Annotated in this window: 101 protein-coding genes (1 of these 101 running past the window's edge); 55 read left to right on the top strand and 46 right to left on the bottom strand. The window is 64.7% G+C overall.

Translation table 11 applies throughout. The annotated features are described in order from the left end of the window. The 12 genes from ISO4_RS00500 to ISO4_RS00445 all read left to right on the top strand — a co-directional run. On the top strand, positions 1-422 hold the 3' portion of the coding sequence (locus ISO4_RS00500; RefSeq protein ID WP_221929718.1) for a DUF411 domain-containing protein. It extends 49 nt beyond the left edge of the window; only the last 422 of its 471 coding nucleotides appear in the window; its start codon lies beyond the left edge, outside the window; its stop codon occupies positions 420-422. A 16-nt stretch (positions 423-438) separates the two neighbouring features. Continuing rightward, positions 439-681, top strand: a complete 243-nt coding sequence (locus ISO4_RS00495; RefSeq protein ID WP_142947526.1) for a cytochrome d ubiquinol oxidase subunit II — start codon at positions 439-441, stop codon at positions 679-681. Between the two features lie 73 nt (positions 682-754). Beyond that, positions 755-1,156, top strand: coding sequence for a hypothetical protein (locus tag ISO4_RS00490; RefSeq protein ID WP_221929717.1), 402 nt, complete (start codon positions 755-757; stop codon positions 1,154-1,156). Positions 1,157-1,457: 301 nt separating this feature from the next. Then, positions 1,458-1,820 (top strand): NADH-quinone oxidoreductase subunit A, encoded by a 363-nt coding sequence (locus ISO4_RS00485; RefSeq protein ID WP_142947525.1) that lies wholly within the window; start codon positions 1,458-1,460, stop codon positions 1,818-1,820. A gap of 158 nt (positions 1,821-1,978) precedes the next feature. After that, positions 1,979-3,460: a heavy metal-binding domain-containing protein gene (locus ISO4_RS00480; RefSeq protein WP_221929716.1), complete on the top strand. Its 1,482-nt coding sequence runs from the start codon at positions 1,979-1,981 to the stop codon at positions 3,458-3,460. Beyond that, complete coding sequence (locus ISO4_RS00475) at positions 3,457-4,353, top strand: complex I subunit 1/NuoH family protein (protein WP_142947524.1); 897 nt, start codon at positions 3,457-3,459, stop codon at positions 4,351-4,353. The genes ISO4_RS00480 and ISO4_RS00475 overlap by 4 nt, the downstream gene beginning before the upstream one ends. Continuing rightward, positions 4,353-4,919, top strand: a complete 567-nt coding sequence (locus ISO4_RS00470; protein ID WP_142947523.1) for an NADH-quinone oxidoreductase subunit J family protein — start codon at positions 4,353-4,355, stop codon at positions 4,917-4,919. Before ISO4_RS00475 ends, ISO4_RS00470 begins: the two co-directional genes overlap by 1 nt. Continuing rightward, entirely contained in the window at positions 4,916-5,227 is a 312-nt protein-coding gene (gene nuoK, locus ISO4_RS00465; protein ID WP_142947522.1) for an NADH-quinone oxidoreductase subunit NuoK, read from the top strand. The genes ISO4_RS00470 and nuoK overlap by 4 nt, the downstream gene beginning before the upstream one ends. Beyond that, positions 5,224-7,134, top strand: a complete 1,911-nt coding sequence (locus tag ISO4_RS00460; protein ID WP_142947521.1) for an NADH-quinone oxidoreductase subunit 5 family protein — start codon at positions 5,224-5,226, stop codon at positions 7,132-7,134. Before nuoK ends, ISO4_RS00460 begins: the two co-directional genes overlap by 4 nt. A gap of 15 nt (positions 7,135-7,149) precedes the next feature. Continuing rightward, positions 7,150-8,619, top strand: a complete 1,470-nt coding sequence (locus ISO4_RS00455; protein WP_142947520.1) for a complex I subunit 4 family protein — start codon at positions 7,150-7,152, stop codon at positions 8,617-8,619. Further along, positions 8,619-9,983, top strand: a complete 1,365-nt coding sequence (locus ISO4_RS00450; protein ID WP_142947519.1) for an NADH-quinone oxidoreductase subunit N — start codon at positions 8,619-8,621, stop codon at positions 9,981-9,983. The genes ISO4_RS00455 and ISO4_RS00450 overlap by 1 nt, the downstream gene beginning before the upstream one ends. Positions 9,984-10,123: 140 nt before the next feature. Next, complete coding sequence (locus ISO4_RS00445) at positions 10,124-11,197, top strand: metal-dependent hydrolase (RefSeq protein WP_194854785.1); 1,074 nt, start codon at positions 10,124-10,126, stop codon at positions 11,195-11,197. A 6-nt stretch (positions 11,198-11,203) separates the two neighbouring features. Here ISO4_RS00445 and ISO4_RS00440 read toward each other — a convergent pair whose 3' ends face one another. Further along, positions 11,204-12,214: a zinc-binding alcohol dehydrogenase family protein gene (locus ISO4_RS00440; RefSeq protein WP_194854784.1), complete on the bottom strand. Its 1,011-nt coding sequence runs from the start codon at positions 12,212-12,214 to the stop codon at positions 11,204-11,206. Between the two features lie 56 nt (positions 12,215-12,270). Here ISO4_RS00440 and ISO4_RS00435 point away from each other — a divergent pair, with 56 nt between their 5' ends. Continuing rightward, positions 12,271-13,755: an amidase gene (locus tag ISO4_RS00435; protein ID WP_194854783.1), complete on the top strand. Its 1,485-nt coding sequence runs from the start codon at positions 12,271-12,273 to the stop codon at positions 13,753-13,755. Between the two features lie 6 nt (positions 13,756-13,761). On the opposite strand, the gene ISO4_RS00430 is transcribed toward ISO4_RS00435, so the two are convergent. The 3 genes from ISO4_RS00430 to ubiD all read right to left on the bottom strand — a co-directional run bounded on the left by ISO4_RS00430 (position 13,762) and on the right by ubiD (position 18,036). Continuing rightward, complete coding sequence (locus ISO4_RS00430) at positions 13,762-15,042, bottom strand: alanine racemase (protein WP_194854782.1); 1,281 nt, start codon at positions 15,040-15,042, stop codon at positions 13,762-13,764. After that, entirely contained in the window at positions 15,039-16,430 is a 1,392-nt protein-coding gene (locus ISO4_RS00425; protein ID WP_194854781.1) for a D-arabinono-1,4-lactone oxidase, read from the bottom strand. Before ISO4_RS00425 ends, ISO4_RS00430 begins: the two co-directional genes overlap by 4 nt. A gap of 139 nt (positions 16,431-16,569) precedes the next feature. Then, positions 16,570-18,036 carry a 4-hydroxy-3-polyprenylbenzoate decarboxylase gene (gene ubiD, locus ISO4_RS00420; RefSeq protein WP_194854780.1) on the bottom strand — a complete coding sequence of 489 codons (1,467 nt, stop codon included), beginning with the start codon at positions 18,034-18,036 and terminating at the stop codon, positions 16,570-16,572. Positions 18,037-18,369: 333 nt separating this feature from the next. On the opposite strand from ubiD, the gene ISO4_RS00415 reads away from it, so the two are divergent. Beyond that, positions 18,370-18,774, top strand: coding sequence for a DUF695 domain-containing protein (locus tag ISO4_RS00415; protein ID WP_228547808.1), 405 nt, complete (start codon positions 18,370-18,372; stop codon positions 18,772-18,774). 143 nt (positions 18,775-18,917) lie between these two features. Here ISO4_RS00415 and rho read toward each other — a convergent pair whose 3' ends face one another. Together rho and trxA are read right to left on the bottom strand one after the other, a co-directional pair. After that, complete coding sequence (rho, locus tag ISO4_RS00410; protein ID WP_067608624.1) at positions 18,918-20,177, bottom strand: transcription termination factor Rho; 1,260 nt, start codon at positions 20,175-20,177, stop codon at positions 18,918-18,920. 451 nt (positions 20,178-20,628) lie between these two features. Beyond that, positions 20,629-20,955: a thioredoxin TrxA gene (gene trxA / locus ISO4_RS00405; protein ID WP_194854779.1), complete on the bottom strand. Its 327-nt coding sequence runs from the start codon at positions 20,953-20,955 to the stop codon at positions 20,629-20,631. A gap of 223 nt (positions 20,956-21,178) precedes the next feature. On the opposite strand from trxA, the gene ppx reads away from it, so the two are divergent. Then, positions 21,179-22,678, top strand: coding sequence for an exopolyphosphatase (gene ppx / locus ISO4_RS00400; protein WP_194854778.1), 1,500 nt, complete (start codon positions 21,179-21,181; stop codon positions 22,676-22,678). Positions 22,679-22,690: 12 nt separating this feature from the next. On the opposite strand, the gene ppk1 is transcribed toward ppx, so the two are convergent. Then, positions 22,691-24,778, bottom strand: a complete 2,088-nt coding sequence (gene ppk1, locus ISO4_RS00395; RefSeq protein ID WP_194854777.1) for a polyphosphate kinase 1 — start codon at positions 24,776-24,778, stop codon at positions 22,691-22,693. Positions 24,779-24,936: 158 nt separating this feature from the next. Between ppk1 and ISO4_RS00390 the strand changes: the two genes are divergently transcribed. After that, positions 24,937-27,033, top strand: a complete 2,097-nt coding sequence (locus tag ISO4_RS00390) for a TonB-dependent siderophore receptor (RefSeq protein ID WP_194854776.1) — start codon at positions 24,937-24,939, stop codon at positions 27,031-27,033. 134 nt (positions 27,034-27,167) lie between these two features. Here the strand turns inward: ISO4_RS00390 and hemB are convergent, their stop codons facing one another. Then, on the bottom strand, positions 27,168-28,181 hold the full coding sequence (gene hemB, locus ISO4_RS00385; protein ID WP_194854775.1) for a porphobilinogen synthase: 1,014 nt from the start codon (positions 28,179-28,181) through the stop codon (positions 27,168-27,170). A gap of 214 nt (positions 28,182-28,395) precedes the next feature. On the opposite strand from hemB, the gene ISO4_RS00380 reads away from it, so the two are divergent. From ISO4_RS00380 to ISO4_RS00365, 4 genes are read left to right on the top strand one after another with little or no spacing between them, the layout of a single operon-like run. Beyond that, a complete protein-coding gene (locus ISO4_RS00380; RefSeq protein ID WP_323745311.1) occupies positions 28,396-29,634 on the top strand; it encodes a type II toxin-antitoxin system HipA family toxin in 1,239 nt (412 codons plus the stop codon). Continuing rightward, entirely contained in the window at positions 29,627-29,935 is a 309-nt protein-coding gene (locus ISO4_RS00375; RefSeq protein ID WP_142947505.1) for a helix-turn-helix domain-containing protein, read from the top strand. The genes ISO4_RS00380 and ISO4_RS00375 overlap by 8 nt, the downstream gene beginning before the upstream one ends. A 3-nt stretch (positions 29,936-29,938) precedes the next feature. Next, positions 29,939-30,436 (top strand): transcription elongation factor GreB, encoded by a 498-nt coding sequence (gene greB / locus ISO4_RS00370; protein WP_194854773.1) that lies wholly within the window; start codon positions 29,939-29,941, stop codon positions 30,434-30,436. Between the two features lie 29 nt (positions 30,437-30,465). After that, positions 30,466-31,089, top strand: coding sequence for a DUF502 domain-containing protein (locus tag ISO4_RS00365; protein ID WP_194854772.1), 624 nt, complete (start codon positions 30,466-30,468; stop codon positions 31,087-31,089). A 31-nt stretch (positions 31,090-31,120) separates the two neighbouring features. On the opposite strand, the gene ISO4_RS00360 is transcribed toward ISO4_RS00365, so the two are convergent. After that, positions 31,121-33,022 carry an ATP-binding cassette domain-containing protein gene (locus ISO4_RS00360; RefSeq protein ID WP_194854771.1) on the bottom strand — a complete coding sequence of 634 codons (1,902 nt, stop codon included), beginning with the start codon at positions 33,020-33,022 and terminating at the stop codon, positions 31,121-31,123. Positions 33,023-33,125: 103 nt separating this feature from the next. On the opposite strand from ISO4_RS00360, the gene ISO4_RS00355 reads away from it, so the two are divergent. Continuing rightward, positions 33,126-33,602, top strand: coding sequence for a TIGR02444 family protein (locus ISO4_RS00355; RefSeq protein ID WP_194854770.1), 477 nt, complete (start codon positions 33,126-33,128; stop codon positions 33,600-33,602). Here ISO4_RS00355 and ISO4_RS00350 read toward each other — a convergent pair. Continuing rightward, entirely contained in the window at positions 33,574-34,320 is a 747-nt protein-coding gene (locus ISO4_RS00350; protein WP_194854769.1) for a ParA family protein, read from the bottom strand. The genes ISO4_RS00355 and ISO4_RS00350 overlap by 29 nt on opposite strands. 367 nt (positions 34,321-34,687) lie before the next feature. Here ISO4_RS00350 and ISO4_RS00345 point away from each other — a divergent pair, with 367 nt between their 5' ends. Continuing rightward, the gene (locus ISO4_RS00345) at positions 34,688-35,446 is read left to right on the top strand and encodes an FKBP-type peptidyl-prolyl cis-trans isomerase (protein ID WP_194854768.1); all 759 of its coding nucleotides are present in this window, start codon (positions 34,688-34,690) and stop codon (positions 35,444-35,446) included. 147 nt (positions 35,447-35,593) lie between these two features. Here the strand turns inward: ISO4_RS00345 and ISO4_RS00340 are convergent, their stop codons facing one another. The 8 genes from ISO4_RS00340 to ISO4_RS00305 all read right to left on the bottom strand — a co-directional run bounded on the left by ISO4_RS00340 (position 35,594) and on the right by ISO4_RS00305 (position 42,894). Continuing rightward, positions 35,594-36,109 (bottom strand): Rsd/AlgQ family anti-sigma factor, encoded by a 516-nt coding sequence (locus tag ISO4_RS00340; RefSeq protein WP_142947498.1) that lies wholly within the window; start codon positions 36,107-36,109, stop codon positions 35,594-35,596. Positions 36,110-36,329: 220 nt separating this feature from the next. Next, positions 36,330-37,043 (bottom strand): LrgB family protein, encoded by a 714-nt coding sequence (locus ISO4_RS00335; protein ID WP_142947497.1) that lies wholly within the window; start codon positions 37,041-37,043, stop codon positions 36,330-36,332. Next, complete coding sequence (locus tag ISO4_RS00330; protein ID WP_194854767.1) at positions 37,036-37,410, bottom strand: CidA/LrgA family protein; 375 nt, start codon at positions 37,408-37,410, stop codon at positions 37,036-37,038. Before ISO4_RS00330 ends, ISO4_RS00335 begins: the two co-directional genes overlap by 8 nt. Positions 37,411-37,467: 57 nt before the next feature. Then, entirely contained in the window at positions 37,468-37,971 is a 504-nt protein-coding gene (locus ISO4_RS00325; RefSeq protein ID WP_194854766.1) for a disulfide bond formation protein B, read from the bottom strand. Positions 37,972-38,077: 106 nt separating this feature from the next. Continuing rightward, entirely contained in the window at positions 38,078-38,269 is a 192-nt protein-coding gene (rmf, locus tag ISO4_RS00320; RefSeq protein WP_194854765.1) for a ribosome modulation factor, read from the bottom strand. A 121-nt stretch (positions 38,270-38,390) separates the two neighbouring features. Beyond that, complete coding sequence (gene gshA, locus ISO4_RS00315) at positions 38,391-39,974, bottom strand: glutamate--cysteine ligase (protein ID WP_194854764.1); 1,584 nt, start codon at positions 39,972-39,974, stop codon at positions 38,391-38,393. A 72-nt stretch (positions 39,975-40,046) separates the two neighbouring features. Beyond that, positions 40,047-42,389: a Tex family protein gene (locus ISO4_RS00310; RefSeq protein WP_194854763.1), complete on the bottom strand. Its 2,343-nt coding sequence runs from the start codon at positions 42,387-42,389 to the stop codon at positions 40,047-40,049. A gap of 142 nt (positions 42,390-42,531) precedes the next feature. Further along, a complete protein-coding gene (locus tag ISO4_RS00305) occupies positions 42,532-42,894 on the bottom strand; it encodes a response regulator (RefSeq protein ID WP_142947491.1) in 363 nt (120 codons plus the stop codon). Positions 42,895-43,106: 212 nt separating this feature from the next. On the opposite strand from ISO4_RS00305, the gene ompR reads away from it, so the two are divergent. Beyond that, positions 43,107-43,817 (top strand): osmolarity response regulator transcription factor OmpR, encoded by a 711-nt coding sequence (gene ompR, locus ISO4_RS00300; RefSeq protein ID WP_142947490.1) that lies wholly within the window; start codon positions 43,107-43,109, stop codon positions 43,815-43,817. A gap of 23 nt (positions 43,818-43,840) precedes the next feature. After that, positions 43,841-45,157, top strand: coding sequence for an ATP-binding protein (locus tag ISO4_RS00295; RefSeq protein WP_142947489.1), 1,317 nt, complete (start codon positions 43,841-43,843; stop codon positions 45,155-45,157). A gap of 1 nt (position 45,158) precedes the next feature. On the opposite strand, the gene ISO4_RS00290 is transcribed toward ISO4_RS00295, so the two are convergent. Then, on the bottom strand, positions 45,159-46,352 hold the full coding sequence (locus ISO4_RS00290; protein ID WP_194854762.1) for an MFS transporter: 1,194 nt from the start codon (positions 46,350-46,352) through the stop codon (positions 45,159-45,161). Positions 46,353-46,445: 93 nt separating this feature from the next. Further along, positions 46,446-47,483 carry a YeiH family protein gene (locus ISO4_RS00285; protein WP_194854761.1) on the bottom strand — a complete coding sequence of 346 codons (1,038 nt, stop codon included), beginning with the start codon at positions 47,481-47,483 and terminating at the stop codon, positions 46,446-46,448. A gap of 93 nt (positions 47,484-47,576) precedes the next feature. Between ISO4_RS00285 and ISO4_RS00280 the strand changes: the two genes are divergently transcribed. Beyond that, the gene (locus ISO4_RS00280) at positions 47,577-48,443 is read left to right on the top strand and encodes a LysR substrate-binding domain-containing protein (RefSeq protein ID WP_194854760.1); all 867 of its coding nucleotides are present in this window, start codon (positions 47,577-47,579) and stop codon (positions 48,441-48,443) included. Between the two features lie 4 nt (positions 48,444-48,447). On the opposite strand, the gene ISO4_RS00275 is transcribed toward ISO4_RS00280, so the two are convergent. Next, positions 48,448-50,439 (bottom strand): CocE/NonD family hydrolase, encoded by a 1,992-nt coding sequence (locus ISO4_RS00275; RefSeq protein WP_228547807.1) that lies wholly within the window; start codon positions 50,437-50,439, stop codon positions 48,448-48,450. A gap of 220 nt (positions 50,440-50,659) precedes the next feature. Between ISO4_RS00275 and ilvD the strand changes: the two genes are divergently transcribed. The 7 genes from ilvD to ISO4_RS00240 all read left to right on the top strand — a co-directional run bounded on the left by ilvD (position 50,660) and on the right by ISO4_RS00240 (position 61,564). Next, positions 50,660-52,348, top strand: coding sequence for a dihydroxy-acid dehydratase (gene ilvD, locus ISO4_RS00270; RefSeq protein ID WP_194854759.1), 1,689 nt, complete (start codon positions 50,660-50,662; stop codon positions 52,346-52,348). A gap of 143 nt (positions 52,349-52,491) precedes the next feature. Beyond that, positions 52,492-54,216, top strand: a complete 1,725-nt coding sequence (locus tag ISO4_RS00265; protein ID WP_194854758.1) for a type I restriction-modification system subunit M — start codon at positions 52,492-52,494, stop codon at positions 54,214-54,216. After that, complete coding sequence (locus ISO4_RS00260) at positions 54,209-55,474, top strand: restriction endonuclease subunit S (protein WP_194854757.1); 1,266 nt, start codon at positions 54,209-54,211, stop codon at positions 55,472-55,474. Before ISO4_RS00265 ends, ISO4_RS00260 begins: the two co-directional genes overlap by 8 nt. A gap of 615 nt (positions 55,475-56,089) precedes the next feature. After that, on the top strand, positions 56,090-57,181 hold the full coding sequence (locus ISO4_RS00255) for an XRE family transcriptional regulator (protein ID WP_194854756.1): 1,092 nt from the start codon (positions 56,090-56,092) through the stop codon (positions 57,179-57,181). Next, positions 57,156-57,650: a type II toxin-antitoxin system VapC family toxin gene (locus ISO4_RS00250; protein WP_194854755.1), complete on the top strand. Its 495-nt coding sequence runs from the start codon at positions 57,156-57,158 to the stop codon at positions 57,648-57,650. The genes ISO4_RS00255 and ISO4_RS00250 overlap by 26 nt, the downstream gene beginning before the upstream one ends. 78 nt (positions 57,651-57,728) lie before the next feature. Then, positions 57,729-60,848 carry a type I restriction endonuclease subunit R gene (locus ISO4_RS00245; RefSeq protein ID WP_194854754.1) on the top strand — a complete coding sequence of 1,040 codons (3,120 nt, stop codon included), beginning with the start codon at positions 57,729-57,731 and terminating at the stop codon, positions 60,846-60,848. Next, a complete protein-coding gene (locus ISO4_RS00240; RefSeq protein ID WP_194854753.1) occupies positions 60,848-61,564 on the top strand; it encodes a M48 family metallopeptidase in 717 nt (238 codons plus the stop codon). The genes ISO4_RS00245 and ISO4_RS00240 overlap by 1 nt, the downstream gene beginning before the upstream one ends. Before the next feature lie 36 nt (positions 61,565-61,600). On the opposite strand, the gene ISO4_RS17130 is transcribed toward ISO4_RS00240, so the two are convergent. Further along, the gene (locus tag ISO4_RS17130; RefSeq protein ID WP_267254072.1) at positions 61,601-61,735 is read right to left on the bottom strand and encodes a carboxymuconolactone decarboxylase family protein; all 135 of its coding nucleotides are present in this window, start codon (positions 61,733-61,735) and stop codon (positions 61,601-61,603) included. Further along, a complete protein-coding gene (locus ISO4_RS00235; protein ID WP_228547806.1) occupies positions 61,669-62,037 on the bottom strand; it encodes a carboxymuconolactone decarboxylase family protein in 369 nt (122 codons plus the stop codon). The genes ISO4_RS17130 and ISO4_RS00235 overlap by 67 nt, the downstream gene beginning before the upstream one ends. Before the next feature lie 135 nt (positions 62,038-62,172). Between ISO4_RS00235 and pdxR the strand changes: the two genes are divergently transcribed. Beyond that, positions 62,173-63,573 carry a MocR-like pyridoxine biosynthesis transcription factor PdxR gene (gene pdxR / locus ISO4_RS00230; RefSeq protein ID WP_194854752.1) on the top strand — a complete coding sequence of 467 codons (1,401 nt, stop codon included), beginning with the start codon at positions 62,173-62,175 and terminating at the stop codon, positions 63,571-63,573. Positions 63,574-63,583: 10 nt separating this feature from the next. Here pdxR and ISO4_RS00225 read toward each other — a convergent pair whose 3' ends face one another. From ISO4_RS00225 to ISO4_RS00205, 5 genes are all read right to left on the bottom strand, one after another. Continuing rightward, entirely contained in the window at positions 63,584-63,817 is a 234-nt protein-coding gene (locus ISO4_RS00225; protein ID WP_142947484.1) for a DUF5062 family protein, read from the bottom strand. Then, positions 63,814-64,962, bottom strand: a complete 1,149-nt coding sequence (locus ISO4_RS00220; RefSeq protein WP_194854751.1) for a PQQ-dependent sugar dehydrogenase — start codon at positions 64,960-64,962, stop codon at positions 63,814-63,816. The genes ISO4_RS00225 and ISO4_RS00220 overlap by 4 nt, the downstream gene beginning before the upstream one ends. Before the next feature lie 89 nt (positions 64,963-65,051). Continuing rightward, positions 65,052-65,711, bottom strand: coding sequence for a glutathione S-transferase family protein (locus tag ISO4_RS00215; RefSeq protein WP_194854750.1), 660 nt, complete (start codon positions 65,709-65,711; stop codon positions 65,052-65,054). Positions 65,712-65,750: 39 nt separating this feature from the next. Continuing rightward, the gene (locus tag ISO4_RS00210) at positions 65,751-66,539 is read right to left on the bottom strand and encodes a glucose 1-dehydrogenase (RefSeq protein ID WP_142947481.1); all 789 of its coding nucleotides are present in this window, start codon (positions 66,537-66,539) and stop codon (positions 65,751-65,753) included. A gap of 79 nt (positions 66,540-66,618) precedes the next feature. Further along, the gene (locus ISO4_RS00205; protein WP_194854749.1) at positions 66,619-67,551 is read right to left on the bottom strand and encodes a YihY/virulence factor BrkB family protein; all 933 of its coding nucleotides are present in this window, start codon (positions 67,549-67,551) and stop codon (positions 66,619-66,621) included. A 121-nt stretch (positions 67,552-67,672) separates the two neighbouring features. Here ISO4_RS00205 and ISO4_RS00200 point away from each other — a divergent pair, with 121 nt between their 5' ends. Then, positions 67,673-68,980 carry a carbohydrate porin gene (locus ISO4_RS00200; RefSeq protein ID WP_194854748.1) on the top strand — a complete coding sequence of 436 codons (1,308 nt, stop codon included), beginning with the start codon at positions 67,673-67,675 and terminating at the stop codon, positions 68,978-68,980. Here ISO4_RS00200 and ISO4_RS00195 read toward each other — a convergent pair. From ISO4_RS00195 to ISO4_RS00160, 8 genes are all read right to left on the bottom strand, one after another. Further along, a complete protein-coding gene (locus tag ISO4_RS00195) occupies positions 68,977-71,367 on the bottom strand; it encodes a glucose/quinate/shikimate family membrane-bound PQQ-dependent dehydrogenase (RefSeq protein ID WP_194854747.1) in 2,391 nt (796 codons plus the stop codon). The genes ISO4_RS00200 and ISO4_RS00195 overlap by 4 nt on opposite strands. A 31-nt stretch (positions 71,368-71,398) precedes the next feature. Further along, a complete protein-coding gene (locus tag ISO4_RS00190) occupies positions 71,399-72,691 on the bottom strand; it encodes an NAD(P)/FAD-dependent oxidoreductase (protein WP_142947477.1) in 1,293 nt (430 codons plus the stop codon). A gap of 131 nt (positions 72,692-72,822) precedes the next feature. Continuing rightward, entirely contained in the window at positions 72,823-74,367 is a 1,545-nt protein-coding gene (locus tag ISO4_RS00185; protein ID WP_194854746.1) for a phosphoenolpyruvate carboxykinase, read from the bottom strand. A 131-nt stretch (positions 74,368-74,498) separates the two neighbouring features. Then, on the bottom strand, positions 74,499-75,353 hold the full coding sequence (gene hslO / locus ISO4_RS00180) for an Hsp33 family molecular chaperone HslO (protein WP_194854745.1): 855 nt from the start codon (positions 75,351-75,353) through the stop codon (positions 74,499-74,501). Next, on the bottom strand, positions 75,350-75,745 hold the full coding sequence (locus ISO4_RS00175; protein ID WP_142947474.1) for an RNA-binding S4 domain-containing protein: 396 nt from the start codon (positions 75,743-75,745) through the stop codon (positions 75,350-75,352). Before ISO4_RS00175 ends, hslO begins: the two co-directional genes overlap by 4 nt. Then, positions 75,742-76,395, bottom strand: coding sequence for a GMP/IMP nucleotidase (gene yrfG, locus ISO4_RS00170; protein WP_194854744.1), 654 nt, complete (start codon positions 76,393-76,395; stop codon positions 75,742-75,744). The genes ISO4_RS00175 and yrfG overlap by 4 nt, the downstream gene beginning before the upstream one ends. Before the next feature lie 181 nt (positions 76,396-76,576). Further along, positions 76,577-77,401, bottom strand: coding sequence for an aldo/keto reductase (locus tag ISO4_RS00165; protein WP_194854743.1), 825 nt, complete (start codon positions 77,399-77,401; stop codon positions 76,577-76,579). Next, positions 77,401-78,615: an FAD-dependent oxidoreductase gene (locus ISO4_RS00160; protein ID WP_323745310.1), complete on the bottom strand. Its 1,215-nt coding sequence runs from the start codon at positions 78,613-78,615 to the stop codon at positions 77,401-77,403. The genes ISO4_RS00165 and ISO4_RS00160 overlap by 1 nt, the downstream gene beginning before the upstream one ends. Positions 78,616-78,736: 121 nt before the next feature. Between ISO4_RS00160 and waaA the strand changes: the two genes are divergently transcribed. Next, positions 78,737-79,981, top strand: coding sequence for a lipid IV(A) 3-deoxy-D-manno-octulosonic acid transferase (gene waaA / locus ISO4_RS00155; RefSeq protein ID WP_323745309.1), 1,245 nt, complete (start codon positions 78,737-78,739; stop codon positions 79,979-79,981). On the opposite strand, the gene ISO4_RS00150 is transcribed toward waaA, so the two are convergent. Then, the gene (locus tag ISO4_RS00150; protein ID WP_194854741.1) at positions 79,927-81,354 is read right to left on the bottom strand and encodes a TolC family outer membrane protein; all 1,428 of its coding nucleotides are present in this window, start codon (positions 81,352-81,354) and stop codon (positions 79,927-79,929) included. The two genes, waaA and ISO4_RS00150, sit on opposite strands and share 55 nt — an antisense overlap. 244 nt (positions 81,355-81,598) lie before the next feature. On the opposite strand from ISO4_RS00150, the gene thiC reads away from it, so the two are divergent. From thiC to ISO4_RS00110, 8 genes are all read left to right on the top strand, one after another. Continuing rightward, positions 81,599-83,461: a phosphomethylpyrimidine synthase ThiC gene (thiC, locus tag ISO4_RS00145; protein WP_142947469.1), complete on the top strand. Its 1,863-nt coding sequence runs from the start codon at positions 81,599-81,601 to the stop codon at positions 83,459-83,461. Then, a complete protein-coding gene (locus tag ISO4_RS00140; RefSeq protein ID WP_194854740.1) occupies positions 83,454-84,086 on the top strand; it encodes an NUDIX domain-containing protein in 633 nt (210 codons plus the stop codon). Before thiC ends, ISO4_RS00140 begins: the two co-directional genes overlap by 8 nt. Further along, the gene (locus tag ISO4_RS00135; protein ID WP_142947467.1) at positions 84,083-84,535 is read left to right on the top strand and encodes a DUF1249 domain-containing protein; all 453 of its coding nucleotides are present in this window, start codon (positions 84,083-84,085) and stop codon (positions 84,533-84,535) included. The genes ISO4_RS00140 and ISO4_RS00135 overlap by 4 nt, the downstream gene beginning before the upstream one ends. 180 nt (positions 84,536-84,715) lie before the next feature. Then, complete coding sequence (cpdA, locus tag ISO4_RS00130) at positions 84,716-85,522, top strand: 3',5'-cyclic-AMP phosphodiesterase (RefSeq protein ID WP_228547805.1); 807 nt, start codon at positions 84,716-84,718, stop codon at positions 85,520-85,522. Positions 85,523-85,592: 70 nt separating this feature from the next. Continuing rightward, positions 85,593-86,183 (top strand): YqiA/YcfP family alpha/beta fold hydrolase, encoded by a 591-nt coding sequence (locus tag ISO4_RS00125; protein WP_194854738.1) that lies wholly within the window; start codon positions 85,593-85,595, stop codon positions 86,181-86,183. Positions 86,184-86,204: 21 nt separating this feature from the next. Continuing rightward, positions 86,205-88,091 (top strand): DNA topoisomerase IV subunit B, encoded by a 1,887-nt coding sequence (gene parE / locus ISO4_RS00120; RefSeq protein ID WP_194854737.1) that lies wholly within the window; start codon positions 86,205-86,207, stop codon positions 88,089-88,091. Positions 88,092-88,094: 3 nt separating this feature from the next. After that, the gene (gene parC / locus ISO4_RS00115; RefSeq protein ID WP_194854736.1) at positions 88,095-90,329 is read left to right on the top strand and encodes a DNA topoisomerase IV subunit A; all 2,235 of its coding nucleotides are present in this window, start codon (positions 88,095-88,097) and stop codon (positions 90,327-90,329) included. 105 nt (positions 90,330-90,434) lie between these two features. Further along, the gene (locus ISO4_RS00110; protein WP_194854735.1) at positions 90,435-91,322 is read left to right on the top strand and encodes an acyltransferase; all 888 of its coding nucleotides are present in this window, start codon (positions 90,435-90,437) and stop codon (positions 91,320-91,322) included. Between the two features lie 28 nt (positions 91,323-91,350). On the opposite strand, the gene ISO4_RS00105 is transcribed toward ISO4_RS00110, so the two are convergent. Then, on the bottom strand, positions 91,351-92,091 hold the full coding sequence (locus tag ISO4_RS00105) for a TIGR04219 family outer membrane beta-barrel protein (RefSeq protein ID WP_194854734.1): 741 nt from the start codon (positions 92,089-92,091) through the stop codon (positions 91,351-91,353). 167 nt (positions 92,092-92,258) lie between these two features. On the opposite strand from ISO4_RS00105, the gene ISO4_RS00100 reads away from it, so the two are divergent. The 3 genes from ISO4_RS00100 to ISO4_RS00090 all read left to right on the top strand — a co-directional run bounded on the left by ISO4_RS00100 (position 92,259) and on the right by ISO4_RS00090 (position 94,230). Beyond that, a complete protein-coding gene (locus ISO4_RS00100) occupies positions 92,259-92,780 on the top strand; it encodes a DUF4262 domain-containing protein (protein WP_194854733.1) in 522 nt (173 codons plus the stop codon). A gap of 72 nt (positions 92,781-92,852) precedes the next feature. After that, positions 92,853-93,386: a DUF2058 domain-containing protein gene (locus tag ISO4_RS00095; protein WP_142947459.1), complete on the top strand. Its 534-nt coding sequence runs from the start codon at positions 92,853-92,855 to the stop codon at positions 93,384-93,386. Positions 93,387-93,390: 4 nt separating this feature from the next. Then, positions 93,391-94,230 (top strand): CvfB family protein, encoded by an 840-nt coding sequence (locus tag ISO4_RS00090; RefSeq protein WP_194854732.1) that lies wholly within the window; start codon positions 93,391-93,393, stop codon positions 94,228-94,230. A gap of 18 nt (positions 94,231-94,248) precedes the next feature. Here the strand turns inward: ISO4_RS00090 and ISO4_RS00085 are convergent, their stop codons facing one another. The 4 genes from ISO4_RS00085 to ISO4_RS00070 form a co-directional block, all read right to left on the bottom strand. After that, positions 94,249-95,376, bottom strand: coding sequence for a HupE/UreJ family protein (locus tag ISO4_RS00085; protein WP_194854731.1), 1,128 nt, complete (start codon positions 95,374-95,376; stop codon positions 94,249-94,251). After that, positions 95,373-96,488, bottom strand: a complete 1,116-nt coding sequence (locus tag ISO4_RS17205) for a tetratricopeptide repeat protein (RefSeq protein WP_194854730.1) — start codon at positions 96,486-96,488, stop codon at positions 95,373-95,375. The genes ISO4_RS00085 and ISO4_RS17205 overlap by 4 nt, the downstream gene beginning before the upstream one ends. An 85-nt stretch (positions 96,489-96,573) precedes the next feature. After that, positions 96,574-96,813 (bottom strand): hypothetical protein, encoded by a 240-nt coding sequence (locus tag ISO4_RS00075; RefSeq protein ID WP_142947455.1) that lies wholly within the window; start codon positions 96,811-96,813, stop codon positions 96,574-96,576. Positions 96,814-96,827: 14 nt separating this feature from the next. Then, the gene (locus tag ISO4_RS00070; RefSeq protein WP_142947454.1) at positions 96,828-98,378 is read right to left on the bottom strand and encodes a DUF4331 domain-containing protein; all 1,551 of its coding nucleotides are present in this window, start codon (positions 98,376-98,378) and stop codon (positions 96,828-96,830) included. A gap of 188 nt (positions 98,379-98,566) precedes the next feature. On the opposite strand from ISO4_RS00070, the gene ISO4_RS00065 reads away from it, so the two are divergent. From ISO4_RS00065 to ISO4_RS00050, 4 genes are all read left to right on the top strand, one after another. Next, on the top strand, positions 98,567-99,112 hold the full coding sequence (locus ISO4_RS00065; protein WP_228547803.1) for a sigma-70 family RNA polymerase sigma factor: 546 nt from the start codon (positions 98,567-98,569) through the stop codon (positions 99,110-99,112). Beyond that, positions 99,109-99,786, top strand: coding sequence for an anti-sigma factor (locus ISO4_RS00060; protein WP_194854729.1), 678 nt, complete (start codon positions 99,109-99,111; stop codon positions 99,784-99,786). Before ISO4_RS00065 ends, ISO4_RS00060 begins: the two co-directional genes overlap by 4 nt. 132 nt (positions 99,787-99,918) lie before the next feature. Next, positions 99,919-101,085, top strand: a complete 1,167-nt coding sequence (locus ISO4_RS00055) for an acetyl-CoA C-acetyltransferase (protein ID WP_142947452.1) — start codon at positions 99,919-99,921, stop codon at positions 101,083-101,085. A gap of 122 nt (positions 101,086-101,207) precedes the next feature. Beyond that, positions 101,208-102,122 carry an alpha/beta fold hydrolase gene (locus tag ISO4_RS00050; protein WP_142947451.1) on the top strand — a complete coding sequence of 305 codons (915 nt, stop codon included), beginning with the start codon at positions 101,208-101,210 and terminating at the stop codon, positions 102,120-102,122. Between the two features lie 79 nt (positions 102,123-102,201). On the opposite strand, the gene epmA is transcribed toward ISO4_RS00050, so the two are convergent. Beyond that, positions 102,202-103,137 carry an EF-P lysine aminoacylase EpmA gene (gene epmA, locus ISO4_RS00045; RefSeq protein WP_142947450.1) on the bottom strand — a complete coding sequence of 312 codons (936 nt, stop codon included), beginning with the start codon at positions 103,135-103,137 and terminating at the stop codon, positions 102,202-102,204. A gap of 2 nt (positions 103,138-103,139) precedes the next feature. Beyond that, positions 103,140-103,709, bottom strand: a complete 570-nt coding sequence (gene efp, locus ISO4_RS00040; RefSeq protein ID WP_142947449.1) for an elongation factor P — start codon at positions 103,707-103,709, stop codon at positions 103,140-103,142. Positions 103,710-103,742: 33 nt separating this feature from the next. On the opposite strand from efp, the gene epmB reads away from it, so the two are divergent. The 3 genes from epmB to ISO4_RS00025 all read left to right on the top strand — a co-directional run bounded on the left by epmB (position 103,743) and on the right by ISO4_RS00025 (position 108,544). Next, complete coding sequence (gene epmB, locus ISO4_RS00035; RefSeq protein WP_228547802.1) at positions 103,743-104,771, top strand: EF-P beta-lysylation protein EpmB; 1,029 nt, start codon at positions 103,743-103,745, stop codon at positions 104,769-104,771. 106 nt (positions 104,772-104,877) lie between these two features. After that, the gene (locus ISO4_RS00030) at positions 104,878-106,356 is read left to right on the top strand and encodes a hypothetical protein (RefSeq protein ID WP_194854728.1); all 1,479 of its coding nucleotides are present in this window, start codon (positions 104,878-104,880) and stop codon (positions 106,354-106,356) included. Between the two features lie 109 nt (positions 106,357-106,465). Beyond that, complete coding sequence (locus tag ISO4_RS00025; RefSeq protein ID WP_194854727.1) at positions 106,466-108,544, top strand: EAL domain-containing protein; 2,079 nt, start codon at positions 106,466-106,468, stop codon at positions 108,542-108,544. 96 nt (positions 108,545-108,640) lie between these two features. Here the strand turns inward: ISO4_RS00025 and serB are convergent, their stop codons facing one another. After that, positions 108,641-109,870 (bottom strand): phosphoserine phosphatase SerB, encoded by a 1,230-nt coding sequence (serB, locus tag ISO4_RS00020; RefSeq protein ID WP_142947446.1) that lies wholly within the window; start codon positions 109,868-109,870, stop codon positions 108,641-108,643. A gap of 159 nt (positions 109,871-110,029) precedes the next feature. Here serB and ISO4_RS00015 point away from each other — a divergent pair, with 159 nt between their 5' ends. Next, positions 110,030-111,220 carry a hypothetical protein gene (locus ISO4_RS00015; RefSeq protein ID WP_194854726.1) on the top strand — a complete coding sequence of 397 codons (1,191 nt, stop codon included), beginning with the start codon at positions 110,030-110,032 and terminating at the stop codon, positions 111,218-111,220. Here ISO4_RS00015 and ISO4_RS00010 read toward each other — a convergent pair. Continuing rightward, complete coding sequence (locus ISO4_RS00010; RefSeq protein WP_194854725.1) at positions 111,160-111,960, bottom strand: ATP-grasp domain-containing protein; 801 nt, start codon at positions 111,958-111,960, stop codon at positions 111,160-111,162. The genes ISO4_RS00015 and ISO4_RS00010 overlap by 61 nt on opposite strands. A gap of 156 nt (positions 111,961-112,116) precedes the next feature. On the opposite strand from ISO4_RS00010, the gene ISO4_RS00005 reads away from it, so the two are divergent. Beyond that, positions 112,117-112,878, top strand: a complete 762-nt coding sequence (locus ISO4_RS00005; protein ID WP_194854724.1) for an enoyl-CoA hydratase-related protein — start codon at positions 112,117-112,119, stop codon at positions 112,876-112,878. The last annotated feature ends 65 nt before the right edge of the window (positions 112,879-112,943 follow it).

The following is a 112,943-nucleotide window of genomic DNA, read 5'->3' as shown; positions in this document are numbered from 1 at the left end:
GGGCGTTGATGGTGACCGTTTACTTGGCCAGCTTGCCGTCGGTGCAGGCCGCCGAAACCGTTGATGCGACGCTGTACAAAAATCCGAGTTGCCGGTGCTGCGACCAATATGCTGCGTACTTGCGCCAGTACGACTATGAGATCAAGGTGACTGAAACCCCCAACTTGAGGCAGTTCAAAGCCGAGCATGGCGTACCGTCCCGCTTACAAAGTTGTCATACCATGCTGCTCGATGGGTACGTGATCGAGGGTCATGTTCCGGTGGGGGTTATTAACAAGCTCCTGGACGAACGGCCAGAGATCCGCGGTGTATCGCTTCCCGGCATGCCCCAGGGGTCGCCGGGAATGTCTGGGCAAAAGCGGGAGCCTTTTGTGATTTATGCGATTACGGATGACGAAATGTCGATCTACGCCACTGATTGAAACAGAGGTCACCGTCATGGCGAAGAGCGAGAAAGAGAACGGTCCGGGGCGAGGCGCCCGAGTGCGCAATTTGCGTCAGTGGTTCAGGCGCCGTCCCATTGCCGTCGCGGTCTGCCTGGTGGCATTGATAGGTCTCGCGCTCGGTTGGAACTGGCTGGCGGCGAGCGGGTTGCTCGTCGTGGCCCTGGTTGGCCTGGGGTGTCTGATGATGTGCGTTTTGGGCATGCACAGCGGGCACGATAAAGGAGACGAAAACTAAACGCTCCGAAAACCGGCGTTTCCCATGGAATGTCGGGAGAGCCCAACCACCGCACCTGTGAGGGTATCAAACGATGAATGAACTTATGGGCCATGCGGGGCTATGGGGCATTGCACTGATTGTTATTGCATTGGTCTCCTGGATGTTTTATCGGTATTTTGCGCCGAAAAGCTGGCGTGAATGGGCGGGTGCCGGGTTGGTGCAAGCTTTCATCATCGCACTTTATGCCGAGATGTACGGCTTTCCACTGACGATTTATCTACTGGTGCGGTTCTTCGGGCTGGATAGCGATTACGTTAGCGCCAACCTGTGGGCCACCCTGATAGGGTTGGGTGAAACCGGCATGCTGATCTCCATGTTGCTTGGCTATGCACTCGCTTTCATCGGCATTGGCCTACATTGTTCTCGGTTGGGTTGTTTCCGCTTATTGTATTTGCCTACTACCGGCTGGCGCAGCGAGAGGAGCGGCAAGTGATGGAGCGGTTCGGTGACGCCTACAGGGCCTACCAGCGACGGGTTCCATGTTCCTGCCTGGTTGGCGTCAATGGCGGCAGCTCGCGGATGCCTCGCTGGACGAAACCGATCACAAAAATTCTGAATGATGTTTCGCGAGTCAGATTCCCCGGCTAGGGAAGATTTGCGACTCTGGCGAGAATGTCTAGACTTGAAACTAGCGTTTCGTCTAGGCATCCATGGCAGGGGGCCCGAAGCCCTTTGGCAATAGCAGATTAAAATTTCAGCCTCTGAGGCAGAGTAAACTTGAGAAGTTAGAAGTTATGAGCGCTACACAACAATACTTACTGCTGCTGGGATTGGCACTGGGTATCCTGGGCGCGGTGTTAAGCCTGTATGGTTTAGCCCGTAGTGTGGGTCCAACACGGCAGGAACCTGGCAAGGATGTGCCGGCAAGCGCCGGAGTGCTGTCGCGGGCTCCGGTCTGGGGACGTTATCATGCGCGCTATTACGGTTATGCATTGCTGTTTTTGGCGTTCGATATGGAGATGGCCTACATGTACCCTTGGGCGGTTGTGTTCAAGGAAGTAGGGCTGGTTGCTTTACTTGACATGGGCGTGTTTCTTGCGATTCTCTTTCTTGGGTTGCTTTACGGATGGAGTCAGGGCGCTCTGAGGCGGCAATGATGACCGAGGTCGCAACGACACTTGCAGGCGCACGCAAAGGGCGTCCATCTATCCTGCGAAGGTGGGTTGGGCAGGCTCTGGCGCGCAATTTGAGCTGCCTGGTAGTCCCTGGGCCGGAAGTGGCCCTGGCGCATGGGCTGAACCTGGCGGCCGCAGACATGCGCATCGCCGCCACGCCGCGCGATGCCACTGTGCTCCTGGTTGTCGGTGAGCTATCTCAGAAGTTGGACGAGGCCACCGCAGTGCTCTATGCCCAGATGCCTAGGCCGCGAGCTATTCTAGTGCTCGGTGGGTCAGAACCTTCGTCTTTGCCTAAAGCTGACGTTTCCGCGGATCTCTCACAAACCGAACTGATGGAGGCGGCCACTCGGCTGCAGCGGTTGCTGGCTGAAGACGCCTTCGCCGCCTCGCCTGACGATTTTGACTCATCAATCCTGCAAACCAAAACTGAGTACGTCTGCCCCATGCACCCGGAAGTGGTGGAGGACGAACCAGGTAGCTGTCCCAAATGCGGCATGGATTTGGTGGCGCGCGAAGCCGGCGGCGACGCGGATGCTGGGGAGCACGACCATTCCGGCCACGGTCACGGCGATCATGATCACGGAGACCACGACCACGGCAGCTCGGGATTCATGTCCATGGTCGAGGTTACCAAAGACCTGCCTCGCAGCGCTGACGGTTTGGCAATGGACTGGCTTGAGGTGCCCTTCGGCCCCTGCTTTCCCGGTTTGCCGGGAGGATTGAGACTGACCTTGACGCTCGACGGTGACGGGGTGACCGAGGGCCAAGCGACATCTCTGGTAGCTATGGGCACCCCCTCTGAAGAGGTGGCGGTCGAAACCTTCATCGAGCGCCTGGCGGCGGCCACGCCGTTGGCACCGGTAAGTTACCGCCTCTTGGCCTGCCGCGCTATCGAGCAGGCGGCTGGTCTGGAGCCAGATCCGGCCGTCGAGCGGGGCCGGGCGGCCGCTCTTGAGCGAGAGCGCATCGCCAGCCATCTGGGCTGGCTGGCCCAGTTGGGCCGCCAGCTCAGCTTTGTCTGGTTGACACGTCGTGCGGCGGCTTTGCAATTGGAAACCCAGCGCGCCGACGGGGAGCAGCTTGTTGTCCTGCGGCCGGCGCTGCAGGCGCTCATCGCACGGCTCGAGCATACGCCCCTTCTCAAAGCGCGCTTGAAAGGCATCGGCGCTTTGCCCCACGGCTCCCAGGATCTAAGAGGCCCGGTGGCACGCGCCTCCGGCCGGACCGAAGATGCCCGCCAGGCGGACGCAATGTATTGCGAGCTGGGTTTCGAGCTGTACATTGAGGGCGCTGGGGACGCCTGGGCGCGTTTCCGGCAGCGGCATGTTGAGATCGTGACCAGTCTCGATCTCGTAGAGGCCGCCGGAGACCCTGAGCTCCCCAAGCTGCGAGCCATCGACAGCCCTTCCGGAACGGGGGAGGCGACCGTGGAAACGCCGCGCGGCCGCTCCACATTGCAGCTGACCCTGGAGCGAGGGCAGGTGGTATCGGTCGAGCTGGACGGCGCCTGCCGCCAACATATCGGCCTGGCCGCCGACCTGGTCGAAGGTCAGGAATTGGGTGATGCCTTGGTGGCGGTCGGGTCACTGGATCTCTCGCCCTGGGAGGTGAGCTCATGACTGTCGCCATAGTGTTGCTCACACTGTTGGTTGGCGCTTGGTTACTGGCTGTGATTGAGGCCTGGCTCACGACCGGCCGCCTGCGACCGGTCGCCCCGCTGCTTGCGGGCCTGTCGCACCTGGGCCGCGAGTCCATCTTGGCGCGCAAGCCCGACCGGCTGTTTTTCGAGACCGCACCAGTGTTGTTGCTGGTGGTGGCGGTGCTCGGTGCTGCCGTACTTCCGCTGACGCCGGATCTGGTCATTGCTGATCTGGCCACCGGCGCCTTGTTTCTCAACGCGGTGCTTGCCTATGTGTTGGTATCGCTGATCATGGCTGGTTGGGGCCCGAACGGCGCCTACGCGATGATAGGTGGCTGGCGTTTTCTCGGCCAACTTATCGCCTACTCCATGCTTATCGTCATGCCCATTACGGCGACCGCCATGCGCGCCGAGTCCCTGTTGAACAGCGTCATCGTCGAGTCTCAGGCCGGTTTATGGAACATCGTTTACCAACCGCTGGGGTTTGTGTTGTTTTTCATCGCCGCTATGGCGTTGGCGTTCCGCTCACCCTTCGACCTGCCTACCGCACCCGGCGAGTTAGCCGGCGGGGTCGACGCCGAATACACCGGCGTGCGCCTGACAGTGTTGCGGCTAGCACGATTGGTGATGCTAATCACCCTGTCTGCCGCGACTACGGTGTTCTTTCTCGGTGGCTGGCAGGGGCCGCTTTTGCCGCCCTGGGCCTGGAGCCTGATCAAGACTCTGGCGGTAGCCGTATCGATGTTGCTGGTTGGCTACTATTTGCCGCGTATTCGCGAGGCGGATCTGCTGGGTTGGTGCTGGAAGTTTGGAATCCCCCTGGCGCTGCTCAATATTTTGATAGTCGGATTGCTCATCCTGGTGGTGCCCTAATGGTTGCACAGGCTTTTTTTGTCGGCGTATTCGGGCTGGCTGCGATCGGTTTCGGTGTGGCGGTGTTCCGTACCGCGTCTATGGTGCGTTCTGCGCTGGCGCTGCTGTTTTCACAGGCCGCCGTGGGCTGCATGTTTCTGGCCATGCAGGCCGAATTTCTGGGCGTGCTGCAGATTATGATGATGGCCACCGAAATGAGCATCATGGCCATCTTCATGGTGATGTTCATGATGGACCCCGGTGGGCTTGGCGGGATGGATATGAGCCACCAGAAGCGCTTTTCGATTGGTGCTGGAGCCATTGCCGCCACCACCGCCATCTCGGTAGCGCTGTTCTCTGATTGGGGGCCGATATTCGCCGAGGCGCCGGATGCTGCAATGCAAACGCGGGAGCTCGGTTTTGAAATGTTGGATCGCTCTATGCTGATTTTCGAGACCGCCGCTATCACCATCCTGACCGCAATGATCGCGGCTACGGCAGTAGCGATTCCGGTGCGCCAGCCCGGCGTCGACACAGGAAAGCTCGACAAGGAAAACGGTGATAAAGAACAGGAGGCTTCAAAATGACTCCGGTACTGATCCTGGCACTTCTGACCGGCGCCATTCTCTTTGGTGTCGGTATCTATGGCGCGCTCTCGCAGACTAACCTGGTCATGATAATGATGGGAGTGGAGCTGATTCTGGCGGGCGCGCTGGTGAACCTTGTGGCCTTCTGGCGCTTTCTGCATCCGGAGGTCTACGCCGGACAGATGTTTGTGCTGGTGGTAATGACGGTTATGGCAGTGGAGATGGCCGTCGGTTTCGGCGTCGCAATTGCACGCTTCCGGGCCAAGGGCTCGGTCGAGATGGAAGAGGCCGGAGACCTGCAGGGATGAGTGACCTGGTCTTGCCCATAGTGTTCCCTTTGCTTGCGGCCGCTGCCATTCTGCTGCTGCGCCGGGGAATGGTTATTTGGGCGCTGGTCGGGGTCGCACTTAGTTTGGCGGCAAGCCTTAAGCTTTTGGGGGCGGTCGCCAGTGGTGACTCCGCAACCCTGCTGCTGCCAGGCTTGCCGGATCTACCCTTGCGGTTGACCGCCGAGCCGTTAACCGCGTTGCTCAGTGTAGTGGTTGCCGCCGTGGCGACTTGCGTGTTGATTTATTCGGTAGGCTATATGAAGCGGGAGTCCGGCCTACCCCGCTTTTTTGCCGTTATGTCCTTGTTTGTTGCCGCCATGCAGGCCCTGGTTCTGGCCGGCGACTGGGTTCTGGTGCTCGCCGCCTGGGAGCTGATTGGCTTGTGCAGTTACCTGCTGATCGGTTTCTGGTTTCAGCGGCCCGAAGCGGCGAACGCCGCGAGCCGTGCCTTTCTCTACACCCGCAGTGCCGATCTTGGTCTGTACATCGCGATATTCACCCTCATGGGGGCGGCGGGCACCAGCGAGATCGCCGCCACCCTGAATGTCGACGGAGACACCGCCGTGGCGGCCGGGCTTTTGTTGCTGCTCGCTATCATGGGCAAGTCTGCCCAGATCCCCCTCCAGGACTGGCTTATGCGTGCCATGGCGGGGCCCACACCGGTGTCGGCGTTGTTGCACTCGGCGACACTGGTGGCAGCAGGTGCCATTTTACTGATCCGTGTAGCGCCGCTGCTGACGCCGGAAGTTTTGCTCGCTATTGGGCTGGTGGGCGGTATTACTACCGTGGCGGCAGGTCTGATTGCGCTTGCCGAACGTGACCTCAAGCGCCTGCTGGCGGCCTCAACCGCCAGTCAGTATGGTCTGATGCTGATTGCGGTCGGCGCCGGGGTGCCGCTGGCGGCGTTGTTGCATCTGCTTGCCCATGCCGCCATCAAGAGTGGCCTGTTTTTAGCAGCCGGTGAATTTCAGCATGCGCGCGGCGGCACGGCTCTGGAGCGCTTGCGTGGTGTAGGGCGCGTCCGGCCCTGGACTTTCTTCGGCTTCGCATTGGCAGCGCTGGCCCTAGTGGGTGCTCCACCGCTGAGCGGCTTCTTCTCAAAGGACGCGGTGATCGCCGCCGCACTGTCCGCGCCAAGTGTCGCCTGGCTCGCTCCCCTGGCACTGGCGGGCACACTGCTGACCGGTGCCTACTTGGCTCGCGCGCTGCGGCTGCTATGGCACGAGCGCGAGGAGGGTGAAAACGAAAACCGTTCGGTGGCCGGCGCCCGCTGGATGGGGCTGGGAGTATGGGCCCTGGTAATCCCAGCCGTCTTCCTGGGTCTGACCTTCGGTCCCATTGAAGCCTTGTTGGGTTTGCCCGGCCCTGGAGACCATGGCACTACCGCCATGCTGTTCGGGCTTCTCGCGGCAGCGGCCGGTCTGGCGCTGGGCTGGCTGGTACCGGCATCTCGCTTGCTTGGCCCTTTCCACCCCTGGGCACAATCGGGGCTGGTCATCGCCGGAGGGCTCTCCTTCTGGATCGGCCGACCAGCCATGGCCATTGCCTACGGCTGCCAGCGCCTGGAGCGTGGCCTATACGCGACCGTCCTGAGTGTCGGCCGCGGAGGCTTCTTCATTGCTCGAGGTTGCGGGCGCGTGGAACGAGGTTTGTATGCGGTGGTGTTGGGTACTGGCCGTGCCAGCTTGGCCGTGGCGCACTTGGTTCGGGTAGGAGATGAGCGCCGAATCGACGGCCTGATCTTCGCCCTGGTGGCCAGCGTACGAGGCTGGGGAGACCGCGCCCGCGTCCTGCAAAGCGGTTGGATTCACCACAGTCTGGCTATCAGCGCCGTGGTTACCGCCGTAACACTGATCATACTGCTTTCAGCCTCGTTGAGTTTCTAGAGGATAGCCATACTCATGCTACCAATTGTATCCCTTACTCTGTTTTTGCCGCTCGCCGGTGCCGCCCTGATTCTGGCCCTTCCGGGGCCGACGGCGCGAACCGTACACAGCATTGGTATTGGCACCGCCAGTTTAACTCTGGTCGGGGCGCTGGCCATGTGGCTGGAGGGAGTGAGCGGCGCGGGCTTTTCCCAAGTCGAAGAGCTCGAATGGATTCCGGCTATCGGTGCCGCCTACCGGGTCGGTGTGGACGGCATCAGCCTGCCCCTGGTGCTGCTGAGTGCTATGCTGTTTTTGGGGGCATTCATCTATGCTTCGTCGCTGCGCGAGCGCCCGCGCGCCTACGTGGCTTTGGTTCTGCTTCTAGAAACTGCAGCAATCGGCACCTTTGCCGCCCTCGACGGAATTCTGTTCTATGTGTTCTTCGAAGTCTCCCTGGTGTCGATGTATTTCATGATTGCCGGTTGGGGCCATGAGGACCGGCAGCGGGCGGCTCTGATGTTTTTTATCTACACGCTTCTGGGCAGCCTGCCGTTATTGCTCGCCATCCTGGGGCTTTACCTCGGCAGTCCCGATCCCAGCTTCGACATGCGCGCCTGGATCGCTAATCCACCGCTGGAAGGGGCTGCGGCCATGTGGGCGCTGGTCGCCATGCTGGTTACTTTTGCGGTCAAGATCCCCGCCGTACCGTTGCACACTTGGTTACCTGCCGCCCACGTCCAGGCGCCGACTGTCGGCAGTGTCATCCTGGCCGGCATCATGCTGAAATTTGGAACCTACGGGCTGGTTCGCTTCGCCCTACAAATGACTCCCGAGGCGTTCCACGAAGCCGGCGTCGTTGTCCTGGTGTTCGGTGTCATCGGCGCGCTCTATGGCGCCTTCGCCGCTCTGGCGCAGACCGATCTCAAGCGTCTGGTGGCCTATACGTCGATTAACCACATGGGCTATGTGATCATCGGCGTCGCCGTGGCTGCACTGGCTCTGGACCCTTCAGTGCGTGCCACCGCACTCGATGGCGCCGTCCTGCAGATGTTCAGTCACGGTTTGGTTACCGGTGCATTGTTCTTCCTGGTGGGGATGATTCAGGAGCGCGCACATACTCGCGAGATGGGCGAATTTGGCGGCCTACTAAAAACGGTTCCGCTGTTGGGCTGGTCCTTTATGTTGGCGGCCTTTGCGTCGCTGGGCCTGCCTGGTCTGGCGCACTTTCCAGGGGAGTTCCAGATATTTCTGGGTACGCTTGGTAGTGTGCCCGCCGCCGTCGTGTCGATACTGGGCCTTGCTATCATTGCGGGTACCTTTCTCAAAGCGATTCGCGAAACCTTTCTTGGCGAGCCTCAGTCACGTTGGCATAGCATGCCCGACCTGAGTTTGCGCGAAGTGCTCGCGCTGGCGCCATTACTGGTTCTCACCGTAGCTACCGGGGTGGCACCATCCTGGGTGCTGGACACCATTCACCGGACTACCTCGGCGTTGGTGCTATAATGGGGCGTGATCTGGCATTGTTAATTCCCGAGATCGCTGTGCTGCTAGCCGCAGTCAGCGCGCTGATTGCAGAAATACTGCGCAGGCCTCGAGCTTCGCTGGCTCTCGCCATGCTGGGCCTGTTCGTCGCCACGGGACTGACCATACGTTTGGTGGGTACAGACACCACCGTATTCGGTGGCAGTTTTCGGATAGACGCGCTCAGCATCTGGGCAAAGCTGATTTTATTGCCGGCGACGATGCTGTCTTTGCTGCTGGCGAGCGCGGAAGTGCGCGGCACCGTGCGTGAGGGCACGGTCTACAGTTTATTATGTTTAGCTACCGTTGGTGCTCTTATTCTAGCCGGCGCCGGCGATATGATGTTTCTGGTTCTGGGCCTGTTGCTCACCAGTTTGGCGACCTTTGCTCTGGTGGCCTACCCGGACGACGATCCTGCCACCGAAGCCGCCATGAAATACTTTGTGTTTGGTTCGGTGGCTGGCGCGGTGATGATCTTTGGTCTCACGTACTGGTTCGGTGCCGCCGGCTCCACAATGATTGCCGACCTTGAGGGTACGGAGGCCATCCCTTTGGCTGTCATATTCGGTTTGGTGGCGGTTATTGTCGGTCTTGGCTATAAAGCATCTCTGGTTCCATTTCATTTTTGGGTGCCGGATGCCTATGAAGGTGGGCCCTTATCGGTTGCAGCCTTCCTGTCTGTGGTGCCCAAGGTGGGCGCGTTGTTTGCGCTAACTCAAGTGTTTCGTGACCTGCCTTCCGAAAGCGGTGGGCCCGCTGTTATCGCGGGACTAGCCGTACTGAGTATGACCTACGGTTACCTTGCCGCGTTGGTGCAGGATAATGTTGTTCGACTGCTGGCTTACTCATCTATTGCCCAGTCCGGGTACTTCCTCCTGGGTATTGTGGCGCTGGGCGAAAGTTCTTTTGCTTTGCCATCAATCATTTTTTTCGCTGCCGCGTACGCCGCTATGAATCTGGGGGCTTTCGCCGTTATCGCTGCGGTTGGGCGTACGCTAAACGATTTCAACGGCCTGGGGCGCGCTCAACCACTGGTGGGAGTCGCCATGGTACTTTTCCTGCTCTCGCTGGTAGGCATTCCGCCACTCGCTGGTTTCGTTGGCAAATTCCTGCTCTTTGCCGCTGCTATCCATGCGCAGTTTACCTGGTTGGCTGTAGTGGCGATTCTCAACAGTGTGCTCGCTCTCGCAGTATATATGCGTATTATCGTGCCTATGTATAGGCAAGAAGAGGTGCCTCATGACGCTGCTAGTATTTGGATCGATATCGTGACGCTAACGGCGCTGTTAGCCACGGTTACTATTGGACTGGCCGCCCAGTTCTTCTTTGTGAAGTCGATGGCATAGCGCATTCTCGGCGTCGTTCCTAGACAGATACTTGTTGTGTTTACCGTTACTTCTGATATCTCGCTCATCATCTTTCCCAGAGAAGTCAGAAGCTTCAATGTTATTTGCTGCCGCTATGCCGGCGGCGGGGGCGAGAAAGTATGGATTCGATAACGCAGGCGGCCCTGGGGGGCGCCCTGGGCGGGGCGGTGCTGGGGCACCGGTTCGGGCGCGCCGCGGTGGTCGCCGGCGCGCTGCTCGGCACTCTGCCGGACATGGACGTGCTGATCGACTATGGCGATGCGGTGGCCAACTTTTCCCAGCACCGTGGTTTCAGCCATTCGCTGTTGGTGCTGGTGCCCCTGGCGGTGGTGCTGGCGGCGCTACTCAGTCGTTGGCAGCGCAGCGTATCGTTCCGCCGCTGGCTGACCTTCACCGGCGCCATCCTGATCACGCACCCGTTGCTGGACGCCTTCACCACCTACGGCACCCAACTGCTCTGGCCGCTGGGGCCGCCGGTGGCCTGGCACACCATTTTTATTATCGACCCGCTCTACACGCTGCCGCTGCTGGTGGCGGTGATCATCGTCCTGGTCCGGCCGCCGGCGATCCGCGCGTTGACGGTGGGGCTGGCGCTGTCGAGCCTGTACCTGGCCTGGAGCCTGGCGGCGCAGCAGTGTGGAGAACGGCATCGGCTGCACCAGGCGCTGGCCGGCACCGGCTACCAGACGGCGCCGCGCATGGTGCAGCCGATGCCGTTCTCCACGCTGCTGTGGCGGGCCACGGTGCTGCACCGCGAAGAACGCCTGGAGATCGTCACCGGGCTGCTGGACGGCGATGTGCCGCTGCATATTGAAGGCTTTCCGCGGGACGCCAATCTGGTCGCCTCGGCCAAGCAGCTGGACGACGGCCGCCGTCTGGAATGGTTCACCGGCGGCTTTCTGGATTACCGGTTGGAGGACGGGCGGCTGGTGGCCACCGACATCCGCCTCGGCGTGCCCGGCGCCCACCCCTTCCAGTTCGTGATCGCCGAGGCCCAGGGCGGGCCCGACAACCTGGCTTGGCAGGCGGTGCGCAGCACGCGCCTGGCCCGGCCGATGGTCAACGAAGACGCCTGGCCGGCCCTGTTTCGCCGCACCCTGGGGCTTAGTCCGGTGCTGTGCCTGCGTGAACTCAAGCTGGCGTCGTCGGGCGCTGCCTGCGAGGGGACGCTGCCGCCGTTGGGCTCGCAGTGAGCCGGGTTACTCCCAGCCGGCCAGCACCAGCTTGCCGATGGTCTTGCCGGACTCGATGCGCCGGTGCGCCTCTTTGAGGTTGGCGGCGTTGATCGGCCCCAGGGACTCCGAGAGCGTGGTCTGTAGCACGCCTTCTTCCACCAGCCGGGCGGTGGCGCGCAGGATCTCGCCCTGGCGCTCCATGTCCACGCCGAACAGGGCGCGGGTGAACATGAACTCCCAGGCGAAGCGGGCGCTCTTCGGTTTCAGCGGGTTCACGTCCAGGGGGCCGCGCGCGTCGACGATGGTGACGATGCCGCCCAGCGGCGCGACCAGCTCGCAGACGTCGCTCCAGTAGGCGTCCGGTTCCTGGGCCAGCAGGATGGCGTCCACCTGCTCGATGCCCAGCCCTTTCATGGGCTCGCGCAGGCCGTTGCGGTAGTCGATGGTGTGGGTGGCGCCCATGGCGGTGCACCAGTCCGCCGAGGTCTGACGTCCGGCGGTGGCGATCACCGTCATGCCGAAGTGGCGGGCGGCCAGCTGGGTGGCGATGGAGCCGACACCGCCGGCGCCGCCCACCATCAGCAGGGTCTTGCCGGCGGCGTTTTCCGGAGTCAGGCCGAGCTGGTCGGTGAGGCTTTCCCAGGCGGTGAGCACGGTCAGCGGCAGGGCGGCGGCTTCCTGCATGCCGGTGCCTTCGGGCATCTTCGCCACCAGGCGCTCGTCCACGCACTGGTACTGGGCGTTGCTGCCCTGGCGCTGCATGGCGCCGGCGTACCAGACCCGGTCGCCGGGCAGGAAGTCGCGGACTTCGGCGCCTACCGCTTCCACCCGACCGGCGGCATCATAGCCGAGTACTTTATGGCCCTTCTCCGCCAGGGGGCGTTGGCGTACCTTGGTGTCCACCGGGTTGACCGATACCGCCTCCACCGCCACCAGCAGGTCGCGGGGGCCTGGTTTGGGCTGTTCCAGCTGGATGTCTTCCAGGGCGTGGACGTCTTCGATGGCGCGGGGTTGGTTAAAGCCGACGGCCTTCATAGGGTCTCCGTGGGAATACGAATGTCACTGGGGTTTTAAATAATAAGGATACCATCATGCGTTTTGACGAATACCGCAATCTCGACGGCGTGGCGCTGGCCAAACTGGTGGCGGACGGGGAAGTCACCGCCGCCGAACTGCTGGAGCTGGCCATCGCCCGCGCCGAGGCGGTGAACCCGGCCCTCAACGGCCTGATCATTCCGCTTTACGACCAGGCCCGGGAGCAGGCGGCGGGCGCCTTGAGCGGCCCCCTGGCCGGGGTGCCCATGCTCACCAAGGACCTGTTCCAGGAGATTGGAGGCGCCCCCAACTATCAGGGTAACAAAGCCCTCAAGCGGGCCGGCCATAAAGCGCCGGTGGATTCCGAGCTGGTGCGCCGCTGGAAGGCGGCCGGGGTGGTGCTGTTCGGGCGCACCAACACGCCGGAATTCGGCGCCAAGGGCATCACCGATCCGGAGGCGTTCGGCGCCACCCGCAACCCCTGGAACACCGACCACACGCCGGGTGGCTCCTCCGGCGGTTCCGCGGCCCTGGTGGCGGCGGGCGTGGTGCCGTTCGCCGGCGCCAACGACGGCGGCGGCAGCATCCGCATTCCCGCCGGCTGCTGTGGCCTGTTCGGCCTGAAGCCGGGGCGCGGGCGCACGCCCTGGGGGCCCAACTTCAGCGAGGCCATGCACGGCATTTCCATGAATCACGTGGTGACCCGCTCGGTGCGCGATTCCGCGCTGCTGCTCGACGCCACCCAGGGCGAGGAAGTGGGCAGCCTGTTCCGCATCGCGCCGCCGGAGCGCAGCTACCTGAGCGAGCTGGAGAGCGACCCCAAGCCGCTGCGGATTGCATTCTCCACCACCTCGCCGATCGGCACCGAGGTGGACCCGGAAGCGGTGGCCGCGGTGGAGGACGCCGCCCGCCTGCTGGAGTCCCTGGGCCACAAGGTGGAGCAGGCGTCGCCGAAAATGGACATGCTGGCGATGAGCATGGACTGGCTCTCCATGTGGTTCGCCAACTGCGCCGCCAGCGTGGACTGGGTGCGCGAAGAGACCGGCTGCGGTAACGACGGTTTCGAACTGGACACCCTGGCGATGGCGGCGTTCGGCCACGCCACCTCGGCGCCGGACTATGTGCGCGGCTACCAGCGCTGGCAGGGGTATTCCCGGGCGCTGGCGGAATTCCACCAGCAGTACGATCTGTGGCTGACGCCCACCCTGGCGTTGCAGCCGGCGCGCATCGGCGCCTCGGAAACGCCGGCCTGGCAGCAGCGCATGCTCAAGGTGATTCTCAAGGTGGGCGCCGAGAAGCTGGTGATGAAAACCGGCCTGGTGGAGCAGATGGTGAAGGAGAACCTGAAGTACGTGCCCTTCACCCAGCTCGCCAACGTCACCGGCGTGCCCGCCATGTCGGTGCCGCTGCACTGGTGCGAAAGCGGCCTGCCGCTGGGGGTGCAGCTGGTCGGCGATCACGGCAGCGAGGGCCTGCTGTTCAAACTGGCCGGTCAGCTGGAGCGGGCGCGGCCCTGGTTCAACCGTATGCCGGATCTGTAACCGGGCTCAGGCCCCTTCGCCCTGGGGCAGAGGGGGCCACCAGGCCTGGATGCGGTGTTCGGACACCGCCGCCAGGTCGCCGAACTGCAGCAGCACGAACTCGCTTTGCGTGGGGCGGAAGAACAGCTGATCGCCGGGCAGCAGCTCGGTGGCCGGCGAGCCGTTGTGCATCATCTGATTGGTGCTGGCGCCGTACAGGTCGTTGCGGCGGATGCCCGGCGGTGACACCGGCTCCGCTTTCCAGTAGCCACCGTAGATGAAATAGGTGCGGCGCCGGTTGGGGTCCCAAAGGGCCCAGGCGTCGCCCAACGGCAGCGGGCCGGGCAGGGTGAGCCCGTCCAGCGCCTTGAGCACCGGCGCGGCGATAAAGGCGGCGGGCTCGAAGTCCTTCAGGCTGGGCACGTCGAAATCCGACGGCTTGACCAGGCAGGAGCCGGCCGCCAGCTCGTTGAGCGGCGTCTCGTCGCCGTGCAGCGTGAAGGTGGGGCTGCCGGCACCGTTGAACGTGAGCGGCTGCTCGCGCAGTTCAGGGGCGACCTGGTAAAGCCTGTCGATAAAGCTCTGATAGACCGCCTGGGCCTTGCGCAGGCTGGTGTCGCGGCTTTCCACCAGGTCCGGCAGTTTGCCCACGTGGGCGTCGTAGCCCATGAAGCCGGCGAATGCCAGATGGCGGGGGTGGGCGGCGATACGCTCAAGCAGTGCGTCCAGTTGCCGGGGCTCGGTGAGGCCGCCGCGGTGCAGGCCCACGTCGATTTCCACATTGATGCGCAGCCGGCGTCCCAGCCGCCGGGCCATCTCCAGGTATTCCTGCAGCCGGGCGTCGCTGTCGATCAGCCATTGCAACTGGCGGTCCGGGTCGAAGCCGGCGTCCTCCGGCAGTTCCTCATAGAAGCGGGCGGCGGCCCGCACCGGCATCGGTTTGCCGAGCAGCAGGTCGCAGCCGGGTTCCGCCTCGGCCATGGCGTTGATGAACGGCTGGTGGAACACCATCACCCGGTCGGTGCCGGTCTGCGCCATCACTTCGCGGATCAGCGGCACGCTGGGCAATGATTTGGCGACGATGCGGTAGGCGCGGCCCGGCGGCAGCGCCTGCTGGAGGCGGCGGCAGTTGGCCGCCAGCCGTTGCCGGTCGATGAACAGCAGCGGCCGCCCCGGGCCGCTGTCGCGAAACAGGGTGTTGTAGGGCTGGAAGTAGGCGCCGTGGGGGCCACCCTGGTCGCCGGGTTTCAGCCACCAGGCCGCCGCCAGGCCGCCGCCCAGGGCGAGCAGGAAGGTGCGCCTTTTCATGCCGGTTGCCCCTTGGCGTCGATGCCGAACAGGTGTTTCAGGTGATCATTGAGCAAGCGTCCGCGCGGGTCCAGCTCGCGGCGCAGGGCGAGGAAGTCGTCGAAGCGCGGGTACAGCTCGCGCAACTGATCGGCGCCCAGGCTGTGCAGCTTGCCCCAGTGCGGACGGCCCCGGTGCCGGCGCAGCACCGGCTCGGTGGCGCGGAACAGCGGCGTGGCGTCCTGCTTGAAATACTGATGGATGGACAGGCTGGCCCCGGCGCGGCCGCTGAACATGGACAACAGGGTGTCGTCGGCGGCGCTGTAGCGGAACTCAATCGGGAAGAACACATTGATGTCCTGCTCGCGGATCACTTCGCAGACTTCCTGCAGGCACTCAATGCCTTTTTCCGCCGGCACCGTGTATTCCATTTCGTTGAAGCGCACCGTGCGGCGGTTGGCGTAGATCTTGTGGGCCGGCCCCCGGCGCCGGTTTTCCTCGACGAAAAAGGTCACCAGCTTCTGCAGGGTGGACGTCATCCAGCCGGCGCGCATGCTCAGCTCGCAGACGGTCTCCAGCAGGTCGTTGCTGTCGTCCTGGGCCAGGTCGTCCTCCGGGTCGTCGGTGAGCGACATGGTTTTGACGATGGCGGTGCCGCCGAGAGGAAAGGCGAAAAACTCGATGTTGCGGAAGTTGTCCTTCTCCCGCTCCACGAAATCCATGGCTTCGTCCAGCGGCAGCGTCCAGGTGTGCTCTTCCAGCCGGTAGGCCGGGGCGCTGTCCAGGGTCACGGCGGTGATCAGGCCCAGGGCGCCCAGGCCGCAGCGGGCCGCCTGGAAGCGGTCGCCGTCGTTGTGGTCGAGCCGGTGCAGGGTGCCTTCGGTGTCCATCAGTTCCAGGCCCACCACCTGGTCGGACAGGCACGGCAGCCCCAGGCCGGTGCCGTGGGTGCCGGTGGCGATGGCGCCGGCCAGCGACTGCAGGTTGATGTCCGGTTCGTTGATCAGGCTGCGGCCTTCGCCCCAGGCCTCGCTGCTGGCCTGGGCGATGCGGGTGCCGGCGCCGAAGCGCAGAGCGCCGGCGTCGACGCTGCGCAGCCCGTTGATGGCCTCCAGGGACACCAGGGTGTCGCCGGTGGGCACCACGGCGCTGAACGAGTGGCTGCCGCCGAACGGCCGCACCGTGCCTTCGGTGTTGGCGAGCAGCCGGGCCAGGGCGGCTTCGTCCGCCGGGTAGGCCAGGTTGCGCGGCCGCGCGGTCTGGTTGCCGGACCAGTTCTGCCAGCTGGCGCGCTCGCCCTGTGTCTTGTCGTCGGCTTGCCCGGCGCCGGCCAGGGTCGGTACGGCGGCGGCGCCGGCGGACGCGGCCAGCGCTTTCAGGAAGGCGCGGCGGGGAAGTCGTTGCAACATGACGGCGGAGTCCTTTCGGCTATTGTTGTACTCGGCACCGGCGGTGGCGCCTTATACCTTAATGGTACTGACGTACCACAAAAGTGCAATAGTCTAGTGTGCGTTCCGTGCACGGGTCGTCAACGCCCGGAGCCGGCTTCTAATCCAGCCCCAGTTCGCTCCACATCTCGTCGACCCGGGCTTTGACGTCGTCGTCCATGCTAATCGCGCGGCCCCATTCCCGCGTGGTTTCGCCGGGCCATTTACTGGTCGCGTCGAGGCCCATCTTGGAGCCCAGCCCCGCCACCGGGGAGGCGAAATCCAGATAGTCGATGGGGGTGTTCTCCACCATCACGGTGTCGCGCACCGGGTCCATGCGGGTGGTGATCGCCCAGATCACATCCTTCCAGTCGCGGGCGTTAACGTCGTCGTCGCAGACGATCACGAACTTGGTGTACATAAACTGGCGCAGGAACGACCACACCCCCATCATCACGCGCTTGGCGTGGCCCGGGTACTGCTTCTTCATGGTCACCACCGCCATGCGGTAGGAACAGCCCTCCGGCGGCAGATAGAAATCGATGATCTCCGGAAACTGCTTCTTCAGGATCGGCACGAAGATTTCGTTCATCGCCACGCCCAGCACCGCCGGCTCGTCCGGCGGGCGGCCGGTGTAGGTGCTGTGATAGATCGGGTCGCGCCGGTGGGTGATGCGGTCCACCGTGAACACCGGGAAGCGTTCCACTTCGTTGTAATAACCGGTGTGGTCGCCGAACGGGCCCTCGTCGGCGTACTCGCCGGGCTGCAGATGACCCTCCAGCACGAACTCAGCGCTGGCCGGCACCTGCAGGTTGGAGCCGAGGCATTTCACCAGCTCGGTGCGCGAGCCGCGCAGCAGCCCGGCGAAGCCGTATTCGCTGAGGGTGTCCGGCACCGGTGTCACCGCGCCCAGAATGGTGGCCGGGTCGGCGCCCAGCGCCACGGCCACCGGGAACGGCTCGCCCGGATGGGCCTCCTGCCATTCCTGGAAATCCAGAGCACCACCCCGGTGACCCAGCCAGCGCATGATCAGCTTGTTGCGGCCGATCAGCTGCTGGCGGTAGATGCCCAGGTTCTGGCGTTCCTTATTGGGCCCGCGGGTAATCACCAGCGGCCAGGTCACCAGGGGGCCGGCGTCGCCGGGCCAGCAGGTCTGAATCGGTAGTTGGGCCAGGTCCACGTCGTCGCCTTCGATGACGTGTTCCTGGCAGGGGCCGGAGCCGCTCACCTTGGGGTTCATGCTCAGCACCTTGCGGAAGATCGGCAACTTCTCCCAGGCGTCGCGGAACCCTTTCGGCGGCTCCGGTTCCTTCAGGAAGGCGAGCAGCTCGCCCAGCTCGCGCAATTCATCCAGGGATTCCCGGCCCATGCCCAGAGCGACCCGTCGTGGGGTACCGAACAGATTGCCCAGCACCGGGATCGACGACCCCTTGGGGTTCTCAAACAGAATCGCCGGACCGCCCGCCTTCAGCGTGCGGTCGCAGATCTCGGTCATCTCCAGGCGCGGGTCCACCTCGCGGGTCACCCGCTTCAGTTCGCCCAGCTTTTCCAGTTGCTGAATAAAGTCGCGCAGGTCGCGGTATTTCATCAATCCAATCTCGCCGGTTGCAAGGTGGCGGCAGTATAGCAGCCGAGCCGCTGTCCCCGGCGCTGCCCACATGGACAGTATGATTGATACTGGTAATATTCGAGTCGGCGTCCTAATACCTGTTAGGTGTCAGGCGAGATGAGCAGAGATCCATACATCATTTCCAGTCACTTAAGTTTGCTCCGGACTGCGGCCTCCTTGATGAGGCTATAGAAGAGGCTAAATGCGGTAACGAAGATGCGATTGCCAAGAAAGTTGTTTGGAAGGAAGAAGGAGGAGCCTCTCAAAGAGAATGAGGTCCGTGTGGTTCTGCCTGAGGAGTCCTACACACTGATGGAATGGAAAGAGGACGGCTTGCCTTGTATTGGGATGCTTAACTCCGCACTCAGTGACTTTGAACATAAACAGGTTTTCGGGTGGCACCTTTCGGTAATCATCGACTTCGAGGAAACAGTCGAGAATGAAATGCCCTCGGAGGAAGAAAGAGAAATTGTCGATCCGTTCTGTGACAAATTAGACGAAGAAATCAAAGCAGGTGGAAATGCTTTGTTTCTTATCAGAGAAACTTGGAACAGAACCCGACGCTTGGTCTGGAGAGTTTGCGATCCAGAAATTGCCCACCACCACCTTCAGTACTTAGTTGATCACCACCGGCACCCTCGACCTTTTGATTGGCGAATGGAACAGGACGTTGAGTGGGATCAGGCCGAGTGGTACTTCAAGCAACTGAGGACATAACAAGTGGTTGTTGTCGGGCGTTGTGGCTCCTCCGCTTCAGTGGGCGCCCGCTCCCAAAAACGCAGAAAGACCCCCTGACAGGCGTAAAAAAGCCCCGGCGGTTGCCGGGGCTTTTCGTGCGGTTCCGTTGCCGGAGGCCGCCGCTATTTGCGCTTCATGGAATCGAAGAATTCCGCATTGGTCTTGGTCTGCTTCATGCGGTCGATCAGGAATTCCATGGCGCCGATTTCGTCCATCGGATGGAGGACCTTGCGCAGAATCCACATCTTCTGCAGCTCATCCTCGCTCACCAGCCGCTCTTCGCGGCGGGTGCCGGAGCGCTTGATGTTCATGGCCGGGAACACACGCTTTTCCGCCACTTTGCGGTCCAGGTGCAGTTCCATGTTGCCGGTGCCCTTGAACTCCTCGTAGATCACTTCGTCCATCTTGGAGCCGGTTTCCACCAGGGCGGTGGCGAGGATGGTCAGGCTGCCGCCTTCCTCGATGTTCCGCGCGGCGCCGAAGAAACGCTTGGGCTTTTCCAGGGCGTGGGCGTCGACACCGCCGGTGAGCACCTTGCCGGAGCTCGGCTGCACGGTGTTGTAGGCCCGTGCCAGACGGGTGATGGAGTCGAGCAGAATCACCACGTCCTGTTTGTGTTCCACCAGCCGCTTGGCTTTCTCGATCACCATCTCGGCGACCTGCACGTGGCGGGCCGGTGGTTCGTCGAAGGTGGAGGCCACCACTTCCCCGCGCACGGTGCGTGACATCTCGGTCACTTCCTCGGGCCGCTCGTCGATCAGCAGCACGATCATGTGGGTTTCGGGGTTGTTGCGGGCGATGGACTGGGCGATGCCCTGCAGAAGCATGGTCTTACCGGCTTTGGGCGGCGCCACGATCAGGCCGCGCTGGCCTTTGCCGATCGGCGCCACCAGGTCGATCACCCGGGCGGTGATGTCCTCGGTGGAGCCGTTGCCGACTTCCATGACCATCCGCTCGGTGGGAAACAGCGGGGTCAGGTTCTCGAACAGGATCTTGGTCTTGGCGTTTTCCGGCCGGTCGGTGTTGATCTCACTGACCTTGAGCATGGCGAAGTAGCGTTCGCCATCCTTGGGGGGCCGGATCTTGCCGGCGATGGTGTCGCCGGTGCGCAGGTTGAAGCGACGTATCTGGCTGGGCGACACGTAAATGTCATCCGGGCCGGCCAGGTAAGAGCCTTCCGCGGAGCGCAGGAAGCCGAAGCCGTCCTGCAGAATTTCCAGCACCCCATCACCGTAGATGTCCGAGCCGTTTTTGGCGGCTCGCTTGAGGATGGAGAAGATAACGTCCTGTTTGCGGGTTCTCGCCAGGTTCTCCAGGCCGAGTTCCTTGGCAATATCCAGAAGTTCGCCGATCGGCTTCTGTTTCAGTTCGGAAAGATTCATTGGTGTTTTACAGGATGTCCAGAAATGAATTGACGGAATACACCTTGGATTGGTGTCTCTCGATGGTCGGATCCGGGCCGGAGAGCCTCGGAATTTCTTATTGATTCATTTGCATTCGCAGGGGCCGTTTCACGGTCTCCCAAGGTCGGGGACATCGTGGAGAACGGGGCCTGCTTGGCTAAGGCTGACGCATTCAGCGGGAGCGATAAACGATGAAACCCTTGCAAATCATCCGTCGGCGGGGCCTGAATGCCAGGGGCCGGACAGGATAACTATCTCGGAAAAAGGACGCTCAGAAACGTACGAATTAGAGATCCCTGCCAGAGGGTGCGAATACGTTGATTCGGGAATGTACCACCGGGCCGGAGGGCTGTCTAGTCCGGGACGCGCAGTCCGTGAGAGGCAAGGGCGGCCACGGGCCGGAGGGCCCGTGGCGCGTTCACCGGCTGGATCAGAGCGTGCTGTCCAGAAACGCGGTGAGCTGGGACTTCGACAGAGCGCCCACTTTGGTGGCTTCCACGTCGCCGTTCTTGAACACGGTCAGCGTGGGGATGCCGCGCACGCCGTACTTCTTGGGCGTGTCCGGGTTCTCGTCGATGTTCAGCTTGGCGATGGTCAGCTTGTCAGCGTAATCCCCGGACAGGTCTTCCAGGATCGGCGCTACCATTTTGCAAGGGCCGCACCAGGGCGCCCAGTAGTCCACCAGAACCGGACCGTCGGCTTTCAGGACTTTCTCCTCGAAATCCGCATCGGTCACGTTGATAATCTCGCCGCTCATTGAAATCTCCTGCTAGGCTTTCGCGGGATGATGACGCCGACACGCGGCCGACGCCGTCACAGGTCGAATAATATCGGGGTCTGGCGCGCGGATTTCAAGCGCGCCGGACAATGGTGCTGACAGAGCGCGCCTATCGGCATCGCGCCGAAGCAGCCGGAAACGCCCGCGCGGCGCCCGCTTGGGGCCGTTCGCAACCGGCTCTGGACCGTCAAGGAGAGGGTTTTTGCGACAACCTGAACATCTGGCCGCCATCGATTTGGGGTCCAACAGTTTTCACATGGTGGTGGCCCGCCAGGCCCAGGGCGAGGTGCGCATTCTGGAAAGTCTGTCCGAAAAGGTACAGTTGGGCGTCGGCCTGGGGCCCGACAATCGGCTTGATGAAGACGCCCAGAACCGTGCTCTGGATTGTCTCAGCCGCTTCGCTCAACGCATCAAGGGCATTCCCCGCGGCAACGTGCGCGTGGTGGGCACCAACACCCTGCGCATGGCGCGCAACGCCGGCCAGTTCATCGCCCGCGCCGAGCACGCCCTGGGGCACGACATCGAGGTGGTGGCGGGCCGCGAGGAGGCCCGGCTGATCTATCTGGGCGTGGCGCACAGCCTCGCCGACGACGCCGGCACGCGGTTGGTGGTGGACATCGGTGGCGGCTCCACCGAGCTGATCATCGGCGAGCGCTTCGAATCCACCGAGACCGAATCCCTGCACATGGGGTGCGTCAGTTACCGGCAGCGCTTTTTCGCCGAGGGAAAGATCACCGAGGCGGCGTTCAAGAAGGCGGTCACCGCCGCCCGCCAGGAAGTCCTGTCGATTGAAACCAACTACCGGCGTCTGGGTTGGGCGCAGGCGGTGGGAGCCTCGGGCACCATCAAAGCGATCGCCCAGGTGTGCGAGGAAAACGGCTGGAGCAACGAAGGCATCAGCCTGGAAGGGCTGGACAAGGCGCGCCGCAAGGCGCTCAAGGCGGGCAGCGCGGACGCCCTGTCATTGAAAGGCCTGCGCGACGACCGCAAGGCGATCTTCGCCTCCGGCCTGGCGATTCTGCTGGGCATTTTCGAGCAGATGGGTCTGGCCCACATGCAGGTGTCCAGCGGCGCCCTGCGCGAAGGTCTGCTGTACGATCTGCTGGGGCGCTTTGCCCACGAGGACGTCCGCGAGCGCAGCGTGCAGGCGCTGATGAACCGGCACCATGTGGAGCGCGCCCAGGCCGAGCGCGTCTGGGAAACCGCCCGGGGCCTGTACCGGCAGGCCGCCGGCGACTGGGATCTTGAGGACGAAGAGGCCCAGGCCACGCTGCGCTGGGCGGCCCTGCTGCACGAGGTGGGGCTGGCGGTGTCACACAGCCAGTTTCACAAGCACGGCGCCTACCTGGTGTCCAATTCCGACCTGCCCGGCTTCTCGCGCCAGGCCCAGCAGGCGGTGGCGGTGCTGGTGCGCGGCCACCGCCGCAAGCTGCCGCTGTCCACGCTGGCGGAGTGCCCCGAGGATGAACAGGCCCGGCTGCTGCGATTGTGTCTGCTGCTCAGGCTGGCCTGTCGCATGCACCATGCGCGCAACGGCGCACCGGTGCCGCCGCTCACCCTGAACGCCGGCGAGCGCGCCCTGGAGCTGGTGTTCCCGGCCGGCTGGCTGGCCGAGCACCCGCTCACCCTGGCCGACCTGGAGCAGGAGCAGGAGTTTTTCCAGGCCGCCGGCTACCAGCTCACGGTGACCGACGCCACCTGACGGAGGCGCCGCTCAGGCGCCGCCGGACAGGGCCTCAAGCAGCGCCTGCTGGGCCAGGAACGGGGCCTCGTGCTCGGCCCGCTGCACGCGGCGGTAGATGCCGTCGCCGTGCAGCTCCCAGGCCTGGCCGTTGTCGCGCAGGTAATACTCCAGACCCTGCTCCAGCACCTGCGCCTTGAGCGCCGGTTCGTTGACCGGGAAGGCGGTTTCCACCCGGTTGAACAGGTTGCGGTCCATCCAGTCGGCGCTGGAGCAGTACACCAGGTCCTCGCCGGCGTGGTGGAAATGGTAGATGCGCGTGTGCTCCAGGAAGCGGCCGATCACCGAGCGCACGCGGATGTTCTCCGACAGCCCGGGAATGCCCGGGCGCAGGCAGCAGATGCCGCGCACGATCAGGTCGATCCGCACGCCCGCCTGGCTGGCCCGGTACAGCGCCCGCATGATCTGCTCTTCGGTGAGCGAATTGAACTTGGCGATGATGCGCGCCGGCTTGCCGGCCAGGGCCTGTTCGGTTTCGAAATCGATCCACTGCACCAGGCTTGGATGCAGGGTGAACGGCGAGTGCTTCAGCTGCTTCAGGCGCGCCGCCTTGCCCATGCCGGTGAGCTCCTGAAAGATCTTGTGCACGTCCTGGCACAGGCCTTTTTCCGCCGTCATCAGGCCGTAATCGGTGTAAATCTTGGTGGTTTTGGTGTGGTAGTTGCCGGTGCCCACATGGGCATAGCGCTTGATGCCGTCGCCGTCGCGGCGCACCACCAGCAGCATCTTGGCGTGGGTTTTGTAGCCCACCACCCCGTACACCACCATGGCGCCGGCCTCCTGCAGGCGGCGCGCGCCCTCGATGTTGGACTCCTCGTCGAAGCGGGCGCGCAGCTCCACCACCGCGGTCACTTCCTTACCGTTACGCGCGGCGGTCTCAAGGTGGTCCAGAATTTCCGAGTTGGTGCCGGTGCGATAGAGCGTCTGCTTGATCGCCAGCACCTTGGGGTCGCGGGCCGCTTCGGCGAGCAGGTTGACCACCGGTGAAAAGCTTTCGAACGGGTGGTGCAGCAGGATGTCGCCCTGGTCGATGGCCTCGAAAATGCTTTCGTGTTTCTTCACCGCCGCCGGCAGTTTGGGGCTGAACGGCGGGTAGTGCAGGCGCGGCCGGTTCACGCTGGTGAACATGCGCGCCAGGTTCACCGGGCCGTTCACCTCGTAGGCGTCCTGCTCGGTCAGTTCGAACTGCTCCAGCAGATACTCGATCAGGTCGCGGGGGCAGTTATCGGCCACTTCCAGGCGCACTTCGTCGCCGTAGCGACGGGACAGCAGCTCGCCCTTCAGCGCGCTGGCCAGATCCTCCACGTCCTCGTCCACTTCCAGGTCGGCGTTCCGCGTTACCCGGAACTGGTAGCAGCCGGTGGCTTTCATGCCGGGAAACAAATCGCTGACGTGGGCGTGAATCATCGAGGACAGGAAAATAAAGTTGTCGTTGCCGTCCTCGCAGATCTCTTCCGGCAGCCGTAGCAGGCGTGGCAGGGAGCGCGGCGCGGGTACGATGGCCAGGCCGGTGGAGCGGCCGAACGCATCCTTGCCGTCCAGCGACACAATGAAATTCAGGCTCTTGTTCACCAGCCTCGGGAAGGGGTGCGCCGGGTCCAGGGCGATGGGCGTCAGCACCGGGTAAATCTGGTCGCGGAAGTACTTTTTCACCCACTCGGTCTGCGCCGGCGTCCAGTCCTCGCGGCGCAAGAAGTGCACGCCTTCCTCGGCCAGGGCCGGCAGCAGGATGTTCTGCAGGATGTGGTACTGACGTTGCACGGCGTCGTGGGTCACGCGGGCGACCTCGGCGAGCACTTCCTCGGCGAGCATGCCATCCGGGCCCGGGCGCCCGGTGCCGGTTTCCAGGCGGTTCTTCAGGCCCGCCACGCGAATCTCGAAGAACTCGTCCATGTTGGAAGAGAAGATCAGCAGGAAATTGAGACGCTCCATCAACGGATGATGCTCGTCCATGGCCTGCTCGAGCACCCGTAGGTTGAACTGCAGCAGGCTCAATTCCCGGTTGATGTAGAAGTCCTGATTGCTCAAATCGGGGCCCTGGATACCGGTGTTGGCGTTCATTGCGAGTCCTGAGCTTGGAGGCGGAAGGACCTATTGGATGACATTAGCATGACAAGAGGATGACAAGGATGCCTCTTCACTTGCCGGGAATGATAAGTATAATGCGAACGATTATCGTTAGTGGCTTGTCAGCCAACTGTCATTCCTGGGGAAACATCATGTCCAATCAAGATTTCGCCGCCGCGGCGGCTCTGATCACGCTGCTGACCGCGCCGGCGCTGGCCGCCGCCCAGCAGGAGAACAACGCCGGTACTCTGGCGCCGGTGGAAGTGGGCGCCGAAGGCCCCGCCGATGACGGCTACATCACCGTCGACAAACCGGCTTCCGTGGGTAAAACCAGGGTGCCGGTGGAGCGCCAGCCGTTCTCGATCGAGACCGTGGACCGCGAGCTGATCGAAGACACCGGCGCCAAGAATATCCAGGACTCCTTGTTGTATATGTCCGGGGTGTATGGCGCTAATTTCGGCTTCGATACCCGCGGCGATTCGGCCATGGTGCGGGGGCTGAGGCCCTCGCTTTACGTGGACGGCCTGCGTGCCAGTTACGGTTCCTACAACAGCGTGCGGCCCAACATCTATGGCCTGGAGCGCGTCGAAGTGCTCAAGGGGCCCTCGTCGGTGTTGTACGGTCAGGCGGAGCTGGGCGGCATCATCAACGGCGTGTCCAAGCTGCCCAAGGCGGAGAAGCAGGGCGAGCTTCGCGCGCAGGTCGGTTCCTACGATCGCAAGGTGCTGGCGGCGGACGTCACCGGGCCGCTGTCCGAAGACGGCAAGCTGTTGTACCGGCTGGTGGCGCTCAAGCGCGACAGCGGCACCCAGGTGGATTGCGTGGACGACAACGGATACGTGTTCGCGCCCTCGCTGACCTGGCTGCCCTCCGACGACACCACCATCAGCCTGCTCTTCAACAGCCAGGAAAACACCGGTGCGGTGTCCGCCCAGTTCCTGCCCACCCAGGGCACCCTGGAGCCCGGTCCGCAGGGGGATATCGGTTCCGAGACGTTTGTCGGCGAGCCGGACTGGGACCGCTATGACCGCCGCAAGGACGAAGTCACCCTGTTCGTCGATCACCGCCTTAACGACACCTGGGGGATCGCCACCACTGCCCGCTATACCGAAACCGAGACCGAAACCCGGGAGCACTGGGCCAATATCGGGGCGGCACCGGCCGCCGACGGTACCATCGGCCGCACCATTTACATGGCGGACAAAGGCACCGAGATCTTCAATGTGGATGCGCGGCTGGAAGGCGACCTGCGCCTCGGTGCCACCCGGCATACCCTGGCCATCGGTGTGGATCGACAGAACGCACTGTGGACTGAAGACAACAGTTTCAGCGCGACCGGCGGCGGCACCGATCTGAACGTTTATGACCCGCAATACGGCAATGTGAATTACGCGGTGCTGGATCCGGAAGATAAAGACGACAACCGCATCAGACAAACCGGTGTGTACGTGATCGACCATATGGAGATCGACCGTGTGGTGGTATCCGGTGCGCTGCGTTACGACGATACCACCACTACGGTGCTGGGCACTGACGGCGTCGATACCGATACCGACGACACCGCCACCACTGGGCGGCTGGGCCTGATGTACCGGTTCGATTCCGGCCTGTCGCCGTACATCAGTTACTCGGAATCCTTCGTGCCCAACCTCGGCCTGGACGGTTTCGGCGAAAGCCTCGATCCGACCACCGGCGAGCAGCGCGAGGCCGGTGTGAAGTACCTGTCCCAGCGTCACGGACTCGCCGTCACGGCGGCCTGGTTTGATATCGAAGAAACCAATCGCGTTGTTGACGGTGCCAATCCGCAAAGCGTCGAGCAGACCGGCGCCGTGGTGGACGGCTGGGAGGTCTCGGTGAAAAAAAGGCTGGGCAACGCCAGCGTTCTGGCCAACTACACCAAGCTGGACGCCCGAGAGGATGAGACCGGTGAGCGGCTGGCGTACGTCGCTGAAGAGAGCGCTTCGGTTTGGGGCAAATACGAACTGGAAAGCGGTTTCCGCTTCGGTGCCGGGGTGCGCTATGTCGGCGATACCGTGGGCAGCGACTACGGTAGTGGTGCCGGTCCGGAAGTACCGTCCGTGACGCTCTACGACGCCATGGTCGGCTACCGCACCGGCCCCTGGGACTTCACCGTGACCGGCAAGAACCTGGCGGACAAGGAGTATGTGTCCTGGTGCCGTGGTGAAGGTCTCGACTGTGGCTACGGCGAGCGCCGCGTGATCCTCGGCGAGGCAAGCTACAACTTCTGACTTGTAGGAGTGGGCCCCGCCCGCGAAAGGCCGGCAAAGCCGGCCGGCGAGATGCCAGAGAGCTCAGGTATCCCGCCGGGAGCTTCGCTCCCTTTCGCGGGCGGCGCCCGCTCCCACAAAGCCCGTTCCAGCGATTATCTTTTCTGTTCGGCCAGCTTGATGGCGGCGGCCTTGGCGAAGTAGGTCAGGATGCCGTCCGCGCCGGCGCGCTTGAACGCCAGCAGCGATTCCAGCATCACCTTGTCCTGGTCCAGCCAGCCGTTCTGGAACGCCGCCATGTGCATGGCGTACTCGCCGCTCACCTGGTAGGCGTACACCGGCACCTTGAACTCGTCCTTCACCCGGCGCACCACGTCCAGATAGGGCATGCCCGGCTTCACCATCACCACATCGGCGCCTTCCGCCAGGTCCAGCGCGATTTCGTGCAGCGCTTCGTCGGAATTGGCCGGGTCCATCTGGTAGGTGCTTTTGTCCGCCTTGCCCAGGTTCGCCGCCGAGCCCACCGCGTCGCGGAACGGGCCGTAATAGGCGGAGGCGTACTTGGCGGAGTAGGCCATGATGCGGGTGTTCGGAAAGCCGTGGCCTTCCAGGGCCTGGCGGATCTCGCCGATGCGGCCGTCCATCATGTCCGAGGGCGCCACCATGTCGGCGCCGGCCTCGGCGTGGGACACGGCCTGCTTGACCAAGGCGGTGACGGTGACGTCGTTAAGCACATAGCCGTCCTCGTCGAGGATGCCGTCCTGGCCATGGGTGGTGAACGGGTCCAGGGCCACGTCGGTGATCACGCCCATCTCCGGCACCGCCTCTTTGATCGCCCGGGTGGCGCGCTGGGCCAGCCCGTCCGGGTTCCAGGCTTCGGCGCCGTCCAGGCTTTTCACCGCCACCGGCGTGACCGGAAACAGGGCCATGGCCGGAACTCCCAGGTCCGCCAGCTGGCGTGCTTCCTCGCACAGCAGGTCCACGGTCATGCGCTCGACGCCGGGCATGGAGGGCACCGCTTCGGTGTGGTTTTCGCCGTCGAGGACGAACACCGGGTAGATCAGGTCGTCCACGGTGAGGGTGTTCTCGCGCATCAGGCGGCGGGAGAAATCGTCCTTGCGCATGCGGCGCATGCGGCTGGCCGGCCAGGGGGCACGGTTGAAAGACATGGGCCGAACCTCTCGATGGGAAGGGATAACGAATGGGAAAGGCAGTTTACCAAGCCGGCGCGGCAAGGGGAAAACGAGCCGGCGCCGCGCTCTATAATGGCGTTATTATGCCATAAAACAATTATTATGGCGTCCAATATGGTGATATAGTGCGGAAATGGATAATAAGTGTACAGCACAGATCTTTGTAGGCGGAGCGTGGCGGGACGCGGCGGTGATCAGCCTGGCCGGCCCGGAACACCAGGGTTGGCGCACGCCGACCTACACCACCTACTTGCCGGATTACGCTCTGGATTATCTGGGGCGTCGTGACGCCGCGGCCTGTGGGGTTCGTTTTCCCGTATCCCTGGAAATTGACGACCAGGACACCTGGCCGGCCTGGCTGTTGGACGTATTGCCACAAGGCTACGGGCGACAGGAGTTACTGCGCCAGTTGGACCTGCCGGCCACCGTTGAAGCCAGTGGGGACTGGCCGTTGCTGAGAGCCGGCGCCGGCAATCCGATTGGCAACCTGCGCATCAAGGAAGCCTGGGACTGGCTGGCCGAGGGGCAGGCCGGTCCGGCACGCGGGTTCCGCTTTGACGAAGTGGCGGGCCGCCATGAAGATTTCGTGGAGCATCTGGCCGGGCACGGCCTGTTCGTGGCCGGTTCCTCCGGTGTCCAGGGTGAGTGGCCGAAGATTCTGCTTACCGAGGCCGACGACGGCCTGCTTTATTTGGATCATACCTTGGAGGACAGCCGTGCCCGGCGTCATTGGTTGGTCAAATTCCAGCGCGGCACGGACCGGGACCTGGAAGCCATTCTGCGCGCTGAGGCCCTTTATATGGCGTTGGCCCGGGCGTTGGGCCTGCGCGTTCACGGTGCTCTGGAGATGCACGGACGCACGCTGTTCATCCCGCGTTTCGACCGCGGCGTTGATGGTGGCGGCGTGCAGCGGATCGCCCAGGAGAGTCTCGCTTCGTTATGTGGCCGGGCAGGCTTCGGTCTCGGTTTGCAGCATGAAGACGCCTGCCGGGCTCTGGCCGAGGTGGTCACCGATCCGCAAACGGAGATCATCGAATACCTTAAGCGTGACGTGGCCAATCTGGCGTTGGGCAACAAAGACAACCACGCCCGCAATACGGCCATCGCCCGGTATCAGGATGGCCGTATCGCGTTGACCCCGGTGTTCGATTTCGCGCCCATGTTTCTGCACCCGGACGGGATCGCCCGGCAGAGCCGTTGGCACGCCGATAACGGCGGGCAGCCGGACTGGCAGGACGTCACGGAAGCGCTGGCGGCGGCGGGCAACCTGGAGGCCGGCCTGTTGCGACGCGCACTGCGGGACATGGCGCCCTGTCTGCAGGGGCTGCCACAACGCATGGGCCTGCTCGGCGTGGACGCGGACCTGGTGGCAAGGTTGCGACCGGGCATTCTGAAACTGGCGGACCAACTGGAGCGTCTGCATGGATAAGCGCTACGCCCAAATGAGCCCGGCGGAGCAGGTCGAACGGCGTCGCGAAGTGCTGAGCCACATTCAGGCCAGACCGGAGCTGTCGGTGGATCAGGTGGTCTCTCTGCTGCGCGGCGAGCTGCGCTTCACCTTGAGTGAATACAGTCGACTCACCGGCGTGTCCGCGCGAGTGATTCAGGATATTGAACAGGGCCGCGGCAACCCCACTCTGGGCACCGTGGAGAAATTACTGGCGCCGTTCGGGCTCAAGCTCGCGGTGGTGTCGTCCCGAGCGCCACGATTGATACAGGGAGGGGAGTAACCCATGGGCCGTTGGCGACCGAAAGGCAAACCCGCCTCCAAATACATCACGCCGGAGGGCTACCGGCGTCTTAACGAAGAGCTGCAGCGGCTCTGGAAGGAAGAGCGGCCGCCGATCACCAAGTCGGTGCAGGAGGCCGCCGCCCAGGGCGACCGCTCGGAGAATGCCGAGTATATTTACGGCAAGAAGCAGCTTCGCGAGATCGACCGGCGCATCCGTTTCCTGAGCAAGCGTCTGGACGGCATGAACGTGGTCGAGCGGGCGCCGGAGGATACCGGTAAGGTGTTCTTCGGCGCCTGGGTGGAAGTGGAGGACGACGACGGCAAGGTCGAGCGCTTCCGCCTGGTGGGCCCCGACGAGGCCGACGGCAGCCGTGGCGAGATCAGTATCGACGCGCCGCTGGCGCGGGCCTTGCTTGGTAAGCGGGTGGACGACGAGGCCTGGGTGCGAACCCCGAACGGCGAACGCTGTCTCTACGTCAACCGAATCTGGTATTCCTGAAACCCCGGCAACGGAGCCGCCGCGCGCCCATGGAAAACGATAACCGTATCTGGTTCTTTATCCGCAAGTCGCTGTTGGGCGGGCTGCTGATTCTGTTGCCCATCTCCATCATCGCGTTCTTCTTTAAATGGATTTACGACGCCGCCACCGGTTTGATCGCGCCGTTCACCGGCCTGGTGGTGCGCTTCTTCGGGCTGCCGAAATTCGCCGCCGATTGGGTGGTGGTGGCGGTGCTGGTGGTGTTCTGTTTTCTGGTCGGCACCCTGGTGGCCACCAGCCTGGGCGGCTGGTTATGGCAAAAACTGGAGAAGCGCGGCATGGAGCGCCTGCCGGGGTACCGGCTGGTCAAGGAAGTGACCATGCAACTGTTCGGGGGCAGCCAGGACAGCCTGATGCGTGGCGAGGTGGCGAGGGTGTGGTTGTACGGGCGCCAGGTGCCCGCCACCGTGCTGGGCTTGATCACTTCCCGTCACGAGGACGGCCACCTGTCCGTGTTCGTGCCCACCGGCCCCAACCCCACTTCCGGCTTTATCTATCACGTCCATGAGGACCTGGTGGAGCGGCGGCCGGACATTCCGGTGGAGCAGATGATGAAAACCGTGGTGGCCTGCGGCGCCGGCAGCGCCGCTTTGCTCGGCAAAGAACAGCGCTAGGCCGACGATTCCAGGTGCGATGGGCCCGCTCCTACAAATCGGACTCGGCGTCTTCCAGGGCCTGCATGGCTTCCAGAAGCGCCATCTCGGTGTCTTCGTGGCGGCTTTTCAGGTCCCCCTGGCGGCTCAGTAACTCGCTGAGCTCGCCTTTGCGGGCCGGGTCGGTGTAGAGGGTTTCGTCGCCCAGCGCGGTTTCCACCGTGCTCAGTTCGGTGCCCAGCCGGTCCAGTTGTTTCTCCAGCTTTTCCACGTCCTTCTTCAGCGGTCTGAGCTGTTCGCGCAGGCGGGCGGCGTCCTGGCGGCGCTGCTTGGCGTCGTCCTTGCCGGCGGCCTTGTTGTCGCCGGCCGGTGCCTTGGCCTCGCGCCGCGACTGCTGCAGCCAGCGGGCGTAGTCGTCCAGGTCGCCGTCGAACGGGCGCACGCCGCCCTCGGCCACCAGCTGGAATTCGTCCACCGTGGTTTCCAGCAGGTGGCGGTCGTGGGAGACCAGCACCACCGCGCCCTCGAAGCTCTGCAGCGCCATGGTCAGTGCTTCGCGCATGTCCAGGTCCAGGTGGTTGGCGGGCTCGTCGAGCAGCAGCAGGCTGGGCTTCTGGTGCACGATCAGCGCCAGGCCCAGGCGCGCCTTTTCGCCGCCGGAAAAGCGGCCCACCGGGTCGAACACATTGTCGCCGTGGAAACCGAAGCGCCCCAGTTCGTTGCGCAACTGCTGCTCGCTCCAGTTGGGGTGCTGGCGGTGGAGCAGCTGATAAGGGCTTTCGTCGGCGGCCAGCCGGTCCACCTGCTGCTGGTGGAAGTAGCCGACCTTCAGGTCCGGGTCCCGCTGAACGTGGCCGGAGAGCGCCGGCAATTCGCCCATCAGCGTGCGGATCAGCGTGGACTTGCCGGCGCCGTTGGGGCCCAGCAGGCCGACCCGCGATTCCGGGCGCAGGCTCATGGAGACCGCGCTCAGGATGGTGGTGTCCTGGTAGCCGCAGGCGGCGTTCTCCAGCAGCACCATGGGGTTGGGCAGTTTGAGCGGCGTCTTGAAGTCGAATTCGAAGCCGGAATCCACGTGGGCCGGCGCGATGCGCTCCAGCTTTTCCAGGGCCTTGATGCGGCTCTGCGCGGCTTTGGCCTTGGTGGCCTTGGCGCGGAAGCGGTCGATGAACTTCTGCATGTGCGCCACCTGCGCCTGCTGCTTGTCGTGCAGCTTCTGCTGCAGGGACAGCTGCTCGGCGCGCTGGCGCTCGAAATCCGAATAGTCGCCGGCGTAGCGTTTCAGGCGGCCGTGTTCGATATGCAGGATCTCCGACACGGTGGCGTCCAGGAAGGCGCGGTCGTGGGAAATCAGCATCAAGGCGCCGGGGTGCTGCACCAGCCACTGCTGCAGCCAGAGAATGGCGTCCAGGTCCAGGTGGTTGGTGGGCTCATCAAGCAGCATCAGGTCGGCGTCGCTGATCAGCACCTGGGCCAGATTCAAACGCATGCGCCAGCCGCCGGAGAAGGCGCTCACCGGCTGTTGTTGCTGACTGTCCGAGAAGCCCAGGCCGGCCAGCAGCGTGGCGGCGCGGGCCGGCTGCTCCCAGGCGCGCAGCGCGTCCAGTTCGGCGTGGGCGCGGGCGATGCCGGTGTTGTCGTCGCCGTCCTGGGCCTTGGCGAGGGCCGCCTCCCAGTGCCGCAGCGCGCGGTTGCCGTCGAGCACGTAATCCAGCGCCGGCTGCGCCAGTGCCGGTACTTCCTGCACCATCATCGAGAAGCGCCAGTCGGCAGGACGCTGTACGGTGCCGCCGTCGCTTTCCAGCTCGCCCATGATCAGCTTGAACAGCGAACTCTTGCCGCTGCCGTTGCGGCCCACCACGCCCACGCGCGTGCCTTTATGCAGCACGAAACTGGCGTCTTCGAGCAGCAGCTCCGGGCCGCGGCGCAAATTGATGTGTTCCAGGGACAGCATGGTATAAGGGGCCTTGGGATCGGCGAATTCCGGACCGGCGCAGTGTATGGCAAGCGTCGGAATAACAGAAGGGCCGGCGGCGGAGATCGCCCGGGAGGACACCATGAAAGAGGCGCCATTGTGGCGTTTCGCGTTACGGCTGTGGCGCGACAAGCGTATCGAGCGGGTGTGTCTGCGTCTGCAGGACGAGCACGGCGTGCCGGTGGCGGTGCTGCTCACCGCGCTCTGGCTCAGTGACGCCGGGCGCCGGCCGGACCCGGCCCTGGGCCGCCGGCTGCTGGCCTACGCGGAACAGTTCGAGGCCGACTATCTGCGGCCGCTACGCGCGGTGCGCCGCCGCGCGGCGGACGGCCAGGGCACGGTGGAGCTGAAACGCCAGATTCAGGAAGCGGAGCTGGAAGGCGAGCGCCTGTTGCTGGAGCAACTCAGCCGCCAGGCTCAGGCGCAGCCCGGCGGGCAGTCGGTGTCGGCGTTGAGCTGGCTGTTCGTGGTGGTGCCGGAAGCCGGCCAGTGCGAGTCGCTGCAGGCCGGGCTGGAAGAGCTGTCGGCGCTCAGCGAAAGCCTGGCAGTGTCTGAATAAGGTGCCGCTGCACCTCCAGCCATTCCCCGATCAGCCGCCAGTGACGCTGGTCCACCTGGTGCCGCGGGTCTTTCTGATCGAGCATGCTCTCGCCGTGGCTCATTGATTGCACGTATTGCTGCGCGTCGCGCAGCGTGATCAGGTAAGGAATCTTCAGGCTGGCGAGAAACTGGCGCAGGGTTTCGTAGGTGCGCGTACGGGTGCGCGCCCGGTTGGCGATCACCGCCAAGCGTCGGGGGCGGCGCTGATAGCTGGGCGCCAGCATCACGTTCTGTACGAAGCGGGTGGTGGCGCGGATGTCGATGGGGCTGGGCAGCACCGGAATCAGCACGATCTGCGACACGCGCAGCACATGGTCCAGGGTGTGGCGGTCCATGCCCGCCGGGGAGTCGATCACCACCACGTCGCGGGCCTTCTGCATCTGGTCCTGCAGCCGGCCCAGCGACACCGGCTCGTCCGCCGGCCAGCCCAGCGCTTCCACGCGCGGGTCCTCGCGCAGCCGCACCCATTGGGTGGCGGACTGCTGCGGATCCAGATCCAGCAACGTCACCGCCTGCCCGGAGTGAGCGAAATACGCGGCCAGATTGGTGGCCAGCGTGGTCTTGCCGCACCCGCCCTTGCTGTTGGCGACCAGGATCACCAGGCGCCGGTCGTCCTGACGCGCCACGCGACGCGCGGAAGCTGGAGCCAGAGTAGGGTCGATACTGTTATTTGGCATAGTGGTTTGCCCCCTATCCAACACTATAACCCGCTGATGGACGTTTTCGTGAATCCCGCTTTTGACAGAAACTTCCGTACAGGCACAATGAAGCCCTCTTCGACGGGGAATCGGAGGCCTGGCCGGGATATCCGATGGCCGGCGAGGGAACCAATCGCGGTAAAACGCGGTCAGGCGTTATCTGAGCACCTTTCATTGTTTTGGCTGGCGCGACGCTACGCGAAGCTGGCAGTATGGCCAGATTCCGCCGCCGGGTGTGGAGGTGTAGTCCGTTCATGCAGTAGCGCCGACCGTAATGACCGCGAAGGAAATGCGTGGGGAAGGACCGCCGGCGCAGAAAAAATAAACGTAAGCCAATGGAGGCATAATGAAAAAGTTCGCAATCGTGCTCGCCGGTACCGTGATGCTGGCGGCTTGTGGTGGAGAAAAGGACAAGAGCGCCGACGTGGAGCTCAAGAGTGAAGACCAGAAAGCGTCCTACGCGCTGGGCTTCCGCAGCGCTGAGCAGATGAGCGCCATGGAAAATCTGGACCTGGACGCGATGGTCGCCGGTCTGCGTGACGGTTTCGGTGACGAGCCGGAATCCCGCCTCGGCGAAGACGCGGACATGGACCAGCTGATCCGTGATTACCAGACCCGCATGATGGAAGCTCGCCAGAAGAAGATGGAAGAGCAGGCCCAGGCGAATCTGGAAGAGGGCCAGGCCTTCCTCGATGAAAATGCCGACAAGGACGGCGTCGAGGTCACCGACAGCGGTCTGCAGTACCAGGTGCTGGAATCCGGCGAAGAGGGTGCCCAGTCACCCACCCTGGAAGACACCGTGGAAGTGCACTACAAGGGCATGCTGCGCGACGGCACCGTGTTCGACAGCTCCATCGAGCGTGACAAGCCGGCGGTGTTCGGTCTGAAGCACATTATCCCCGGCTGGCAGGAAGCCCTGCCGATGATGAAGGTCGGCGATAAGTGGAAGCTGTTCCTGCCGCCCGAGCTGGGCTACGGCGAACAGGGCGCCGGCGGCGACATCGGCCCCAACGAGGTGCTGATCTTCGAAGTCGAGCTGCTGGACGTGAAAGACCAGGGCGACAAAGAGAAGCAAGCCGAGGAAGGCGCCGGCGCGGCTGAATAATCCGCGCTAGCCCGACCCGAAAAAAAGCCACGCTCCCGCAAAGGAGCGTGGCTTTTTTATGGTGCTACCGCTAGCAACGTCTCTGGGATCCTGCCGGCCGGCTAAAGCCGGCCTTTCGCTTGCGGGGCAAGCTCCCACAAGGCCCGCCTAGAAGTTGAGGACGCGGGCGCGCTCGGCGGTGTCGCGGCTGTGCACGCTGAGGATCAGCTGATCTTCCAGGGCGAAGCGCTCCTCGAGCATTTCGGTGAGCCGGGTCAGCCGTTCGGGCAGCACCTCCAGCTGGCTCAGGCAGTGGTCGTCGGTGTCGAAGTCCTCGTTGAAGGCCAGCGCCTCCTCCGTGGAGGGGTCCAGCTGATGCAGAATCCGCGAGGCCAGATTGATGGTACCGCCGCGGTGGGCGGCGCCCAGGCGCGCCTCGCGGACCAGTTCCTGGTAGATCTCGAAGTGGCCGGCGCTGATGTAGTCCATCAGCAACTGGCAGAATTCGCGCACCTGATTCTGGATCGAGCCGGGGCGCTGGAAGCCCTCCAGGCCCTGGATCGAGCAGAGCAGAACCAGCAGGCGGCGACGTTGCTCCAGCCAGGCGTGCAGCAGGGCTTCAATGCGCCGCCAGCGGTCCAGGGCGGCGGACGGGTGCAGAGCCGGGGAGTGGGGCGTGGCCATGGGGTCGCTCCTTGCGGTATCGCGCGCTTTTCATTGGACGGGTATTGAGGCTAGCGCCGCTGTTCGCGGCGAGGCAATGGCTATCTCCCGGCACCGGCGGCGCCGGCCGGCGCGGCGGGAGAAAACGGCTTTTCGATCAGAGGCTTACCGTGAAAGACCGTTTCTTCATTAGAGGCGGGGCTTTAGGAGAGCGGGCGAATAACGCCGCCGGCCGCGGCGTTCAGCCCGGGAACAGCCAGGGGCTGATCAGCGGCCACAGCCAGGGCAGCGCCAGCGCCGTGACCAGGCCGGTCAGGCCCAGGGCCAGGCCGGCGAAGGCGCCGGCCTTCTCGCTGAATTCGAACGCCCGGGCGGTGCCGATGGCGTGGGCCACAAGGCCCAGCGCGAAGCCGCGAATGCGGTCGTCCTTGACCCCCAGCACGCGGAACACCAGGCCGCCCACCAGCGCGCCGACGATCCCGGTGATGGCCACCGCGCCGGCGGCCAGGGACACATAGCCGCCGGTGCTTTTTACCACTTCCACCGCGATCGGCGTGGTGATCGATTTCGGCGCCAGCGAACCCACCACTGCCTCCGGCGCGCCCAGCAGCCAGGCCAGATAGATGGAAATGCCGGCGGCCAGCGCCGCGCCGATAAAGGTGGTGATCAGGATCGGGCGCCACACGCTGCGCACCGTGTGCAGCTGGCGATAGAGCGGCCAGGCCAGCGCCACGGTGGCCGGCCCGAGCAGGAAGGAGAGCACCTGGGTCTGGTCGCGGTACTCGGTGTAGGACACGCCCACCAGGGGCAGCACCACGATCACCGGGATCGAGGCAACGATAAAGGGGTGGAACAGCGGCAGGCTGTGCACTTTGCCGTACAGCCAGGTGGCCATGCGGTAACTGGCCAGGGTGAGCAGCAGCCCGAACAGCGGCGAGTGAACCAGATCAGCCATCGGCACGGCCTCCTCGCTCGCCGGTTTTGCCGCGCTCGCGCAACAGCAGCTTGAGCAGCAGGGTGACCAGCACCAGCGCCAGGATGGTACCGAAGATCACCGCCACGGTGAGCGCCAGCGCGTAGTCGCTGTAGCGCTCCCACTGCAGCACGATGCCCACGCCGAGCGGAAAGATCAGCAGGCTGATATGACGGATCAGGGCGCCGGAGGCGTCCGCCACCCGGTCGCTGTAGGGGACGCTGAACATCAGCGCCAGCAGAAGCAGCACCATGCCCACCACCGGGGCGGGCAGCGGCAGGCCGGTGAAATGAATCACCAGCTCACCGAGAAATTGAAACAGAAGCAGAATCAGCAGGCCGTCGACCATCGGGCGGATCTCCCAAACGCAAAGACCCGCGCCGAAGGTGCGGAGAAGGCGGCTCGCTCAGCCCCGGCGCGGGCGCAGCAATTGTATCAGAGCCACCACCAGCACGCCCCCGAACACCACCAGCGACCAGCCGGGAATGGTCAGGCCGAGAAAACGCCAGCTGATTTCGGCGCATTCGCCGGAGCCGGACAACACCTGGGTGAGCACGTCGGTGAGCGGAAAAGCGTCCAGCATGTAATCCAGATTGGGGCCGCAGGCAGGCACCTCGTCGGCGGGCAGGCTTTGCAGCCACAGGTGGCGCAGGGCGATACCGGCGCCGGCCAGGGTGGCGATGGCGGTCAGCAGCGCGTAGATACGCACGCCGACGCCGCGCGGGCCGTGCAGGGTGGCGACCAGCAATACCGCCGCCACCACCATCAGCGCAATGCGCTGAAAGATGCACAGGGGGCAGGGTTCCAGGCCTTCGACATGCTGCATATAAAGCGCGCCGGCAAGCGCCGCCAGGCAGCCAAGCAGGGTGAGTCCGTTAAGCGCACGGGGGCTGGGAAGAAGGGACGACATGGTTGTTTTTCCTTGTTTGAATCCGGCAAGCGTCAACGCACCCTAAGCAAAACCCCGCCGCCGGACAAGCGGCCCGGCGGCGGGGTTCTGGGGGGCTCTGTTACCTTCAGACGCTGCGCGAGGCGGCGGGTTCCCGGTGGTGATGCCAGGCGGCGGCGCCGGCGTCCCAACCTTGCACCCACCACTCCTCCAGCGCTTCATCCTGGTAAGGACACTGGTCCACGCGACCGCCGGCCATGCCCCACATGCAGCCGCGGTTGTAGGCTTTTTCGAACGGATCGGATGACGGATCAAACATAACTATCCCTCCTTCAACGGGGGCAGACTAGCACCGCTGGAGGTCGTCGCTAGTACCATTGATGTACAGAAAACGACCATTCGTCAGGATATCGGCTTAGTTGTGATCCGGTTCGCGGGGCTCAGCCCCGGAAATAGGCCTCCAGATACGCCTCGAACGGCATCTCCGCTTCCGCTTCCACCGCCTGTTGCTCCGCCAGGCTGTCTTCGGCGAGGCGCCGCCATTCGGTTTCCAGGTTGGTGTCCAGCGGCCGCGAACGGAAGTGATCCCGGTGCGCCAGGGCCTGGTTCATGGCGAAGCCGAAAAAGCTCTGCTGCCGGCTTTCCAGCTTGTCGAGAATGCGCCCGGACGGGGTGGCGTCGGGCTCCAGCAGCTTCTCGCGCTGCTGCTCCAGGGCGTCCCGGTAGAGCCGGCCGTGCTGGCCGTCATGGCCGTGGCAGCGGTCGAACAGCTCGGCGATGGGCAGCATCTGGTCGAGCTTTTCCAGCCCCCAGTTACGCAGCGAGACCGACTTGCCCCAGTTGTTCAGCTGCACGCCGGTGTTGCGGCCGTCGTAGACCACCCGGCGCAGGTTCTCCTTGCTGGCGTCCAGGTCGCAGTGTTCCAGGCGCGGCGATTCGCGCAGCAGGCAGTAGGTGGCGAACAGGTCCAGGAACCGGATTTCCTGCTGATTGATGCCCACCGGCTCGAACGGGTTGAGGTCCAGGGCGCGGATCTCGATGTATTCCACGCCGCGCCGCTGCAGCGCCAGGGTGGGGCGCTCGCCGCTGTTGATGGTGCGTTTCGGGCGGATCGACGAGTAGTACTCGTTCTCGATCTGCAGGATGTTGGCGTTGAGCTGCTGGTAGCGGCCCTGCGCGTCGCGCACGCCCAGCTTCTGATACACCGGGTCCGGCGTCTTCATGGCGTGGGTCAGGGTGCGGACATAGTCGTCCAGATTGTTGTAGCTGATCGCCAGCGACGACTGGGCGTTGTTCTGGTAGCCCAGGTCGCTCATCCGCAGGCTGGTGGCGTTGGGCCGGTAGAGGCTGTGGTCGAAGCGCTCCAGCAGCTGGTGTTCGCGGCCGGCCAGGAACGACGAGCACAGCGCCGGCGAGGCGCCGAACAGATACACCAGCAGCCAGGAATAGCGCTGGAAGTTTCGGGTCAGGTCGAAATAGCGCTGCGAGATATAGTCCCGCAGCGGGGCCTCGCTGCCCTCCAGCTCGCGGTTGATGCGCCAGAACTCATCCGGGAACGAGAAGTTGTAGTGGATCCCGGCGATGGTCTGCATCTTGCGCCCGTACCGGTGGCCCAGGCCGATGCGGTAGATGTGCTTCATGCGGCCCACGTTGGAGCTGCCGTACTCCGCCACCGGCACGTCGTTGTCGTTGGCGATCATGCAGGGCATGGAGTTCACCCACAGCAGTTCGTCGTCGATGTGCCGGTAGGCGTAGCGGTGCAGATTCTCAAGAAACTCGATCGGCTGCTGCAGGTCGGTGCTGGGCGGGGTGATGAATTCCAGCAGCGATTCGGAATAGTCCGTGGTGATGTAGGGGTGGGTCAGCGCCGAGCCCAGCTCCCGGGGGTGCGGAGTGTGCGCGAGCAGGCCCTGGTCGGTGATCCGCAGGCTTTCCTTCTCGATGCCACGGCGAATGTGAGCCAGGGTGGCGGCGGCTTCGGAATCCAGCAGTGCCTGGATTCGCTGGCTGAGCGTATCGGTCATGGGCCTATCCGACAGGGAGGTTGATCGCGCGGCCTGCCAGTATGGCAGGCCCGGGGCCGGTTAACATCAGGGTCAGCCGCGCTTGTTCTTGTCTTCGAACGCCTTCGCGAAGGCCGCGCCCAGGGCGCCCTGCGCCGCCGGCTTCTGGCCGCCGCCTTGCTGACCGCGACCGCCGCCCTTGGGCTTGCCGCCCCGGCCACGGGGGCGGCCGGCGGGGGCGTCGGCGCTTTTCGGCTGGTCCTGGTGGCGTTCGTCCAGGCGCATGGTCAGGCTGATGCGCTTGCGGGGCAGGTCCACCTCCATCACCTTGACCTTGACGATGTCGCCGGGCTTGACCACGTCGTGGGGGTCTTCCACGAACTTGTCGGCCAGGGCGGAGACATGAACCAGGCCGTCCTGGTGCACGCCCACGTCCACGAAGGCGCCGAAGTTGGTGACGTTGGTCACCGAACCTTCCAGCAGCATGCCTGGCTTCAGGTCGTTCAGCGTCTCCACGCCTTCCTTGAACTCCGCCGCCTTGAATTCCGGGCGCGGGTCGCGGCCGGGCTTTTCCAGCTCGCTGAGAATATCGGTGACGGTGGGCAGGCCGAACACGTCGTCGGTGAAGTCCCCGGCGTTCACTTTCTTCAGGAAGGGCGCGTCGCCGATCAGGTCCTTGAGCGGCCGGCCGTGCTTCTCCGCGATGCGCTCCACCAGCGGGTAGGCTTCCGGGTGCACCGAGGAGGCGTCCAGCGGGTTGGCGCCGCCCATGATGCGCAGGAAGCCGGCGGCCTGCTCGAAGGTTTTCTCGCCCAGGCGCGGCACCTGCTTGAGCGCGCCGCGATCACTGAAGGCGCCGTTCTTTTCGCGGAAGGTAACGATGTTGCCGGCGATGGTGGTGTTGAGGCCGGCGATGCGCGCCAGCAGCGGCGCGCTGGCGGTGTTCACGTCCACGCCCACGGCGTTCACGCAGTCCTCCACCACCGCGTCCAGGGAGCGCGACATCTTCACCTGGCTGACGTCGTGCTGGTACTGGCCCACGCCGATCGACTTCGGATCGATCTTCACCAGCTCCGCCAGCGGGTCCTGCAAACGCCGGGCGATGGACACCGCGCCCCGGAACGACACGTCCAGGTCGGGGAACTCCCGCGCCGCCATTTCCGACGCGGAGTACACCGAGGCGCCCGCTTCCGACACCATGATTTTCTGGATATTGCGGTCGCTGAGTTGCTTGACCACCTCGCCGGCCAGCTTGTCGGTCTCGCGGCTGGCGGTGCCGTTGCCGATGGCGATCAACGACACATCGTGCTTGGTGCAGAGTTTGGCCAGCGTCGCCAGGGACTGATCCCACTGCTTCTTGGGCTGGTGCGGGAAAATCGTGGTGTGTTCCAGCAGCTTGCCGGTGGGGTCCACCACCACCACCTTGACGCCGGTGCGCAGGCCCGGGTCCAGGCCCATGGTGGCCTTGGGGCCGGCGGGCGACGCCATCAGCAGGCTTTTCAGGTTGCGCGCGAACACCTGGATCGCTTCTTCCTCGGCCATTTCGCGCACGCGGCCGAGCAACTCGGTTTCCAGGTGGGTGTTGAGTTTGATCTTCCAGGTCCAGCGCATCACCTCGCCGAGCCAGTCGTCGGCGGCGCGGCCTTCGTGACGCCAGCCCGCCACCTCGGTGACCATCGCTTCGCAGGGGTGGGGCTGGGCGCTTTCCAGCTCCTCGGGCAGCACCATGGAGACGTGCAGCACGCCCTCGTTGCGACCCCGGAACAGCGCCAGCGCGCGGTGGCTGGGAATGTTCTTGAGCGCTTCCTGGTGTTCAAAGTAGTCGCGGAACTTGGCGCCCTCTTCTTCCTTGCCGTCGGCCAGCTTCGCCTGCACTTGGGCCTTTTCCCACAGGAAGGTGCGCAGCCGGGTGAGCAGCTCGGCGTTTTCCGCGAAGCGCTCCATCAGAATCTGCTTGGCGCCGTCCAGGGCGTCCTTGGCGGTGGCGATCTTGTGCTCTTCGTTCAGGTAGCCGGCGGCGGTCTGCTCCGGATCCTGGCCGGGATCGTCCAGCAGCGCGTCGGCGAGCGGTTCCAGGCCGGCCTCGCGGGCGATCTGCGCGCGGGTGCGGCGCTTGGGCTTGTACGGCAGGTAGAGGTCTTCCAGGCGGGTTTTGGTGTCCGCTTCCTGGATCGCCTTTTCCAGTTCCGGGGTCAGTTTTTCCTGTTCGGCGATGCTTTTGAGGATGGTCTCGCGGCGCTCTTCAAGCTCGCGCAGATAGCGCAGCCGCTCTTCCAGTGTACGCAACTGGGTATCGTCCAGACCGCCGGTCACCTCCTTACGGTAGCGGGCGATGAACGGCACCGTGGCGCCTTCGTCCAGCAGGGCCACGGTGGCCGCCACCTGCCGGGGCTGGGCGTTGATTTCCTGGGCGATCAGTTGTTCGATGCTTTGCATGGAAGAGTCCTGGCTTGCACGGCGGCGCGCGCGGTATGGCGCCGCTTTATAACGAAACGACCGGAATCATAGGGAATGACTCCGGCCGTTCATAGATTGACGTGACGGGGCGGGCTATGGTTGCTGCGGGGAGCGCCGGGCTTCAGCCCAGCACGCGCTTGATCATCGCCGCCAGTTCCGGCTCCTGGGCCGGCTTGACGATGTAGCCGGCGGCGCCCTGGCGCTCACCCCAGACTTTGTCGGTTTCCTGGTCCTTGGTGGTGACCAGAATCACCGGAATCCCGCCCAGCTCGGCGTCCTTATTGATCTTGCGGGTGGCCTGGAAGCCGTTCAGCTCCGGCATCACCACGTCCATCAGGATCAGGTCCGGCTTCTGCGCACGGGCCTGTTCGATGCCCTCCAGGCCGTTGCTGGCGGTGATTGCCTCGTGCCCCTGATTTTCCACCATCTTGACCAGGTTGGTCAGTTGCGTGGGTGAGTCGTCCACCACGAGAATCTTGGCCATCTTTGTCTCCTTCGGAACCCATCGGCGGGCGCATGATAGCAGGCCCGGGGGCAAAGGTAAGCCGATCCGTTCCGCCACCAAGCGCCGCATGGCGTCACCGGTTCGCGGCGGCCGGTAATCTTTCTATACAATCCAGATTTGCCTGCCGGACGCGCGGCGGGTACACCGGGCCTCCGGGATCCATTCCCGTAGTCCTTTCGGCGAGGAGCACCATGAGCGAACAAGTGGAAAAGATTCTGGTGGTGGACGATGACGCCCGCCTGCGCGGTCTGCTGCAACGGTTCCTGGAAGAGCAGGGCTACGCCGTCAAGGCGGTGGCCGACGCCGACCAGATGGACCGGGCGCTGTCCCGCGAGATCTATTCGCTGATGGTGCTGGACCTGATGCTGCCCGGCGAGGACGGCCTGTCGATCTGCCGCCGCCTGCGCGACGACGACAACCGCCTGCCGATCATCATGCTCACCGCCAAGGGCGACGACGCGGAACGCATCGAGGGCCTGGACGCCGGCGCCGACGACTACCTGCCCAAGCCGTTCAACCCCAAGGAGCTCAGCGCCCGCATTCGCGCCGTCCTGCGCCGCCATGTGCGGGAAGTGCCCGGCGCCCCCAGCAAGGACGAATCGGTGGTGCGCTTCGGCCCCTGGAGCCTGGACCTGGGCAACCGCACCCTGGCCCGCGAGGGCGAGCCGCAGCCGCTCACCACCGGCGAGTTCGCGGTGCTCAAGGCGCTGGTGCAGAACGAGCGGGAACCGCTCACCCGCGACAAGCTGATGAGCCTGGCCCGGGGCCGAGAATGGTCCGCCATGGAACGCTCCATCGACGTGCAGGTGTCGCGCCTGCGCCGCCTGCTCGAGGACGACCCGTCTAAACCGCGCTATATCCAGACCGTCTGGGGCGTGGGCTATGTGTTCGTGCCGGACTGAACGCCGGCGGGTAGAATCCCTCCATGCCCAACTTCCTGCCCAAAAGCTCGTTCGCCCGCTCGGCGCTGATCATCGGTCTGGTGATCGGCCTCAGCCAGGGCATCACCCTGTGGTTCTTCGCCCGCAACGCCTATCTGCCGGGCATCCGGGAGTACGCCCGCCTGACCGCCCTGCAGGCGGAGCTGGTGTTCCAGAGCGAGGGCGACGCCAGCCTGTCACGGCGGTTGGGCGAGACCACCGGCATTAACGCCGGCACGCCGCCGGAGCTGCGCCGCCCGGAAAGCCTGATTCTGTCGCGCCCGGTGGTGGAGCGGTTCCGCGACGAAGTCTCCGAGCTGCTCGGCGAGGCCGCCACCGTGCGCCTGGAAGACGAGCGCCAGCCGGTGCTGTGGGTCACCGCGCCGTCGTTCGGCGACCGCTGGCTGCGGGTGCCGATGGCGTTCTTCCGCGACTACGACCGCTACCTGCTGCTGGGCTGGGGTGTGACGGTGCCGCTGCTGGCGGTGATCGGCGGTCTGCTGATCGCGCGCAGCCTCAACCGGCCGCTGCGGCGGCTGGCGCGGGTGGCGCTCAAGGTGGGACGCGGTGAAGCCGTGCCGGTGCTCGACGACAGCCTCGGCCCCACCGAGATCCAGGCGGTGAACCGCGCCTTCAACCGCATGACCAGCCAGCTGCAGCAGTCCCAGCGCGACCGCGCCCTGCTGTTGGCCGGGGTGTCCCACGATCTGCGCACGCCGCTGACCCGGCTGCGGTTGTCGGCGGAATTCCTCAACGACGAGGAGATGTCCCAGGGCATCATCGCCGACATCGAGGACATGGACGCGATTCTCGATCAGTTCATTTCGTTTATCCGCGACGGCGCCGACGAGCAGCCCGACTACGAAAACCTCAATGACCTGATCGACGAGGTGGCCGCCAAGTACCCCGGGGAGCAGCTGCGCATCCGGCAAAAAGACCTGCCCCGGCTGATGCTCAAGCGGCTCACCGTCAAGCGCATGCTTTCCAACCTGATCACCAACGCGCTCAAGTACGGCGCCGCGCCGGTGGAGATCGACACCGCCCTGGACGACAACGCCCTGGTGCTGGTGGTGCGCGACCACGGCAAGGGCGTGCGCGAGGAGGATATCCCCTTACTGCTGCAGCCGTTCTCCCGGGGCGAGAAGGCGCGCACCCTGAGCGGCAGCGGTCTGGGGCTGGCCATCGTCAAGCGCATCGTCGACATGCACCACGGTGAGATGGCATTGGACAACCACCCTCACGGCGGCCTGCGGGTGACCATCCGCTTCCCGCTCACCGGGCAGCTGGTGCAGCCGGAGACGCTCTCCGCCGGGGTGCGCTAGCTCAGTCCGGGCATTCCGCCGGCGCCGGCTCCAGGGCGCGGCCGGCGAAGAAGATCAGCAGCCCGCCGGCGGCCAGCGCCGCCCCCACCAGGCCGCTGCTGGACCAGGGTACGCCCTGGGCGATCACCACGCCGGCCAGCCAGGCGCCCAGCGCATTGGCCATGTTGAAGGCGGCGTGGTTGAGCGACGCGGCCATGGTCTGGGCGTTGCCGGCCACGTCCATCAGCCGGGTCTGAATGGTCGGGCCCAGGGCCATGCTGGTGCCCACCAGGGCGACGAACAGCAGCCCCGCCCACACCTGGTTGGCGGCCACGAAAAACAGCGCCTGCACCACCAGACACCAGATCAGAATCAGCGGAATCGCCTTGAGCAGGTTCCAGTCCGCCACCCGCGCGCCCACCAGGGTGCCGATGATGGTGCCCACGCCGAAGATCGCCAGCACCACCGGCCCCAGGGATTCCGCCATGCCGGCCTGCTGGGTGAGCGTCGGCATCACGTAGCTGAACACCGCGAACATGCCGCCGAAGCCGATGCTGGCGATGCCCAGGGTGAACAGTACCTGCTGGTTGACCAGCGCGCCCAGCTCGCGCAGCGGGCTGGCGTCCGGGTCGCGGGGCACGAAGGGTACGAACAGACGCACCATCAGCGCGGTGGCGAGGGCGATGCCGCCCACGGCGGCGAACGCCACCGGCCAGCCGAACTGGTTGCCGGCCCAGGTGCCCAGCGGCGCGCCCAGCAGGATCGCCACGGTCAGGCCCATCATCACCCGGGCCACCGCCCGGGCACGCTGATCCGAGGGCACCGCGGCGGCGGCCACCAGCGCCGCCACGCCGAAATAGGCGCCGTGGGGCAGCCCGGCGATAAAGCGCAGGCCGACGAAAGACCAGAATCCCGGCGCCAGCGCGCTGGCCAGATTGCCCAGGGCGAATACCAGCATCAACACGATCAGTAATTGCCGCTTGGGTACCTTCGCCGCCAGACAGGAGATCAGCGGTGCCCCGACCACCACGCCCAGGGCATAGCTGCTGATCGCATAGCCCACGTGTTGCGGGTCCACCGACAGATCCGTGGCGATGCGGTTCATCAGCCCCATGATTACGAATTCGGTGGTGCCGATGGCGAAGCCGCCCAGTGCCAGAGCCAGTTCGGCGAGACGAGGGTGACGTGCCGGGGCGGCACTGGGCAGGGCGGACATGATGGTCTCCGGGCCGGGGAACAGGGGGCGGGGAGTATCGCAAACCGTGGTGAACAATAGAACGCATTTCGTTTATCGTCGCGATTGGCGCCATTAATGGAACCCGGCGCGCAGGGCCAGCGCCGCGATGCTCAGGGTGGCCAGCGACAGTACCGCGCCGAGCGCCAGCGGGCGCCAGCCGGCCTGACGCAACAGGCCGGCGTGGGTGCTCAGTCCCAGGGCCGCCATGGCCAGCGCCAGCAAGGCGTCATCCAGAATGGCCAGTGGGGCCGCCACGGCGTTGGGCACCAGGCCCAGGCCGTTGACCAGCAGCGCGGCGACGAACAGCAGGGCGAACGGCGGTACGCCGATGCGCGGGCGAGGGGCGGCGTTCGTGGTCGCCGCTACGTCGCCGCTCGGGCGCCACGCCGCCAGCGCCAACAACGCCGGTGCCAGCATCATCACGCGTACCATTTTCACCAACAGTGCCTGGTCCACCAGGGTGGGCGACATGGCCTGGGCCGCCACCAATACTTGCGCCACCTCCTGCACCGTGGTGCCGGTGAGCACGGCGTATTGTGCCGGCTCGCCGAGCAGTGTGGGCCATTGGTGGAACAGGATCGGCAGCAACAACATATTGAGGGTGCCGAAAATCACCACCGCCGCCACCGCCATCGCGGTATCCCGGTCGCGACCACGTAGCACCGGTTCCGCCGCCAGCACCGCGGCGGCGCCGCAAATGCCGTTGCCGGCACCGATCAGCAGCGCCGCCGGACGGGTCATGCCCAGCCGGCGTCCCAGCCAGGCGGCGAGTAACAGACTGACGATTACCTGGCCGGCGTTGAGTGCCACGATGCGCGGGCCGAGGTCGGCCACCGCCGTTAGCGGAATGCGCAAACCGTACAGGACGATGGCGGTTTTCAGCACCGGCCCCTTGAACCAGCTCAAGGCCGGGGCGCCGGCTTCGCGCCAGCGTGCCGGCAGTCCCTGGGTGAGCAGCAAACCGCCGAGCAGCGCCAGTGCCAGGGTGCTTAGCCCCAGGGCGCTGGCCCAGGCGGTGCCCGCGATGGCGGCGGCGAGGGCGGCGCAGGCCGGTATCAGCAGTGCGAACGGCAGGCGCCGCGCCGCGGGGAGTGTGATCGGTGATGTCATCAGGGCCTCCGTAGCGATGTCAGGGAGGCACTATGCGAGCCGGCCGGAAATTAATATATTTAATAATTATTTAGATATAACTAAAATAAACTTATGAATGACACGACCTTAAGACAATGGCGGCTGTTTCTGGCCGTGGCGGAAACCGGCAGCGTGGCCGCCGCCGCCGAGGCGGTGGCACTCACGCAGCCGGCGGTGAGTCAGGCGCTGGCGGGTCTGGAGGCCCGTTTGGATACCGCCCTGTTCGACCGGGTCGGGCGCGGACTGCGTATCAATGCGGCGGGCCGGCAACTGTTGCCGGAAGCGCGGGCTTTGCTGGCCCAGGCCACCCGTTGCGAGACCCTGTTCCAGGCGCCGGTGCTGGAAGTATCCCTGGCGGCCACGCATACCCTTGGCAGCTATTACCTGCCGGCGCGTTTGGCGGCTTTCCGTCAACGGCATCCGGATGCCCGTGTCGACATGCAGGTGGTCAACACCGATGCGGCGGTACGTCTGTTGTTGGATATGGCGGTGGATCTCGCGTTTGTGGAGGGACCGGTGTCGCACCGGCTGTTGAGTGTGCATCGCTGGCACGACGACGTTCTGTTGCGGGTGGTGGCTGCCGACCGGCAAGCGGCGTTGGGCGACGATCCGTCGCGCTGGGCCTGGGTCATGCGTGAGCCGGGGTCGGGAACCCGTAACGTGATTGAGCAGCGTTTGGCGGATGCCTTCCCGCCGGCGCAGCGGGTGCTGCAGTTGGGCAGTGGCGAGGCGGTCCGCCAGGCGATTCTGGCCGGCGCCGGGGTCGGTTACGTCAGTGAGGTGGCGGCCGCCGCCGCACTGCGCGACGGTCGGCTGAAAACGGTGCCGGGGGCGCAGTCCCGGCTGGTGCGACCGTTGTATCGGCTGCACCATCGTCAACGCGGCAGCGGCGCCGGTGAACGCGCGCTGTTGGCGTCCATGGCCGGCCCGGCTGACTGAGGACTCAGGTCGTGGCCGGTTCGCCCAGCGCCGATGTCGGCACCAGCGGGATATTCACCCGCGACGGCATCGCCGGCGTGCTGTACACCGTGAGCAGGCCGAGCAGCCCTTGCAGCAGGTCCGGCAGCGGGCTCAGCCCGTGGGGCAGGTCGCTGGCGCCGACGCTGATGCGCAGCCGGTGGCCGGCGGGGATCACCGCGCTGGTGGGGAACACCTCCACGTCGGCGCGGAACGGCCGCAGCGGGCCCACCGGCTGCTGCGATGCCGCCGTGAACGGGTGCCAGGGCTGGATCAGTTTACCGTCCATGAAGCGCGATCGGGTGGCGTTGAAGTCGCTCATCGAGGCCATCTGAATGCCGTTGGTCAGCTCCCGGGACAGGCCGTTGGGGTCCACGACGCTGACCCGCACCACCACATTGCTGTCCAGTGCCGTGGTGGAGGCCCAGATCTGGCCGCCGATCGGGCCGTTGATGGCCATATCCTCTTCCATGGGCTCGCTGGTGTAGACCGCTTCCAACAGCTCGGTGACGTTGTTCTGTTCCTTGCACGGCGACGTGATCAGGCCCAGCACGCCGGCGGTCCATTGGCTGGCGCTGGCGGAGCACAGCCCGTTCACCGGAGTTTGCAGCAGCGAGGTGCGGCGGTTGCCGGTGGGCGCCTCCCGATTGATCTCGCCGAACAGCGGCAGGCCCGGCTTGCCATGCAGATAAAACACTTCGGCGTGCGCTTGCGGGTGCGGCCAGTCGGCGGCGGTGATGTAGCGCTCCGCGCCGGTGTAGTACTGGGTTACCGGTGGGTAGTCGCCGGCGCCGGTGTCCATGCCTTTCAGGTATTGGTCGAACCAGGCCAGACGGATGTTGGCCAGGGCCGGCACGCCGTCCGCCGGCAGCCCGGCGCCGGATGAACCGTCCAGGTGTTCCCAGGGACCGATCAGCAGCTTGCTGGTGGTGCCGTTGTTCTTGAGCCCTTCATAAATCAACGGCTCGCCGCGCTGGAAAATATCGCGCAGGCCGCCGACCACGAAGGTGGGCGCGGTGATCTTGTCGATCTGTTCCAGCGGCGAGCGCTGGCGCCAGAAATCGTTGTCGTACTTGTTGTCGTCACCGATCAGCGCGCCGCCCACCACCGGCACCGGGAACTCGGTGAGGGTGCCGGTGAGATGATCCAGCAGGGTGTTCAGGTAGTAACCGGGCTCGTCGTTCTCCAGCCCCACCGGCGTGGGAATGATGCCCAGGCCGGTGACCAGCGCCACCCACAGCGGAATAAAGCCGGCGTTGATCTGGCCGCCGCTGAACACGATGTCCCGGTAGGCGTCGCCCATCGGCACGATGGCGAACACGGCGTCCACGCCGTCCGGGCGCTGGGCGCCGGCCAGCAGCCCGGTGATGCCCATGTAGGAGGCACCGTTCATGCCGAGGGTGCCGTTGCTCCAGGGCTGGTCGTCGATGTAGTCGAGCAGCTCGCCGATGTCCTGATGGTCCACCTCGCTGAACGCCTGCCAGGTGCCCTCGGAGGCGCCGGTGCCGCGCATATCGACAATGATGTAGGCGTAGCCGCGCTTCACCAGATAGGGGTCGGCGGCGCCGATGGCGCCCAGGAACTGGTTGTAGCCGGTGAAGGTGGCCACCACCGGGAAGGGACCGTCGGCGGGCTCGCCGTTTTCGTCGGCGGGCAGCGTCACCGTGGCCGACAGCCGGATGCCGTCGCGCAGGGTGATCAACTGCTGGGGCAGGTCCACGGTGCCGGGGTATTCCTCGGGGCGCTCATAGGGCGCGTCCCAGGTCAGATTCACCGGCTCGGGCTGCGGTTCCGGTTCGGGCTCCGGCGCCGGCGGTGTGGTCGGCGCCGGTGCCTCCGGGTCGCCGGCGTTCGCCGTTTGCGGGCCGGGTCCGGCGCTGTCGCTGCCGCCACCGCCGCAACCGGCGAGCGCGAAGAGGGTCAGGAAAAACAGAACGGGCAGCGGAAGGTGCTGCCCCGCGTGGCGAAGAAGAAGCATGCTGGTGTCCCCTGGCATTATTGGATTAATGGGGAAGCCGACCGGCCTGGGCTAGTCAGTTGTTTGTCTATGCAAGGTTACCCAGTGGCGGCGCCGGCCACTGTTGGCACGATGGTGCGAATCGGTGACGAAGCTTGGGTTTATGTGGCGCTGTGTAACAGCGGGATCACTGGTATGCTGCTTCGCCACCCGTTTCCGCTTTGCCGACAGGAGAAATCCGATGACCGACGACCACGCTTCCGATCCCCGCCGCCGTTATTCCGCCCCGGTCGTGGACGGCGTGGGCAAGGCACCCAGCCGCTCCATGCTGCGCGCCACCGGTTTCACCGACGAGGATTTCACCAAGCCGCAGGTGGGCATCGCGTCCACCTGGAGCCGGGTGACGCCGTGCAACATGCACATCAACACCCTGGCGGACGAAGCCGGCCGGGGCGCCGACGCCGCCGGCGGCAAGAGCGTGATCTTCAACACCATCACCGTGTCCGACGGCATCGCCAACGGCACCGAGGGCATGAAGTACTCGCTGGTGTCCCGGGAAGTGATCGCCGACTCCATCGAGACCGTGGCCGGCTGCGAGGGCTTCGACGGCCTGGTGGCCATCGGCGGCTGTGACAAGAACATGCCCGGCTGCCTGATGGGGCTGGCGCGGCTCAACCGGCCGTCGGTGTTCGTCTACGGCGGCACCATCAAACCGGGCAAGAACCACACCGACCTGATCTCCGTGTTCGAGGCGGTGGGCGCCCACGCCAAGGGCGACAAGTCACTGATCGAAGTGAAACAGGTGGAGGAAGAGGCGATCCCCGGCGCCGGCTCCTGCGGCGGCATGTACACCGCCAACACCATGGCCAGCGCCATCGAGGCCCTGGGCATGAGCCTGCCGGGCAGCTCCGCCCAGAACGCCGAGGACAACGACAAGCTGGAAGACTGCCGTGCCGCCGGCGAGGCGGTGCTCAAGCTGCTCGATCGGGACATCAAACCCCGCGACATCCTCACCCGCGAGGCGTTCGAGAACGCCATCACCGTGGTGATCGCCCTGGGTGGCTCCACCAACGCGGTGCTGCACCTGATCGCCATGGCGCACACCGTGGACGTGGCGCTGTCCCTGGAGGACTTCACCCGCATCGGCAAGAGGGTGCCGGTGCTGGCGGACCTGCGCCCCAGCGGCCACTACATGATGAGCGAGCTGGTCGCCATCGGCGGCATCCAGCCGCTGATGAAAACCCTGCTCGACGCCGGCCTGCTGCACGGCGGCTGCCTCACCGTCACCGGCAAAAACCTGGCGGAAAACCTGGAAACCGTGGCGCCCTACCCGGAAGAGCAGGACATCATCCACGCCCTGGACAAGCCGATCAAAAAGGACAGCCATCTGCGCATCCTCTACGGCAACCTGGCGCCCACCGGCGCGGTGGCTAAGATCACCGGCAAGGAAGGCACCTACTTCAAGGGCAACGCGCGGGTGTTCCACTCCGAGGAAGAAGCCACCGACCGCATCATGGACGGCACCGTCACCGCCGGCGACGTGCTGGTGATCCGCTACGAAGGGCCCAAGGGCGGCCCGGGCATGCGCGAAATGCTCACCCCCACGTCCGCGATCATGGGCCGTGGCCTGGGTCAGGACGTGGCGCTGATCACCGACGGCCGCTTCTCCGGCGGCAGCCACGGCTTCGTGGTCGGCCACCTGACCCCGGAAGCCCAGGAGGGTGGCCCCATCGCCCTGGTGGAGACCGGCGACGAAATCATCATCGACGCCGAGGCGAACACCATCACCCTGAACGTGGAGGAGGCGGAACTGGAACGCCGCCGCGCCGCCTGGACCGCGCCGCCGCCGCGTTACACCCGCGGTGTGTTGGCCAAATACGCCAGGACCGTCAGCTCCGCGTCCCTGGGCGCCATCACCGACGGCGACTGACGCGGCCTGTGTCGATAAACCTGAAAGGTGCTCTCGCTTCCCTGGCCAGGGCCCACGCTTGTGCCGGGAAGGAACCTTTGCAGGGCTATAAGCCTTGGCTAACCGACAAGAAGCCAGATAAGAACAGACATTGAGAACGATAAATGACCGCAAAATTGACCCTGCAGCAACTCGAATCCTTCCTCTGGGAGGCCGCCGATATCCTGCGCGGCAACATGGATGCCTCCGAGTACAAGGATTACATCTTCGGCATGATGTTCCTCAAGCGCCTGTCGGATGCCTTCGAGGAGGCCCAGGAAACGGTGGTGCAGTACTACCTGGGCAAGGGCAAGTCCAAGAAGCAGGCGCAGGCACTGGCCGATGACGTGGACGAGTATGACAAGACCTTCTACATTCCTCCGACAGCTCGTTGGGGCGCCCTGAAAGACTTGAAGCACGACATTGGGGCCGAGCTGAACAAGGCCACCGAAGCCATCGAAGAGTTCAACGGCTCCCTGGAAGGGGTGCTGGTGTCCATCGACTTCAACATCAAGAACAAGCTCACCGACAAAAAGCTGCGCGACCTGCTCAGCCACTTCAGCCGCCACCGGTTGCGTAATGAAGATTTCGAGCGACCCGACCTGCTCGGCACTGCCTACGAATACCTGATCAAGATGTTTGCCGACAGCGCCGGCAAGAAGGGCGGGGAGTTCTATACCCCCTCGGAAGTGGTGCAATTGTTGGTCTCCCTTCTTAAGCCTGAAGCCGGTATGCGCATCTATGACCCCACCGCGGGTTCCGGCGGTATGCTGGTACAAACCCGAAACTATCTGGCCACCCACGGTGAGAACCCCGCCAACCTGTCTCTGTGCGGGCAGGAGATGAACCTGAATACCTGGGCCATCTGCAAGATGAACATGTTCCTGCATGGGGTCTACAGTGCCGATATCCGCAAGGGCGATACATTAAGAGAGCCGCAGCACACCCAGGGCGGCGAACTTATGACTTTCGACCGGGTGATCGCAAACCCGCCCTTCAGCCTGAAGAAATGGGGCAAAGAAGAGGCCGACAGCGATGCCTTCGGCCGATTCCCCTACGGCACGCCCCCCAAGGACGCCGGGGATCTTGCATTCGTCCAGCACATGATCGCCAGCCTCAACGCTGAAGGCATGATGGGCGTGGTCATGCCTCATGGTGTGCTGTTCCGGGGCGCCAGCGAGAAAGCTATTCGCCAGGGCCTTCTTAAGGATGACCTGTTGGAAGCCGTCATCGGCCTGCCCGCCGCCCTGTTCTACGGCACCGGAATTCCTGCCTGCCTGCTGATCATCAACAAGCACAAGCCCGCTGACCGCAAAGGCAAGGTGCTGTTTATCAACAGCGAGCTGGAATACGAGGAAGGCAAGAACCAGAACAAGCTGCGCCAGCAGGATATCGACAAGATCGTGACGACCTTCGAGACCTTCGAGGAGATCAAGCGCTACTCCAAGGTAGTGCCGCTGGCCGAGATCGAAGACAACGGCTTCAACCTCAACATCCGCCGCTACGCCGACACCAGCCCGCCCCCGGAAATCTTCGATGTGCGCGCCATCCTCCACGGCGGCATTCCGGTGCGGGAAGTGGAGAGCGAGTATATCCGCGAAGAGATTCTGGAAGACTTTGATGTGTCTATGGTGTTTGTCAGACGGAATGAGAACTACTACGATTTCAAGCCGGAGATCGATAGCAGGGGAGCAATCCGTGACGCCGTAGGCGAAGCCGATGCCAAGGTTATCAACCAACTTGAGCGTTGGTGGGACAAATACCGGGTGTCACTGAGTGAGCTAGATGTCCAGGTAGCGGAAGCAGAAACCGTGATGAAGGGGTATCTGAGGGGGCTGGGGTATGAGTGACATAGTACCCAAGGGGTGGAAGGTAGTCAGGTTAGGTCAGATTCTAAGTGAAAGCCGCATCCCTATTGGCTATGATGACCCGGCGCGCCGGATCTCTGTAAGGCTGCATTTGCAGGGTGTTCATAAGCGCGACGAAAGAGCTACTGACACTGTCGGATCAACGACCCATTTCAAACGATTTCATGGTCAGCTGATATACGGCAAGCAGAATCTGCATAATGGTGCTGTTGGAGTGATACCGAAGCATCTTGATGGGTTTGGGTCTTCGCAAGATATCCCTGCCTTTGATATTTATGACGGGTTTTCCGTAAGTTGGCTTTTTCAATACATAAGTAGGTATGAATACTATAAGGGGTTAGAAAAAATAGCCTCTGGCACCGGATCAAAACGAATCCAGCCTAGTTCGCTTTTCAAGGAGAGGGTTCTGGCTCCCCCTCTTCTCGAACAGCAAAAGATCGCAGCCATCCTGTCCTCCGTAGATGACGTGATCGAAAAAACACGCGCACAGATCGATAAACTGAAAGACCTGAAAGCCGGCCTGATGCAGGAGCTGTTGACCAAAGGCGCTGGGCTGGACGGCGCTCCGCATACGGCGTTCAAGAACTCGCCCGTGGGGCAGATTCCCGATGATTGGGAGGTTGTTCCCCTTGTTGATTTGTGTTCAAAAATCAGCGTAGGTATCGCGAGTTCCACAACTCATGCGTATGCTCAGAAAGGCGTACCCATACTTCGGAATCAAAATATTCTAGAGGGCAGTATTCGGGCGACGGATATGCTGCACATTTCCCAGCAATTCTCGGATGAGAATGCGTCTAAGAAAATTAGGGAAGGTGATGTGCTCACGGTTAGAACCGGTTACCCAGGTGTATCAGCTATTGTTCCGAAAGAATTTGACGGATGCCATAGTTTTACAACGCTAATATCTCGACCTAAGAAAGGTGAGCTGGATCCAGGTTATCTAGCTCTCCTCATCAATTCAGATTATGGTAAGAAATTTGTCGTCGGGGGGCAGGCAGGAGGCGCTCAGCAAAATCTTAATGCGACTACCTTGAAGACTTTCCCGGTAATTCTGCCTTCACTCGATGAGCAGGCCGAAATTTTCGATATCGTAAATTCAGTATCATCGAAGATCGTCTGTATTGAGAAAAAATACCGTTCATTGGTATCCGCCAAAAAAGCCTTAATGCAAGACCTACTCACAGGCAAGGTGAGGGTTAATGTCTATAAAGATGAGGCCGCAGCCGCCTTATCGGCGTGACTAATCGTCCTGTTTCAGGATGAAGCAATTGGGCTTTTGTGTCCGGTGCCGAGCTGGCGCCTGGGCAGCCCGGGGATGAGCGCAGCGATTACCTGGAGGTGATGCTGGTCACGCTGCGGAAAGTAAAACGGGAGGGCTGAGCCCTCCCATCGGTTCTACCGCTTCTTACGTACCTTGATCGGAAAGACCTTGCCCTTTTTGGGGCGAATAATCTTGCCGTTCTTCCGGATGTAAGGGCGGAAGATGATCTCATAGTCGCTGTCTTTGCGAGCCATGGGCCACCTCCATATACCTTCCACGGCCTTGGAAACTCGGCAAATTGACTTGCTGCATGGCAAGGTCTAACCTCCATCACGCAATGTCCATTGCAACTGCCAAGAGAGCGGGGCTGCCGTGCTAAGTCCTGCTCTTTTGCGTATCCCGCCCGGGCTGCCACCCGGGCGGGGATCTCTTACCGGAATGATCACGCCATCCCAGTAGTTACCCTGGATTCTCTCATTGTGCCCTCTTAGTTGACAATTTGAACTTTTTCTTCAGAATTGTCAACTAAGGGTTGACGGCCTGTGGATAACTATAAAAAGTCAACTCGCGCCCCAAATTTTAGGAGGAGTCATCATGTTGCATGAGCGGATTCGTCGTGCGCGTGCCTTAAAGGGAATGACCTTGCAGGAAGTAGCCGACCAGATGGGGGGTATTTCTAAACAGGCTATTTCCAAATACGAGCAGGGCAAGGACGCGCCCAACTCCACCCGATTGATCCAGCTGGCCAACGTCCTGGGTGTTAAACCTGAATACTTTTTCCGTGCCGACAGCGTTGAACTGGGAGCAGTAGATTTTCGCAAACATTCCGCCTTTGGTAAGCGTCAGCAGGAAGTGGTTAAAGAGCGTGTGCGTGAGCACATGGAGCGCTATATGGCTGCCGAGAATCTATTTGAATCGGAGGCTCTCCATAGCTTCAAGCAATGGCACCAACATTTTGCAGTGAATGATCTTGATGGAGTAGAGCAGGCCGCTGATGATCTCCGAAAAGCCTGGAATCTTGGCCATAATCCGATTCGAAACCTGACCGAAATCCTAGAAGAGCATGGGGTCAAAGTCGTCGGGTTGGACGATAGTCACGATAAGTTTGATGGTCTTTGTGCGGTGGTTAACGGGGGCAATGATGCTGTGATTGTCAGTAACCTGGATCGCCCTGGTGAGCGACAGCGCTTTAATCTTGCGCATGAGCTGGGGCATCTCGTGATGCGCTTGCCTCAGACGATTCAGGAAACCAAAGAAGAAGAGCACTGGTGCCACCGTTTTGCTGGTGCTCTCTTGTTTCCAAAGAGTCAAGTGTTTGATGCATTTGGATATCACAGAAAGCGGTTTTATGAAGCGGAATTTTTGCTGGTAAAGCACGAGTGGGGTATATCCATGCAAGCTGCTTTAAGGCGCTTGTATGATCTCGATGTTATTAACACCAGTGTCTATCGGAATATCTGTCAAAAGTGGTCGGTCAAGAGATATCGCCGCAATGAGCCCGAGCCATTGCCGGCAGAGCGTTCATACCGTTTGAGGCAGTTGGTATTCCGATCTCTGGCGGAGGACCTTATTACTCCGTCACGAGCTGCTGAGTTGCTGGCTACCAGCCTGGAGCAGATAGACCGCGTGATGCAGAATCTGCCAGAAAATGGAGGACAGGATGCCCTCAAAGATACTGGTCTCTGATACCAATATCTGGATCGACCTGCATCATGGAGGGTTATTGGATGCGGCGTTTGAGTTGCCGTACCAGTTTGTGACATCCGAATTCGCCTATTTCGAGTTGCATAAGCCGCCGGGCCAGGCACTGGAAGAGCGTGGTTTGGCGGTTCAAGGGTTCGCCCCGGAGGAATTGCAGGTTCTGTTTGAGCTCAAAAAGGAGCTTCACAACCCTTCTTTGGCTGATGTGTCTTGCTACCTGATTGCTCGTGAGAATGGCTGGCTGTTGGTGACGGGGGATAAAAAGCTGCGAGTTGCAGGGCAAGGGCAGAAACTGGAGGTGCGGGGAGTTTTGTGGATTCTGGATGAGTTGTTCAGGCTTGATGTGGTCAGAGGTCCTGATTTGGCAGCCGCACTCCAGGCAATGCTGGATAGGGGGGCTCGATTACCTGATACCGAGTGTAATCAGCGCATTAAAAAGTGGTCCAACCACTGACATTGGCTACTATTGCACAGCTTCATTTATGGGTAAGGTGTGGCTTGCCTACAGAGCTATAACAATAGAGAGCATTTCGTGTATCAGGACGAAGCCGACAAGGTAGAAATTCCAGCCATTCAACAGCTGATTCACCAGGGGTGGCAATATGTGCCGGGTGCAGACCTTGCTCCGGAGGGTGGTGAACGCGCTTATTTTCGTGATGTGGTGTTGGCTGAGCGCCTGGGGCTCGCTCTACGCCGCTTGAACCCCTGGCTCAGCGAGGAAAATTTTCGCAGGGTAATGCGCGAGTTTACCCATCCGAATTTCGCCGGCCTGATTGAGTACAACCAGGCCCTGTGGGAAATGCTTTGCTGCACTGGGGATCACGCCCTGGCGTTCGAGCAGGATCTGGGCTCGGGCCGCAAGGGCCAGACGGTCACCGTGGTGGATTTCGACAATCCGGCTAACAACGACTTTCTCTGCACTAGTCAATTCAAGGTGGAAGGACTTAACCAGAACATCTGTCCCGATATCGTCTGCTTCGTGAATGGCCTGCCATTGGCGGTGATCGAGTGCAAATCCCCCTATGTGGCCGATGCCATCGGCGAGGGCATCAACCAGTTGCGCCGCTACGCCAACCTGCGCCGCCCCGAAGACGAGGAAGGGGCGCAGAAGCTGTTCTGGTACAACCAGTTGATGGTCTCCACCTGCCGGGACCGGGCGCGGGTCGGCACCATCAGCGCCATGGCCCAGCATTACGGTGACTGGAAAGACGCTCACCCCTACACAGATCAGGATATCCGCGCGCTGCTGACGAAATCGGTTCCTGACAAGCTGGTGGGCGGGTCCGGCGCCAAATCCGCCTATAAAGTCGCGGAGGTGCCTTCAACTGCGTACCTGGAAAACGCCAGACGGACGGCTGCGGGAGGCGAAGGGGATCAAGCGGAGATTAACACCCAGCAGCGGCTCCTTGCCGGCTTATTCAACCGGGACAATTTTCTCGATTTGATCCGGAATTTCATCCTGTTCGAGCCGGTGGAAGGTCGCGTGATCAAAAAAGTGGCCCGTTACCAGCAGTACCGGGCGGTGAACAAGGTCATTGAGCGTTTGAAGAGCGGCACCACCCGCAAGGAGAAATCCGGTGTGGTGTGGCACACCCAGGGCTCGGGTAAATCCCTCACCATGGTTATGCTAGCTGTGAAGATGCGCCGTGATCCGGAGCTGCAGAAGTACAAGCTGGTCTTCGTCACCGACCGCACCCAGCTCGATAGCCAGCTTTCCGCCACTTTCCGCGATGCCCAGAGCGAAACCATCTACAACGCCACCTCTGTGGCGCGGCTCAAGGAGCTGCTCACCAAGGACGCTTCCGATATCGTTACGGCAATGGTGCAAAAATTCCAGGACGCGGAAGCGGAAGGCGACTTCGCTGACCTGAACCCCAGCGACAGAATTATCGTGCTGGCGGATGAGGCCCACCGCACGCAGTTTGGCGGCTTGGCCGCCACCATTAACGCGGCCTTACCCAATGCCCCCAAGATTGGCTTTACCGGCACCCCGCTACTGAAGACCCAGAAGATGGGTCAGGCCTTTGGCGGCTACATTGATCAGTACAAGATCAATGAAGCCGTGGAAGACGGCGCGACGGTGCGTATTATCTACGAAGGTCGTCAGGCCCAGACAGAGGTGGTGGGCGAGTCCCTGGACAAGCTGTTTGATGAGTATTTCAAGCATTCCAGCGATGAGGAAAAGCGAGAGATCAAGAAGAAGTACGGGGTAGAGCGTGCCGTACGTGAAGCTCCGGCGCGCATTCGCTGGGTGTGTATTGATCTGCTCGAACATTACCGGGCGCACATCCAGCCCAACGGCTTCAAGGCTATGATCGTTGTGGGCAGCCGCCATGCGGCCACGGTGTACAAGAAGACCCTGGATGAGCTGGGCGCACCGCCGTCCGAGGTGATTATCAGCGGCGGGCACAACGACCCCGGCTACCTGGCCCCCTACACGGACAAGGCCAGCCAGAAGCAAGCTATTGACGGCTTCAAGAAGCCCGTAAGTGAGCACCCACTGACGTTTTTGATCGTCAAGGACATGCTACTTACCGGCTTCGATGCACCCCTCGCCCAGGTGATGTACATCGACCGTAGCCTGAAAGACCACACACTGATGCAGGCTATCGCGCGGGTGAACCGCAATTATGAAGGGAAGCAGGCAGGCTTTGTGGTGGATTATTACGGCCTCTCGGACTACCTGACCGATGCGCTGGACAAGTTCAGCAGCGATGACGTGGAAGGCACCTACCACACGCTGAAAGATGAAATTCCCAAGCTGAAAGCAACGCACACTCGGGTAGCCAATATCTTCTCAGGTCTTAAGGGTCACGACATAGATGATTATGTCCTGCTTCTCAAGGACGATGACCTTCGTCAGCAGTTCGAGCTGGCCTACAGGCGGTTCGCCAAGCAGATGGATGTGGTGCTGCCCGACCCGGCGGGCAGGCCTTTTATTCCCGACCTGAAGTTGTGGGGCAAGGTGCAGAACGCCGCGCGCAACCGCTACCGCGACCCAGGCCTGAATATCGCCGATGCCGGCGAGAAAGTACGCCGGCTGGTGGATGAACACATCATCAGCACCGGCGTGGATCCGAAGATCCCGCCGGTGGATCTAATGGCGGCGAACTTCCGGGAATCCGTGGCGCAGATCAAGTCACCGGAATCCCGCGCCTCCGAGATCGAGAGCGCCATCAAGCACCACATTACCGTGAACCTCGAAGAAGACCCAGAGTACTACAAGTCTCTGAGTCTGCGCCTGCGGGACATTATCGAGAAGAGCAACGGCAAGTGGGAGCAGCAACTGGAGCTGCTTCTGGACATGGTCGGCACCCTGGAAAGCGATCGTAAGAAGACCGCTGAGAATCTGGGGCTCACGGAAACCGAGCTGGCGTTCTACAACATCCTCATGGCGGAAGTGCTCCGGCACACCGGCGAGGAACTGCTGGACGAAGCCGTACACGACGAGATCAAGGCCGCCACCCGGACCCTGGTGGATACGTTTGATGAAGCCACCCGGATTGTCGATTTCTTCAGCAAGGGAGAAGAGATCAGGCGAATGAAGAAAGCCATCAAACGGACCATCATGGATTGCAGTTTTGATGACAGAGCCATCGTGACCACCGTGCAGGAGCGCTTTATGGATCTGGCAAAGACGAAGTTTCAGTGATGCGCGTGAATAAGCCTGAATACCGTGAAGCAAAGGGCTTTATCGCGGAGGTGGTTCGCACCAACCGGCGCAAGTCCGCCGACATCCGGGTCGAAGAGGGCGCGGTGACCGTGGTGGTGCCGGCGAACACCCCCGCAGAACGCATTGACGACCTGCTGACCGCCAAACGCCGCTGGATCAAAGAGAAAATTGCTCTCCACCAGGAAATGGCGCCGGCCAGCAGCAAGCGCTACGTGTCCGGTGAGGCCTTCTCGTACCTGGGCCGCAACTACCGCCTGAAAGTGGAGAAGGGGCCTTTCGCCCCGGTGAAGCTGGTTCAAGGCCGCCTGGTGGTCTCGGTCCCTCAGGGTTCGCAGCAGCCCCACATGATTCGCAATGCCCTGATTCGCTGGTATAAGCGCCAGGCGGAACTGAAGTTAAAGGAAAAAGTCGCCCGTTGGGCGCCGCAGGTCGGTGTGGAACCCACCGGCGTCGCCATCAAGACCTTCAAGTCCCGCTGGGGTAGTTGCACCGCCAAAGGGGAGCTGCAGTTCAACTGGCAAATCATGATGGCGCCGAATCGGATGGTGGATTATGTGGTGGTCCATGAGCTCTGCCATTTGATCCGCCATGACCATTCCCCGGAATTTTGGGGGCAGGTCGGGCGGATACTGCCTGACTACGAGCAAAGCCGAGACTGGCTTAAGCATAATGGCCACCGGGTGTCTGCCTTGTGATGCTGCTGTGGCCATCGCTGGGTGCCATCCCGACGGCTATTCCGGCTCGCGCCGGAAGCCCACGCTGAAACGGTTCCAGACGTTGATCATCGCGATCACGTAGGTCAGGTCGGTGCGCTCTTTCTCGGTGAAGTGGGTGGCGAGCCGGTCGTACTCGCGGCTGTCGTCCATGGCTCGCTGAGGCGCGTGAGCCGTTCCGTCCAGGCCAGGGCGGCGCGCTCACGCTCGCTGAACCACGGCGCCTCGCGCCAACCGGCCAGGGTGTCCAGAACCTCGTCCGGCACCCCGACCTTGCGGGCGTCGCCGGCGTGCATGTGCATGCAGAACGCGCAGCCGTTGATCTGCGAGGCGCGCTGTTGCACCAGGTGCAGGAGACGGGGTTCCAGGCCGCTGGCGTCGTACACCTTCTGGCAGCCGAACAGATGCTTCATGGTATCCGGTGACGCCTTGTAGAAGTCGAATCGCGCTTTCATCACGAACTTCTTTATGTCTTGCGGGTTATCGAGGGTGGTCGAGAAACGGAACACGCTCAGGTTAGAATCCGATTGGTTCGCGAATAAGATCCAATTTCGCGTATTTCACGGGACCAATCAGCGAGGGGCCGGTCCGTGCAAATTCACCTTTCCCTGGACGGGGCCGGCGGCCTCGGCCAGCGGCTTTACGAGAGCCTGCGCCGGGCGCTGATCGACGGTCAGGTGCCGCCCGGCGAACGGCTGCCGTCCAGCCGTGTGCTGGCGGCGGAACTGGGGGTGTCCCGGCGGCTGGTGGTGGAGGCCTACGAGCGGCTGGTGGCGGAAGGGTTTCTCGGTGGCGCTACCGGCCGCGGCACCTTCGTGTTGCGGGTGCCGCCGCCACTGCCCCGGGAAGCCGAGAGGCCCGGCCCGGGCCCCGGTGCCCACTGGCGCCCGTTGCCGGACTGGGGCGGCCGGCGGGCGCCGGGCCGGCATAACTTTCCCGGCGGCGTCACCGACCGGGCGCTGCTGCCCTGGGCGGCCTGGCGCCGGGCCATGATGGCGGCCCTGCGCGAAGCGTCCCGGGACATCGGCCTGTACGGCGACCCGCGCGGCGAGGCGTCGTTGCGCCTGGCCATCGCCCGTTACCTGGGCTACAGCCGTGGGCTGGCCTGCGACGGGGAGTCCCTGTTGATCACCCAGGGCGCCCAGCAGGGCCTGGACTTGCTGGCCCGGGTGCGGGTGGCCCCCGGGGACACGGTGGCCGTGGAGGAGCCGGGCTACCCGCCGGCGCGGGCGGTGTTCGAGGCCCGTGGCGCCCGGGTGGTGCCGGTACCGGTGGACGACCAGGGGCTGCGCGTTGAGCGCTTGCCGGAGGCCGCCAGTCTGGTCTACGTGACCCCGTCCCATCAGTTCCCGCTGGGCATGCCCATGAGCCTGGAGCGGCGCCTGGCGCTGCTGGCGTTCGCCCGCCGCCACGACGCCCTGGTGGTGGAGGACGATTACGACGGTGAATTCTGCTTCGAGGGGCGTCCGCTGGACGCGTTGAAAAGCCTGGACCGGGAGGGGCGCGTGGCCTACCTGGGGTCGTTCTCCAAGGTGCTGCACGCGGATCTGCGGCTGGGCTACCTGGTGATGCCGCCGGGGCTGGCCACGGCGTTGTTGCAGGCGCGGGCGTTCAGTGACGGCTCCCCGCCGCTGGTCACCCAGCGGGCGCTGGCCAGGCTGATGATCGACGGCGATTTCGCCCGCCACCTGCGACGCATGCAGCGGCTCTACACGGCCCGGCGCACCCGTTTGGGCGACGCCCTGGCGGCGCATCCGGCGCTGTGGACACCGCTGCCCCAGGTGGCGGGCATCCATGTGGCGCTGCGTCTGAGGTCGCCGGTGGCGGACCTGCCGGCGCGGCTGGCGGCCGCCGACATCCGCGCCAATCCGCTGGCGTCCTTCTACGCTGGCGAGGCCTCCCTGGACGGGGTACTGCTGGGGTTCGGTGTGATCGACGGCGAGGCCATCGACCGGGGCGTCGCCGCCCTGGCCGAGGCGATCACACGCTGAGTGCGTTTGCCTACTGCTTGGAGGCCCAGATCGCCAGCTTGTGCTGCATGGACTGCTGTGACACCTGATCCTCCGGCAACGGCTGGATCAGGTTGTCGTGCACCAGCAGCCGGTAGATGTATTCCACTTTTTCGGCGGCGGAATCGGTGGGTTCGAATTCCACCACGCCGCGCTTCTCGCCGTATTCCATGCCCAGGGCGATGGCTTTCTTGACCAGTTCCTTCTCGTTCTTGAGTTTCTTCATGACGGTGGCTCCACACGCAGCAGCTTGCCGTCCGGGGCGTCGGTGAGCAGATAGAGATAGCCGTCCGGTCCCTGGCGCACATCGCGGATGCGCTCGCCGCGCTCTTGCAGATAGCGGGTTTCACCGGTGGGCGTGGTGCCGTCGAACGCTACCCGGTTGAGATGGGTGAGCTTCAAGGCCCCGGACACCACGTCGCCGCGCCATTCCGGGTAGCGGTCGCCGGTGACGAACACCATGCCCGAGGGGGCGATGGACGGCACCCAGTAGTGCAGGGGCTGGGCGTAGCCCTCCTTTTTTTCCTGGCCGATGTCCGGGCCGTAGTACTCGTTGCCGTAGGTGATCACCGGCCAGCCGTAGTTGATGCCGGCGCGCACCACGTTGATTTCATCGCCGCCGCGCGGGCCGTGCTCGTTGAGCCAGGGCTCGCCGCTTTCCGGGTGCAGGGCCAGCCCCTGGGGGTTGCGGTGGCCCCAGCTCCAGATCGCGGTCTTGGCGCCGTCCTGCCCCACCAGCGGGTTGTCGGCGGGCACGCTGCCGTCGTCGTTGACGCGGATCACGCTGCCGCCGTGGCCGCCGGTGTCCTGGGCGCGCTCGCGCTGGCCCCGGTCGCCCACGGTGATGAACAGATAGCCGTCGTTGTCGAACAGGATGCGGCCGCCGAAGTGCTTGGCGGTGTCGGTGCAGGCGTCGGCGATGAACACGTCCTGGAATTGCTCCAGTTCACCGTCGGCGTAGAGGCCATGGCCCACGGCGGTGGTGGCGCCGCCGTCGCAGGCCTTGGCGTAGCTGATATAGAGGCGCCGGTTATCGGCGAAGTGGGGGTGCGGCACGACGTCGAACAGACCGCCCTGGCCCTTGGCCACCACCTCGGGCACGCCGGTCACCGCGTCGTCCAGCAGCTTGCCGTCAACCACGCGGCGCAGGTCGCCGCCGCGCTCGCTGATCAGCCATTCGTCATCGGCCTCGCCGGGCACGAAGGCCAGCGACCAGGGGTGGTTCAGACCTTCCACCAGGGTGGTGGCGCTGACGGAGGGGTCGTCGTCCGGCTCGATCGGGCTTTTGGCGTCCGCGCAGGCGGACACCAGCAGCGCGCCGACCAGCGGCAAATAGCGGGACAAAACGGAGGCGGGCGTGGGTCCAATCATGGTCTCGGGTCTCACCGGCGAATGAATGACACCAGTGAGCATGCCATGACGACATCGGACCGTGAAGGAAAGCGCCCGCCGTCCGGGGCCTATTTGCCGCCGCGGGCGTACTTGAGGAATTTCTCCATGGCCAGATCCCGTTCGGCGGCCACGCTTTTGGCGCTGTCGCGCTCGTTGAGGCGCGCCAGGAGCTCGGCGCTGCCCGGCGCCTCCGCCAGCAGATCAATGCCGAACAGCTTGCCGGCCACCGCTTTGGCCAGGTCCGCGCTGTACAGGAAGAACACGTCCGCGGCGGTCAGCCGGTCGCCGGCCAGGAACGGCTGCCAGCGCGCCTTGCGGGCCAGGGCACGGATGCCTTTGAGCAGGGCCTCGCGGGTCTGTTCCTTGGTTTCGTCACTCACCTGGCCGCCGAAAAAGACTTCCGGATAGCAGCGCCGGGCGGGCAGTTCCAGGTACAACTCGATGTGTTTGACGAGCTGCTTCACCTGGGCCTTCTCCAGCGGGTCGGCCGGGTACAGCGCCGGGCCTTCGGTGGTCTCGTCCAGATATTCCAGAATCACGTTGGTTTCCGACAGGAAGACGCCGCCGGTTTCCAGCACCGGCACCTTGCCCATGGGGCTGACGCTGAGTACCGCGTCCTCCTGGCTGGGGTACAGCGTGGCCTGCTCAAACTCGAGGCCTTTTTCGCGCAGCGCGAATTTGACCATGTTCACGTAGTTGCTGGCGTCGAAGCCGTGCAATGTCAGCATTAGTGTTCTCCCGAACGATTCATTGGTAAGCCGGTGTGCTCAGAGCGCGGTGAGACCGCCGTCCACCGCCAGCTGGTGGCCGGTGACGAACGACGAGGCGCCGGACAGCAGCCAGATCACCGCCTCCGCCACTTCATCCGCTTCGCCGACCCGACCCAGCGGGTGCATGGCGCGGTGGAACTGGCGCTGTTTTTCTTCACTGGCGTAGCCGGCCTTCGCCGCCTGCTCAATGGCCCGCTCCATCATCGCGGTACGGATGATCCCCGGGCAGACGGTGTTCACGCGGATGCCCTGCAGGGCGTACTCGGCGGCGACACTCTTGGTCATGCCGATCACCGCGTGCTTGCTGCCGGCGTAGGCGGCGCGGCGGGGCGCGCCCACCAGGCCCGCCACCGAGGCGGTGTTGACGATGCTGCCGGTCTTGCGCGGCGCCATTACGGCGGTCTGGTGCTTCATGCACAGCCACACGCCTTTGACGTTGATGGCCATGACCCGGTCGAACAGCGCTTCGTCGACGTCGGCGACCTTGTCGTTCTCTTCTTCGATGCCGGCGTTGTTGAAGGCGCCGTCGAGCTGCCCGAAGGCGTCCACGGTGGCGGCCACCAGCGCCGCCACCTGGTCGTCGCGGCTCACGTCGGCGGCCTGGGCGCGGGCCTCGCCGCCGGCCCGGCGGATCGCGTCGGCGGTCGCCTCGGCGGCGTCGGCGTCGATGTCGGACACCATCAGACGGGCGCCGTCGCGGCCCAGTTTTTCCGCCGTGGCGCGGCCGATACCGCCACCCGCGCCGGTGATCAGCACCACTTTATCTTTCAAGGAATGATCGCCCATGTCCCCTCCCGAGATTAAAAAATAATAGGGGAGCATACCCCACCCGGCGGTGGGCGCCGAGCCTGCCGTGCCCGGCCGGTTAACGGCCGGCGGGGTCCTCGAGCATCTGACGGTGCACCCGGACCGCCGTGCGGCTGGGGCGGATGGTGATGCCCCGCGCCTCGGTGTGGGCCCGGGTGATGGCGGCGCCGAACAGCAGAATCAGCGACGAGTAGTAGACCCACAGCAGCAGCAACACCAGTGAGCCGGCGGCGCCGTAGGTGGACGCGGTGGCGGTGTGGGACAGATAAAAAGCGATCAGGAAGCGCCCGAGAATAAACAAAAGGGCGGTGACCAGGGCGCCGGAGAGCACGTCTTTCCAGCGCAGTACCGCGTCCGGCAGCACCTTGAAAATGGTGGCGAACAGCAGCGTGACCACGACCACCGAGAGCAGGGTTTCCAGGCCCACCACCAGACCCGCCGGGATCGGCAGCCAGTCCCGGGCGAACACCATGATCGCCTGCAGCACCACGCTCAGAAACAGCGACACCATCAGCACAAAGCCGATGGAAAGCACCACGGTGAGCGACATCAGGCGGCTTTTCAGCAGCGCCAGGATGGTGTTGCGCGAAGGGCGCGGCGCGATGTCCCAGACGTTATTGAGGGAGCGCTGCATCTGCGCGAACACGGTGGTGGCGCCGACCACCATGGCGCCCAGGCCGATCAGCGTGGGCAGGATGCCGCCCTGGTCGATCTGGTTGGCGGCCACGGCGGTGCGTACCGTCTCGGCGGCGTCGGGGCCGATGGTTTCCTGCAGCTGGGTCATGATCCGCGCCATGGCGGCGTCGGTGCTCATCACCAGGCCGATCACCTGCACCGCCAGGATCACCACCGGGGCGATCGAGAACAGGGTGAAAAACGCCAGCGCGCCGGCGTAGCTGACCGCGTTGGCTTCCAGCCAGAAGCCCACCGCGTTCCTGGCCACGCGGTACACATATTCGGCCGCCTGAATGAGGGGGTTAGGCAGGTTCATGGGCTCCAGTGTAGCGGTTGGGGGCGCCCCGGCCTATCGCCGCGAGGAGCTCGGTTGTTGACGTATTCCGCGCCGAGGCGGAATCTGCAAGGGCAGGTCACCGGCATCAAGGAGGAAGGCCATGACACGGAAACGCTTTCGCGCGCGGGCGCTGGTCGCGGCGCTGGCGATCTTGCCCCTGTGCGCGCCCTGGGCGGCGGTGCGCGCGGCGCCGCTGGACCCCGGCGGGGATTACGCGCTGGGGGACTGGGCCGGCACGCGCACGGACCTTGCCCGTCAGGGGGTGCGGTTTGATCTCGGCTACGTCGGCGAGATGGCCCACAACCTGAGCGGCGGGTTCCGCGAGGATGGCCGCCTCGCCTACGCGGACCAGTTCCATGCCTCGCTATCCTTGGACCTGGAACGTCTTGCCGGCGTGAACGACGCCGACTTCAAGGTCACCCTGACCAACCGCAACGGTGAGAACCTGACTGGCGAACGGCTGGTGGACCCCGCCACCGGCGGCGTGTCGTCGGTGCAGGAGGTGTTCGGTCGCGGCAACGTGACGCGGCTCACCCAGCTCTGGTTTCAGCAGGGGCTGTTCGGCGGGGCGCTGGAGTACAAGCTCGGCCGCATTCCGCTCAGCGACGACTTCGCCACCCTGGAGAGCCGCTTCCAGAATTTGTATCTGGGCAGCGGCCAGCCGGGCAACCAGGCCGGCGCGGTCTGGTACAACTGGCCGGTGTCGCAGTGGGGCGGCCGGGTGAAAGTGCAGGACGGCGCCCGGCGCTATCTGCAGCTTGGCGTGTTCGATCAGAACCCGGAAAACCTGGATCCGGATCAGGCTCTGGATCTGTATCGTCACGGCAGCGAAGGGGTGATCACGCCGGTGGAGGTGGGCTGGGTCCCGGACAAGGGCCCCGGCGGCCTGCCCGGCAAGTACAAGCTCGGCGCCTACTACAGCAGCGCCGAAGCCACCGACTATGAGGACGGCGGCACCCGCGGACGTCGCTACGGCGGCTACTTCGTGGTGCAACAACAGGTGAGCGCGCCGCACGGCGACAGGCGCGGCCTGACCCTGTTCAGCCAGGGCAGCTGGCACGACCCGGACACCGCCTATGTGGCGCGCTACCTGTCCGCCGGCGCGAGCTGGCGCGGACCGTGGCAAGGGCGCCCCCGGGATGAGCTGGGTGTGGGTCTGGCCTACGCGGAAATCGGCGACGCCTACGTGGACTCGGCTACGGCGGGCAATCCGCTGGTGGCCGGCCCCGGTGCCGCCGGCTATGTGCCGCCGCAAAGCGATGAATGGAACGCCGAGCTCTATTACGGCATCCACATGACGCCCTGGCTGACCCTGCGGCCCAACCTGCAGTACCTGGTCCACCCGGGCGCCAACGACGCGGTCGATGACGCCTGGGTGGTCGGCACCACGGTGGCGCTGACGCTTTAGTCGTCCTTCAGTCCGTAGGCGATGATGGCGTCACCGGCCTTGGTGCCCAGGGAACCGTGGCCGCCGGCCACCACCAGCAGGCGCTGGCGGCCCTGGGAGTCCAGGTAGGTCATCGGCGTGGCCTGGCCCCCGGCGGGCAGGCGGTCTTCCCACAACTGCTCGCCGGTGGTGACGTCGTAGGCGCGCACGTAGTAGTCGATGGTGCCGCTCATGAACGCCACGCCGCCGGCGGTGACGATCGGGCCGCCCAGATCCGGCACGCCCATCTTGAACGGCAGCGGCAGTGGCGACTGGTCGCGCACGGTGCCGTTGCGGTGCTTCCACACCACCTCGCCGCTGCGCAGATCGAGGCCGGCCACATAGCCCCACGGCGGCTGCTGGCAGGGCAGCCCCAGCGGCGACAGGAACGGCTTCAGGGAGACCGCGTAGGGGGCGCCGTAGTTTTCGTTCAGCCCCGGTTTGCCGTCGGACACATAGTTGCTGGTGTCGTCCTGGCGCGGGATCAGCGTGGAAACGAACGCCAGATAGGCCGGCGTGGTGAACGCCACCTGGCGCTCCGGGTCCACCGCCAGCGCGCCCCAGTTGAACACGCCGAAATTGCCCGGGTAGATCAGGCTGCCTTGTTCCGACGGCGGCGTGTAGCGGCCCTGGTAGTTCAGCCGCTGGAACTGGATACGGCAGATCAGCTGATCGAACAGGGTGGCGCCCCACATGTCGCGGCCTTCCAGCGGCGGCGGGTTGAGGCTCAGCGAGGAGCTCGGCTGGGTGTCGGCCACCGGCTGGTAGCCGAGGCTCTCCGGTGCCTTGTCTTCGCTCACCGGCAGCACTGGCTCGCCGTTACGACGGTCGAGCACATAGATGTCGCCCTGCTTGGTGGGCGCCACCAGCACCGGCACGGAGCCGTCGTCGGTATCCAGGTTCATCAGGCTCGGCTGGGCCGGCACGTCCATGTCCCAGAGGTCGTTGTGCACGGTCTGGAACACCCAGCGCAGCTCGCCGGTGTCGATGTCGAGGGCGACGATCGACGACGAGAACGGCGCCGATTCGGTGGTGCGGTCCTTGCCCCACTGATCGGGCACCTGGTTGCCCATGGGCAGGTAGATCAGGCCGAGCGCTTCGTCGACGCTGGACACCGACCAGGAGTTGGGCGTGCTGGCGCTGTACGTTTCGCCGGCGGCGATCGGATCGGTCTGCTCCGGATTGCCCGGGTCCCAGTTCCACACCAGTTCGCCGGTGTCGACGTCGTAGGCGCGGATCACCCCGGACGGCTCGCGGGTGGAGACGTTGTCGTTCACCGCGCCGCCGATGATGACATAGTCCTCGGTGACCACCGGCGGTGAGGTGGAGTAGTAGAAGCCATCCTGCTGGTGCGGCATGTTGGCCCACAGATTCACCGAGCCGTTGTCGCCGAAGCCGGCGCAACGCTCCCCGGTTTCCGGGTCGAGGGCGATCAGGCGGGCGTCGCCGGTGGGCAGAAACAGGCGGCGCTGGCAGGTCGGGTAGGCGCTGCTGTCCCGTTCGCCGGAGGCGGCCACCGCGCTGTCCTCGCCGGGGGCGAGGGGCTCCGCCTGCTGGTGGCCGTCGAAATAGGAGAGGCCGCGGCAGGTCTGGTGCTGGCGGCTGATGTCCTTGTCGATGTCGGGATCGAACTTCCAGATTTCTTCGCCGCTGTCCGCGTCCAGGGCGATCACCCAGTGGTGTGGCGTGCACAGGTAGAGGGTGTCGTCGATCTTGAGCGGGGTCACCTCGTAGGTGGTTTCCACCGGGTCGCCCTCACCGCGCAGATCGCCGGTGTGGTAGGTCCAGATCGGCTCGAGCCGGTCGGCGTTGTCCGGGGTGATCTGATCCAGGGGCGAGTAACGCTGGCCGAAACCGGTGCGGCCGTAGGCGTGCCAGTCGCCGTCGGGGATATTGCTTTGCGAGCTCTGCGGCGGCTGCGGTGCGCGGGCGGTGGGCAGCTCACCACGCACGCCGTTGGGGTCCGGGCCGAGCAGCGCGGTCAGGGCCAGGGCGCCGGCGGCGACCACCATCACCGCCACCGGCCCGGCGGCCAGCCCCCAGGGCTGACGGCCGCTGGCGTTCAGGTCGCGCGTTACCCAGGGCGTCATCAGCCACAGGCCGATGGCCACGATCACCACGCCACGGGGCATCAGGGCCCACCAGTCCAGCCCCACTTCCCACACCGACCACAGGCCGGTGCCGAGAATCAGCAACGCGTAAATCCAGAGGGCGCCGGGCCGGCGCAGCACCATCAGCGCCCCGGTGAGCAAAAAGCCCAGCCCGGCCAGCAGGTAGTACCAGCTGCCGCCGAGCACCGCCAGCCAGCCGCCGCCGCCGGTCAGCGCCAGGCCGATCAAAACCAGAATCCATCCTGTGAACACCGCCATGGTCTTCTCCCTGTTGTGGTTTAGGTGCGAATCAGTGCAATTTCATGCGTGGCCGGACCAGCTTGCTGAAGCGGCCCGCCGTCAGCAGCATGAGGGTGCGCGGCCAGCCGTACAACGCCGCCTGATGCATGCGGTACAGGCCCACGTACATGAGCCGGGCCAGCCAGCCTTCGACGAAGAAGTTGCCGCCTTTCAGGTTGCCCATCAGCATGCCCACGGAGCTGTAGTTGGACAGCGACACCAGCGAGCCGTGGTCGCGGTAGCGGAACGGCTTGGGGTCGCGGTTCATGATCAGGCGCTGCAGGTTCTTGGCGGTGTGGCTGGCCATCTGCTGGGCGGCCTGGGCACGCGGCGGGATCGGTTTGTCGTCGCCGTCCGGCTTGAGAAAGGCGCAGTCGCCGACCACGAACACCCGGTCGTTGCCCTTCGCCTGCAGGGTCGGCGACACCTCGATCTGGTTGATCTTGTTGAGCGCGAAGCCTTCCAGTTTGCCGACGAAATCCGGGGCCTTGACGCCGGCGGCCCACACCATGAGGTCGGCGCTGATGGTTTCGTCGTCCTTGGTGATCAGCGCGTCCTCGGTGGCGCGCGCCACCATCACGCCGGTGCGCACCGACACGCCGAGGCCTTCCAGGCGCTCCTGGGCGGCGGCGGACACCCGCTCGGACAAGCCCGGCAGAATGCGCGGCAGCGCTTCCACCACCGTCACCTTGAGCTGCTTGCGGTCCAGGTGTTCGTGGCCGTACAGCTTGAGCATCGCCACCGCGTGGTGGATTTCCGCCGCCAGCTCGACGCCGGTGGCGCCGCCGCCGACGATCGCCACGGACACCGGCTCGTCGCGGTAGTTGGCGTGCAGGCAGGTGTTCATGAAGCGCTCGCGGAAGCGTTCCGCCTGGGCGCGGGTGTCCATGAACAGACAGTGGTCGCGCACCCCGGGGGTGCCGAAGTCGTTGCTCTGGCTGCCCACGGCGACCACCAGGTAGTCGTAGTAGAGGTTGCGCTCGGGCAGCACTTCCTCGCCCTGGGCATCGGTGATCGGCGCCAGGGTGATGGCGCGCTTGTCCTTGTCCACCCAGGTCATGCTGCCGGGTTCAAAGCGGTAGTGGTTCAGGCGGGCGTGGGCGCGGTAGTCCACCGCGTCCAGGTCCGCGTCAATGGCGCCGGTGGCGACTTCGTGGAAGCGCGGCTTCCAGACGTGCACGCTGCTGGCGTCCACCAGGGTGATATCGGCGTGCCCGAACTTGCCCAGTTTGCGTCCCAGCTGGGTGACCAGGGGCAGGCCGCCGGCGCCACCGCCGACCACCACGATCTTTGGTTTGCTCATTCAGGGGCTCCTTGCGTTAAGGCGGCCAGTCTAACGCCGCGCGGGCATGGCGTGAAATCGGGTTGTGGAGCGGGCCGCAACAAAAAAGCCCGCCGTCCGGCGGGCTTTTTTTTGAGCGGCACAGGCGCCGCTCAGGCCTTCGGGCCGGCGGCGCGGATCTCTTCCGCCACGTCGGCGTACTTGTCGGCGAAGTTGTTCTGGAACTGCTCGGCCAGGTCGCGGGCGCGGGCCTCGTAGTTCTCCGGCTCGGCCCAGGTGTTCTTGGGCTTGAGCAGCGTGTCGTCAACGCCGGGCACGGACTTGGGCACGTCCAGGTTGATGATGTCCAGGTGCTCGGTTTCGGCGTCGTCCAGCGCGCCACTGAGGATGGCGTTGACCACGCCCCGGGTGGTGGGAATGCTGAAGCGCTCGCCTTCGCCGTAGGGGCCGCCGGTCCAGCCGGTGTTCACCAGGTAGACCTTGGAGCCGAACTCGTCCACGCGCTTCATCAGCAGCTCGGCGTATTCGCCGGCGCGGCGCGGGAAGAAGGGCGCGCCGAAGCAGGTGGAGAAGGTGCTCTTGATGCCGTCGCCGGAACCCATTTCGGTGGAGCCGACCAGCGCGGTGTAGCCGCTCAGGAAGTGGTAGGCGGCGGCTTCACGGCTGAGCTTGGACACCGGCGGCAGCACGCCGGTCAGGTCGCAGGTCAGGAAGATGATGTGCTTGGGCTCGCCGCTGCGGTTTTCCAGTACCCGCTTGTCGATGTTTTCCAGCGGGTAGGCGGCGCGGGTGTTCTGGGTCAGCGAGACGTCGGTGTAATCCGGTTCGCGGGTTTCCTCGTTGAGGATCACGTTTTCCAGCACCGCGCCGAAGCGGATCGCGTCCCAGATCACCGGCTCGTTCTTCTGGCTCAGGTCGATGCACTTGGCGTAGCAGCCGCCTTCGATGTTGAACACCACGTCCTTGCCCCAGCCGTGCTCGTCGTCACCGATCAGGTAACGGTCCGGGTCGGCGGACAGGGTGGTCTTGCCGGTGCCGGACAGGCCGAAGAACAGCGCCACGTCGCCGTTCTCGCCGACGTTGGCGGAGCAGTGCATGGGCAGCACGTCTTTCTCGGGCAGCAGGAAATTCTGTACCGAGAACATCGCTTTCTTCATTTCACCGGCGTAGCGCATGCCGGCGATCAGCACCTTGCGCTGGGCGAAGTTGAGGATCACGCAGCCGTCGGAGTTGGTGCCGTCGCGCTGCGGGTCGCACTGGAAGTTCACCGCGTGAAGGATCTGCCACTCCTGCTTGTCGCGCGGGTTGAAGCGCTCCGGGCGGATGAACAGGGTGTTGGCGAACAGATTGTGCCAGGCGGTCTGCGCGGTCACTTTCACCGGCAGGTAGTGGTCGGTGTCGGCGCCCACATGCAGGTGAGAAACGAAGGTGTCGTCCTCGGTCACGAACGCGGCCACGCGATCCCAGAGCGCATCGAACTTGTCCGACGGGAAGGGACGGTTAATGGCGCCCCAGTGAATGTGCTCGGTGGTGCTGGGCTCGTCCACCACATAGCGGTCCATCGGGGACCGGCCGGTACGGTGGCCGGTTTCCACCACCAGCGCGCCATTGGCGGCGAGGTGGCCTTCGTTACGCTGAACGGCCAGCTCCACAAGCTGGGCCGGGCTGAGGTCGTTGTAGGTCATGGGATTGCTCATCGGTTCTTCCTGGGCTTATGTGGCCGGGCTCCTGACAGGCGCGCGATTATGACAGAAAAGGCGCGCAGTGGCGATGCCAGGGCGACCCGCCGGTCATCTTCTGTTACCTGTTGGCGGCGCCGGGGCCGGTCTCAAAGGCGGCGGATCAGCTCGGCCAGGTCCACCGCGTCGAAGTGCTGTTGGGACAGGCAGAAGTCGCAGGTGAGGGTGGCTTCGCCGTCTTCATCCAGCAGGGTTTTCAGCTCGTCGGCGCCGAGCGACAGCAGGGCGTTCTCGGTGCGCTCCCGCGAGCAGGTGCAGCCGAAGCGCAACGGCTGCGCCTCCGGCAGGCGCGGCGGGGTTTCGTGGAACAGCCGGCGCAGCACGGTTTCCGCCGGCAGGTCGAGCAGCTCTTCCATTTTCAGGGTGCCGGCCAGCGCTTCCAGGTGCTCCCACTGGTTCCGGTTGGCGTCGCGGCTCGCCACCTGGTCGGGCAGACGCTGCAGCATCAGGCCGGCGGCGCGGCCGTTGCCGGACGCCAGCCACAGGCGGGTGGGCAGTTGCTCGGACTGCTGGAAGTAGCCCTCCAGGCACTGCGCCAGGGTGTCGCCTTCCAGGGGCACGATGCCCTGGTACTGGCGGCCCTGGTCCGGGGTGATGGTGATCACCATGGTGCCGTCGCCGATCAGCGCGCCGATATTGGCGGCGGTGTCCAGCTCGCCGTCGTGGCGGGCCAGGGCGCGCAGCTGGCCGTCGTGGGTGCACTCCGCCAGCAGCAGCGACACCGGGCCGCGGCCCTGCGCCTGCAGGCTCAGCCGGCCGCTGAACTTGAGGGTGCCGGCAAGCAGCGCCACCGCGGCCACGGCTTCACCGACCAGGCCCTGCACCGCCAGCGGGTAGTCGTGGGTGCCGAGAATCGCTTCCAGGCTCTCGTCCAGGCGTACCAGTTCGCCGCGAATATCGGTCTCGGGAAACAGGAAACGTTGTTTGAAATCAGCGTTGTTCAAAGCTCACCTTCGTGGTTGCGGCGGAAACGCTGCAGATCGCGGCGTTCCTTTTTACTGGGTTTGTGGTCGGGCACCGGCGCCGCCATGCGGGCCAGGCGTTTCTGCTCGGCGGACTGCTGCCGGGCGGCCACGCTCTCTTCGGTTTCCCGGTACAGGCTTTCGGCCACCCGCGCCGGGCCCCGCTTGCTGGCCACCGCCTCCACCACCACGGTCCAGCGCTGGTCGCCCTTGCGGATGTCGAGCACGTCGCCGGGCTGCACCGCCTTGCTGGGCTTGGCCTTGGCGCCGTCGACCTGCACCTTGCCGCCCTCGATGGCCTGCTTGGCCAGGCTGCGGGTTTTGAAGAAACGGGCCGCCCACAGCCAGGAGTCGATGCGCGCCCCCTCGCTCACGGCAGCACCCGCAGGAAGTCGTCGATGGCCGGGAACGGGTCGGTGTGCTCCCGGGCCGGCAGGCTGGAATCCGGCTGGCGGATGCTGGCCAGATGGCCGAGGCCGAACAGGCGGCCGGAATGTAGCACCGGCAGGGAGTCGTCCACCAGCAGGGCCCGGGCCGGGTCGAACGGATGGCTGTGGCTCAGCTGCCGCCAGAACGCCTGGGCCTCCTTGGCGTGGCCGTAATCGTGGCTGGACACCAACGCATCGAAATAGCGGTCTATGCCGGTGCGCTCCAGCTTCAGATCCAGGGCGTCGCGGTGCGCGTTGGTCACCATGATCACCCGCTTGGGACCGCCGGCGAGGGCGGCCAGGAACGCCTCGGCGCCCGGCCGCACGGCGATGCGGTCGGCCGCTGCGCGCTTCAGCGCGCTGATGTTCAGCCCCAGCTCCCGGGTCCAGAAATCCAGGCAGTACCAGTTCAGGGTGCCCAGGTGGCTTTCGATCCAGTCGTGCAGAATCCGCTCCGCCTCGGCGTAATCCAGGCCGCGGCGGAGCGCGTACTGCTCGGGCACGTGGCGCTGCCAGAACCAGTTGTCGAAGGCCAGATCCAGCAGGGTGCCGTCCATGTCCAGCAGCACCGTGTCGATATTGTCCCAGTCGATCATTTACCCGCCTGTTTCAGCCCTGTTCAGCGATCGCACAGTATGCAATATCGGGGCGCGCGCCGAAATACAAAGCCTTGTGGGAGCGAGCCTGCTCGCGAAAGGCCGGCAAAGCCGGCCGGCGGGATTTCAGAAGAGTCTGAAAGCGGAGAACAAAGGAAGTCTCTGGAATCCTGCCGGGTGGCTATAAGCCACCCTTTCGCGGGCGGGGCCCGCTCCCACAAGCCGGATCGCCGCAGGCGAGGCGGGCTTTGCGGACGTTCTCTTCCAGATGGTGAGGATTGACGGTGCCGGCGATCACGGCGCTGACGCCGGCGGTGCCCAGCACCTTGTTGAGGCTGGCCTGCACCGGGTCGGGCAGGTCGTCGGCCAGGTGGCCGCTGGCGAAGGCTTTCTTGATCAGGATGCCCTTGTGGTGGGCGGCGGCGTGGTCGATCACCGGCCGCTCGTCGTCCTGCTTCAGGTTGTAGGTGACCATGGCCACGTCGCTGCGTTTCAGCGTTTCCAGGCCGCCGGCCACGGTTTTGGTGGACATGCCGATGGCGCGGATCAGGCCGGCCTGTTTCATCTCCTCCAGCGTTTCCAGGGCGCCGCTGCGCAGCACGTCCAGGTCGTTGCCGTCGGAGTGAATCAGCACGCAGTCCAGGTAGTCGGTGTTCAGCCGCCGCAGGCTGCGCTCCACCGAGGCCCGGGTGTGCGCCGGCGAGAAGTCAAAGTGGCTGTCGCCGTCGCTGAATTCCTCGCCCACCTTGGAGACGATCACCCAGTCCTGGCGGTTCGGCAGCAAGTGGCCGAGGCGCTCTTCGCTGCGGCCGTAGGCGGGCGCGGTATCGATCAGATTGATGCCCAGCTCGCGGGCGCGGGCCAGCAGGTCGCGCACCGCGTCGTCGTCGGGAATCGAAAACGGGGTGGGGTACTTCACCCCCTGGTCGCGGCCGATTTTGACCGTGCCCAGGCCCAACGCGCTGACGGTCAGGCCGGTGTCGCCCAGTTCGCGGAGAAACGCCATCAGCCTTGCTCCCCGAACAGGCGATGCCACTGCGGCCGGCCGATGTCGGCCCGTCGCAGCTCCCCCGGGATGGGCGGCAGCGGAGCGCCGGTTTCCAGGCCCCGTTCCTGGATCAGGGCTTCCACCCGGTCGCCCAGGTCCGGGGCCAGCGTCAGTTTGGTGGGCCAGGTGATGATCAGGTCCCGGTCGCGCCGGGCGTAGGCGTTGTCCGGCTTGGCCAGACCCTGCTGGCGCGGTTCGGCGCGGGCCACGTCCATCAGCGCCAGCTCGGCGTCGGCGAAGTCCAGCCAGGGGAACAGTTCGTCCAGTTCCCGGCGCGCCGCGTCCAGCTGCTGGGCGTCGCTGCGCTCCACGCCTTTCTCCGCCAGGTCGCCGCCCAGGTACCACACCAGGCTGCCGTCCTTCATATCGTGGGTGGTGACGGTGAGCCGGGGCTTGTTGCTGGTGCCCACGCAGTGGGCGTAGAGGCGGTGGCCGAGGCGGTGTTTCAGCAGCACCATTTTCAGGGGCCGGCTCTGCGCCGCTTCACTGGGAAACAGCTCGGCTTTTTGCGCGTCCTGCAGCAGGCCGGCGTTGCCTTCGCCGGCGGCCAGCACGGTCAGCTTCGGTTCGATGCGCACGCCGTCCAGCGCCGCCGCTTCCAGGCCGCGTTGGTTCCAGCTCAGCGGGTGGCGCGCCGGGTCGAAGTGCAGCAGACGGTCGCGCACCGGCGCGGTGAGCACCTCGAGCAGGCTTTCGGTGTCCACCACCAGATCGTCCAGGCGGTAGACCTGGCCCTTGAAACGGCGGTCCGCCAGGGCGGAGGGGAAGTCCGGGCGCTTCAGCTTTTCGATGCGCCCGCGCAGCATGCGGCTGGCGAAGAAGGTGGTCATGCGGCTGGCCACGGAACCGGCGGACCAGAGGTTCTGGGTGTCGCTGAGCACCCGCAGGCCGCTCAGATCCACCGGGCCCTGGCCGTCGATGGCCTGGCGCCAGCGGTCGGGCATGCCGGCGATGGCCTCCGATTCGCTGGAGAGGGTGCCGCCCAGGGCGTATTTCAGGCCGCCGTGGATAATGCCCTGGCTGGCCAGGGTCTGGGCGCCGCCCAGGGTGCCGGTCTCCAGCAGCAGGCACTGATAGCCGCGCTGCTGCAGGTGGTTGATCAGCCACAGGCCGGCGATGCCGCCGCCGAAGATCAGGATGTCCGGTTTCAACACCGGGGAAGTCACGCTCACGGTCATGGATCACCATCGATGGAATGCGCGGCTATGCTAGCATAGCCGGCCGGGTCGGACGTCAGGTGTCCGGCCTTCGAGGTCCGACGGAATCGCCCATGCGCTTGCTCTATTCGTTACTTTGGTACGCTTTGTTGCCGCTCCTGTTCGGTGGCGCGGCCGCCGCGCGCCGGCGTACCGGCGCCGCTGGCGGGAGCGTCTGGCCCTGGGGCTGGGGCGCGGCCGGCTGCGCGGCAGCGTCTGGATTCACGCCGTGTCCGTGGGCGAAACCCTGGCGGCGGCGCCGCTGATCGAGGCGTTGCTGGCGCGCCACCCGGACACGCCGCTGGTGGTGACCACCACCACGCCCACCGGTTCGGAACGGGTCCAGGCGCTGTTCGGGGACCGGGTCACCCACGTCTATTGCCCCTGGGAGCTGCCCGCCGCCTACCGGCGTTTCTGGCGCGCCTTTGATCCGCGCTTGGTGGTGATTCTGGAAACCGAGCTGTGGCCCAACCTGTGCGCCGCCGCCAAGGCCCACGGGGCGCGACTGTTGCTGATGAACGGGCGCCTGTCGGAGAACAGCTACCGCGGCTACCGGCGCCTGCCGAAGCTGGTGCGGCCGATGCTGGCGCGTTTCGATCTGCTGGCGGTGCAGACCCGGGCGGAAGCGGACCGCTTCCAGGCGCTGGGCGCCGACCCGGAGCGGATCCGCGTTAACGGCAGCGTTAAATTCGATCTCACCCTCGATGATTCGCTGCGCGACCAGGCGGCGGCGCTACGCCAGCGCTTCGCGGCGCGGCCGGTGTGGATCGCGGCCAGCACCCACCCCGGCGAGGACGAGCCGGTGCTGGCGGCCCACCGCCGGTTGCTTGAGCGGCATCCCGACGCGCTGCTGATGCTGGTGCCCCGCCACCCGGAGCGTTTCGACGAGGTGGCCGGGCTGGCCGCCCGGCACGGCATGACCGTGGCCCGGCGCAGCCGGGGCGACCAGGTGGACGCGGCGGTGAATCTCTATCTGGCGGACACCATGGGCGAGTTGCTGATGCTGTTCGGTGCCGCCGACGTGGCCTTCGTGGGCGGTTCGCTGGTGCCGGTGGGCGGCCACAATCTGCTTGAGCCGGCGGCCTGGGGGGTGCCGGTGCTGACCGGACCACGGCTGCATAATTTCACCGCCATCGCGGATCTGCTGGACCGGGCCGGGGCCTTGTCACGGGTGACCGATGAGGACGTTCTGGCGTCGCGGGTCGGCGCCCTGCTGGACGACGCCGGCGAGCGCCGGCGTCTGGGCGAGGCGGCGGCGGCCGTGGTGGCCGCCAACCGGGGCGCGCTTCAGCGCGGCGTGACCATCTGCTCTTCGCTCTGGCCTTCCAGGTCCGGATTGTAGAGATCCAGGGTTTCCTGGTCGGACAGCCATTCGTTCACCGCCACCAGATCTTCCACATCCAGCTCGCCGGCCGCTGATTTCAGGGTCAGGGTGTCGAGGATGTAGTCGTAGCGGGCGTTGGCGTAGTCCCGCTGGGCGGCGTACAGCGCCTGCTGGGCGTTGAGCACGTCGACCACGTTGCGGGTGCCCACTTCGTAGCCGGACTGGGTGGCTTCCAGAGCGGAACGGGTGGAGCGGATCGCCTGGCGGCGGGCTTCCACGCGCAGGGCGTCGGCTTCCACGGTGCGGTAGAAGGTGCGCGCCTGCTGGCTGATGTCGCGAATCGTCTGCTGGTACCGCTGGCCGGCGGCGTCGGCGAGCAGGGCCGCCTGCTTGCGCTGGCTGTTGAGGCCGCCACCGCGGAACAGCGGCACGGTTACTTCAATGCCGATAGTCTTTGAATTAGTGTCCGGTTGCGTCGAGTAGAATTGCGTGAGTTGATTGCCGGGGTCGCCCCCCGAGACGCTTGGATCGGTATTGTGGTTGTGTTGATACTCAGCGAACAACTGAACCTTTGGAAGCATGGCCCCCAGTTGTCGGTCGGCCGTAAAACCCGCTGCTTTGGCGCTGTAGCGGGCGGCGAGAATCTGCGGATTCTGGTACGCGGCCTTATCGATCCAGGCGTTCATTTTTGACGGTTGCGGCCCCTCCATCGGCAGATCGTCGCGCAACTCCGCCAGCGTCTCCCATTTACGACCAGTGAGTGTTTCTAACTGGTCGCGGGCGATATCGAATTCCTGCTCGGCGACGATCAGGTTCACCCGGGCCAGGTCGTAGGCGGCGCGCGCTTCTTCCACATCGGTGCTGGCCACCAGGCCCACATCGAAACGTTCCTGGGATTGTTCCAGCTGCCGGCTGATCGCCTTCTCCTCGGCCTGGGCGGACACCAGGGTGTCCCAGGCGCGCAGCACGCCGAAGTAGCCCTGCGCCACGCGCAGCACGAAATCCTGGCGGGACTGGTAGAACTCGGCCTGGGCTACGGAGGTCAGCGACTTGGCTTCCTTGTAGCCGTAGAAGGCATCCAGGCGGAACAGCGGTTGCGTTAGCGTCACCGAGGTGGAACGGGATCTACCGTCTATCTCCAGGTCACCCGTCGATTCGTAGGTTTGGTTGATTTCCGAATGGCGGTGGCTGGCATCGATGGTCGGCAGCAGCGCGGCCCGCCCCTGTACCAGCGTTTCCTGATCCGCTTCCCAGGTCTGGCGGTCGGCGCGCCAGGTACCGTCGTAATCCCAGGCGGCGTTGGCGACATTGGTGAGGTCCGCGGCCTGGGCGCCGCCCGCGGCCAGGGTGGCCAGCAGCAGACTCAGGGGCGTTATCGGGCTCCGCTTCATTGCATTGTCCATGGTTGGTAACGGTTTTTTTTAAAGGTGAACTGGCCAGTATGGTAATGGCAAGTAAAAGGGATTGACACTCCTGTTGCCTACCGGTTCCGGTCACACGGGTGCGGTTGTTCGACTTTGAGGCGCTGGCGTATAGTGTTGGCGTTCGCCCAGCCCGTGTTGGGCCAGTGTCATGCTGGCCTTAACGACCGGCGGCGCCTTCCTCCCCACTTACACCACTGCCTGGAGGCCGACCGTGCCAGACGAGCAACGTCACGCCGTATCCAACGCCATTGATGAAGCCTGCCAACCCATCGCCGGTTCAAGAAAAATTTATGTGACCGGCAGCCGGCAGGACATCCGGGTGCCGATGCGTGAAATCCGTCAACATCCGACGCCCCTGGCCGGCGGCAAGTTCGAGGATAACCCGCCCCTGGCGGTTTACGATACCTCCGGCCCCTATACCGACCCGGATGCGAAGATTGATATCCGCAAGGGCCTGGAGCCGGTGCGCGCCGCCTGGATCGAGGAGCGCGGCGACAGCGAGCAGCTGGACGGCCTGACCAGCGAATACGGCCGCCGGCGCGCCCGGGACCTGGCCACCGAGGGGCTGCGCTTCCCGCATATTCGCGCGCCGCGCCGCGCCAAGGCCGGCCGCAACCTGTCGCAGATGCACTATGCCCGCCAGGGCATCGTCACCCCGGAGATGGAATACATCGCCATCCGGGAAAATCAGAAGCTGCGTGAGCACCGCGACGCGGGCCTGCCCACCGATCAGCATCCCGGGCAGAGTTTCGGCGCCTCGATTCCCGCCGAGATCACCCCGGAATTCGTCCGTGACGAGGTGGCCCGTGGCCGCGCGGTGATTCCCGCCAACGTGAATCACCCGGAAATCGAGCCGATGATCATCGGCCGTAACTTCCTCACCAAGATCAACGCCAACATCGGCAACTCGGCGGTGACCTCCTCGATCGAGGAAGAAGTGTCCAAGATGACCTGGGCCACCCGCTGGGGCGGCGACACGGTGATGGACCTGTCCACCGGCCAGAACATCCACGAAACCCGCGAATGGATTCTGCGCAACTCGCCGGTGCCGATCGGCACCGTGCCGATCTACCAGGCCCTGGAAAAGGTCAACGGCGTCGCCGAGGACCTGACCTGGGAGATCTACCGCGACACGCTGATCGAGCAGGCCGAGCAGGGCGTGGACTACTTCACCATCCACGCCGGCGTGCTGCTGCGCTATGTGCCGATGACCGCCAAGCGCGTTACCGGCATTGTCTCGCGCGGCGGTTCGATCATGGCCAAGTGGTGCCTGGCGCACCACAAGGAGAGTTTCCTCTACACCCATTTCGAGGAAATCTGCGAGATCATGAAGGCCTACGACGTCACCTTCAGCCTCGGTGACGGCCTGCGCCCCGGCTCGGTGGCCGACGCCAACGACGAAGCGCAGTTCTCCGAGCTGCGCACCCTGGGCGAGCTCACCAAGATCGCCTGGAAGCACGACGTGCAGGTGATGATCGAAGGCCCCGGCCACGTGCCCATGCACATGATCAAGGAAAACATGGACGAGCAGATCAAGCATTGCGACGAGGCGCCGTTCTATACCCTGGGCCCGCTGACCCTGGATATCTCCCCGGGCTACGACCACATCAGCAGTGCCATCGGCGCCGCCATGATCGGTTGGTACGGCACCGCCATGCTCTGCTACGTGACGCCCAAGGAGCATCTCGGCCTGCCCAACCGGGATGACGTGAAGGAAGGCATCATCACCTACAAGATCGCCGCCCACGCCGCGGATCTGGGCAAGGGCGTGCCCGGCGCCCAGCTGCGCGACAACGCCATTTCCAAGGCGCGCTTCGAATTCCGCTGGGAAGATCAGTTCAACCTGGGGCTGGACCCGGACCGGGCGCGCGCCTTCCACGATGAAACGCTGCCCAAGGAAGCCCACAAGGTGGCGCACTTCTGTTCCATGTGCGGACCCAAGTTCTGCTCCATGAAGATCAGCCAGGAAGTGCGCGACTACGCCGCGGCCCAGGAGGCCGAGGAGGGCATGCAGGAAAAATCCCGGGAATTCATGGAAAAGGGGGCGGAGCTTTATCACAAAGCCGATGAATGACCCCACGCCGCAATTCACCGCCGGGGACGTGGAAGTCCTGAAACGAGAGACCCCGTTCCAGGGCTTCTTCCGCCTGGACCGGCTGCATCTGCGCCACCGCCTGTTCGAAGGCGGCTGGAGCGGCACCATGCAGCGCGAACTGTTCGTGCGCCCGCCGGCGGCGGCGGTGCTGCCCTACGACCCGCAACGGGGTGAAATTCTGATGGTCGAGCAGTTCCGGGTCGGCGCCCTGGACTGGCGCGATACCCCCTGGTGTCTGGAATTGATCGCCGGTCTGGCGGACAAGGAAGGCGAGCCGGTGGCCGACCTGGTGCGCCGCGAGGCGCGCGAAGAGGCGGGCGTGGAAATCGGTGAGATGAAGCGCGTGGCCCACTACATGCCCAGCCCCGGCGGCTCCAACGAGCGCCTGCAGGTGTTCGTGGGGCGCACCGATCTGAGCAACGCCGGCGGCGTGCACGGCGTGGTCGAGGAAAACGAGGACATCCGCGTGGTGGTGCGCCCGGTGTCCGAGGTGGAGGCCCTGCTGCGCAGCGGCCGGGTGGACAACGCCGCCTCGCTGATCACCCTGCAGTGGCTGCTGCTGCACCGTGACACGCTGGACCGGGAATGGGGCGCTGCATCATGAGCCGTCCGCGCCGCTACCGCCTCGACTTCCGCGACCTGATGGCGCAGTGCGAGTGGAACTACGCCCGCCTGCTGCCGCTGATGCGCGCGCTCGGCGACGACGACAGTCTGGACGTGTCGCTTGGCGAAGAGCGTCCGCGCACGGTCAGCATCCGGGTTCTGGAGCGGGCGCCGTACACCACCACCCTGCGTTTCGAGGATCAGGCCCTGCACGACGCCATGCCGGCGCCCCGGCTGACGGTACGTTTGTACCACGATGCCCGGGTGGCGGAAGTCACCGAGGCGACGCCGTTCCGGCGGGTGCAGGCCCGCTATCCGTACCCCAACAGCCACATGCACCAGCGCGACGAAAAAGCCCAATGGAACCGCTTTCTGGGCGAATGGCTGGCCCATGTGCATGATTTTGGCCGTGCCTCCGGTGAGCCCTGGCGGCGTTCCGGCACCGAATAAAACGAGCAATGGTTCCGAATTCGGAACCGCCTTCCTGGCCAACTGCCATCATCTTCGATATAACCGACTAACGTCTTATTTTCCTGGGGGGAAAGGGCGGGCCGATGTTTGGCCGAGGCGGGGCCGGCGCGATTGGGACGCGCGGGTATCGGGATCATGATTACAACGGGAGCGGGGATTTTGACGCATCCGGTTCAGCCGCTGCGGGTAGTGCAGCTGTCCGATTTTCACCTTTTCGCGGATACCGACGGCAAGCTTTTGGGCCTGAACACGCAGTTCAGTCTCGAGGCGGTGCTGGACCGGGTGCGCCGCGAACAGCCTGATATGGACCTGATACTCGCCACCGGCGATCTGTCGCAGGACGGCTCCTACGAGTCCTACCAGCGGTTGGCGAAAACCCTGTCCGGGTTTCGCGCGCCGATCTACTGGCTGGAGGGCAACCACGATAAGCCGGCGCCCATGCTGCGCGCCCTGCGCGGCCAGGATAACCGGGTCAGCCCGTGCGTGGCGGACATCGGCAACTGGACCCTGGTGCTGCTGGATTCCACCATTCCCGGCGAGGTGCCCGGCGACCTGTTCGACGAGGACCTCAAGTTCCTGGACGACGCCCTGCGCGACGCCGCCGGCGAGCATCTGCTGGTGTGCCTGCACCACCACCCGGTGCCGATGGGCAGCGAATGGCTGGACACCCAGCTGGTGGGCAGCGCGGAACGCTTCTTCGAGGTGATCGACGCCCACCCCCGGGTGCGCGGCATCCTCTGGGGCCATGTGCACCAGGAATACGACGACACCCGCAACGGCGTGCGGCTGCTGGCGGTGCCCAGCACCTGCGTGCAGTTCAAACCCGGCAGCGCGGATTTCGCCGTGGACGACACCAGCCCCGGTTACCGCTGGCTGGATCTGCACGCCGACGGCGGCATCGATACCGCCGTCAGCCGGGTGGAAGGCATCCACTTCGAAGTGGATATGTCGGTGAAGGGCTACTGAACCAGTTAACAGTTGATAGTTGACAGTTGATAGTGAAGAGTGAGGCCGTTTACGCGACCGGGTGCGCCTCATGTCCGACATATCCCTGATTTATATCCACGGTTTCAACAGTTCGCCGCAATCCTGGAAGGCCGGGGTGCTGCGCGACTACTTCGAGCGTCACGGCGCCGGGCACCGGTTGCACGTACCGGCGCTCGACCCGCAGCCCAGGAAAGCCATGGCGACCCTGGAAGCCACCATCGCCGGGGCCGGCCCGGTGGCGTTGCTGGGTTCGTCCCTGGGTGGCTTCTACGCCACCTGGCTGGCCGAGCACCACGATCTGGTCACCACGGTGGTCAATCCGGCGGTCCGCCCCTGGCGACTACTGGACAAATACACAGGTATCAATCATAACTACCACAGCGGCGAGGCGTACCAGTTCGATCCCGCCTGGCTCGATGAGCTCCGCCACTACCAGGTCGAGGAGATCAGCAAGCCCGAGCAGATGCTGCTGCTGACCCAGACCGGCGACGAATCGCTGGACTGGCGCGAGGGCTGGGAATATTACGCCGACTGCCACCTGTTCCGGGGCCTGGGCGGCAGCCACGGTTTTGATGACTTCGACGCCTTTATTCCGCTAGTGTTGCGCTTTTGCGGCATTCGCCTGACGCCGGATACCTGAATTCATATCGATTAGAGATTTATGGCCAACACCTATACCTCCGAGAATATCGAGGTCCTTTCGGGCCTGGAGCCGGTGCGTAAACGCCCGGGTATGTACACCGACACCAGCCGTCCCAACCACCTGATCCAGGAAGTGGTGGACAACTCCGTGGACGAGGCCCTGGCCGGACACGCCAAAAGCATTCGCGTCACCCTGCTCAAGGACGGTGGCGTGGAAGTGGAAGACGACGGCCGGGGCATGCCGGTGGATCCGCACCCGGTGCAGAAGAAGCCCGGTGTGGAAGTGATTCTGGCGACGCTGCACGCCGGGGGTAAATTCTCCAACAAGAACTACCAGTTCTCCGGCGGTCTGCACGGCGTCGGCGTGTCGGTGGTCAACGCCCTGTCGAAAAAGCTGGAAGTGTTCGTCAAACGCGACGGCGAGGTGCACCGCATCGAATTCGCCGGCGGTGAGAAAACCGCCGACCTGGAAGTGGTCGACACGGTGGGCAAGCGCAACACCGGCACCATGATGCGTTTCTGGCCGGACGAAAAATATTTCGATTCGCCGAACATTTCGGTGCCGCGCCTGCGCCATCTGCTGCGCGCCAAGGCGGTGCTGTGTCCCGGGCTGCTGGTGACCCTGGAGAACAAGCAGACCGACGAGACCGAAACCTGGCAGTTCGCCGACGGTCTGGTGGAATACCTGGTCGACAGCACCCGGGGCTGGGAGCGCGTGCCCGCCGAGCCGTTCGAGGGCGCCATGAACGGCGACACCGAGGCGGTGGACTGGGCGGTGCTGTGGCTGCCCGAAGGCGGCGAACTGGTCACCGAGTCCTACGTGAACCTGATTCCCACCACCCAGGGCGGCACCCATGTGAACGGGCTGCGCTCCGGGCTGCTGGAAGCGATGCGCGAGTTCTGTGAATTCCGCAACCTGCTGCCGCGCGGCGTCAAACTGACCCCCGAAGACATCTGGGACCGGGCCTGCTACGTGCTCAGCGTCAAAATGCAGGACCCCATGTTCGCCGGCCAGACCAAGGAGCGGCTCAGCTCTCGGCAGACCGCGCCGTTCGTGTCCGGGGTGGTCAAGGACGCGTTCTCCCTGTGGCTCAACCAGCACACCGACGAAGCCGAACGGCTCGCCGACCTGTGCATCAACAACGCCCAGAAGCGGCTGCGCGCCGCCAAGAAAGTCACCCGCAAGAAAGTCACCAGCGGCCCGGCGCTGCCCGGCAAGCTGGCGGACTGCACCAGTGACGACCCGGCGCAAAGTGAAATCTTCCTGGTGGAAGGGGACTCCGCCGGCGGCTCCGCCAAGCAGGCCCGCGACCGGGTCTACCAGGCGATCATGCCGCTGCGCGGCAAGATCATGAACACTTGGGAAGTGGACCCGGCGGAGGTGCTGGGCAGCCAGGAAATCCACGACATCGCCGTGGCCCTGGGCATCGAGCCCGGCAGCGACGATCTGGGCGGGCTGCGCTACGGCAAGGTGTGCATCCTCGCCGACGCGGACTCCGACGGCTTGCACATCGCCACCCTGCTGTGCGCTCTTTTCCTGCGCCACTTTCCGGCGCTGGTGCGCGGCGGCCATGTGTTCGTGGCGATGCCGCCGCTGTACCGCATCGACGTGGGCAAGGACGTCTATTACGCCCTGGATCAGGAGGAGCGCGCCGGCGTGCTGGACCGCATCAAGGCGGAAAAGAAACGCGGCAAGGTCAGCGTCACCCGCTTCAAGGGCCTGGGCGAGATGAGCCCCATGCAACTGCGCGAAACCACCATGGCCCGCGACACCCGCCGGCTGGTGCGCCTGAGCGTGGACGGCGCCGACGACACCCATCAGTTGATGGACATGCTGCTCAGCAAGAAGCGCGCCTCCGACCGCAAGAACTGGCTGGAAGAGAAAGGCAACCTGGCGGAAGTATAAAAGATGGCAGACGATTTCGAAGACCTGTCCCTCAGGGACTACACCGAAAAAGCGTACCTGGACTACTCCATGTACGTGATCATGGACCGGGCGTTGCCGAAGATCGGCGACGGCCTGAAGCCGGTGCAGCGGCGCATTGTCTACGCGATGAGCGAGCTGGGCCTGAAGAGCACCGCCAAGTATAAAAAGTCCGCCCGTACCGTGGGCGACGTGCTGGGTAAGTTCCACCCGCACGGCGACTCCGCCTGTTACGAGGCCATGGTGTTGATGGCGCAGCCGTTCAGCTACCGCTACCCGCTGGTGGACGGCCAGGGCAACTGGGGCAGCCCGGACGACCCGAAATCCTTCGCCGCCATGCGTTACACGGAATCCAAGCTGGCGCCGTACGCGGAAGTGCTGCTCGCCGAACTGGGCCAGGGCACGGTGGAATGGGTGCCCAACTTCGACGGCACCATGGACGAGCCCAAGCTGCTGCCGGCGCGGCTGCCCAATGTGCTGCTCAACGGCACCACCGGCATCGCCGTGGGCATGAGCACCGACATCCCGCCGCACAACCTTCGCGAGGTGGCGCAGGCCTGCATTCACTTGCTCAAGGATCCGGGCGCCTCCCTGGACGACCTGCTCGAATACATCAAAGGCCCGGATTTCCCCACCGAGGCGGAAATCATCACGCCGCGCAACGACATCATCCGCATGTACGCGGAAGGCAAGGGCAGCCTCAAGCAGCGCGCCGTCTACGAGCGCGAGGAAAACGACATCGTGATCACCGCGCTGCCCTATCAGGTGTCCGGCGCCAAGGTGCTGGAACAGATCGCCGACCAGATGCAGAAGAAAAAGCTGCCCATGGTCAGCGACCTGCGCGACGAATCCGACCACGAAAACCCCACCCGTCTGATCATCACGCCGCGCTCCAACCGGGTGGATATCGCGCAACTGATGGGCCACCTGTTCGCCACCACCGACCTGGAAAAGAATTACCGGGTCAATCTGAACATGATCGGCATCGATGAGCGTCCCCAGGTGAAAAGCCTGGACATGATTCTCAACGAGTGGCTGCAGTTCCGCATGGTCACCGTGCGCCGGCGTCTGCAGCACCGTCTGGACAAGGTGCTGGACCGCCTGCACCTGCTGGAAGGTTTGTTGATCGCCTATCTGAACATCGATGAGGTGATCGAGATTATCCGCCGCGAAGACGCGCCCAAGCCGGTGCTGATGGAGCGCTTCGGGCTCAGCGACCGCCAGGCGGAAGCGATCCTGGAGCTGAAGCTGCGCCATCTGGCCAAGCTCGAGGAAATGAAGATCAAGGGCGAGCAGGATGAGCTCGCCGAGGAACGGGACAAGCTGGAAGAGACCCTGGGGTCACCGGCGAAAATGAAGAAACTGATCGCCAAGGAACTCAAGGAAGACGCCGAAAACTTCGGCGACGACCGCCGCTCACCGCTGGTCGAGCGCAACGACGCCAAGGCCCTGGACGAAGCGGACCTGGTGGGCGCCGACCCGGTCACCGTGGTGCTTTCGGAAAAAGGCTGGGTGCGTTCCGCCAAGGGCCACGACGTGGATGTGGTGGGCCTGAGCTATAAAGCCGGCGACAAATATCTGGCGTCCGCGCGCGGCAAATCCAACCAGCCGGTGTGCTTCCTGGACACCACCGGGCGCAGCTACTCGCTGCTGGCGCACACCCTGCCCAGCGCGCGCGGCCAGGGTGAGCCCCTGTCCGGCCGGGTCAGCCCGCCTTCCGGCGCCGGTTTCGTGGCCGCCATCATGGGGCAGGAAAAAGACGCCTACCTGATGAGCACGGATGCGGGTTACGGTTTCGTGGTGCGTTACGCGGACCTGCTGGCCAACAAGAAAGCCGGCAAGAGCGTGCTGAACGTGCCCAAGGGCGCCAAGGTGCAGCCGCCACGCCCGGTCAAGGACCCGCAGACCGACCTGATCGCGCTGGTCTCCAATGAAGGCCGCCTGCTGGTGTTCCCGGTGCGCGACCTGCCGGAAATGTCGCGCGGCAAGGGCAACAAGATGATGGCGATTCCCGGCGGCCGCGTCGCCGAACGCGTCGAGTTCGTGCAGGACGTGCAGGTGCTCGGCCCCGACGACACCCTGGTGATCTACGCCGGCAAACGTCATCTCAACCTCAAGGCCAGCGACCTGGAGCACTACTTCGGCGAGCGCGGCCGGCGCGGTGCCAAACTGCCGCGCGGCTTCCAGAACGTGGACGTGATGACGGTGGAAGCCCGCTGACGGGCCCCTCGGGGCCTATAAACAATTCAATACAAGTACGGTCTTGGGCCTGTGGATCGGGTTGGCTATGATCCAGATTCATCTTGGGGAGAGGGAGTTCGCCTGATGCGGGCCTTGCTGACCGGTGCCACCACGTTCTTGCTGTTGTTGCTGAACACACTGACGTTGATCGGCCCGATGATGCTGATCGCGCTGTTTAAAGTGGTGCTGCCCGGCAAGCAGGCCAAGGCCGCCTGCTCCCGGGGCGTGATGTGGATCGCCGAGACCTGGGCGGAAATCTGCAAGGCGATCTTCGCGCTGATGACGCCCACCCGTTGGGATATCCGCGGTGACCAGAACCTGCGCAGCGACACCTCCTACCTGGTGGTCTGCAACCATCAGTCCTGGGTGGACATCGCCGCCCTGGTGCAGACCTTCAATCGTAAAACCCCGTACTTCAAATTCTTCCTCAAGAAAGAGCTGATCTGGGTACCGTTTCTGGGGCTGGCGTTCTGGGCCCTGGACTACCCGTTCATGAAGCGCTACTCCAAAGAGCTGCTGGAAAAGCGCCCGGAGCTCAAAGGCAAGGATCTGGAGATCACCAAGGCGGCGTGCGAGAAGTTCGCGGACATGCCGGTGACCGTGGTTAATTTTCTCGAGGGCACCCGCTGCACCCCGGAAAAGCAGGCCCGGCAGCAATCCCCCTACAAGCATCTGCTGCGGCCCAAGGCCGGCGGCGTGGCGTTCGTGATGGCGGCGCTGGGCGATGATCTGGATGCGCTGCTGGACGTGACCATTGCCTATCCGGAGGGCAAGCCGCCCGGTTTCTGGGCGCTGCTCAGCGGTCAGTTGGAGCGGGTGATCATCGACGTGCGCACCCACAGCCTGGACCCGGCCCTGTGGGCCGGCGATTACCAGGAGGACGCGGAGTTTCGCGCCGGCGTGCAGCGCTGGGTGAGCGATCTCTGGGAACAAAAAGACGCCCGTATCGAGCGTCTTCAGAAGGAGTGGTGACCGCCGGGCGCCCGCCCGGCGATGCGGCTCAGAAGCGGAAGGTGGCCGCCAGGTAGGGACCGCCGATCTCGAGATCGGAGTCCAGGCCGCTGACGTCGTCCAGTTCCACTTCCAGGCGGGAGTAGCCCGCTTTCACGCCCAGCAGGAAGTCCGACTGCCAGCCGATGTGCGCGTCGAAATCACGCATGCCGCTGCCGTCGTACTCAATCGCGTTGATTTCCCCGCCCACGTACACGCCGGTCAACGGCAGGTTGGCGCGTACCGCGCCGTGGGCCAGCGGGAAGGTTTCACTGGCGCTTTCAGTGGCCTGTTGGCCGGCACCGGTGATAGTGAAATCCGCGTCCATCTGCCGCACGGTCAGGCCCAGGTCCAGCTTCACCACATTGTCCAGCGGGCTCCAGTAGAAGGTGCCGTCGAGCATCTCCATGTCGTAATCGGAATTCACGTTATCGGCGAAGGTCTGCCCGTTGAACGTGATCGGATCGACCAGAGTGTTGCTGGCGTCGTCGGAGAGGTCCATGTAGCGCAGGCGCACATTGGGCAGCACCGGAACCGCATGTTCCAGGCCCACGTAGAGCACGGTCTGGTCGGAGTCGTCGAAGCCCAGATCGTCCTCCATGTCGATGTCGTTGCTGCCGGAGGCGATGCTGCCGGAGGTGTCCGGGCTCCAGGCGTAGCCGCCGGCGTAAACGTCGACAAGCGGCGCCGCCTGTGCAAAGGGCGCGGCGGAGAGCGCGGCCAGGCCGGCCATCAGGGTGATTTTTTTCATAATACAGGGTCCTCTGTCTCTAATAAGAAAGCATCAAAGCGCACCGGGTCAGTATTGCATTCACCCCGCCGCATACCAAGTGGGACGATTCTGGTAAGCTGCGCCGCTGCCAACGTCGAGCGCCGTGCGTACCGTACCGCGCGGCGGCCCCAAGAAAGAGTGAAGCCATGTTTCTCGATGAAATGCCCGAGGGCTTCCGCTATCCGCAGCCGGAAGACGAACAGGACAAACAACTGCTGGCCCGCATCGAACGCAAAGGCTGGCATCACCTCAGCGTGGACGGCGCCGCCGGCGAGCCGGGCTATGCCTTCACGCTGGGGCACTTCCTCAAGCGGGACCACCCGGAACTGATCGTGGTGGGCCTCAAGGACACCCTGGCCAGCCGCCTGCTGGACAGCGCCGCCGTGGGCATCACCGGCCTGGGGCGCCGTCTGCGGCCGTTCCAGGTCTATGGCGATATCGCCGACGGCCTGGAGGTGGTGTTCCTGCCGGTGGCGCTGCCCGCCTACAACGAGTATCTGGGCTACGCCAACTGGTTCTACGCCGACCTGCCGGCGCCGTACCCGGCGCTGCAGATGGTGTGGCCGGACCCGAACGGGGTGTTTCCCTGGCAACCCGGTTATGATGCCCGCTTCCGCCGCGCCCAGCCGCTGCTCGGCGAGGCGCCCGAGGGGCCGTCGCTGCAGTAGCGCGCCGTGGAATAGGCAGGCGGGCCCCGGCTCCGTTATCCTCGTACCTGAATTTTCGTTATTGGAACCCCCATGGCTAATTCGTTGCAGGATCAGCTCCTTAAATCGGGGCTGGCGGACAAAAAGAAGGCGCGCCGCGCCAAGCAGCAGAAGAAGGAAGACGCCAACCGCGCCAAGCGTGGCGAGATCGAGCTGGAGGACCCGGCCGAGCGAGCCCGCCGCCAGCGCGCCGAGCAGGCCGAAAAAGACCGCCAGCTGGAAGCGGAGCGTCACCGGCAGCAGCGTGAGCGGGAAATCGTCGCGCAGATTCGTCAGCTGATCGAGACTCACCGTCTGGATCGCGCCCGGGGCGAGGTGGCCTACCAGTTCGTGCAGGACAAGAAGATCAAGAAGCTGCACGTCACCGAGCCGCAGCGCGACCAGCTGGCGCGCGGCCAGATCGCCATCGTCGCCCTGGGCGAGGGCCACGAGCTGGTGCCCACCACAGTGGCGGAGAAAATCCGCCAGCGCGACGAGGCCGCCGTGGTCCTGCTCAACGACCGCAACGTCCAGGACGAAGACGACCCCTACGCGGATTACCCGATCCCCGACGACCTGATGTGGTAACGCGATGACCGCCCCAGGCACGCTCCTTGGTACCCTGCGCACCCTGACGGTGCTTAAACGCATACCCGCGGGTTTGTTGCTGGACGGCGAAGACCTCGGCGAAGTGCTGCTGCCCGCCCGCGAGCTGGCCGACGACGCCGCCGACGTCGAAGCACTGGAAGTGTTTCTCTACGAGGACGGCGACGGCCGCCCCCGCGCCACCCTGGGCCGCCCCAAGGCGATGCCCGGGGAAGTGGCGCGCCTGCGCGTGGTCGACACCAGCCGCGTGGGCGCATTCCTGGACTGGGGCCTGCCCAAGGATCTGTTGCTGCCGTTCGCCGAGCAGGGCAACCGCCCGGAGGTGGGCCGCTGGCAACTGGTCAAGGTGGTGCGCGACCGGGACGGCCGGCCGTTCGCCAGCGCCCTGCTGGACCGCCATCTGGAAGACACCTGCGACGCCTACCGCCAGGGCGACTCGGTGCCGCTGATGGTGGTGCAAAGCACCGACCTGGGCTACAAGGTGGCGGTGGACAACCGCTACTGGGGCCTGCTGCAGGCACCGCCCGGCGTGGCGCCCCCGCGCCCCGGCCAGCGCTTCACCGGCTATGTGCAGCGTCTGCGCGCCGACGGCCGTCTCAGCCTGACGCTGGACCCGCCCGGCGCCGCCAAAAGCGATCAGCTCGGCGAGCGCATCCTGGCGCGGCTGGAAGCGTCCGACGGTTTCCTGGCCCTGGGCGACAAAAGCAGCCCGGAGGCGATCCGCGCCGCCTTCGGGTGCAGCAAGAACGCCTTTAAGCAGGCCATCGGTAAGCTCTACAAAGCGGGGCGTATCGCCATCGAGCGCGACGGCATTCGCCGCCTTTGAGCCGCCCGGGCCGGACGCTTACAGCGCGCCGGCCAGACGCTCCACCGCCCAGACGGTGGCGATGGCGATAATCGCCACCGAGCCGATCGGCACGAACCAGCGCCGGTAGGCGGCGGTGCGCCGTACCAGGAACGCCGCCGGCACGAAGATCAACACGATCAGCGCCTGGCCGGCTTCCACCCCCAGATTGAAGCCCAGCAGGGTCAGCACCAGGCTGCCGCCGTCCAGGCCCAGATCGGCGAGCACGGCGGCGAAGCCGAGCCCGTGGATCAGACCGAACACCAGAGCCATGACCCAGCGGCGCGGGAAGTACTGCGGCGCCAGATTGCTGGCCGCGCCCAGGCCCACGGTGATGGCGATCGCCGACTCCACCAGCCAGGACGGCAGATTCACCAGCCCCAGGGAGGCCAGCGCCAGCGTCAGCGAATGGGTCACGGTGAAGGCGGTGACGATGCCCAGGGTGGTGAGCAGGGCCTCGCGCATGGACTCCTTGGGCCGCCAGGCGCCCTGGCGCCACACCAGCACCGCCGGGAACAGCAGCGTCAGCAGAAACAGAATGTGGTCGTAGCCGATCAGAATATGATGCACGCCCTGACGGAAGAAGGTGGCCAGCGCGGCCAGGCCGCCGTCGCCGTCGCGGCTCAGGGTTTGCTCGCGGTGCTGGTTGCTGAGCGCCACCGGCTGACCGGGCTGATCCCCGTAGCGTACTTCCACCAGGCCCTGGTGGCTGGCGTCGCGGTCGAACAGCAGCCGGTAGTTCAGTGTCAGCGACAGTGGCGACAGGCCGCAGTCGCCCGTCAGCAGGAACACCGCATAGGTGCCGTCCACATGGTCGTCCACTTTGAGGCCGTCACTGTCGAGTGTGCAGACCTGCTCGCGGTCGCCATCCCGGGCGGTTACCGTCAGCCGGCTGAGAATATGGTCTTCCAGTTCCGCGCGCCGCGCTTTCAGTTCGTCCCAGGTGACCCGGGCATCGCGGTTCTGATCCACGCCCACGGCCCGCTCCAGGTCGCGCAGCGCGATATCCCACTGTCCGGACAGGGCGCCGCCGTCTTCCACGTTGATGGTCAGGTAACTGTCACTGGGTTTGTGCCCCAGCGCCAGGGTGGGAAGGATCAGTAGCAGTACGGTAATAAGCTTGATCATGACCCGGCCTCCGTACCGTTATCCAGGAACGGCGCCAGACGACTGTCCTGCACGCCGTGCTCGGCGATAAAGGTGCGCACCTCATCCGCCGCGCCGGGCTCGCCGGCGGCCCGCGCCGCCGCCAGGTAGATGTGCATGTCGGCGGGTTCTTTCTGGGTGCGCCAGTTCGCCCGCGCCAATGCCAGGGCTTCTGCCGGGTCGTCTTCCACCACCAGGGTGAAGCGCGCCAGTTCGCGCAAATGCGCGTACTCCGCGCTGCGTTGCGCCGCCGCCATCCGATCGCGGAACTGTTGCGCCCAACGGTCGGCGCGGCGGTCCCCGGCGTCGATGCCGGCGATCGCCAGGCGCAGCAAGGCGCCGTCCTGGTCGACATAGTCTTCCAGCACATCGATGGCCGCGTCGGGGCGCGACTCGGCGAGCAGGAAATCCGCGTAAAGGTGCCGCAGGTAGCGGTCCTCGGGGTCCAGCGCTCGTCCCCGCTGGATGTGCGCGCGGGCGGCGTCCAGGTCGCCCTTCTGCCAGGCCATTTCAGCCAGGCGGGTCTGCATCCACACCGCCACATTGTCGGCCACGTCGCCGGCGCCGTCCGCGTACCGGCTCAACCGGGCGTAGGCGGGCTCGAGCCCGCCGTTGAGCGCCAGCACACTGGCCTGGCAGGTGAGGGCGGCCGCCGTCGGCACCAGGGTGGCGGCACGGCGGCAGGCTTGCAGGCTTTCTTCATACTGCCCCTGGACCTGGGTGATCACCGCCAGCGTCAGCCAGCCTTGGCCGAGGCGTGGATTTTGCGCCAGGGCCTCCCGCAGCTGGTGGCGGGACTGGGTGAAGCGGTGTTCCCCCTGCGCGATGGTGGCGGCCAGCACCAGCACCGAAGGCGGCGCGTCGGACCCCTGCAGCCACGGCGACAGGGTGGCGCTGGCGTAGCCCAGATAACGGGGGTCGCCCTCGCGCCGCGCCGCCTGGATATACAGGCGTGCCAGCTGTTCCGCGCTGTCGCGGTCGCGTGGGTCGTCCGCCAGCTTTTCCTGAAGGGCATCGGCCCCGTCGAGAATGCTGGGGGTCGGCAGGCGCTGGAGGACCTGATCGTCGGTCTCGGGGGTATAGGGCGCCGCCACGGCAGGGTTGCCGAAAGCGCCGCCCGCAAAAAGGAACAGCCCCGGCAGCGCGAGCCGCCGGAGCTGTTGCAGGATACCCCGTCCCTTAGTTGTTGCTCGACAGGACGTCGTCATAGGCATCCGGGTCTTCCTGGTTGGTGAAACGGAAGTTTCGATTGTTGATGTTGGCCGGCTCGCCGTTGGGGTCGTCGTCCAGCAGCCCCTTCACGAAGGCCGTGAAGTTGGTGTTGTTGTTGACCACCGGGTCGTTGTCGCTGTCGCCGCCGCAGGCGGCGAGACCGACAATCAGACCCGCCAGTAACGCACCCTGTTTAATCAATCTCATCGGATCGCTCCTGTTTATCGAGCTTCGTTCGGAGAGCCCGGGATCGGATTCGCCAGGTACGGGAACTCGGCCAGATAGGTGTCATCGTTGTCGATTTCACCGCTGATCACCGAGGTGGCGGCGGTGGCGCCGGCGGCCCGTGTGCCGTCGGTGTAGAAGTTGTCACCGTTCTGAGGCGTGGACTGGGTGCCGCAGTTGCCGGCGTCTAACTGGCCACAGAGCTTGCCCATCGCCGCGTTCAACGCGATATCCACCACGTCGTCATAGGGACGGCGACCGTTCGGGAATCCGGCGAGGTCGCCACCGACTACGCCGAGATCGTTCTGATCGGCGGGAACCGTCGGCTCGATGTCAGTATTAAGCCGCAGCATTTCGCTGGGGGTCACGGTGGGCAGCTGGTTCACACCCGGGAAGCCGGTCAGGAAGGCGGTGACCAGATCGTTACGCGGCGTTTCCGGTGGCAGCGCAGCGTCGCCGAACAGAGCATTCAGCAGCACAGGCAGGCTCGGATTCGTAACGTATTGCGCGAATTGGCCATCGTCCTTGGGTTCACTGGCGTTGAAGCGGTCCTTGTCCGGCAGGCCGATCACCACTTCGTTGACCAGCGGTGAGCCGAGACGGGAGACCTGGGTGAAGGCGCCGCCTTCCACGCTGGCCGGTTTGGCGCCGGCGGAACCGGTCACCGCGGAGCCCTGCGGGGCCGGGTTGATGACCCGCGCCTGCGGCACGCTGGCGGTGGTCCAGCCACCGATCACGGCGCTATCACCGGCGGTCAGGCAGCTTTTAGGTACTTCCAGCGCAAGACTGGTGATGTTCTTGTCGCCGATGATGTTGCGTTCGCCGTCACGGGGGCCGACCGGATTGGTATTAACCAGGTCGAAGACTTCGCCCAGATTGACCACGAAGCCTTCCTTGCGCTGACCGACGAACACTCTGCCGTCGTTATCGCAACCGGGAATGGCGATCGGGTAAATCGCGTCGCTGGCGTAGGCGGGGTAATCGGGAATCGACTTGTTGCCGATGTTGTCCATCGGCTTGATGAAGGTTTCAGAGCTGCTGCTCGCATTGGTGATGGCTTGCGACTGGCCGCTGCGGCGGTCGCCGGTAATCAGCTTCACCGTATAGGTCTGCGTGACGTTGAGCGCATTGGTGTCGCCCGCGGAGATCGGGCCGATATTGCTCAGCGGCACCGGGGTGTCGCCATCCGCGCCGGCGGGCACGGCAAGGTTCTTGTATTCGTTGTTGAACTGGAACTGGAATGTCAGATCCTCGATAGCGTCGCCGTCGTTATCGATATGAATTTCATAAACGGCGTTTTCGTCGAGAAGAAAATAGTTCGGACCGCCGTAGGCATCTTGCAGCGGCTGGTAGTTGGCGATGAGGGTTACAAAGTCCGAGCGGGTGGGTTCATAGCTGCGGAACATATAGAAGTCCGTGCCGTCGACCTTCGGACTGCCGGTGATGAACGGGGCTTCACGGTGGCTTGACGCGAGCACCGAGGGCGCGGCCAGAACCAGTGAGGCCACCGCGATGGCGAGTGGTGATTTGGCAAGCAGATGTTGCATTTTTTTCTCCAGTTTTCGGTAGCGATCACGTTGTAATACGAGTTGGGTGATCGTTTGGATGCGGTAAAAAATTAACTTTTTATTGCATCCATTCGGCGGCGGAGCGCGTATCAGAGGGGAGCGGGTAACACTGGAAATTCCACCCTTCCCCGTGAGCGCGGCGTGTAGACAAAGGAGCGGGACGCGCCATGAGTGAAAAGTTTTCGGATATGGTGCAACTAATGGCGCAGACTTCCAGAGGAGACCTGGCTTCGTTCGAAAGGTTGTATAGCGCGACTTCGCCGCGTTTATACGGCCTTTGTCTGCGAATGCTGGGGAATCGGCACGAGGCCGAGGACGTGTTACAGGAAATCTACATAAAAGTTTGGCACCACGCCGGTGAGTACCATCCTGAACGCGGTTCACCGCTCACCTGGATAATTTCCATCGGCCGTTACGCCTGCATGGATGTGCTGCGCCAGCGGCGCGGTCATCAGGATGTGGACGACCTGAAAAATCAGTTACGCAGCGGAGCCATGGAGCCCCAGCAGGCGGCGCTGGCAAGCGCGGACGAAAAAATTCTCGACCGTTGTCTCCGTGAGCTTAGTGATGAGCATCGCGCCAGCATTCAGCTGGCTTACTTTCACGGTCTTACCCATGGGCAGATGGCGCGCACCCTGGGGCGGCCGCTGGGCACAGTGAAAAGCTGGGTCCGTCGCGGTCTGGATTTCATGCGCCGGTGTCTGGAACGATGAAAGCGGATCGGCACGAACGTAATCACGCCCTTGCCGCGGAGTATGTGCTGGGCACCCTGACCGGCGCCGCCCGCCGCCGTTTCGAAACCTGGATGCTGGAGTCGCCACGGGTGCGGCGTCAGGTGTGGTATTGGGAGCGCCGCTTCCAGGCGCTCAACGGCGCCATTCCCGAGCGCCGCCCACCGGCGGTGGTATGGCGCAAAGTGCGTGGCCGCATTGATCGTCCGGGTAGCGGCGCCCGGAACCTGTGGTGGCCGGTGGGGGGCCTGTTGGCCGCCTCCCTGGTGATCGCGGTGATGCTGTTCTGGCCGGCGGCGCCGGCACCGCAACGTTTCGTCGGGGTGATCCAGAACAGCCAGGCGGAACCCCTGTGGGTGCTGGAGGCCCGCAGCGAGGACGGCCGGCGTTACCTGTCCGCGCAGGGCGTGCAGGTGGACGCCCCCGCCGACGGCAAGGCGTTCGAGCTGTGGTTGTTGCCCCGTTCCGGGGCCGCCATCTCCATGGGGCTGTTACCGACCGCCGACGAGGAGCAGGCCGCGGCCTTGACCGAGGAACATCTCCAGGTGCTGCGCCGTTCGCGCACCCTGGCCGTGAGCCTGGAACCGGCGGGCGGCTCACCCACCGGTCAACCCACCGGCCCGGTGTTGTATCAGGTCAGGATGGTCACCCTGTAAGCGCCGCCGCCGGCCGTGGCGGCCGTTGCCGGGTTCGTTCGGGTCAGGACCGGGGTTCATTATGGTCATTGAGCGCGGCGGCGGGCCGGGCGTAGTCTTGGGGTTCTTTCGAATTCAGGCGAGGAACTCATCGTGACCACGGCATACATCGTAGAAGCGGTACGCACCGCCGGCGGCCGCCGCAACGGCCGGCTCAGCCGGGTTCACCCGGCGGATCTGGGCGGTAAAGTGATTGATGCGGTATTGGAGCGCACCGGTGTCGCCCCGGACCGGGTGGACGACGTGATCTACGGCTGCGTCAGCCAGATCGGGCCGCAGACCTTCAATATCGCGCGCACCTCCGTGCTCAGTTCACGGTTGCCGGAATCGGTGCCCGGCGTGTCCATCGACCGGCAGTGCGGTTCCTCCCAGCAGGCCATTCATTTCGCCGCCCAGGCGGTGATGAGCGGCACCCAGGACCTGGTGATCGCCGGTGGCGTGGAATCCATGAGCCAGGTGCCGATCGGCTCCCCGGTCACCGTGGCCAAGGAGCTGGGCAATCCGTTCACCGGCGAAATCAGCCGCCGCTACCCGGGCGAGAACTTCAGCCAGTTCGTGGGCGCCGAGCGCATGGCCAAGAAGTACGGCGTCAGCAAGGACGACCTGGACCGGTTCGCCTACGACTCCCACCGCCGCGCCGCCGCCGCCACCGAGGCCGGCCGCTTCAAGCAGGAAATTCTGCCGGTGAACGTGAACCTGGATGACGGCGGGGAGACCCTGCACGATGTGGACGAAGGCATTCGCTGGGACGCCGACCTGGATTCCATCCGCGGGCTGCAGCCGCTGGCGGAGAACGGCATCATCAGCGCCGCCAACGCCAGCCAGATCACCGACGGCGCCTCGGCGGTGCTGGTGGCCAGCGAGCAGGCGGTGAAGGAATTCGGTCTCAAGCCGCTGGCGCGCATCCACGCCATGGCGGTGGTCGGCTCCGACCCCACCATGGTGCTGGAAGGTCCGATCCCGGCCACCGAAAAGGTGCTCAAGCGGGCCGGCATGACCCTGGCGGACATCGATCTGTATGAGGTCAACGAAGCGTTCGGCTCCGTGCCGCTGGCATGGATGAACGCCCTCGGCGCCGACTACGACAAGCTGAACGTCAACGGCGGCGCCCAGGCGCTGGGCCACCCGCTGGGCGCCACCGGCGCCAAGCTGATGGGCACGCTGGTGTACGAGCTGAAACGGCGCGGTGGCCGCTACGGTCTGCTGGCGATCTGCGAAGGTCTCGGCACCGCCAACGCCACCATCATCGAAGTGCTCTAACGCCGTTCCAACGGCCCTTCGCCGGGCCGTGCGGGCCAAAAGAAGCCCGGCGCTTGTGGTTGGCGCCGGGCTTTTCTATGTTGAGCGGATAACCCGAAAATCCCCCAACACAGGTGACAGGCATGGCCACAGGCACGGTGCGCAGCAACGGCGTCGATCTCTTCTACGAAACCCGTGGGCCCGAGGACGGCGAACCGCTGGTCTTTATCATGGGTCTCTCCGCGCAGCTGGTGTTCTGGCCGGAAGGTCTGCTCGACGCCATGGCCAACCGGGGTTACCGGGTGATCGCCTTTGACAACCGTGACGCCGGTAAATCCACCGCCATCCGCGAGCCGTTCAAGTACGGCCCGATGACGGCGATGCTGCGCTACATGGTCGGCCTCAAAGTCCACGCCCCCTACACCCTGGACGATCTGGTCGCCGACACCATGGGGCTGCTGGACGCCCTGGGTATCGAGCGCGCCCATCTGGTGGGCGCCTCCATGGGCGGCATGGTCGCGCAACTGGCCGCCGCCACCCATCCGGAGCGGGTGCTCAGCGTCACCTCGATCATGTCCAGCACCAACAGCCCCTTCCTGCCGCCGCCGAAACCGGCGGCGCTGAAAACCCTGGTGGCGCCGCGGGTGAAGATTGAAACCGTGGAAGACTATGTGGCGTTCGGCCTGGGGATGATGGCCAAGCTGGGCGGCACCCTGGACCAGGGCCGCGAAGAACTCACCGAGATGTTCCAGCGCAGCTGGGAGCGGGGCCTGAACCCGCGCGGTATCCGCAACCAGTTCATGGCGATCATGGCCACCGGCAACCTCAGTAAGCGCCTGAAAAAAGTGCGCTGCCCCGCCCAGGTGATTCACGGCGGCAGCGATCCGCTGATCCGGCCCGCCGGCGGCCGCGCCTCGGCCCGCGCCATGCCCGGCGCCCGGCTCGCCATCATCGACGGCATGGGCCACGACTTCCCGCCGTCGGTGCAGCCGCGCCTGATCGAGCTGGTCGCCGAGAACTGCGCCCGCGCCGGCCGCACCGCAAAAGCCGCCGCCTAGCCCTGGTAGGAGCGGGCCCAGCCCGCGAAAGGGAGCGAAGCTCCCGGCAGGATCCCAGAGACGCTGTTAGTGCCCACCTTCAGGCCCGGTCGCCGGGAAAGGTCAGCACCTCGTCGATGCGATTGCTGTTTCGTTGGGCCATCAACAGCCGCTCCACACCCATGGCCACGCCGCTGCAGGCGGGCAAACCATGGTGCATGGCGTCGAGGAGGTAAGGGTCGGCGTCCATAACATTCAGGCCGTACTCCCCTCGCAGCCGGCTATCCCGCTCAAACCTTCGGCGCTGCTCGTCGGCGTCGGTCAGTTCCTGGTAGCCGTTGGCCAGCTCCAGGCCCCGGTAATAAATCTCGAACCGTAAGGCCACTTCGGTGCCGTCGGTGTCCGTGCGGGTTTGGGCCAGGGCGGCGGCCCAGCTTGGGAAGTCGGTGACTACCGAGAGCTGTTCGGCGGGCAGGGCGGCTTCCACCGTGGTGGCCATCAGGTAATCCACCGCGGCGGCTTTATCCAGGTCTTCGGGAGCGCCGTGTTGTTCGGCGCGCTGAATCAGGTCGCTGTCCGAAGTGGTCAGCGGGTCCAGCCCAGTGACGTCGGCGAACAGGTCGCGGAACCGATAAGTCCGCGACGGCGCGCCGGGGAACAGTTCGCCGAACAGGGTCAGGCACTCGTTGATCAGAGCGCTCAGATCAAAACCCGGCCGGTACCATTCCAGCATGGTGAACTCGGGGTTGTGCCGGGCGCCGGCTTCGCCGTCCCGGTAGGCTTTGCAGATCTGATAGATCGGCCCGCTGCCGGCGGCCAGCAGCCGCTTCATATGATATTCCGGCGAGCTCTGCAGATAGCCGTGGCCGGGCACCGGAATGCACTGAATATGGGGGTCGCTGACCCCGTGGCGCGCCAGTTGCGGGGTGTCCACTTCCAGCACGCCCCGGGCGGCAAAAAAAGCGCGCACCGTGCTCAGCAGCCCGGCGCGCGCTTTGATGGCCTCCAGGGAGGCGGTGGGCCGCCAGTCGGTCACCACTAGTTTTTGATACGGCCCGCGTACTCGCCGGTGCGGGTGTCCACCTTGGCGATTTCCCCTTCCTGCACGAACAGGGGCACGCGGATCACCGCGCCGGTGCTCAGGGTGGCCGGCTTGCCGCCGGTGCCGGCGGTGTCGCCCTTCAGGCCGGGATCGGTCTCGACGATCTCCAGCTCCACGAAGTTGGGCGGGTTCACGTTCAGCGGCTCGCCGTTGTAAAGGGTCACCTCGCACATGTCCTCTTCCTTGAGCCACTGCTTGGCGTCGCCCACCGCGGCTTCGTCCGCCTGCTTCTGCTCGAAGGTCTCGGTGTCCATGAAGTGCCAGAATTCGCCGTCGCTGAAGATGTACTGCATCTGCACATCCAGCACGTCGGCGCCTTCCAGGCTGTCGCCGGATTTAAAGGTGCGTTCCCACACCTTGCCGGTCTTCAGGTTGCGCAGCTTTACGCGGCTGAAGGCCTGGCCCTTGCCGGGCTTTACGAACTCGTTCTCGATGATGGCGCAGGGGTCGCCGTCGAGCATAACCTTCAAGCCGGACTTGAATTCACTGGTAGAATAGCTGGCCATAGATATCTATCCACTGTGTCGGGGAATTACCGGATGGCATTTAAGAAGCTGGCCATGATAACGCAGGAAGCGGACGGTTGGCAGGTACCCGACTGGCGCCGTCTGCAGGCCGACCTGGTGACCGGGGTGGGGGAGCTGTGCGAGCGGCTGTCGCTGCGCCCCGACCAGATCCCCGGCGGCGCCGACGACGACAGCGCCTTCCCGTTGCGGGTGCCGCGCCGTTACCTGGATCTGATCGAACCGGGCAACCCCGACGACCCGCTGCTGCTGCAGATCCTCGCCACCGGCCGCGAGCGCGAGGCGGTGCCCGGCTATAACGCCGACCCGCTGGATGAATCCCGCCACACCCCGGTGCCCGGCCTGCTGCACAAATACCATGGCCGCGCGCTGCTGGTGGTCACCGGCGCCTGCGCGGTGCATTGCCGCTACTGCTTTCGCCGCCACTTCCCGTACCAGGAGCATCTGTCCGGCGGCCGTTGGCAACAGGCACTGGACTGGCTGGCGCGGCGCACCGACATCAACGAGGTGATCCTCAGCGGCGGTGATCCGCTGACGCTGAGCAACCGGCGCCTGGGCGAGCTGCTGGAGGCCCTGGCGGCGCTGCCGCATCTGCGCCGCCTGCGGATCCACAGCCGCACCCCGGTGGTGATTCCCGAGCGCCTGGATGAGGGGTTGGCGGCGTTGCTGGCGTCGCCACGCTGGCGCGCCACCCTGGTGCTGCACGCCAACCACCCCCGCGAGATCAGTCCGGCGCTGGCGGAGCGCTGCCGCGCCCTGGGCCGCGGCGGCGTCACCCTGCTCAATCAGTCGGTGCTGCTGGCCGGGGTCAACGACGACGCCGAGGCCCTGGCGTCCCTGTCCGACGCCCTGTTCGAGGCCGGCGTGCTGCCCTATTACCTGCACCAGTTGGACGCGGTGGCGGGCGCCGCCCATTTCGCGGTGCCGGACGCGCGCGCCCGCGACCTGCACGCCGCCCTGCGGGACCGGCTGCCGGGGTTCCTGGTGCCCAGGCTGGCGCGCGAAGAACCGGGAGCGGGTTCAAAAACGGTATTGGCTGGATAATGTACAATTACCGGGTGTTCAAGTTATATTTGTGATGATCATCACAACAATAATTTGAATATAGCCTTCGCCGGGCGGCGGAGGCCAAGCCTGTGAGGAACAAGCCATGGAAGAGGCCCGCCAAACGGAGTCGGCGTGGGAAGTGCGTCTGGGGGTTCCGGAACCGGAATTGGACAAACTGTCGCTGGCCAGTGCCCGGCCGCGCCGGCTGCGCGCCTGGCTGGATGCGCTGCCGATCGGCGACCCGCACCGCGGAGCGCCGCCGTTACTGACGTTGCTGGACGAACTGCCCCGTTTGCGCGTTGACGGCCGCCGCCGGCTGGCCCTGCTGGAGGAGATCCGGCCCCGCCTCCGGCAACTGGCCTACACCCTGGAAAGCCGCTACCTGAATCTGCCCTTGATGCCGCCGGAGCGTGCGCTGCAGGCCGCCGCGTTATCGCACCGCTTGTTCCAGGGGCTGGCCATCGGCTACCAGAGCGTGGCCGCGCCGCTGTTGCGCGGCAAGCTCAACCGGCCCGAACGTCAAGCCGCCGCCACCGCCCTGCAGCGCGCCATGGACGCCCGCGCCCAGGATCTGTTTCTGCACATGCTGCTCTACAAGGAGCCGCCGGCGGGCACCTGGCAGGTCCTGCACAACCTCTATGCCGAAGCCGAGCGCCACGCCCTGGAGGCGCTCACCGTGTCGGACCCGGAGTTGCCCGGCGAGGAAGGCGCGGTGTTGATCGCTTATGGCCGTTTGCTGCTCACCGCCAGCGCCCAGCCCAATCAGCTTCGCCAGCCGGCGTTGATGGCACTGTACCGGGCCGCCGCCCACTGGGCCCGCTGGATGCCGTTGCTGGCGGACGCTGCCGACGCCCCCTTCCATGTGGATCTGCAAAGCGACGCCGGCCCCCAGGCCCTGTCCGCCACGGCGGGCGACGGCCAGGCGCTGCGTTACTTCGACACCCGGCCGCTGGCCGCCGCGCTGGCCGAAGGCGGCCCCGGCCACCGCAGCCGGCCGTTGTCGGACATCCTCTCCCACCATTTGCGCTGGGCCTGGCTGGGCCCGCGCGAGCGGCGCGGGCCGCGCCGCCCGGTGGACGGTGAAATGCTGCTCTGTCTGGGGCTGGACGCGGTGCACCGGCGCCTGGACCAGGGCGAGGGCGATGAGCCCCTGCACCGGGTGCGGCGGGTGGATCACGGCGACGGCGGTTACTGTCTGGAGTGGCGTGGCGGCACCCCCAACACCCTGCGCGCCGGCGGCCTGCTGGCGCTGTCGCCGATGGAGCAGCCGCAATGGCGGGTCGGAGAAATACGCTGGGTGGCCTGGCTCGGCGACGCGGTACGCCTGGGCGTGGCGTTGTTGCCCGAGACCCTGCGGCCGGTGCGTGTCAGCGCCGGCGACCCCAATGCCTGGCCGGCGCCGGCGTTGCTGGTGCCGTCCCCGGAAGGTGACGATCCGGAGACCCTGGTGGTGCCCACCACCGGCTACCGCAGCGGTACCCGCCTGACCCTGTGGGACGGCCCGCCCCGGGACACCCGGCTCGGCGTGCGCCTGGCCGGCTCCCCGGATATCGCCCAGTACACCCTGCGTCCGGCGGTCTGAGCGCCGGCGCTCCGCAAGGACAATCCCGCGCGGCGGTAAGGTCTTTGGCGAACGCAGTCCCGTCAGGCACAATAGATGCTCTACGAATAACGGATGAGCACTGGCGCCGATGAATTACGCCCTCGATACCCTCCGCTTGCTGATCGCGCACGATTCCCAGGACGAAGCTGAACAGCTTATGAACACCCTCCGTAACGCCGGCCGCGCCACCCGCGCGCAGCTGGCCCTGGGCGAGGACGATCTGGTGAGGGCACTGAAGGGCGGCGCCTGGGAACTGATGCTGTGCCGGCCCACCTTCGGTGACGGCTCCTTCGAAAGCGCCATGGCGCACCTGAACCGGCTCGGCAAGGCACTGCCGGTGATTCTGCTCAGCGACGACTACAATGCCGAGATCGTGCGTAACGCCTACAAGGCCGGCGCCCGCGCGGTGGCGCCCAAGGACGACCGCGAAATGCTGATGCAATGCGTCGACCGGCTGATGGAATTCCTGCGCCTGCGCAAGGAGCTGCAACACTCCGAGATCACCCGCCACGAAGCGGAAAAGCGGCTCAGCCAGTTGATGGATCAGAGCCGCGACGCCATCGCCTATGTGCTCGACGGCATGCACATCCATGCCAATGACAACTACGCCCGCATGTTCGGTTACGACAGCGCCGAGGAACTGGCCGGCGTGCCGATCATGGACATGGTCTCCGCCAGTGACCACGACCGCCTCAAGAAGCTGCTGCGCAGCCGCGCCGAGAACGCCAGCCAGACCAACGAGCTGGAATGCCGTGGTGTGCATACCGACGACAGCGAATTCGACGCCACCTTCGTGTTCTCGCCCAGCACCTACGACGGCGAGGCCTGCACCCAGATCGTGATCCGCGCCGCCAGCCTGGACGAGAACGCCCTGCAGGAGCGCCTGCACGAGATCAGCCAGACCGATCAGGTCACCGGCCTCTACAGCCGCACCTGGTTCATGGAACAGCTGGATCAGGCGGTGGCCGAAGCGGCCCGCCAGGGGCAACTGGCGGCGGTGCTGTATCTGCGCCTGGACGGCTTTGAACAGCACCAGTCCAGCCTGGGCATGGAAGGCGCCGACGATGTGCTGCGGGCGGTGGCGGACTGGCTGCGCGAGCACAGCGCCGGCGGCAAGCTGGCGCGGGTGGACGGCGAGGATTTCGCCCTGCTCAAGCCGGTCAACGACCTGGACGAAGCCGGGCAACTGGCGGAAGAGTTGCGCGCCGGCATCGAGACCCTGATGCCGGAAGTGGCCAGCCGCACCGCCCACGTCACCGCCAGCCTGGGGCTGGCGTTCGCCCGCGAGGACGCGCGCAGCAGCCAGGACATTCTCACCAAGGCGCTGAAATGCTGTAACCAGGCGCAGCGCGAAAACAACGAGCAGGGCAATGCCATCAAGATCCATGACCCCATGGACGATGTGGCCGCCGGCTCCTCCGAAGCGATCGCGCTGAGCATCCGCCAGGCGCTGGAGAAAGGCAGCTTCCGCCTCAAATACCAGCCGCTGATGAGCCTGGAAGACGAAAACGAGCATGTCTTCGAAGTGTTCGTGCACATGCCGCAGAAGCAGGGCGACGACCTGGCCGCCGCCGACTTCATGCCCACCGCCGCCGAGCAGGGCCTGGCCGGCAAGGTGGACCGCTGGGTGGTGCTCAACGCCATGCGCGCGGCGGCCGCCCACGAACAGAAAATCACCTTGCTGGTGAATCTCAGCGGTTACTCCCTGGGCGAGCCGGGCCTGGCGGAATGGCTCACCAAGGCGATGCGCGCCGCCAAGTTGTCCGGCGAGCAGGTGATCTTCCAGTTCAGCGAAGGCGATGCGGTCAATTACCTCAAGCAGGCGGCGGCGTTCGCCGACGCGGTGCGCAAACAGGGCTGCGGCCTGTCGATCAGCCGTTTCGGCGGCGGCCTGGACCCGTTCAAACTGTTCGAGCACATTCCCGCCACCATGGTGAAATTCGAAGGCTCCTTCACCCAGGAACTGAGCAAAGCGGAAAGCCGGGAACGGTTCGCGGAAATCATTCAGCAAGCCCGCGACAGCGGCCGCCGCACCCTGGTCGGCTTCGTCGAATCCGCCGCCCAGATGCAAACCCTGTGGAGCCTCGGCGGCGTCGACTACCTGCAGGGCTATTATCTGCAGGCGCCGATGGACCGCCTCGAGACGGCGGAAACCACGGAAGGATGAGAGAGCAGTTAACAGTGAACAGTTAATAGTTAATAGCGAAACAAAGCCAGTGGCCCGCGCTTTTTTAACTATTCACTGTTAACTGTTAATTATTAACTATTTCAGTAGTTCCTGTTGGTCTTTGTCGCGGACGCCAATCAGATAAAGAATGCCGTCCAGCCCCAGGGTGGAAATCGAGTGGGCGGCGTTTTCCTTCACCAGCGGTTTGGCGCGGAAGGCGATGCCGAGGCCGGCGGCGCCCAGCATGGGCAGGTCGTTGGCGCCGTCGCCCACGGCGATCACCTGCTCCAGGTTGATGCCTTCGCGGGCGGCGATCTCCCGCAACAGCTCCGCCTTGCGCTCGCCGTTGACGATCGGCTCCGCCACCTCGCCGGTGACCTTGCCGTCGACGATCTCCAGGGTGTTGGCGTAGACGTAGTCGATGCCCAGCAGTTTCTGCAGCCAGTCACCGAACCAGGTGAAGCCGCCGGACAGAATCGCGGTGCGGTAGCCCAGCGCTTTCAGGGTGGGGATCAGCCGGTCGGCGCCTTCGGTGAGCTGAATGCGCTCGCGCACCCGTTCCAGGGCGCTTTCGTCCAGCCCTTTAAGCAGCGCCACCCGGGCGCGGAAGCTTTCGTTGAAATCCAGCTCGCCGAGCATCGCCCGGTCGGTGATCGCCGCCACCTGCTCGCCGACGCCGGCCTCGGCGGCCAGCTCGTCGATCACCTCCGAGCGGATCAGCGTGGAATCCATATCGAACACCACCAGGCGGCGGTTGCGCCGGAAAGCGCTGTCGCGCTGGAAGGCGATGTCCAGGTTGCGTTCGTTGGCGATCGCCAGGAAGGCGGCGCGCATGGCGCCCGGATCACGGGGTTCGCCGCGTACCGAGATTTCCACGCAGGCGCGGCCGTCCGGGTCGCTGTCCTCGCCTTCCAGGTGCACCCGGCCGGAAAGCCGCGCGATGCTGTCGATGTTGAGGTCGTTATCCGCCACCACGGTGGTCACGTCGCCGAGCTGCTCGGCGGTGATCTTGCGCGCCAGCAGGGTAATGATGTGGCGGTCCTTGCCCTGACCGGACACCCACTGCTCGTAGCGGTCCTCGTCGATGGGCCGGAAGCGCACCGAGATATTGCGCTTGTGCGCCTCGAACAGCAGGTCCTTGAGCATCGAGGACGCCTCCGCCGCCGGCGGCACTTCCACCAGGATGCCCAGCGACAGGGTGTCGTGGATCACCGCCTGGCCGATATCCAGAATATTCAGGTGGTAGCGGGCCAGAATGCGGGTAAAGGCCGCGGTGAGGCCGGGCCGGTCGTTGCCGGACACCTGGATGAGAATAATCTCGCGCACGCTGGGGGATTCCTCGGGCTGGTCGGTACGTTGCGGAACAGCCGCTAAGATTACCAGAAAACCGTGCCGGGTTGGCGTGCGTGCGCCAGAGCCAAGCGTAGCGCCGCCACCACGGGTTATACTCCCGGCCGTCGCGTTCACAGGCAAGGAAGGCACTGCATGTCGGTGTGGGAAAAATGGCGGCCCTGGCTGCAACGGGAAAAACAACTGCTGCTGGAACTGGCGCTGATGCTGCTGGTGGCGCTGGTGGTGGGGGTCTATTTTCTGGAGCACTTCTCCGCCCGCCTGCAGGCGGAGCAGCGGGTGCAATTGAAGGCCCTGGCGCAACAGACCGCGCTGCGCTCCGCCGAGTCCCTGGCCGGTGACGACCTGATCGGGCTGAACGTGATCGCCCGCGAAACCCGCGCCCTGGAGCCGGTCGGCGGCGTGCAGTTTCTGGACGTGGCCCGTGAGCCGGTCACCGGCAAGAGCGACGACAGCCTGCCGGTGAAAGTGGAGGTGCCGGTGGCCCTGCCGGACGGCGAGCTGGCCGGCTCGGTGGTGCTGGCCGCCGCCCACGACACCGCGCCGCGTCAGCGCCTGGAAACCGGCTATGTGCTGGTGGTGCTGGGCCTGCTGGCCCTGCGCGCCGCGGCCGAGGTGATCCGCCGCCGGCTGTGGCGGCCCGCCGCGCCGCCGGCGACGGCCGCGCCCGCCACGGATCAGGACACGGCGTCCGAAACGCCGCCGGTCGCCCCGGTGGACGGCGATGCGCCGGCGCCGGATGGCGTGTCCGTGGAGTTGCGTTTGAGCGTGGTCAACTTCGATCATTTCCAGCAGCGCTACACCCGCTCGGCGCTGGAAGCGTTGCTGGCGGATTACCACCACCTGCTGCGCGAAGTGGCGGCGCTGTACGGCGGCGAAGTGATCACCGCCATCGGCGACCGGGCGCGCATCCGCTTCACCGGCGAGCCGCTGTCGCACACCGCCTTTTCGGCGCTATGCGCCGGCCTGCTGTTCCTGCGCGTGGCCCGCCTGCAGGCGCCGCGGCGCAAAGCCGGCCAGTCGCCGGCGCTGGAGTTCAAGGCCCTGGTCAGCAACCAGTTCAACGAGGCGGACAGCTGGGCCCTGTGCCTGGCCGGGGTGCCGGGCCGGCTGAACGTGCCCGAGGCGGAACTGACCCGCGCCGAACTGGACGTCAAAGCCCTCTACCAGACCGAGCGGGCACAGCTGGTTCAAGCCGGTGACCGGCAGATTCGCCTGCAGCCGGTGGAGCAGCTCGCGCACCGCTATCAGACCCTGCTGCGCACTCAGGCGGAAAAGGTCATGGGCGGTTCCGGGGTGTCCGGCGACGCCTCGCCGAGCAAGTAACCGCGCATCGCCGCGCCGATCAACTGGGGCAGCTCCGGCATGCCCCGGTTGCCGAACAGGCGGTTGAATTCCAGCACGTAGGGGCGGCCCTCCACCCAGGCCACGTCGAACCCGGCGTGGTCGATGCCCAGCTCGCGGGCAAGCCGGGTGACCAGCGCCAGGGCCGGCTCCGGCACCGGCAGGTCGGTGCGCACCCGCGCCCCGCGCGCCAGATTGTTGTGGAAGCTGGTGCCCTCGCGCCAGTAGCTGGCGATCACGTCACGGCCCACCACCACCACGCGCAAATCGCGCACGATCGGCAGCAGCTTCTGGATATACAGCACCTCGCTGTGAGCGGCGTAGTCCAGTAACTGCTGGCGGCTCTCGATCAGAAACACGCCGCTGCCCTGGCTGGAGCGGATCTGCTTGGCCACGAACGGAAAGCGCCAGGTATCCAGCACCTGGCTGATGCCGTGCGGCCCCGCCGGCAGGATATCGGTCTCGGGCAGATGTTCCGGGCACGCCAGCTTCAGCGCCCGGGTCATTTCCACCTTGTCGTGCCCCAGGTGGTAACTGGCCAGGCTGGGAAAAATCGGCCGGCCCAGCACATAGTGCAGGCTGTGCAGCTGCCAGTAAGCCGGGAACAGCAGCCAGTCCGCGTCGAGCAACCGCGCGCGCTGGTCGTGCATCAGCTCCGGTTTGATGTAATGCACGCCCGGCAGGCCCAGGGTGCGGAAAGGGTCAAAGGTGATCAGTTTCAAAGGCCGACGGACCTCAGGCTAAAAGCCCGCGCACGGTCGCGCGGGCGAACCGCGAATTTATAGGGCTAAACGGGCCCCTCGGCAAGCGGATTTGTCATGGCCAGCGGGGTCCGCACCGGCTAGGCTTTGGCGCACAACGACACTCGGGAGAACGCTGTGAATTTACCCCCTTTGCAAAGCGGTGAGGTGCTGGCGGCCGAAGACGGCGCGGTGCTCACCCTGACCCTGAACCGCCCGGACAAACTCAACGCCCTGACCGGCGCCATGTACCGCGACCTGGTCGACCTGCTGGCCTTCGCCGGCGACAGCGATGACGTGCGCGCGGTGCTGATCCTGGGGGCCGGCAAATCCTTCAGCGCCGGCAACGACCTGGCCGACTTCCTGGCCGCCGGCGAAGGCACCGAAGGCGGCGCGGCGCCCTTTATCCGCGCCGTGAGCCGCTTCGAAAAGCCGCTGGTGATCGGCGTCCAGGGCCATGCCGTGGGCGTGGGCACCACCATGCTGCTGCACGCCGACCTGGTGGTGGCCGCCGACGACGCCAAGTTCCTGACCCCGTTCGTCGACCTGGGCGCGGTGCCGGAAGCGGGCTCCGCCAAGCTGCTGCCGGCCTGGCTGGGCTACCAGCGCGCCGCGCGCATGCTGCTCGCCGGCGAGCCGCTGCTGGCCCCGGAAGCCCTGCAGGCCGGCCTGGTCGCCAAAATGGTCAGCCCCGCCGAACTGGCGGACACCGCCGCAGCCTACGCCCGCACCCTGGCGGCCAAGCCGCCCCGCGCCATGCGCGAAAGCAAGCGCCTGATGCGCCAGGCCGCGCAGATGGACCTCCACGACCTGATCGACCACGACCTGGCGCTGTTCGCCGAGCTCCTGCAAGGCGACGAAGCCAAAGCGATCCTCGCCGCCAAGGTCGGCAAAAAATAACATTCTGGTGCCGGTGTGGGCTGTGGGACCCTGTAGCCGGCTCGGTCTCGGTGCCCGGGGTCCAG

Origin of the sequence: Alloalcanivorax venustensis ISO4 (genome assembly GCF_015356855.1) — a bacterium.
GTDB lineage: Bacteria > Pseudomonadota > Gammaproteobacteria > Pseudomonadales > Alcanivoracaceae > Alloalcanivorax > Alloalcanivorax venustensis.
The sequence above is the reverse complement of the archived record's forward strand: the minus strand, read 5'-3'. Positions and strand labels throughout refer to the sequence as shown.

What these genes read in the sequence shown, in the direction of transcription:
- ISO4_RS00495 (WP_142947526.1), top strand. Translation starts at nt 439, where the DNA reads ATGGCGAAGAGCGAGAAAGAGAACGGTCCGGGGCGAGGCGCCCGAGTG.
- ISO4_RS00490 (WP_221929717.1), top strand. Translation starts at nt 755, where the DNA reads ATGAATGAACTTATGGGCCATGCGGGGCTATGGGGCATTGCACTGATT.
- ISO4_RS00485 (WP_142947525.1), top strand. Translation starts at nt 1,458, where the DNA reads ATGAGCGCTACACAACAATACTTACTGCTGCTGGGATTGGCACTGGGT.
- ISO4_RS00480 (WP_221929716.1), top strand. Translation starts at nt 1,979, where the DNA reads ATGCGCATCGCCGCCACGCCGCGCGATGCCACTGTGCTCCTGGTTGTC.
- ISO4_RS00475 (WP_142947524.1), top strand. Translation starts at nt 3,457, where the DNA reads ATGACTGTCGCCATAGTGTTGCTCACACTGTTGGTTGGCGCTTGGTTA.
- ISO4_RS00470 (WP_142947523.1), top strand. Translation starts at nt 4,353, where the DNA reads ATGGTTGCACAGGCTTTTTTTGTCGGCGTATTCGGGCTGGCTGCGATC.
- nuoK (WP_142947522.1), top strand. Translation starts at nt 4,916, where the DNA reads ATGACTCCGGTACTGATCCTGGCACTTCTGACCGGCGCCATTCTCTTT.
- ISO4_RS00460 (WP_142947521.1), top strand. Translation starts at nt 5,224, where the DNA reads ATGAGTGACCTGGTCTTGCCCATAGTGTTCCCTTTGCTTGCGGCCGCT.
- ISO4_RS00455 (WP_142947520.1), top strand. Translation starts at nt 7,150, where the DNA reads ATGCTACCAATTGTATCCCTTACTCTGTTTTTGCCGCTCGCCGGTGCC.
- ISO4_RS00450 (WP_142947519.1), top strand. Translation starts at nt 8,619, where the DNA reads ATGGGGCGTGATCTGGCATTGTTAATTCCCGAGATCGCTGTGCTGCTA.
- ISO4_RS00445 (WP_194854785.1), top strand. Translation starts at nt 10,124, where the DNA reads ATGGATTCGATAACGCAGGCGGCCCTGGGGGGCGCCCTGGGCGGGGCG.
- ISO4_RS00440 (WP_194854784.1), bottom strand. Translation starts at nt 12,214, where the DNA reads ATGAAGGCCGTCGGCTTTAACCAACCCCGCGCCATCGAAGACGTCCAC.
- ISO4_RS00435 (WP_194854783.1), top strand. Translation starts at nt 12,271, where the DNA reads ATGCGTTTTGACGAATACCGCAATCTCGACGGCGTGGCGCTGGCCAAA.
- ISO4_RS00430 (WP_194854782.1), bottom strand. Translation starts at nt 15,042, where the DNA reads ATGAAAAGGCGCACCTTCCTGCTCGCCCTGGGCGGCGGCCTGGCGGCG.
- ISO4_RS00425 (WP_194854781.1), bottom strand. Translation starts at nt 16,430, where the DNA reads ATGTTGCAACGACTTCCCCGCCGCGCCTTCCTGAAAGCGCTGGCCGCG.
- ubiD (WP_194854780.1), bottom strand. Translation starts at nt 18,036, where the DNA reads ATGAAATACCGCGACCTGCGCGACTTTATTCAGCAACTGGAAAAGCTG.
- ISO4_RS00415 (WP_228547808.1), top strand. Translation starts at nt 18,370, where the DNA reads ATGGAATGGAAAGAGGACGGCTTGCCTTGTATTGGGATGCTTAACTCC.
- rho (WP_067608624.1), bottom strand. Translation starts at nt 20,177, where the DNA reads ATGAATCTTTCCGAACTGAAACAGAAGCCGATCGGCGAACTTCTGGAT.
- trxA (WP_194854779.1), bottom strand. Translation starts at nt 20,955, where the DNA reads ATGAGCGGCGAGATTATCAACGTGACCGATGCGGATTTCGAGGAGAAA.
- ppk1 (WP_194854777.1), bottom strand. Translation starts at nt 24,778, where the DNA reads ATGAACGCCAACACCGGTATCCAGGGCCCCGATTTGAGCAATCAGGAC.
- ISO4_RS00390 (WP_194854776.1), top strand. Translation starts at nt 24,937, where the DNA reads ATGTCCAATCAAGATTTCGCCGCCGCGGCGGCTCTGATCACGCTGCTG.
- hemB (WP_194854775.1), bottom strand. Translation starts at nt 28,181, where the DNA reads ATGTCTTTCAACCGTGCCCCCTGGCCGGCCAGCCGCATGCGCCGCATG.
- ISO4_RS00375 (WP_142947505.1), top strand. Translation starts at nt 29,627, where the DNA reads ATGGATAAGCGCTACGCCCAAATGAGCCCGGCGGAGCAGGTCGAACGG.
- greB (WP_194854773.1), top strand. Translation starts at nt 29,939, where the DNA reads ATGGGCCGTTGGCGACCGAAAGGCAAACCCGCCTCCAAATACATCACG.
- ISO4_RS00365 (WP_194854772.1), top strand. Translation starts at nt 30,466, where the DNA reads ATGGAAAACGATAACCGTATCTGGTTCTTTATCCGCAAGTCGCTGTTG.
- ISO4_RS00360 (WP_194854771.1), bottom strand. Translation starts at nt 33,022, where the DNA reads ATGCTGTCCCTGGAACACATCAATTTGCGCCGCGGCCCGGAGCTGCTG.
- ISO4_RS00355 (WP_194854770.1), top strand. Translation starts at nt 33,126, where the DNA reads ATGAAAGAGGCGCCATTGTGGCGTTTCGCGTTACGGCTGTGGCGCGAC.
- ISO4_RS00350 (WP_194854769.1), bottom strand. Translation starts at nt 34,320, where the DNA reads ATGCCAAATAACAGTATCGACCCTACTCTGGCTCCAGCTTCCGCGCGT.
- ISO4_RS00345 (WP_194854768.1), top strand. Translation starts at nt 34,688, where the DNA reads ATGAAAAAGTTCGCAATCGTGCTCGCCGGTACCGTGATGCTGGCGGCT.
- ISO4_RS00340 (WP_142947498.1), bottom strand. Translation starts at nt 36,109, where the DNA reads ATGGCCACGCCCCACTCCCCGGCTCTGCACCCGTCCGCCGCCCTGGAC.
- ISO4_RS00335 (WP_142947497.1), bottom strand. Translation starts at nt 37,043, where the DNA reads ATGGCTGATCTGGTTCACTCGCCGCTGTTCGGGCTGCTGCTCACCCTG.
- ISO4_RS00330 (WP_194854767.1), bottom strand. Translation starts at nt 37,410, where the DNA reads ATGGTCGACGGCCTGCTGATTCTGCTTCTGTTTCAATTTCTCGGTGAG.
- ISO4_RS00325 (WP_194854766.1), bottom strand. Translation starts at nt 37,971, where the DNA reads ATGTCGTCCCTTCTTCCCAGCCCCCGTGCGCTTAACGGACTCACCCTG.
- rmf (WP_194854765.1), bottom strand. Translation starts at nt 38,269, where the DNA reads ATGTTTGATCCGTCATCCGATCCGTTCGAAAAAGCCTACAACCGCGGC.
- gshA (WP_194854764.1), bottom strand. Translation starts at nt 39,974, where the DNA reads ATGACCGATACGCTCAGCCAGCGAATCCAGGCACTGCTGGATTCCGAA.
- ISO4_RS00310 (WP_194854763.1), bottom strand. Translation starts at nt 42,389, where the DNA reads ATGCAAAGCATCGAACAACTGATCGCCCAGGAAATCAACGCCCAGCCC.
- ISO4_RS00305 (WP_142947491.1), bottom strand. Translation starts at nt 42,894, where the DNA reads ATGGCCAAGATTCTCGTGGTGGACGACTCACCCACGCAACTGACCAAC.
- ompR (WP_142947490.1), top strand. Translation starts at nt 43,107, where the DNA reads ATGAGCGAACAAGTGGAAAAGATTCTGGTGGTGGACGATGACGCCCGC.
- ISO4_RS00295 (WP_142947489.1), top strand. Translation starts at nt 43,841, where the DNA reads ATGCCCAACTTCCTGCCCAAAAGCTCGTTCGCCCGCTCGGCGCTGATC.
- ISO4_RS00290 (WP_194854762.1), bottom strand. Translation starts at nt 46,352, where the DNA reads ATGTCCGCCCTGCCCAGTGCCGCCCCGGCACGTCACCCTCGTCTCGCC.
- ISO4_RS00285 (WP_194854761.1), bottom strand. Translation starts at nt 47,483, where the DNA reads ATGACATCACCGATCACACTCCCCGCGGCGCGGCGCCTGCCGTTCGCA.
- ISO4_RS00280 (WP_194854760.1), top strand. Translation starts at nt 47,577, where the DNA reads ATGAATGACACGACCTTAAGACAATGGCGGCTGTTTCTGGCCGTGGCG.
- ISO4_RS00275 (WP_228547807.1), bottom strand. Translation starts at nt 50,439, where the DNA reads ATGCTTCTTCTTCGCCACGCGGGGCAGCACCTTCCGCTGCCCGTTCTG.
- ilvD (WP_194854759.1), top strand. Translation starts at nt 50,660, where the DNA reads ATGACCGACGACCACGCTTCCGATCCCCGCCGCCGTTATTCCGCCCCG.
- ISO4_RS00265 (WP_194854758.1), top strand. Translation starts at nt 52,492, where the DNA reads ATGACCGCAAAATTGACCCTGCAGCAACTCGAATCCTTCCTCTGGGAG.
- ISO4_RS00260 (WP_194854757.1), top strand. Translation starts at nt 54,209, where the DNA reads ATGAGTGACATAGTACCCAAGGGGTGGAAGGTAGTCAGGTTAGGTCAG.
- ISO4_RS00255 (WP_194854756.1), top strand. Translation starts at nt 56,090, where the DNA reads ATGTTGCATGAGCGGATTCGTCGTGCGCGTGCCTTAAAGGGAATGACC.
- ISO4_RS00250 (WP_194854755.1), top strand. Translation starts at nt 57,156, where the DNA reads ATGCCCTCAAAGATACTGGTCTCTGATACCAATATCTGGATCGACCTG.
- ISO4_RS00240 (WP_194854753.1), top strand. Translation starts at nt 60,848, where the DNA reads ATGCGCGTGAATAAGCCTGAATACCGTGAAGCAAAGGGCTTTATCGCG.
- ISO4_RS17130 (WP_267254072.1), bottom strand. Translation starts at nt 61,735, where the DNA reads ATGGACGACAGCCGCGAGTACGACCGGCTCGCCACCCACTTCACCGAG.
- ISO4_RS00235 (WP_228547806.1), bottom strand. Translation starts at nt 62,037, where the DNA reads ATGAAAGCGCGATTCGACTTCTACAAGGCGTCACCGGATACCATGAAG.
- ISO4_RS00225 (WP_142947484.1), bottom strand. Translation starts at nt 63,817, where the DNA reads ATGAAGAAACTCAAGAACGAGAAGGAACTGGTCAAGAAAGCCATCGCC.
- ISO4_RS00220 (WP_194854751.1), bottom strand. Translation starts at nt 64,962, where the DNA reads ATGATTGGACCCACGCCCGCCTCCGTTTTGTCCCGCTATTTGCCGCTG.
- ISO4_RS00215 (WP_194854750.1), bottom strand. Translation starts at nt 65,711, where the DNA reads ATGCTGACATTGCACGGCTTCGACGCCAGCAACTACGTGAACATGGTC.
- ISO4_RS00210 (WP_142947481.1), bottom strand. Translation starts at nt 66,539, where the DNA reads ATGGGCGATCATTCCTTGAAAGATAAAGTGGTGCTGATCACCGGCGCG.
- ISO4_RS00205 (WP_194854749.1), bottom strand. Translation starts at nt 67,551, where the DNA reads ATGAACCTGCCTAACCCCCTCATTCAGGCGGCCGAATATGTGTACCGC.
- ISO4_RS00200 (WP_194854748.1), top strand. Translation starts at nt 67,673, where the DNA reads ATGACACGGAAACGCTTTCGCGCGCGGGCGCTGGTCGCGGCGCTGGCG.
- ISO4_RS00195 (WP_194854747.1), bottom strand. Translation starts at nt 71,367, where the DNA reads ATGGCGGTGTTCACAGGATGGATTCTGGTTTTGATCGGCCTGGCGCTG.
- ISO4_RS00190 (WP_142947477.1), bottom strand. Translation starts at nt 72,691, where the DNA reads ATGAGCAAACCAAAGATCGTGGTGGTCGGCGGTGGCGCCGGCGGCCTG.
- ISO4_RS00185 (WP_194854746.1), bottom strand. Translation starts at nt 74,367, where the DNA reads ATGAGCAATCCCATGACCTACAACGACCTCAGCCCGGCCCAGCTTGTG.
- yrfG (WP_194854744.1), bottom strand. Translation starts at nt 76,395, where the DNA reads ATGATCGACTGGGACAATATCGACACGGTGCTGCTGGACATGGACGGC.
- ISO4_RS00165 (WP_194854743.1), bottom strand. Translation starts at nt 77,401, where the DNA reads ATGGCGTTTCTCCGCGAACTGGGCGACACCGGCCTGACCGTCAGCGCG.
- ISO4_RS00150 (WP_194854741.1), bottom strand. Translation starts at nt 81,354, where the DNA reads ATGAAGCGGAGCCCGATAACGCCCCTGAGTCTGCTGCTGGCCACCCTG.
- ISO4_RS00140 (WP_194854740.1), top strand. Translation starts at nt 83,454, where the DNA reads ATGAATGACCCCACGCCGCAATTCACCGCCGGGGACGTGGAAGTCCTG.
- ISO4_RS00135 (WP_142947467.1), top strand. Translation starts at nt 84,083, where the DNA reads ATGAGCCGTCCGCGCCGCTACCGCCTCGACTTCCGCGACCTGATGGCG.
- ISO4_RS00125 (WP_194854738.1), top strand. Translation starts at nt 85,593, where the DNA reads ATGTCCGACATATCCCTGATTTATATCCACGGTTTCAACAGTTCGCCG.
- parE (WP_194854737.1), top strand. Translation starts at nt 86,205, where the DNA reads ATGGCCAACACCTATACCTCCGAGAATATCGAGGTCCTTTCGGGCCTG.
- parC (WP_194854736.1), top strand. Translation starts at nt 88,095, where the DNA reads ATGGCAGACGATTTCGAAGACCTGTCCCTCAGGGACTACACCGAAAAA.
- ISO4_RS00110 (WP_194854735.1), top strand. Translation starts at nt 90,435, where the DNA reads ATGCGGGCCTTGCTGACCGGTGCCACCACGTTCTTGCTGTTGTTGCTG.
- ISO4_RS00105 (WP_194854734.1), bottom strand. Translation starts at nt 92,091, where the DNA reads ATGAAAAAAATCACCCTGATGGCCGGCCTGGCCGCGCTCTCCGCCGCG.
- ISO4_RS00100 (WP_194854733.1), top strand. Translation starts at nt 92,259, where the DNA reads ATGTTTCTCGATGAAATGCCCGAGGGCTTCCGCTATCCGCAGCCGGAA.
- ISO4_RS00095 (WP_142947459.1), top strand. Translation starts at nt 92,853, where the DNA reads ATGGCTAATTCGTTGCAGGATCAGCTCCTTAAATCGGGGCTGGCGGAC.
- ISO4_RS00090 (WP_194854732.1), top strand. Translation starts at nt 93,391, where the DNA reads ATGACCGCCCCAGGCACGCTCCTTGGTACCCTGCGCACCCTGACGGTG.
- ISO4_RS00085 (WP_194854731.1), bottom strand. Translation starts at nt 95,376, where the DNA reads ATGATCAAGCTTATTACCGTACTGCTACTGATCCTTCCCACCCTGGCG.
- ISO4_RS00075 (WP_142947455.1), bottom strand. Translation starts at nt 96,813, where the DNA reads ATGAGATTGATTAAACAGGGTGCGTTACTGGCGGGTCTGATTGTCGGT.
- ISO4_RS00070 (WP_142947454.1), bottom strand. Translation starts at nt 98,378, where the DNA reads ATGCAACATCTGCTTGCCAAATCACCACTCGCCATCGCGGTGGCCTCA.
- ISO4_RS00065 (WP_228547803.1), top strand. Translation starts at nt 98,567, where the DNA reads ATGAGTGAAAAGTTTTCGGATATGGTGCAACTAATGGCGCAGACTTCC.
- ISO4_RS00060 (WP_194854729.1), top strand. Translation starts at nt 99,109, where the DNA reads ATGAAAGCGGATCGGCACGAACGTAATCACGCCCTTGCCGCGGAGTAT.
- ISO4_RS00050 (WP_142947451.1), top strand. Translation starts at nt 101,208, where the DNA reads ATGGCCACAGGCACGGTGCGCAGCAACGGCGTCGATCTCTTCTACGAA.
- efp (WP_142947449.1), bottom strand. Translation starts at nt 103,709, where the DNA reads ATGGCCAGCTATTCTACCAGTGAATTCAAGTCCGGCTTGAAGGTTATG.
- epmB (WP_228547802.1), top strand. Translation starts at nt 103,743, where the DNA reads ATGGCATTTAAGAAGCTGGCCATGATAACGCAGGAAGCGGACGGTTGG.
- ISO4_RS00030 (WP_194854728.1), top strand. Translation starts at nt 104,878, where the DNA reads ATGGAAGAGGCCCGCCAAACGGAGTCGGCGTGGGAAGTGCGTCTGGGG.
- ISO4_RS00025 (WP_194854727.1), top strand. Translation starts at nt 106,466, where the DNA reads ATGAATTACGCCCTCGATACCCTCCGCTTGCTGATCGCGCACGATTCC.
- ISO4_RS00015 (WP_194854726.1), top strand. Translation starts at nt 110,030, where the DNA reads ATGTCGGTGTGGGAAAAATGGCGGCCCTGGCTGCAACGGGAAAAACAA.